The organism is Bifidobacterium sp. WCA-178-WT-4B, from assembly GCF_009696495.1.
In the GTDB taxonomy this organism is placed as follows: domain Bacteria; phylum Actinomycetota; class Actinomycetes; order Actinomycetales; family Bifidobacteriaceae; genus Bifidobacterium; species Bifidobacterium infantis.
Window position 1 is genome coordinate 1 of sequence record NZ_VULV01000009.1, and the last position, 115,045, is coordinate 115,045.

General features: G+C 58.2%; 105 protein-coding genes, 3 tRNA genes and 8 pseudogenes (1 of these 116 cut by a window edge). 60 read left to right on the top strand and 56 right to left on the bottom strand.

Going from position 1 to position 115,045, the window contains the following annotated elements; translation table 11 throughout:
- Nucleotides 1-119 (top strand): annotated as a pseudogene (locus FYJ31_RS07265) (IS30 family transposase); the annotation flags it as partial.
- Nucleotides 120-127: 8 nt separating this feature from the next.
- Here the strand turns inward: FYJ31_RS07265 and FYJ31_RS07270 are convergent.
- The 4 genes and pseudogenes from FYJ31_RS07270 to FYJ31_RS07285 all read right to left on the bottom strand — a co-directional run.
- Nucleotides 128-1,705: pseudogene (locus FYJ31_RS07270) on the bottom strand (ABC transporter permease); the annotation flags it as partial.
- Complete coding sequence (locus FYJ31_RS07275) at nt 1,702-2,622, bottom strand: ABC transporter ATP-binding protein (RefSeq protein ID WP_032682973.1); 921 nt, start codon at nt 2,620-2,622, stop codon at nt 1,702-1,704. The pseudogene FYJ31_RS07270 and the gene FYJ31_RS07275, both read right to left, overlap by 4 nt.
- Nucleotides 2,623-2,762: 140 nt before the next feature.
- Complete coding sequence (locus FYJ31_RS07280; protein WP_131203295.1) at nt 2,763-3,986, bottom strand: glycosyltransferase family 2 protein; 1,224 nt, start codon at nt 3,984-3,986, stop codon at nt 2,763-2,765.
- A complete protein-coding gene (locus tag FYJ31_RS07285; RefSeq protein WP_154536386.1) occupies nt 3,986-5,638 on the bottom strand; it encodes an AI-2E family transporter in 1,653 nt (550 codons plus the stop codon). The genes FYJ31_RS07280 and FYJ31_RS07285 overlap by 1 nt, the downstream gene beginning before the upstream one ends.
- 75 nt (nt 5,639-5,713) lie before the next feature.
- Between FYJ31_RS07285 and FYJ31_RS07290 the strand changes: the two genes are divergently transcribed.
- Nucleotides 5,714-6,640, top strand: a complete 927-nt coding sequence (locus FYJ31_RS07290) for a glycosyltransferase (protein ID WP_077424716.1) — start codon at nt 5,714-5,716, stop codon at nt 6,638-6,640.
- 59 nt (nt 6,641-6,699) lie between these two features.
- On the opposite strand, the gene fucO is transcribed toward FYJ31_RS07290, so the two are convergent.
- Complete coding sequence (fucO, locus tag FYJ31_RS07295; RefSeq protein ID WP_065472168.1) at nt 6,700-7,851, bottom strand: lactaldehyde reductase; 1,152 nt, start codon at nt 7,849-7,851, stop codon at nt 6,700-6,702.
- A gap of 438 nt (nt 7,852-8,289) precedes the next feature.
- On the opposite strand from fucO, the gene FYJ31_RS07300 reads away from it, so the two are divergent.
- Entirely contained in the window at nt 8,290-9,594 is a 1,305-nt protein-coding gene (locus tag FYJ31_RS07300) for a class I SAM-dependent methyltransferase (RefSeq protein ID WP_154536387.1), read from the top strand.
- Between the two features lie 520 nt (nt 9,595-10,114).
- Here the strand turns inward: FYJ31_RS07300 and FYJ31_RS07305 are convergent.
- The 3 genes from FYJ31_RS07305 to galE form a co-directional block, all read right to left on the bottom strand.
- Nucleotides 10,115-10,190, bottom strand: a tRNA-Phe gene (locus FYJ31_RS07305).
- A gap of 47 nt (nt 10,191-10,237) precedes the next feature.
- Nucleotides 10,238-10,311, bottom strand: a tRNA-Asp gene (locus tag FYJ31_RS07310).
- A gap of 224 nt (nt 10,312-10,535) precedes the next feature.
- Nucleotides 10,536-11,549: a UDP-glucose 4-epimerase GalE gene (gene galE, locus FYJ31_RS07315; protein ID WP_007052365.1), complete on the bottom strand. Its 1,014-nt coding sequence runs from the start codon at nt 11,547-11,549 to the stop codon at nt 10,536-10,538.
- Nucleotides 11,550-11,831: 282 nt separating this feature from the next.
- On the opposite strand from galE, the gene trmB reads away from it, so the two are divergent.
- Together trmB and FYJ31_RS07325 are read left to right on the top strand one after the other, a co-directional pair.
- The gene (gene trmB / locus FYJ31_RS07320) at nt 11,832-12,737 is read left to right on the top strand and encodes a tRNA (guanosine(46)-N7)-methyltransferase TrmB (protein WP_195839474.1); all 906 of its coding nucleotides are present in this window, start codon (nt 11,832-11,834) and stop codon (nt 12,735-12,737) included.
- Nucleotides 12,738-12,806: 69 nt separating this feature from the next.
- A tRNA-Glu gene (locus FYJ31_RS07325) sits at nt 12,807-12,878 on the top strand.
- A gap of 177 nt (nt 12,879-13,055) precedes the next feature.
- On the opposite strand, the pseudogene FYJ31_RS13305 reads toward FYJ31_RS07325, so the two are convergent.
- A pseudogene (locus FYJ31_RS13305) lies at nt 13,056-13,322 on the bottom strand (helix-turn-helix domain-containing protein); the annotation flags it as partial.
- Between the two features lie 128 nt (nt 13,323-13,450).
- Between FYJ31_RS13305 and FYJ31_RS07335 the strand changes: the two are divergent.
- The 10 genes from FYJ31_RS07335 to FYJ31_RS07360 all read left to right on the top strand — a co-directional run bounded on the left by FYJ31_RS07335 (nt 13,451) and on the right by FYJ31_RS07360 (nt 17,708).
- Entirely contained in the window at nt 13,451-13,672 is a 222-nt protein-coding gene (locus FYJ31_RS07335; RefSeq protein ID WP_154536389.1) for a hypothetical protein, read from the top strand.
- A gap of 101 nt (nt 13,673-13,773) precedes the next feature.
- Nucleotides 13,774-13,947, top strand: coding sequence for a hypothetical protein (locus tag FYJ31_RS12460; RefSeq protein WP_012576942.1), 174 nt, complete (start codon nt 13,774-13,776; stop codon nt 13,945-13,947).
- Nucleotides 13,948-13,988: 41 nt separating this feature from the next.
- Nucleotides 13,989-14,144 (top strand): hypothetical protein, encoded by a 156-nt coding sequence (locus FYJ31_RS12465; RefSeq protein ID WP_012576941.1) that lies wholly within the window; start codon nt 13,989-13,991, stop codon nt 14,142-14,144.
- Complete coding sequence (locus FYJ31_RS07340; protein WP_229773912.1) at nt 14,141-14,983, top strand: helix-turn-helix domain-containing protein; 843 nt, start codon at nt 14,141-14,143, stop codon at nt 14,981-14,983. Before FYJ31_RS12465 ends, FYJ31_RS07340 begins: the two co-directional genes overlap by 4 nt.
- Before the next feature lie 63 nt (nt 14,984-15,046).
- Nucleotides 15,047-15,355: a hypothetical protein gene (locus FYJ31_RS12785; protein WP_229773914.1), complete on the top strand. Its 309-nt coding sequence runs from the start codon at nt 15,047-15,049 to the stop codon at nt 15,353-15,355.
- Nucleotides 15,352-15,879 carry a WhiB family transcriptional regulator gene (locus tag FYJ31_RS07345; protein WP_012576939.1) on the top strand — a complete coding sequence of 176 codons (528 nt, stop codon included), beginning with the start codon at nt 15,352-15,354 and terminating at the stop codon, nt 15,877-15,879. The genes FYJ31_RS12785 and FYJ31_RS07345 overlap by 4 nt, the downstream gene beginning before the upstream one ends.
- A 10-nt stretch (nt 15,880-15,889) precedes the next feature.
- A complete protein-coding gene (locus FYJ31_RS07350; RefSeq protein ID WP_229773915.1) occupies nt 15,890-16,519 on the top strand; it encodes a ParA family protein in 630 nt (209 codons plus the stop codon).
- A gap of 4 nt (nt 16,520-16,523) precedes the next feature.
- Complete coding sequence (locus FYJ31_RS12790) at nt 16,524-16,763, top strand: BrnA antitoxin family protein (RefSeq protein ID WP_229773917.1); 240 nt, start codon at nt 16,524-16,526, stop codon at nt 16,761-16,763.
- A gap of 130 nt (nt 16,764-16,893) precedes the next feature.
- Nucleotides 16,894-17,301, top strand: coding sequence for a transcriptional regulator (locus FYJ31_RS07355; RefSeq protein ID WP_154536390.1), 408 nt, complete (start codon nt 16,894-16,896; stop codon nt 17,299-17,301).
- Between the two features lie 65 nt (nt 17,302-17,366).
- A complete protein-coding gene (locus FYJ31_RS07360; RefSeq protein WP_154536419.1) occupies nt 17,367-17,708 on the top strand; it encodes a hypothetical protein in 342 nt (113 codons plus the stop codon).
- A gap of 43 nt (nt 17,709-17,751) precedes the next feature.
- Here FYJ31_RS07360 and FYJ31_RS07365 read toward each other — a convergent pair whose 3' ends face one another.
- The 3 genes from FYJ31_RS07365 to FYJ31_RS07375 form a co-directional block, all read right to left on the bottom strand.
- Nucleotides 17,752-18,951, bottom strand: a complete 1,200-nt coding sequence (locus tag FYJ31_RS07365; protein WP_229773920.1) for a hypothetical protein — start codon at nt 18,949-18,951, stop codon at nt 17,752-17,754.
- A gap of 236 nt (nt 18,952-19,187) precedes the next feature.
- Nucleotides 19,188-19,952 (bottom strand): hypothetical protein, encoded by a 765-nt coding sequence (locus FYJ31_RS07370; protein WP_010081576.1) that lies wholly within the window; start codon nt 19,950-19,952, stop codon nt 19,188-19,190.
- Nucleotides 19,945-21,432, bottom strand: coding sequence for an AAA family ATPase (locus FYJ31_RS07375; protein WP_012472183.1), 1,488 nt, complete (start codon nt 21,430-21,432; stop codon nt 19,945-19,947). Before FYJ31_RS07375 ends, FYJ31_RS07370 begins: the two co-directional genes overlap by 8 nt.
- Before the next feature lie 349 nt (nt 21,433-21,781).
- Here FYJ31_RS07375 and FYJ31_RS07380 point away from each other — a divergent pair.
- A pseudogene (locus FYJ31_RS07380) lies at nt 21,782-25,919 on the top strand (LPXTG cell wall anchor domain-containing protein).
- Between the two features lie 266 nt (nt 25,920-26,185).
- On the opposite strand, the gene FYJ31_RS07385 reads toward FYJ31_RS07380, so the two are convergent.
- From FYJ31_RS07385 to FYJ31_RS07410, 6 genes are all read right to left on the bottom strand, one after another.
- A complete protein-coding gene (locus tag FYJ31_RS07385; protein WP_143882498.1) occupies nt 26,186-26,911 on the bottom strand; it encodes a LacI family DNA-binding transcriptional regulator in 726 nt (241 codons plus the stop codon).
- A gap of 213 nt (nt 26,912-27,124) precedes the next feature.
- Entirely contained in the window at nt 27,125-28,237 is a 1,113-nt protein-coding gene (locus FYJ31_RS07390) for a hypothetical protein (RefSeq protein ID WP_154536392.1), read from the bottom strand.
- Complete coding sequence (locus FYJ31_RS07395; protein ID WP_012576922.1) at nt 28,234-28,962, bottom strand: ATP-binding cassette domain-containing protein; 729 nt, start codon at nt 28,960-28,962, stop codon at nt 28,234-28,236. The genes FYJ31_RS07390 and FYJ31_RS07395 overlap by 4 nt, the downstream gene beginning before the upstream one ends.
- 16 nt (nt 28,963-28,978) lie before the next feature.
- Entirely contained in the window at nt 28,979-30,031 is a 1,053-nt protein-coding gene (locus FYJ31_RS07400) for a peptidoglycan-binding domain-containing protein (RefSeq protein WP_012576921.1), read from the bottom strand.
- A 32-nt stretch (nt 30,032-30,063) separates the two neighbouring features.
- Nucleotides 30,064-30,750, bottom strand: a complete 687-nt coding sequence (locus FYJ31_RS07405; protein ID WP_012576920.1) for a hypothetical protein — start codon at nt 30,748-30,750, stop codon at nt 30,064-30,066.
- A 35-nt stretch (nt 30,751-30,785) separates the two neighbouring features.
- Nucleotides 30,786-31,190: a hypothetical protein gene (locus tag FYJ31_RS07410; protein WP_012576919.1), complete on the bottom strand. Its 405-nt coding sequence runs from the start codon at nt 31,188-31,190 to the stop codon at nt 30,786-30,788.
- A gap of 200 nt (nt 31,191-31,390) precedes the next feature.
- On the opposite strand from FYJ31_RS07410, the gene FYJ31_RS07415 reads away from it, so the two are divergent.
- The 12 genes from FYJ31_RS07415 to FYJ31_RS07470 all read left to right on the top strand — a co-directional run bounded on the left by FYJ31_RS07415 (nt 31,391) and on the right by FYJ31_RS07470 (nt 43,038).
- A complete protein-coding gene (locus FYJ31_RS07415; protein WP_012576918.1) occupies nt 31,391-32,053 on the top strand; it encodes a response regulator transcription factor in 663 nt (220 codons plus the stop codon).
- The gene (locus tag FYJ31_RS07420; RefSeq protein ID WP_154536393.1) at nt 32,050-33,351 is read left to right on the top strand and encodes a sensor histidine kinase; all 1,302 of its coding nucleotides are present in this window, start codon (nt 32,050-32,052) and stop codon (nt 33,349-33,351) included. Before FYJ31_RS07415 ends, FYJ31_RS07420 begins: the two co-directional genes overlap by 4 nt.
- Before the next feature lie 63 nt (nt 33,352-33,414).
- Nucleotides 33,415-33,975 carry a TetR/AcrR family transcriptional regulator gene (locus FYJ31_RS07425; protein ID WP_025263184.1) on the top strand — a complete coding sequence of 187 codons (561 nt, stop codon included), beginning with the start codon at nt 33,415-33,417 and terminating at the stop codon, nt 33,973-33,975.
- A gap of 111 nt (nt 33,976-34,086) precedes the next feature.
- Complete coding sequence (locus tag FYJ31_RS07430) at nt 34,087-34,386, top strand: hypothetical protein (protein WP_014484614.1); 300 nt, start codon at nt 34,087-34,089, stop codon at nt 34,384-34,386.
- A gap of 196 nt (nt 34,387-34,582) precedes the next feature.
- Nucleotides 34,583-34,789 (top strand): hypothetical protein, encoded by a 207-nt coding sequence (locus FYJ31_RS07435; protein ID WP_025263185.1) that lies wholly within the window; start codon nt 34,583-34,585, stop codon nt 34,787-34,789.
- Nucleotides 34,790-34,807: 18 nt separating this feature from the next.
- The gene (locus tag FYJ31_RS07440) at nt 34,808-35,653 is read left to right on the top strand and encodes a hypothetical protein (protein ID WP_025263186.1); all 846 of its coding nucleotides are present in this window, start codon (nt 34,808-34,810) and stop codon (nt 35,651-35,653) included.
- Between the two features lie 38 nt (nt 35,654-35,691).
- Nucleotides 35,692-36,072 carry a PrgI family protein gene (locus FYJ31_RS07445; protein WP_010081570.1) on the top strand — a complete coding sequence of 127 codons (381 nt, stop codon included), beginning with the start codon at nt 35,692-35,694 and terminating at the stop codon, nt 36,070-36,072.
- A complete protein-coding gene (locus FYJ31_RS07450; protein ID WP_143882497.1) occupies nt 36,065-38,461 on the top strand; it encodes a VirB4-like conjugal transfer ATPase, CD1110 family in 2,397 nt (798 codons plus the stop codon). Before FYJ31_RS07445 ends, FYJ31_RS07450 begins: the two co-directional genes overlap by 8 nt.
- 137 nt (nt 38,462-38,598) lie before the next feature.
- On the top strand, nt 38,599-40,047 hold the full coding sequence (locus FYJ31_RS07455) for a CHAP domain-containing protein (RefSeq protein WP_010081567.1): 1,449 nt from the start codon (nt 38,599-38,601) through the stop codon (nt 40,045-40,047).
- 22 nt (nt 40,048-40,069) lie between these two features.
- Nucleotides 40,070-41,338, top strand: a complete 1,269-nt coding sequence (locus tag FYJ31_RS07460) for a molecular chaperone (RefSeq protein ID WP_143882496.1) — start codon at nt 40,070-40,072, stop codon at nt 41,336-41,338.
- 340 nt (nt 41,339-41,678) lie between these two features.
- The gene (locus FYJ31_RS07465) at nt 41,679-42,467 is read left to right on the top strand and encodes a hypothetical protein (RefSeq protein WP_012472177.1); all 789 of its coding nucleotides are present in this window, start codon (nt 41,679-41,681) and stop codon (nt 42,465-42,467) included.
- Complete coding sequence (locus FYJ31_RS07470) at nt 42,460-43,038, top strand: hypothetical protein (protein ID WP_012472176.1); 579 nt, start codon at nt 42,460-42,462, stop codon at nt 43,036-43,038. Before FYJ31_RS07465 ends, FYJ31_RS07470 begins: the two co-directional genes overlap by 8 nt.
- Nucleotides 43,039-43,376: 338 nt before the next feature.
- Here the strand turns inward: FYJ31_RS07470 and FYJ31_RS07475 are convergent, their stop codons facing one another.
- The 14 genes from FYJ31_RS07475 to FYJ31_RS07540 all read right to left on the bottom strand — a co-directional run bounded on the left by FYJ31_RS07475 (nt 43,377) and on the right by FYJ31_RS07540 (nt 55,264).
- Nucleotides 43,377-44,165 (bottom strand): hypothetical protein, encoded by a 789-nt coding sequence (locus FYJ31_RS07475; RefSeq protein WP_154536394.1) that lies wholly within the window; start codon nt 44,163-44,165, stop codon nt 43,377-43,379.
- The gene (locus FYJ31_RS07480; protein WP_154536395.1) at nt 44,162-45,103 is read right to left on the bottom strand and encodes an ABC transporter ATP-binding protein; all 942 of its coding nucleotides are present in this window, start codon (nt 45,101-45,103) and stop codon (nt 44,162-44,164) included. The genes FYJ31_RS07475 and FYJ31_RS07480 overlap by 4 nt, the downstream gene beginning before the upstream one ends.
- Entirely contained in the window at nt 45,087-45,632 is a 546-nt protein-coding gene (locus tag FYJ31_RS07485; protein WP_012576897.1) for a hypothetical protein, read from the bottom strand. Before FYJ31_RS07485 ends, FYJ31_RS07480 begins: the two co-directional genes overlap by 17 nt.
- Before the next feature lie 8 nt (nt 45,633-45,640).
- Nucleotides 45,641-46,159, bottom strand: a complete 519-nt coding sequence (locus FYJ31_RS07490; RefSeq protein WP_162859280.1) for a stage II sporulation protein M — start codon at nt 46,157-46,159, stop codon at nt 45,641-45,643.
- A gap of 41 nt (nt 46,160-46,200) precedes the next feature.
- Complete coding sequence (locus FYJ31_RS07495; protein ID WP_041982380.1) at nt 46,201-46,497, bottom strand: hypothetical protein; 297 nt, start codon at nt 46,495-46,497, stop codon at nt 46,201-46,203.
- Nucleotides 46,498-46,849: 352 nt separating this feature from the next.
- Nucleotides 46,850-48,508, bottom strand: a complete 1,659-nt coding sequence (locus tag FYJ31_RS07500; RefSeq protein WP_154536396.1) for a VirD4-like conjugal transfer protein, CD1115 family — start codon at nt 48,506-48,508, stop codon at nt 46,850-46,852.
- Nucleotides 48,505-48,939 (bottom strand): hypothetical protein, encoded by a 435-nt coding sequence (locus tag FYJ31_RS07505; protein WP_025263195.1) that lies wholly within the window; start codon nt 48,937-48,939, stop codon nt 48,505-48,507. Before FYJ31_RS07505 ends, FYJ31_RS07500 begins: the two co-directional genes overlap by 4 nt.
- The gene (locus tag FYJ31_RS07510; protein WP_061870999.1) at nt 48,936-49,244 is read right to left on the bottom strand and encodes a hypothetical protein; all 309 of its coding nucleotides are present in this window, start codon (nt 49,242-49,244) and stop codon (nt 48,936-48,938) included. The genes FYJ31_RS07505 and FYJ31_RS07510 overlap by 4 nt, the downstream gene beginning before the upstream one ends.
- Complete coding sequence (locus FYJ31_RS07515) at nt 49,241-49,954, bottom strand: hypothetical protein (protein ID WP_025263197.1); 714 nt, start codon at nt 49,952-49,954, stop codon at nt 49,241-49,243. Before FYJ31_RS07515 ends, FYJ31_RS07510 begins: the two co-directional genes overlap by 4 nt.
- Before the next feature lie 19 nt (nt 49,955-49,973).
- The gene (locus tag FYJ31_RS07520; protein WP_025263198.1) at nt 49,974-51,434 is read right to left on the bottom strand and encodes an antirestriction protein ArdA; all 1,461 of its coding nucleotides are present in this window, start codon (nt 51,432-51,434) and stop codon (nt 49,974-49,976) included.
- On the bottom strand, nt 51,431-52,423 hold the full coding sequence (locus tag FYJ31_RS12795) for a hypothetical protein (RefSeq protein ID WP_025263199.1): 993 nt from the start codon (nt 52,421-52,423) through the stop codon (nt 51,431-51,433). The genes FYJ31_RS07520 and FYJ31_RS12795 overlap by 4 nt, the downstream gene beginning before the upstream one ends.
- 39 nt (nt 52,424-52,462) lie before the next feature.
- The gene (locus FYJ31_RS07530; protein WP_025263200.1) at nt 52,463-53,365 is read right to left on the bottom strand and encodes a DUF3801 domain-containing protein; all 903 of its coding nucleotides are present in this window, start codon (nt 53,363-53,365) and stop codon (nt 52,463-52,465) included.
- Nucleotides 53,366-53,417: 52 nt separating this feature from the next.
- The gene (locus FYJ31_RS07535; protein ID WP_154536397.1) at nt 53,418-54,869 is read right to left on the bottom strand and encodes a relaxase/mobilization nuclease domain-containing protein; all 1,452 of its coding nucleotides are present in this window, start codon (nt 54,867-54,869) and stop codon (nt 53,418-53,420) included.
- Nucleotides 54,860-55,264: a MobC family plasmid mobilization relaxosome protein gene (locus tag FYJ31_RS07540; protein WP_025263202.1), complete on the bottom strand. Its 405-nt coding sequence runs from the start codon at nt 55,262-55,264 to the stop codon at nt 54,860-54,862. Before FYJ31_RS07540 ends, FYJ31_RS07535 begins: the two co-directional genes overlap by 10 nt.
- 290 nt (nt 55,265-55,554) lie before the next feature.
- Between FYJ31_RS07540 and FYJ31_RS07545 the strand changes: the two genes are divergently transcribed.
- Both FYJ31_RS07545 and FYJ31_RS07550 read left to right on the top strand, forming a co-directional pair.
- Nucleotides 55,555-56,061: a hypothetical protein gene (locus FYJ31_RS07545; RefSeq protein WP_025263203.1), complete on the top strand. Its 507-nt coding sequence runs from the start codon at nt 55,555-55,557 to the stop codon at nt 56,059-56,061.
- A 28-nt stretch (nt 56,062-56,089) separates the two neighbouring features.
- Nucleotides 56,090-56,422, top strand: a complete 333-nt coding sequence (locus tag FYJ31_RS07550) for a hypothetical protein (protein ID WP_025263204.1) — start codon at nt 56,090-56,092, stop codon at nt 56,420-56,422.
- Between the two features lie 117 nt (nt 56,423-56,539).
- On the opposite strand, the gene FYJ31_RS07555 is transcribed toward FYJ31_RS07550, so the two are convergent.
- Both FYJ31_RS07555 and FYJ31_RS07560 read right to left on the bottom strand, forming a co-directional pair.
- Nucleotides 56,540-58,099 carry a ParB/RepB/Spo0J family partition protein gene (locus tag FYJ31_RS07555; RefSeq protein ID WP_154536398.1) on the bottom strand — a complete coding sequence of 520 codons (1,560 nt, stop codon included), beginning with the start codon at nt 58,097-58,099 and terminating at the stop codon, nt 56,540-56,542.
- 95 nt (nt 58,100-58,194) lie between these two features.
- Nucleotides 58,195-58,839 (bottom strand): hypothetical protein, encoded by a 645-nt coding sequence (locus tag FYJ31_RS07560; protein WP_154536399.1) that lies wholly within the window; start codon nt 58,837-58,839, stop codon nt 58,195-58,197.
- A gap of 471 nt (nt 58,840-59,310) precedes the next feature.
- On the opposite strand from FYJ31_RS07560, the gene FYJ31_RS07565 reads away from it, so the two are divergent.
- From FYJ31_RS07565 to FYJ31_RS12815, 17 genes are all read left to right on the top strand, one after another.
- A complete protein-coding gene (locus FYJ31_RS07565) occupies nt 59,311-60,657 on the top strand; it encodes a sensor histidine kinase (RefSeq protein ID WP_038426924.1) in 1,347 nt (448 codons plus the stop codon).
- Between the two features lie 13 nt (nt 60,658-60,670).
- Nucleotides 60,671-61,399 (top strand): response regulator transcription factor, encoded by a 729-nt coding sequence (locus FYJ31_RS07570; RefSeq protein ID WP_025263208.1) that lies wholly within the window; start codon nt 60,671-60,673, stop codon nt 61,397-61,399.
- 237 nt (nt 61,400-61,636) lie between these two features.
- The gene (locus tag FYJ31_RS07575; protein WP_025263209.1) at nt 61,637-62,356 is read left to right on the top strand and encodes an ATP-binding cassette domain-containing protein; all 720 of its coding nucleotides are present in this window, start codon (nt 61,637-61,639) and stop codon (nt 62,354-62,356) included.
- A 141-nt stretch (nt 62,357-62,497) separates the two neighbouring features.
- The gene (locus tag FYJ31_RS07580; RefSeq protein ID WP_123772240.1) at nt 62,498-62,626 is read left to right on the top strand and encodes a putative RiPP precursor; all 129 of its coding nucleotides are present in this window, start codon (nt 62,498-62,500) and stop codon (nt 62,624-62,626) included.
- A gap of 327 nt (nt 62,627-62,953) precedes the next feature.
- A complete protein-coding gene (locus FYJ31_RS07585) occupies nt 62,954-64,303 on the top strand; it encodes an asparagine synthase-related protein (protein WP_442778612.1) in 1,350 nt (449 codons plus the stop codon).
- Nucleotides 64,290-64,562, top strand: a complete 273-nt coding sequence (locus FYJ31_RS07590; protein WP_012576889.1) for a PqqD family protein — start codon at nt 64,290-64,292, stop codon at nt 64,560-64,562. Before FYJ31_RS07585 ends, FYJ31_RS07590 begins: the two co-directional genes overlap by 14 nt.
- A gap of 86 nt (nt 64,563-64,648) precedes the next feature.
- On the top strand, nt 64,649-64,987 hold the full coding sequence (locus tag FYJ31_RS13310) for a lasso peptide biosynthesis B2 protein (protein WP_368664759.1): 339 nt from the start codon (nt 64,649-64,651) through the stop codon (nt 64,985-64,987).
- Nucleotides 64,984-66,762 carry an ABC transporter ATP-binding protein gene (locus FYJ31_RS07600; RefSeq protein WP_154536400.1) on the top strand — a complete coding sequence of 593 codons (1,779 nt, stop codon included), beginning with the start codon at nt 64,984-64,986 and terminating at the stop codon, nt 66,760-66,762. The genes FYJ31_RS13310 and FYJ31_RS07600 overlap by 4 nt, the downstream gene beginning before the upstream one ends.
- Before the next feature lie 206 nt (nt 66,763-66,968).
- Complete coding sequence (locus tag FYJ31_RS07605) at nt 66,969-67,685, top strand: ABC transporter ATP-binding protein (protein WP_229773925.1); 717 nt, start codon at nt 66,969-66,971, stop codon at nt 67,683-67,685.
- Nucleotides 67,685-69,121, top strand: a complete 1,437-nt coding sequence (locus tag FYJ31_RS07610) for an FtsX-like permease family protein (RefSeq protein ID WP_012576885.1) — start codon at nt 67,685-67,687, stop codon at nt 69,119-69,121. Before FYJ31_RS07605 ends, FYJ31_RS07610 begins: the two co-directional genes overlap by 1 nt.
- A 25-nt stretch (nt 69,122-69,146) precedes the next feature.
- Nucleotides 69,147-70,508, top strand: coding sequence for a sensor histidine kinase (locus FYJ31_RS07615; RefSeq protein ID WP_014484603.1), 1,362 nt, complete (start codon nt 69,147-69,149; stop codon nt 70,506-70,508).
- A complete protein-coding gene (locus FYJ31_RS07620; protein ID WP_012576883.1) occupies nt 70,483-71,226 on the top strand; it encodes a response regulator transcription factor in 744 nt (247 codons plus the stop codon). Before FYJ31_RS07615 ends, FYJ31_RS07620 begins: the two co-directional genes overlap by 26 nt.
- Nucleotides 71,227-71,288: 62 nt before the next feature.
- Nucleotides 71,289-72,611, top strand: coding sequence for a class III lanthionine synthetase LanKC N-terminal domain-containing protein (locus FYJ31_RS12805; RefSeq protein ID WP_229773926.1), 1,323 nt, complete (start codon nt 71,289-71,291; stop codon nt 72,609-72,611).
- 49 nt (nt 72,612-72,660) lie between these two features.
- A complete protein-coding gene (locus FYJ31_RS12810) occupies nt 72,661-73,947 on the top strand; it encodes a lanthionine synthetase C family protein (RefSeq protein ID WP_229773927.1) in 1,287 nt (428 codons plus the stop codon).
- The gene (locus tag FYJ31_RS13050) at nt 73,944-74,066 is read left to right on the top strand and encodes a hypothetical protein (RefSeq protein WP_256756184.1); all 123 of its coding nucleotides are present in this window, start codon (nt 73,944-73,946) and stop codon (nt 74,064-74,066) included. Before FYJ31_RS12810 ends, FYJ31_RS13050 begins: the two co-directional genes overlap by 4 nt.
- Before the next feature lie 73 nt (nt 74,067-74,139).
- The gene (locus FYJ31_RS07630; protein ID WP_154536402.1) at nt 74,140-75,951 is read left to right on the top strand and encodes a prolyl oligopeptidase family serine peptidase; all 1,812 of its coding nucleotides are present in this window, start codon (nt 74,140-74,142) and stop codon (nt 75,949-75,951) included.
- A 378-nt stretch (nt 75,952-76,329) separates the two neighbouring features.
- Complete coding sequence (locus FYJ31_RS12815) at nt 76,330-76,932, top strand: hypothetical protein (RefSeq protein ID WP_229773935.1); 603 nt, start codon at nt 76,330-76,332, stop codon at nt 76,930-76,932.
- A gap of 261 nt (nt 76,933-77,193) precedes the next feature.
- Here FYJ31_RS12815 and FYJ31_RS12820 read toward each other — a convergent pair whose 3' ends face one another.
- Together FYJ31_RS12820 and FYJ31_RS12825 are read right to left on the bottom strand one after the other, a co-directional pair.
- Nucleotides 77,194-77,937 carry a tyrosine-type recombinase/integrase gene (locus tag FYJ31_RS12820; RefSeq protein ID WP_229773938.1) on the bottom strand — a complete coding sequence of 248 codons (744 nt, stop codon included), beginning with the start codon at nt 77,935-77,937 and terminating at the stop codon, nt 77,194-77,196.
- Between the two features lie 32 nt (nt 77,938-77,969).
- Nucleotides 77,970-78,509, bottom strand: a complete 540-nt coding sequence (locus tag FYJ31_RS12825; RefSeq protein ID WP_229773940.1) for a hypothetical protein — start codon at nt 78,507-78,509, stop codon at nt 77,970-77,972.
- Between the two features lie 652 nt (nt 78,510-79,161).
- Between FYJ31_RS12825 and FYJ31_RS07645 the strand changes: the two genes are divergently transcribed.
- Nucleotides 79,162-79,734 (top strand): DUF2599 domain-containing protein, encoded by a 573-nt coding sequence (locus tag FYJ31_RS07645; RefSeq protein WP_025263218.1) that lies wholly within the window; start codon nt 79,162-79,164, stop codon nt 79,732-79,734.
- 304 nt (nt 79,735-80,038) lie between these two features.
- Here the strand turns inward: FYJ31_RS07645 and FYJ31_RS07650 are convergent, their stop codons facing one another.
- The 3 genes from FYJ31_RS07650 to FYJ31_RS12830 are packed head-to-tail and all read right to left on the bottom strand — an operon-like array spanning nt 80,039 to nt 81,477.
- Nucleotides 80,039-80,500 (bottom strand): hypothetical protein, encoded by a 462-nt coding sequence (locus FYJ31_RS07650; RefSeq protein ID WP_229773942.1) that lies wholly within the window; start codon nt 80,498-80,500, stop codon nt 80,039-80,041.
- Nucleotides 80,501-80,530: 30 nt separating this feature from the next.
- Entirely contained in the window at nt 80,531-80,776 is a 246-nt protein-coding gene (locus tag FYJ31_RS07655; protein ID WP_154536403.1) for a hypothetical protein, read from the bottom strand.
- Complete coding sequence (locus tag FYJ31_RS12830) at nt 80,773-81,477, bottom strand: helix-turn-helix domain-containing protein (RefSeq protein WP_229773944.1); 705 nt, start codon at nt 81,475-81,477, stop codon at nt 80,773-80,775. Before FYJ31_RS12830 ends, FYJ31_RS07655 begins: the two co-directional genes overlap by 4 nt.
- Nucleotides 81,478-81,674: 197 nt before the next feature.
- On the opposite strand from FYJ31_RS12830, the gene FYJ31_RS07665 reads away from it, so the two are divergent.
- A complete protein-coding gene (locus FYJ31_RS07665; protein ID WP_229773945.1) occupies nt 81,675-82,409 on the top strand; it encodes a hypothetical protein in 735 nt (244 codons plus the stop codon).
- Between the two features lie 789 nt (nt 82,410-83,198).
- Nucleotides 83,199-83,843, top strand: a complete 645-nt coding sequence (locus tag FYJ31_RS07670) for a hypothetical protein (RefSeq protein WP_065435668.1) — start codon at nt 83,199-83,201, stop codon at nt 83,841-83,843.
- Nucleotides 83,844-84,464: 621 nt separating this feature from the next.
- Here the strand turns inward: FYJ31_RS07670 and FYJ31_RS07675 are convergent.
- Together FYJ31_RS07675 and FYJ31_RS07680 are read right to left on the bottom strand one after the other, a co-directional pair.
- Nucleotides 84,465-84,959, bottom strand: a complete 495-nt coding sequence (locus tag FYJ31_RS07675; protein WP_229773946.1) for a hypothetical protein — start codon at nt 84,957-84,959, stop codon at nt 84,465-84,467.
- Nucleotides 84,960-85,231: 272 nt separating this feature from the next.
- Nucleotides 85,232-86,308: an IS30 family transposase gene (locus tag FYJ31_RS07680; protein ID WP_154536404.1), complete on the bottom strand. Its 1,077-nt coding sequence runs from the start codon at nt 86,306-86,308 to the stop codon at nt 85,232-85,234.
- A 144-nt stretch (nt 86,309-86,452) separates the two neighbouring features.
- Here FYJ31_RS07680 and FYJ31_RS07685 point away from each other — a divergent pair, with 144 nt between their 5' ends.
- Nucleotides 86,453-86,902 carry a hypothetical protein gene (locus FYJ31_RS07685; RefSeq protein ID WP_154536405.1) on the top strand — a complete coding sequence of 150 codons (450 nt, stop codon included), beginning with the start codon at nt 86,453-86,455 and terminating at the stop codon, nt 86,900-86,902.
- Nucleotides 86,903-86,976: 74 nt separating this feature from the next.
- Nucleotides 86,977-88,185, top strand: coding sequence for a hypothetical protein (locus FYJ31_RS07690; RefSeq protein WP_154536406.1), 1,209 nt, complete (start codon nt 86,977-86,979; stop codon nt 88,183-88,185).
- A gap of 40 nt (nt 88,186-88,225) precedes the next feature.
- Here the strand turns inward: FYJ31_RS07690 and FYJ31_RS07695 are convergent, their stop codons facing one another.
- Entirely contained in the window at nt 88,226-89,305 is a 1,080-nt protein-coding gene (locus FYJ31_RS07695; RefSeq protein WP_326831196.1) for a replication protein, read from the bottom strand.
- A gap of 83 nt (nt 89,306-89,388) precedes the next feature.
- Here FYJ31_RS07695 and FYJ31_RS07700 point away from each other — a divergent pair, with 83 nt between their 5' ends.
- Together FYJ31_RS07700 and FYJ31_RS07705 are read left to right on the top strand one after the other, a co-directional pair.
- Nucleotides 89,389-90,540: an ATP-binding protein gene (locus tag FYJ31_RS07700; RefSeq protein WP_154536408.1), complete on the top strand. Its 1,152-nt coding sequence runs from the start codon at nt 89,389-89,391 to the stop codon at nt 90,538-90,540.
- A 324-nt stretch (nt 90,541-90,864) separates the two neighbouring features.
- Nucleotides 90,865-92,454, top strand: coding sequence for an MDR family MFS transporter (locus tag FYJ31_RS07705; protein ID WP_186278011.1), 1,590 nt, complete (start codon nt 90,865-90,867; stop codon nt 92,452-92,454).
- 99 nt (nt 92,455-92,553) lie between these two features.
- On the opposite strand, the gene FYJ31_RS07710 is transcribed toward FYJ31_RS07705, so the two are convergent.
- The 5 genes from FYJ31_RS07710 to FYJ31_RS07735 form a co-directional block, all read right to left on the bottom strand.
- Nucleotides 92,554-93,921 (bottom strand): Nramp family divalent metal transporter, encoded by a 1,368-nt coding sequence (locus tag FYJ31_RS07710; RefSeq protein ID WP_154536409.1) that lies wholly within the window; start codon nt 93,919-93,921, stop codon nt 92,554-92,556.
- A gap of 227 nt (nt 93,922-94,148) precedes the next feature.
- Nucleotides 94,149-94,892, bottom strand: a complete 744-nt coding sequence (locus FYJ31_RS07715) for an HNH endonuclease family protein (RefSeq protein ID WP_154536410.1) — start codon at nt 94,890-94,892, stop codon at nt 94,149-94,151.
- A 3-nt stretch (nt 94,893-94,895) separates the two neighbouring features.
- Nucleotides 94,896-95,597, bottom strand: coding sequence for an aldo/keto reductase (locus FYJ31_RS07720; protein ID WP_136500415.1), 702 nt, complete (start codon nt 95,595-95,597; stop codon nt 94,896-94,898).
- A gap of 675 nt (nt 95,598-96,272) precedes the next feature.
- Nucleotides 96,273-98,801 carry an FtsX-like permease family protein gene (locus tag FYJ31_RS07730; protein ID WP_154536412.1) on the bottom strand — a complete coding sequence of 843 codons (2,529 nt, stop codon included), beginning with the start codon at nt 98,799-98,801 and terminating at the stop codon, nt 96,273-96,275.
- The gene (locus tag FYJ31_RS07735; RefSeq protein ID WP_060620596.1) at nt 98,798-99,589 is read right to left on the bottom strand and encodes an ABC transporter ATP-binding protein; all 792 of its coding nucleotides are present in this window, start codon (nt 99,587-99,589) and stop codon (nt 98,798-98,800) included. Before FYJ31_RS07735 ends, FYJ31_RS07730 begins: the two co-directional genes overlap by 4 nt.
- Nucleotides 99,590-99,830: 241 nt before the next feature.
- Between FYJ31_RS07735 and FYJ31_RS07740 the strand changes: the two genes are divergently transcribed.
- Nucleotides 99,831-101,009 (top strand): sensor histidine kinase, encoded by a 1,179-nt coding sequence (locus tag FYJ31_RS07740; protein ID WP_154536413.1) that lies wholly within the window; start codon nt 99,831-99,833, stop codon nt 101,007-101,009.
- On the top strand, nt 101,003-101,698 hold the full coding sequence (locus FYJ31_RS07745) for a response regulator (RefSeq protein ID WP_154536414.1): 696 nt from the start codon (nt 101,003-101,005) through the stop codon (nt 101,696-101,698). Before FYJ31_RS07740 ends, FYJ31_RS07745 begins: the two co-directional genes overlap by 7 nt.
- Nucleotides 101,699-102,438: 740 nt before the next feature.
- Here FYJ31_RS07745 and FYJ31_RS07750 read toward each other — a convergent pair.
- The 5 genes and pseudogenes from FYJ31_RS07750 to FYJ31_RS12840 form a co-directional block, all read right to left on the bottom strand.
- Nucleotides 102,439-103,813 (bottom strand): annotated as a pseudogene (locus FYJ31_RS07750) (IS256 family transposase); the annotation flags it as partial.
- A gap of 52 nt (nt 103,814-103,865) precedes the next feature.
- Nucleotides 103,866-103,997, bottom strand: a pseudogene (locus tag FYJ31_RS07755) (IS110 family transposase); the annotation flags it as partial.
- A 495-nt stretch (nt 103,998-104,492) separates the two neighbouring features.
- The gene (locus FYJ31_RS07765) at nt 104,493-105,512 is read right to left on the bottom strand and encodes a LacI family DNA-binding transcriptional regulator (protein WP_154536426.1); all 1,020 of its coding nucleotides are present in this window, start codon (nt 105,510-105,512) and stop codon (nt 104,493-104,495) included.
- 393 nt (nt 105,513-105,905) lie between these two features.
- Nucleotides 105,906-106,280 carry a Beta-galactosidase C-terminal domain gene (locus tag FYJ31_RS12835; RefSeq protein ID WP_250231655.1) on the bottom strand — a complete coding sequence of 125 codons (375 nt, stop codon included), beginning with the start codon at nt 106,278-106,280 and terminating at the stop codon, nt 105,906-105,908.
- A gap of 65 nt (nt 106,281-106,345) precedes the next feature.
- Nucleotides 106,346-106,600 (bottom strand): annotated as a pseudogene (locus tag FYJ31_RS12840) (beta-galactosidase); the annotation flags it as partial.
- 21 nt (nt 106,601-106,621) lie between these two features.
- On the opposite strand from FYJ31_RS12840, the pseudogene FYJ31_RS07775 reads away from it, so the two are divergent.
- Nucleotides 106,622-106,822 (top strand): annotated as a pseudogene (locus FYJ31_RS07775) (transposase); the annotation flags it as partial.
- 117 nt (nt 106,823-106,939) lie between these two features.
- Here FYJ31_RS07775 and FYJ31_RS07780 read toward each other — a convergent pair.
- From FYJ31_RS07780 to FYJ31_RS07795, 4 genes are all read right to left on the bottom strand, one after another.
- Entirely contained in the window at nt 106,940-107,347 is a 408-nt protein-coding gene (locus FYJ31_RS07780; RefSeq protein ID WP_143081275.1) for a hypothetical protein, read from the bottom strand.
- Between the two features lie 50 nt (nt 107,348-107,397).
- Entirely contained in the window at nt 107,398-108,045 is a 648-nt protein-coding gene (locus FYJ31_RS07785; RefSeq protein ID WP_012576851.1) for an ABC transporter ATP-binding protein, read from the bottom strand.
- Nucleotides 108,046-108,075: 30 nt separating this feature from the next.
- A complete protein-coding gene (locus FYJ31_RS07790; protein ID WP_060620592.1) occupies nt 108,076-110,028 on the bottom strand; it encodes a hypothetical protein in 1,953 nt (650 codons plus the stop codon).
- Nucleotides 110,029-110,103: 75 nt separating this feature from the next.
- Nucleotides 110,104-110,511: a lactococcin 972 family bacteriocin gene (locus FYJ31_RS07795; RefSeq protein ID WP_065436480.1), complete on the bottom strand. Its 408-nt coding sequence runs from the start codon at nt 110,509-110,511 to the stop codon at nt 110,104-110,106.
- A 218-nt stretch (nt 110,512-110,729) separates the two neighbouring features.
- On the opposite strand from FYJ31_RS07795, the gene FYJ31_RS07800 reads away from it, so the two are divergent.
- The 3 genes from FYJ31_RS07800 to FYJ31_RS07810 form a co-directional block, all read left to right on the top strand.
- Nucleotides 110,730-111,398: a response regulator transcription factor gene (locus tag FYJ31_RS07800; protein WP_326831194.1), complete on the top strand. Its 669-nt coding sequence runs from the start codon at nt 110,730-110,732 to the stop codon at nt 111,396-111,398.
- On the top strand, nt 111,395-112,657 hold the full coding sequence (locus FYJ31_RS07805; protein WP_154536416.1) for a histidine kinase: 1,263 nt from the start codon (nt 111,395-111,397) through the stop codon (nt 112,655-112,657). Before FYJ31_RS07800 ends, FYJ31_RS07805 begins: the two co-directional genes overlap by 4 nt.
- 181 nt (nt 112,658-112,838) lie before the next feature.
- Nucleotides 112,839-115,045 carry the 5' portion of a sugar porter family MFS transporter gene (locus FYJ31_RS07810; RefSeq protein WP_154536417.1) on the top strand. It continues 37 nt past the right edge of the window, so only the first 2,207 of its 2,244 coding nucleotides appear in the window; its start codon is at nt 112,839-112,841; the stop codon falls past the right edge of the window.

The window sequence follows — 115,045 nt, forward strand, 5'->3', positions numbered from 1 at the left end:
ACGACACCCCCATGAAGCTCCTCGGCTACAAAACGCCCAACGAGGTATGGGACGAGGAGATGGCCAAGCTACAATCAAAACAAACCGACCCGAAACCAGCCGTTGCACTTACAAGTTGAATCCGGGGAATGCCGATGCCATTGGCCAGCGCGACCGGAATAATCGCCAGCCACATGCCGCCTTCGGCTCCTGTCAGCAGCATGACCAGCGCCACGATGCCAGTGGGCAGCATGAGCAGCAGGCTGCCAAGCATGTAGACGAACGGGAAGAAGCCTTGGGCCATGGCGCGGCCTTGAGGCGCGGAGAACGGCTTGTCCATTGAGGCGACCGGGTACATCAGTACACAGGAGGTGACTTCGGCCACGCCCAGTCCGCTCAAGGCGATGCCCATGCCCGTGGCGAGGAAGATCAGGCCGGCAGCGAGGTCATCGGGCTGCGCCCAGCGTCCGGTCAGTGCGCCGACCAGCACGATGCCGGCGAGATAGAGCAGCACCATGTAGACGACCATGATGCCGACGTAGACGCGTACGCGGCCGATTCTGTCGGTCCGGCCACGCACACCGGCGATGACTTCCATGGTGAAGCCGCGGCCGTCATATGCGAGCCCGTTGCTTTCCACGACGGACATGAACCAGCCGCACCAGATCAGCGACTGCCAGACGACCGCGCTGATGCCGTGTGCCTGAAAGGCGAAGATGATCAGGAACAGGACCGGCATGGCGAAGGTCATGGCTTGACGGGGGTCTCGTTTGAGATAGGTGATCAGGCGTGCGGAAACCGCGCCGGATGCCGAATCGGGCATCCATGCGAATGCGCCGATGCCTTTGGCGGTCTCGGACGGACTGTTTGCGCCGATGGTGAGCCGTTCATGTCTCAGACACCAGGTGCAGACGGCGAAGCAGACAATCCATGTGACGGCAAGGATGGCGATGCGGGCGAGCAGCACCGCCCAGGCTCCGGTAAGCGCGTCGAACGGTAGTTGGAAGGCCGCGCCGAACGGCGTCCATGCGACGATGGTGGTCGCCGCGCCCCAGGTTTCGGTGTTGAGGCTGAAGGCCACGCCGGAGTTGACCAGAATGTTCGGCAACTGACAGATGATAACGAACGTCAGCACGATGAAGATATAGAACGCGCCTTTGCCGCGTTTGCTGGTCACCAGCGTGGTGAATAGGGCGATGAGCAGTTTGGAGATGCTCATCATGGTGATGACGGCCAGCACTGCGGCGAGGAGGGAACTGATGATTACGGCTGGTCCCATATGCCGATAGGCCAGTGTCCAGAGCATCAGTGAGGCCACGCCGGTAAGGGCGGGGATGCCGGACAGGCCGGAAAGCAGCAAGCCGAATTGCAGGTTGCGGTCGGCGATGCCGTAGAGCGCGAATTTGCGTGGGTTCATGGTGGAGCCTTCGCCAAGCATCATGAGCTGGATGAAGCCGATGAAGATGGTCATGGTCGCGCCGACCAGCACGACGACTATGTTGACGATGCCTCCGGAACCAAGGATGTTCAGCGGAAAGCCATCCGCGTTCACGGTGAAGGGCGGCAGTATGCCGATGAACCACGCGAGCACGCCGGTGCCGATGATGGTGCCGGCCGCGAGTACGGCGGAAAAGACATAGGCGACGGTCTGCCACGCCGATTTTCGCAGGGTGGCGAGCGTGAGCGTCCAGCGCAGGCGGACCAGGGTGATGGCGCTGCTGATCATCGGCGGGCCTCATCGGTGGGTGTGGCGGGCGTGGCGGTTGTAAGCGGAATGGGCTGGACCGGCTGGACCGAAGTTGGTGCTTGGGCTTGGGCTTGCCCGCCGTCGAGCCATGCGAGATGGGCGGCTTCGTGGCGGCCGCCGACCAGTTGCAGGAAGCGGTCTTCGAGTTCTTCGCCGGCGGCGACCTCGTCCACCGTGCCGGCCGCGCACACCAGACCGTTGTTGATTACGGCCACATGCGTGCACATCTTTTCGACCAATGCCATCACGTGCGAAGAGATAATCACCGTGCCGCCGGTCTTCGCGTATTCGATGAGGATGTCTTTGAGGTTGGCGCTGGACACCGGGTCCACGGATTCAAACGGCTCGTCCAGGACCAGAATGCGAGGGCTATGAATCATCGCGGAGGCCAGGCAGATCTTCTTGGTCATGCCGGCCGAATAATCGGTGACCATCGTGTTGGCGGCCCCGGCCAAGTCGAAAGCATTGAGCAGGTCCTGGGCGCGACGCGTGGTCTCATCGCGGCTCATGCCGCGCAGCATGCCGGAGTAGACGAGCAATTGCAAACCGGTCAGTCGGTCGAAGATCTGGTCGGGCTGGGGCATGACGCCGATCATGCGCTTGGCCGTGTTCACGTCGCTCCACACGTCATGGCCCAAAATCATGGCGGTGCCGGCGTCCGGTACCAATAGACCGGTCACCATATTGAGCGTGGTGGTTTTGCCGGCGCCGTTGGGGCCTACAAGTCCATAGAACGAGCCGACCGGAATATCGAGCGCGAGTCCGTTGACGGCGATCTTCCGGTCGAAGTGCTTGAACAGGCCACGAATGGACACCGCCGCATTCGGATTCGGCGGCCATGCTTGTGGCTGCGGTTGCGACGGCTGTGCAGGCGCGGGGGCGGCGGCTGGCATCATCGGCGGCTGAAATCCGACATTCCTTTGAGTATTGTCTAAGCTCATACATCCACTCTAGCCCACCAGCCAACCCTCAGCGAAGCAAACCCCCGGGTTGCTGTTGTAGTGCCCCGCTGAGCAGCTCCAACTAGCGGACTCGGTCAACCCTTATGCGCGATGGGCTTCCACTGGGCTTTGGAGAAGAGGGCCTGGAAGGAGATCGGCACGTAGCTGAGCATGTAAATCGGGAAGCTGAGCACATAGGCGAGCAGCTCCTTGTTCGTGGCACCGATCTGGTCGCGCTCGACAATGATGGTCAATGCAGCCAATGCCATCAGGCCCAACACCGATATGATGATGCCGCTGGACCAACTGGCCAGCGATTGCAGCTGGCTCGGCCAACTCACGAAGCCACACGCGGCGAACAGCAAGCCCATTACCGCGCGAATCACGCCCAACACGGTAAACGGACACAGCATCAAGGTGAAGTCGATGCAGGAGAAATCACGTTCGCGAACCGCGCGTTTCAGCAATGCCGAGCCATAATAACGGAATACCTGCAGGAATCCCTTGCTCCAACGTAAACGCTGACGCCAACTTTGCGAGAAGGTAACCGGCTGCTCGTCGTAGAGAATCGCAGTACCGCAATAGCCGATGCGGTCGCCATGCAGAATCGAATCCATAGTGAATTCAAGATCTTCAGTGAGCAGATGGAACTTCCATCCCTTGTTCCGCTTCATCACCTCGCGGGAGAACATAAATCCCGTACCGCCCACGTGGCAAGAGGAGCCGAGAATCATACGCGAGTTAGACAGGAATCGCGATTCACGGATGAACCACAGCGCAGAACCAGAAGACACCCAGTTATCCGCCAGATTCACCGAATTACGGTAGCTGGTCAGAATCTTGAATCCGGAGCAGAACGCCTTGTTCATTTCCTCGAAGTAGTGCTTGTCCAGCTTGTTATCGGCATCGAACACGAAGTAGGCCTCATAGTCGTCGGCCACACCGATGTCGAGCATATGCCCCAACAGATACGTCAGCGCATATCCCTTGCCAACCAGCTCAAGATTGTGGCGTTCCACCACATGGCAGCCCAAAGACCGCACCACGTCGGCGGTGTTGTCGGTGCAGTTGTCGGCCACCAGCCAGATGTCGATGAGGTCGGACGGGTAGGTCTGATCGCGAATCGACCCAATAAGGTTGCCGATCACTTTTTCTTCGTTGCGCGCGGAGATCAGCACGGCATACCGGTTGGTCATCGGGGCGTCGGGGAAGCGCACGGGCTTGGCGAACAGGGACATCACGATACACAGTCCCTGATATATCATGCCGGCACCACCGACGATTACCAGAAGAATATCGAGTACTGAAAGCAGGGTCATCAGCGCCACCCCGCCCTAGGATTGCTGGAGGCAGATTGATCAGACTGCTTGGTTTGCTTGCGTTGCTCGGGCCGCTCAGGCTGCTGCGTATCCGCGGCACCACGCTGCGGAATCGCCGCCGTGTCCGGCTCATCAGAGCTTGCATCCGCACCGACTGTATTATCGGCATTATCGGTATCATCGGCATCCGACTCCGGCTCGGCGCCGCGCAATCCCTTGCGAGCGCTGGAGGATAGCACGTTCTTCGGAATCGCCACGGTGGCGGAATCGTCCAAAGCGGATTCTTTCGTCTCGTGTGGCGGAATCGCATAGATCTGTTCCTGCAGCAAACGCAGTTCCTCGTTCATCGGCACACGGCTGGTGGACCCCTTGGCCGCACGCGGCATGTGCTCGCCGATTGGCTGCAATACGTGCTCGCCGAACGCCTCGGACGCCTCGACGATCTTGGACTTCTTCTCCGGAGTCGGATCGTTCATCAGCGGTGAGTCAATCAGCTCATAGCGCTTGGTGTACGCACGGAAGATGGCCTGCAGCGATGCGGTGACCGGCAGCGCCAGGAACGCGCCGAACGCGCCGAACAGCGAGCCGAACGCCAGCACCGAGAGGAAGGCGACGGCCGCGTTGATATCCATCGTGCGCTGCGAAATCCTCGGCGAGAGAATCAGGTTCTCAATCTGCTGGTAGACGATGATGAACACCAGCACCGCCACGGCGTACGTCCACCCGCGGTTGCCCCAAGCGAACAGCACCGGCAGCGCACCGCCGATATAGGTACCGACCGTGGGGATGAACTGGGATACCACGCCGCAGAACAGGGCCAACGGCAGCCAGTAGGGCACATGCAGGATCTCCAAGAAGATGGCAGTGCAAATGGCGTTGATCAACGCCAGAATCGAACGGGAGAACAGGAAGGACGAAATCTGGCCTTGGGCCACGGTCCACACCAGCAGGAATCGGCGCTGCGTGTTGGGGGCCAGCCACTGGCAGAAGGAGCGGCGCAGCTTTGGGCCGGCGGCGGAGATGTAATACGTGGTCATTACCACGGTCATGAGGTTCAGCAGGAAGGAGAACAGGCCACCCACCGTACTCATGGCGGTGCCGGCGAAATCGGTGACCCACGAGGTCTGGATATTGTTGAAGATTTCCATGCCAAGATTGCTGATTTCCGGCATCTTGAACGTGGTGTACTGGTCCGCGAACTCACGAATCTGCTCATACATTGCCGGCAAACCGCGGACCATGGCAATCATCTGCTGTACGAACATATTGCCGAACAGCGTGAGCAGCACACCCACGACCACGGCCACGCCCACCAGACTGACGGCGGAAGCCACGCCACGCTTCCAGCCATGAGCCACCAGCGCCACCACCAGCGGTTCGACGGCCAGCGCCAGGAACAGCGAGATGATGATGTCGAACACCAGATAGGAGATGTCGCCCCACGAGCGCCAGCAGAACATGAACACGATGACGGCGAGGGCCACATACAGCAGCGCGCGGCCGAACCATTCCGGTGGCCTGCGGGAATCTCCCTTGGCGGGGAACAAAGTACCAAAGTCGATACGATTCTCGTCGCCCGGGTCTGTCCCGGCTTCTGCGGCACCGGTTCTCGACGTGTCGGTGCTGTTTACGTTTCGCGCGCGTTCACTCATGGCTCCCCATTGTAGCGAGGGGTTTGAAGCTCGGATACGCCGGCGGCGTACACCCGCTTTTCTATTGTTGATGTCATGCTCAACGTTTCGATCATCATCCCAGCGTGGAACGAAGCCGAACGCATCCGCGACTGCCTGCTGAACGCCACCCGTCAGACCATCATGCCGCATGAGGTGCTGGTGGTGGACAACCGTTCTACGGACAACACCTGCGCGATTGTCGAACAGTTCATCGCCGAACATCCCGAGGCCCCGGTCAAACTATTGCATCAGAACGATGAACAGGGACTGATTCCCACCCGCAACTTTGGCCTGGACGCCGCGACCGGCGATGTGCTGGGCCGTTTTGATGCCGACTGCATGATTCGGCCCGACTGGGTGGAGGTGGTCTCCGGCATCTTCACCGAAGACCCGGCCGCGATGGGTGCCACTGGTCCGGTGATGTATTACGACATGCCCTCACGCCATTTCGGGTTGAAGGGCGACAATTCCTTGCGCAAGCGAATCTACCGCGCCGATGGCGGACAGCCGCTGCTGTTCGGTTCCAATATGGCCTTGCGCGCTTCGGCTTGGCATCAGATCGCGAATGAGGTCTGCCGAGATAAGGCCGATGTGATGCATGAGGATATCGATATTTCCCTGCATCTGATGGGCAAGAATCTGAAAACCGTGTACTCGCCGCGCATGATCGCCGCGATGAGCGCGCGACGGATGGACACGTCGCTGGGTTCATTCCTGAACTACATGCGACGTTTTAAGAATACGTTTGATGCACATCCGCAACATACACGCACGCATAAGCCAGAGGTGTTGTTCACCGCCATGTATCCGGCGATGCACATGTTCTACCCGGTGTGGCAGAAAGTGCTGAATTCCGCGGATATCAATCCTGCTGAAGCCGCGTGGATCAACGAGCAGATGGAACTGGCGGAGGCGCAAGGCAAGCAGCTGTACGACGAGACCACCACCGACGAAGTCTACGACGAAAGGCACGAGAGATAGCGATGCCGGTGGGTTCCCCTCGTCGGGAACCCACCGGCATCGTCGGCGTCATCGACGAATCACATCAGCGACTTGTAAATCGCGAGAATGTCCTCTTCGGTGGCCTGACGCGGGTTGCCGGGGGTGCACACGTCGTTGAAGGCGTCGTGAGCCAGCGGCTCAAGGTCGCCCTCGGTGGCGCCCACTTCGGAAATCGTGGTCGGGTTCTTCAAATCCACGGTCAGCTTGTGGACGGCCTGCACGGCCTCTTCGCGCACGGTCTCCAGGTCGCCGGTGTAGGCGTCCTCGACGCCGAACGCATCGGCGATGTCGCGGTACTTCTCGCCGGTGAAGTCTTTGTTGTATTCCATGACCGGGGCCAGCAGAATACCGTTGGCCACACCGTGGGCCACGCCCAGACGGCCGCCCAGCGGGTGAGCCATGCCGTGCACCAGGCCGAGGCCCACGTTCGAGTAGGCCATGCCGGTGATGTAGGACGCGTAGGCCATCTGCTCACCAGCCGGAATGTCGCCATCGGCGGACTTGGCCAGGTTCTGGGCAATCATGCGAATGGTCTGCATGGACAGGCAGTCGGACAGGCTCCAGGCACCCGGGGTAATGTAACCCTCGATGGCGTGTGTCAGGGCGTCAAGTCCGGTGGCGACCTTCAGGCCGCGCGGCATCGAGTCGGTCAGGTCCGGATCCACGAAAGCGACGATCGGGATGTCGTGCGGGTCGACGGCCACGAACTTACGCTTGTTGGCGGTATCGGTGACCACGTAGTTGATGGTCGTCTCGGAAGCGGTACCGGCGGTGGTCGGCACGCCGAAGATCGGGACGGACGGGTTCTTGGTATCCGCGACGCCTTCCAGGGACAGCACGTCGGCGAACTCCGGGTTGGCGGTGATGATACCGATGCCCTTGCAGGTGTCTTGCGGGGAGCCGCCGCCCAGGCCAATCAGGAAGTCCGCACCGGACTCGGCGAACTTGGCGACGCCGTCCTTAATGCACTCTACCGGCGGGTTCGGCTTGACGTTGGAGAACACCTCATACGCCAGACCGGCCTCATCCAGAACCTTGGTGACCTTCTCGGCGGTGCCGGTCTCCAGCAGTACCGGATCAGTGACGATAAATGCCTTGGTGAAGCCGTGCTGCTTGGCGACGGCCGGAATTTCCTTGATCGCGCCACGTCCGAAGTATGCAGTCTGGTTGAAAATCATGCGGTATACCATAGGGACTCTCCTTTTGAGCTAGTGTCTTAACTGGTGGTCCGCTCACTCTTTGAGTGGTCCAACGGTTCCCCAGTCTACTCCGCGCATGAGCATTCACCTGAAAACACGCTGAAAGAACAACACTGAAAATAATGGCACGAAATGGCGGAATTCTGCACTTGTCAAATTATTGTCCATTGACCAAACCAGTTCAATCGCCCGAGATCTCAACGATAAGACCATTTTCCGGAGTCGCTTGGTGCTCTCCGAGAAACTCGTCTCTTATCCGCTTACTTCGCGCGTACGCAATCAATATGCGAGATGCCTAATTCCATTCGTGTTTCATCAGCCGAACGCGAACTGGTTCACCAGATGGTGTATTCAACGGTTTCAGTCTCTTGAAGAGGACTAAGATACCTCGACAATTGGGGTGATCATCATAAGAGAATGAGGCAGATAATGGCAAATGGCAGGGCTATGACGGTCGGCGAGATGGCATCCCTGTTTCTCGACCCCGACACTCCCGTTCGTATCGACGCTTTTGACGGCTCGCATTTTGGCCCGGCAGACGCGGATTTGAAGGTCAAAATCGCCGCGCCGAACTGCATGTACCAGCTGCTCGCGCACCCGAATGAAATCGGCATCGTGCGCGCATACATTCTGGGCGATTTCGACGTGGACGACATTGACTACGCCGACCCGTATCCGGCGATGCGCAAGCTGGTGTCGCTGGCCAAATACGTTCGCCCACTCACTCCCGCATCCATTGCCCGCGTATCCGCCGGCATTCTGAGTCACGGCTTCAAGAAGCCGCCGGTGCCCGCCACCGAGGGCCCAAGCAAGTTCGCCCGCATCAAGCGTGGCCTGATGCCGCACACCGAAAAGGCCGATTCGGAAACCGTCAGCTTTCACTACGACATGTCCAACGAGTTCTACGCCGACTTCCTCGGCCCCTCCATGACGTACACCTGCGCGGTATTCGACAACGAGCACATGAGCCTTGAAGACGCACAGGCCAACAAACTGCGCCTGATTCTCGACAAACTGGACTTGCAGCCCGGCCAGCACTTACTGGACATCGGCTGCGGCTGGGGTTCGATGGTCATCACCGCCGCCCGTCGCGGCATCAAGGCGCTCGGCGTCACCCTCTCCAAGGAACAGGCCGCGTACGCCAACGAATGGATCGCCCGTGAAGGGCTGCAGGATCTGGCCGAAGTGCGCGTACAGGACTACCGCGAGGTGCCCGAGCATGACTTCGACGGTATCTGCTCGATCGGCATGATGGAGCACGTAGGCGTCAAGAACTACCAGAGCTACTTCGAAGAGATGTTCCGCCTCCTGAAGCCGATGGGCCGGCTGCTGAACCACCAGATCACCATCAGCCACGACAAACCCCACGGCAAGCCCGGTACCGACGAGTTCCTCGACCGTTACATCTTCCCGGACGGCGACCTCGGCGCGCCCGGCTTCATCGAATCGTGCATCCATGACGCCGGCTTCAACGTGGTGCATCAGGAGAACCTGCGCCAGCACTATGCGCTCACCCTGCATCACTGGAACCAGAACCTCTCCGAGCATTGGGACGACGCGGTCAAGCAGGTCGGCTTTGAACGCGCCAAGGTATGGGGTATGTACATGGCCGCCTGCGCTCTGAACTTCGAGCTCGATGGCATCCAGATTCACCAGTTCCTGGCTGTCAAGCCGGATCGCGTGGGCCACCCGGACGGCAAGTGGTACCCTCTGCGCCAATGGTGGCAGGCCTGACTCCGTTTCCGTGGGACGGCACGCGGTTTTTACCATTGTTCATCTGCCGTCCCACAAAAGTGTGGGATAGCAGATACGTCAATCGGTTGACGCATCTGCTATCCCGCATGACATAAGCCGAGAACCGCAGAATAGAGCCGTTCTTTGCCCTCAGCCCTGAGGGCGTTCTTCGAACGCTGTGGGACGGCACGTCAAAAATCGGCAAAATCACGTGCCGTCCCACACGATTCTCTTTGCGCGCGCATCTCGCGGGTGCTTTTTCTGCAATACTGACTCTATGAGCGCCACAGCCCCAGAAACGGCTGAGGCGGACGATCGCACCGACCATGACACGCGCGGATAAGGCCCACGTTTCTTTACTTAACCCTAACCCGATGTTCGCATTGGTGCTGTTGGCGTGCGTAGTTGCGGTGAGGAAGACAGTTGTTGGCGAACGCGAGCCTTCGCATTGACCGGCCAGCCCGCCGGAGTAGGTACGTGACGGATATGCAAAAGCCCCGCACAAGGCGGGGCTTCATTGTGGTGGCTCCGAACGGCGTCGATCCGTTGACCTAGCGATTTTCAGTCGCTCGCTCTACCAACTGAGCTACAGAGCCATGAACAGTCAAAAACCCGGACAACCCGGGCTCCATAACCATTCCAGCGACCCCGGCCGGACTTGAACCGGTGACCTCCGCCGTGACAGGGCGGCGCTCTAACCAACTGAGCTACGGGGCCATTGTTCTCACTTGCGTGAGGCAACAGATGTATATATTACTGAAATTCGCCGGTCGCGCAAACTTCGGCGTGTTCCGCATAATTTCAAGGTTTTTGCTATCACCAGCACACGAACACGTCTGTCACAAACATCCACAAAACGACGAAGGGCGCGACCGGAACCCCGGCCACGCCCTTATGGACGGAAACGCTTCACGGCATCCACCGCAAAGCAATCGTCAATCTCAGTCAGCCTGCTTCCAGGTGTCGACGTCGATGTGGTGTTCGGGGTTGGCCTGCCAGGCATCCCACGCGGACTTGACGATGTCTTCCACGTCGTACTTGGCGTGCCAGCCCATCTCCTCGTTGATGCGCTTCGGGGAGCCGATCAGGTGCGGCGGGTCGCCGGCGCGGCGGGCCATGACGGCCTCGGTGAACGGCAGACCGGTGACCTTCTTGACTTCGTCGACGATCTGACGCACGGAGGTGCCTTCACCGGTGCCGACATTGAAGGCGTCGTACTTGCGCTCGTCACGATCGAGGTACTTGAGGGCGGCGATGTGGGCATCGGCCAGATCGGAAACGTGGATGTAGTCGCGCACGCAGGTGCCGTCCGGGGTCGGATAGTCGTCACCGAAGATGGCGGGGGCCTTGCCCTGCTTGAGGCGGTTGAACAGCATCGGGATGAGGTTCAGAATAGCCGGGTCTTCGAGTTCGACCGGGCCGCAGCCGGCCACGTTGAAGTAGCGCAACGCGCAGAAGCGGATGCCGAACGGCTGCTCGCAGGCGCGGGCCATCCATTCGCCGAACAGCTTGGTCTGGCCGTAGGGGTTGATCGGCAGCATCGGAACGACGTCCTCGGGCACCACGTCGACCGGCGGCACACCGTAGGTGGCGGCGGAGGAGGAGAAGACGAGCTTCTTGGCGTTCTTGGACTGGGTCATGCCGGTGAGCACGTTGAGCATGCCGTTGATGTTCTGCTGGTAGTACCACAGCGGCTTCTCCACGGATTCGCCGACCTGCTTGCGAGCGGCGAAGTGGATCACGGAGTCGACGCCTTCGGCATCGAGGATTTCGGCCAGACGCTCGCCGGCACCCGGGGCGGCAATATCCATGCCGTACAGGCGGGAGCCTTCGATGCGAGTGGGCTTGCCATAGCTCAGATCGTCGACGACGACGACCTTTTCGCCGGCCTGATGGAGTGCGTGAACGACATGCGCGCCGATGTAGCCGCAGCCGCCGGTGACGAGAACTGTCATAGTTGACCTTTCCTTGTGCGGGTTGCAAGTGTCGGCCGTCGGGAGTTCAGCGGCTGTTCACTTTTGGTCCGCTTTGTTACCTTTTGAAACAATTTTAGTATATCACACGAACATAATCGCACAAAACGGTGGTGTCGTCCGGCAATATCTGCATTCATTAGGTCGATTTGGCGTTCATTAGGTAGGTCGGCCCGGAGCCGGCCCGCACGGACACCGGGCAAATGGCTTGATATGGTGGTTGGTATCGCATACCACCTACCTAATGAACGCCAAATCGACCTAATGAATGAACAGCGGTGCGGCGCACAAGGAAAATCCGAGGAATATATGACCGATCCCGAATCCACAGCAATCGATTCCGTCGCCGCGATGGCCACAGACCACACCGAGGCACCGGCGCACCCCTTGCACAAGGTGCTCTCCTTCGTACGCCGCTCCGGACGTTTGGACGATCGCCTGCAGCGCGCATGGGACAACTATGCCGGCACATATCTGTTGGACATTGCGGCCGGCAATCTGCTGGACGTGCGCGAAGGCGTCACACTCGACCGCACGCTCGTGGAGTCCGCATGGGGCAACGACAATCCACTCATTGTGGAAATCGGCACTGGACAGGGTGAGAACGTGGTGGCCGCAGCCGCGGCCCATCCGGAGACGAACTTCCTAGCCTTGGAGGTCTATGACCCCGGTGTGGCCCACACGCTGCTGCTCGCCGGCAAGCAGGGGCTGACCAACATTCGCGTGGCCCAGGTCAATGCGCCCGAGCTGTTCAAGGTCACCGCGCCCGACACCGCAGCCGAAGTATGGACCTTCTTCCCCGACCCCTGGCCCAAGAAGAAGCACCACAAGCGCCGCATCGTGCAGGAGGCCATGGCCGGCGACATCCATCGCGCACTGGCCGCAGACGGCGTCTGGCGCATCGCCACCGACATCGAGGACTATGCCCTGCACGTGCACGAGGTGATGGACGGACTCGACGGGTGGAAGAACCTGGGCAGCGTAACCGTCAGCCTCCCGCTGGAGCACGTGGGCAAGGGCAACGCCGATCTGGCCGCCGACATGCCGCACGCCGACTTCACCGAATCCGAGCGGTTCGAGGGCCGCGTGCTCACCAACTTCGAGAAGAAGGGCCTGGCCGCCGGCCGCGTGATTCACGACTTCACCTACCAGGCCGTCGCCCTGCACTGATTGCGACACGCCGAAATGCCGTCGATTTGCATAACCGAACAACCTCCAGTAAAGTAACTCGAGTTGTTCGCCCCCATCGTCTAACGGTTAGGACACCAGACTTTCAATCTGACAACGAGAGTTCGACTCTCTCTGGGGGTACCCACCGGCTCCGGTTTCCACGAGGTATCGTGGCCCGGAGCCTTTTGTTTCCAACGGTTTCAGGCCGTCAGCTTGGCCTTCAGCTGCTCGAACAGGAAATCGTGCGGTGGTCGCTGCCACCAAAGATGCACCTAAGTTCCCCTCTCCCAGCATCTGACGCATGAGCGTGTCGTCCAGCAGGGACGTCACGGGCACGCCGAAGTAGTCGGCCAGCGCCGCGATGTCGGGGATGCTCCACGTGTTCTTGTTCTTCATCTTCGCGCTGACGCCGCCCCTGGTCATCTTCAGGGGTTCCGTGAGCGCCGTCTGGGACAGGCCGTGCGCGGTGAGCAGCATGCTGATGTTCCATACGATCACCTTCTGCAGGTATTCGCCCGAGTTCGTCATCCGCTTCTTTATCGTCGTGGTCATGGCAATCGCCCTTTCACTGCTTCGCAAACACATGTTGATATATCCAACATCTCTGGACACGATATTAGCACTCCGACTTGCGAAAGGCAAAATACTTAATTACTATGTCAACTGTGAGTAGACAAAAGCATCTTTCCGTACTGTCTCCGGTGGCTCGTTGGATGGCGCAGCAGGGTCTGTCCTGCCGCGGTCTGGCCGCGGAGATGGGGCAATCGAAGTCATCGGTTGCGGGAAAGGTGAACGGCTCCCTCCATTGGCAGCAGGCCGATCTCGTCTGGCTGTATCGGATGAAGGGACTGCCGTCGGATTTCGTGCTGGACAACGATGCCGCCCTCGTGAACAGGCTGCTGTCTCCTCCGGCAAAAGAAGGTTCCGCGCACTAGGCGCGGAACCGAACGACAACCGAAGGCGTCTCCGACCCGTACATCCGCCAAGATTCCCGGCCGCCGACGTCTTGTATCCCAAGTGAAGGAGGGTCATCGCCATGACCGATTCTACCAATACCGCCGGCATTCGCCCGGCATCTGTCTTCGAGCCTAATCGCCGGCGCGACGCCGCGCGGCGGACGACGCGGGCCGGCGGCAACGTCGATCTGCGCATCGCGAAGGCTCATGTGCTGTCCATGCTCGCCCACCCGTCCCGGGGCTCGCGCCGCTGAGGCGCGCGTCCGCGGACCGTTTCCCCGATACCGGCCGAACCATGTGGTGGTTGGTCGTTGCCGCCGTGTGCGTGTCCGGCGGCGTTCTCTCGTATGCGTTGTGCCGCGCCGCCCGTCTGGGCGACGACATCGGCGCGAGGCTGCGCGAACGCCGCGAAGCGGACCCGGCGCATGACGGCGGGAAGGTCGAGCGATGAGCAGCAGAGCCGAGAACTGGGCATGGGAGCGCGACGACGTCAAGGGCATCACCAAGTTCGTGCTGGTGTATCTGGCCCGCCGCGCCTATTACGACGATGGCGCAGCCGCGTGGCCGAGCGTGGAGACCATCGCGTTCAACTGCGGGTGCTGTGAGCGCACCGTGATCCGTTCGTTGCAGGAGCTGGAGCGCAAGGGCTACATCAGGCCCGGCGACCAGGAGATGTCGGCGCGCAACCCGCGCACCCGCAAGCCGATCGCCAAGGGACACCGCTCGCGCGTGTGGGACGTCGTCATGGACGGCGACCATCCCGCCGAGAACATCGAGGAGAAGCCCCGGAACCTGGACGCGCTGGCGGAAGGCGACGGCAAGCCGGATCCGATGAAGGACAATTTGTCACCCGACGGATTGTCACCCGAGCCGAAGGACGTGGAGACGAGGACAAATTGTCCCGGAATCTTGGACAGAAAGTCACCCAATAGACAAGTGATAAACAATTCTCCCCTCATCCCCTTCGGGGATGCTCCCCTCAACGCCGAACAAGCCAGCGCACAGCCGGCTGCCGGCCCGAATCCCGAAACCGCTCCGACGACCGATTGGGGCAAGGCATTGCCTCCAAGGGGTTGCAGGAACCCGCTGTGGGTGCCCGACCCGGGCAAGCTGCCCGAACCGGTCACGGAACGCGCCGGCCAGGAGGTGCGCGTGCTCGACGGCATCCGCCGACGTATGCTCGCCGTGGACCAGAGGTTCGACGTGCCGGCGACCATGGCCGACCGCAAGGCCGTTCACTCGCTGCTGATCGACCGACCGTACGGCGAGGTCGTCGCGACGATGGACTGAGCGTACCGCAACCGCTACTGGCTGCCCCGGCTCGCCAGCGGTGCCAGGTTCGCCGCGAACTACGTGCAGCTGCGGCTGGAGATGCTCACCCATCCCGACCCGACGGGCAAACGGGCACCCGACACTCCGCTGCCGGTCGTCAAGGATCCCAACCGGGCGATACCGGTCAGCTCATCGTCCGCAAGCCGCGTGCCGATCTACGGGGCGGCGCTGCTGCGCACCTCGCTATGCCAGGAGCACATCGAGGGCGCCGTTCCGCAGGAGGCGTGCCCGGTATGCGCGTACGACAAACGCAACCACGCCACCCACGACGTCGCCGGACGGCGCAAGGCGAAGACCGGCGCGTCGGCGGAGGCGGTGGTGCGGCCATGAGCGGGGACGGGCAGCGTCTTGAGGCGTGGAAGAAGGCCGGCGAATGCCGCGACTTCCCGCAACCATGGTCCGACTACCTGTGGTCGCTGGAGTTCGAGCACCGTCCCGGCGACGCGAAGGCGTTCCACTCGGTCGCCAAGGCCGTGTGCGAACGATGCCCGGTACGCGCCGAATGCCTGGCCTACGCGGCCAGCGGCGGACTCGAATGGGGCGTGTACGGCGGCAAGGTGTGCACCGACCGGCGCAGGATCGCGCGCATGGCCGAAGCCGACGGCGTCCCCTGCCGGGACCGCGGCCTGCCGTGGCCGCAACGCTGGCGGCTGCTCACGGACTGGATACGCGCCCACCGGAACGTGTTCGACGAAGCCACCGGCGAGGCCAGCGCCGAACGCCAGCAACGACGCCTGCGCGCACGGGGCAGGACGGCCGATCGCCCCGCCCCGCATGAGCCGTCAGACAATCAAACATTCAAACAAGCAGGAATCCAAGCAATCAGACAAGCGGACAATCAAGCGACCGACTGACCGGGTTCGCATGATATCCGGCAGTCGCAAAGGAGAAGAACGAATGCGCATCGCCATAGCCAACGCCAAGGGCGGGGTCGCGAAGACCACGTCCAGCATCTACATCGCCTCGGTCATCGTTTCCAGGGGCGGCAGGGCCGTCGTGTACGACGCGGACCCGCAGTCCAGCGCGAGCCTGTGGGCCGCAGCCGCGGAACAGACCGCGGACCCCCTGACGTTCGACGTGCTGCCCGCCAACCAGGCCACGCTCCGCCAGCTCGCCGCGGGAGCCGACCCGGACGAATGGGCGATCATTGACGCGCCGCCGCAGGGACCGACCCTGGACATGGCCATCAAGGCGGCCGACTTCGTGATCGTGCCGGCGTCGGACTCGCCCATGGACCTCCAGCAGGCATGGAGCACCCTCGACATGGCCAGGATGAGCACGCCCGCCGCGCTGCTGCTGGTCAAGGCCGAACGCAACACGAAGGCGTTCCGCGACACCATGGACGCCCTCAACGCCATGGACACTCCCCGGTTCGACACGATCGTGCCGAAGGCCCAGTCCTACAAGCGTTCGCTCGGCACCAACCCGCACCAGCAGGGCGAATACCGCGACCTCGTCACAGAACTCCAGCAGATCGCCGGAAAGCAGGAGTGAGACCATGCAGGGCAACTACCAGCCACTGGCACGACCGGTACCGTTCGACGACGTGCTGCGCCAACAGAACAAGACCTCCAAGGCCACGGGCGAACCGTTGGTCATGCTCTCACTGCGCATACCCGTGTCGCTCAAGACCCGGCTCAAGACCACGGCCGCCGCGCACGACCTGCCCATGCAGCAGCTCCTGCGCGACGCCATCGAACGCGAGCTCGACCGATTCGACAGCGACGACGAGCCGTAACCCGTCAGACAATCAAACAATCAGGCAATCCGACAATCCAGCAGGCAAACAAGCCAACAACCAAACATTCAGGCAGTCAAACATGCAGACGCGATCCCGAAAGCCGATGCGTCTGCGGAAAGGAGACACTATGGACTATTCGATGGAGGTCTCCGTGCTCGGCGACCGGATCAGCATCGGCGAGGAGGCGCACGTCATCACCCTCGGCGTGAACACGGGATTCCCCGCGGGCTCCACGGCGGGACTGGCGTACACGCTCTCGCCATTGCAGGCCCGCGTGCTCGGCGCGCAGATGCGCGCGGCCGCGGACGCCGCGGAGGGGCATCCGGGCATGCCGTCCGACGAGGAGGTGAACGCGGCGGCGAAGGTGTTCTGCGGCGGCGTGTGGAACGGGTTCGATCCCGCCACCATGATGCCGACCGAACGGTTCGACCGGTTCTGGGGCGACGGCGAGGGCCACCAGCTCTATCTGGCGATCGCACGTCACGCGCTCATCGCCGCCCGCATGTCCATCCTCGCCGGACAAGCCGAAAGCTGACAAGCAGACAAGCCCGCATGCAGACAATCAAACAATCAAACTTGATTGCATGCAGGCAATCGGACATGCAAGCAATCAAGCAAGCAATCAAGCAAGCCAACAATCAGGAAAGCAAACAATCCAACAATCAGGAACGGAGCAGAACCATGAACGACAACCACAACGAAAACGAGGAGCCCTTCGATGGCACGAGCGAGGATTCCACGCTCGAAGACCAGATGAGCGCGCACATCGCGGCCATCGCCGCCAGCGGCGTCGCCGCCGAAGCCGAGGCCCTGGCCAACCGGCAGGCCGACATGGCGGCCAGGGAACGCCGTGAAACGCGACTGGCAATCCTCGCCGCCATCGCTATCATTGGCGCTTTCGCTATCTGCGTCATTAAAACATTAAAAAAAAAATATACATGACCCGGACGATAATCACTTTGATAAATATAGAAAATTAACCCAATTAAACCAATTGTTCCTCAGATTGCATTAGGCCAATAAGTCGCCGAGTTAAACTGACGTTTTTCTTTAGTTTTGCGGTTCTTGTTTCAATAAACAGGAACCGCCTATTTTTTGACGATAAAGAAAAGTAGCAGATATAAAGCAATAGGATAAACAATAAAACACAGCTTACATAAAACAGGCATTGATGAGACGTAAGAATAAAAATCATACTCAAATACATTGATGCGGTAAATGAGAAAACTGACAATGCAATACGATAAAGTATTTTTAGTGGACGAATTTCTTTCGTCAATCCTTCAAACACCTTTATTGAATCATAAAGGATGCTTCCTAGAACGTAAACTGACAACCAGTAAAAAACAACCAATGTAAAAGAAATCACCAAATTGGCCAACAATAACTTATGCTGATGCACGGATGAGCAAACATAGACCAGAATCACAAACGACAATCCGATACTATTAAGAGTCCTATTCCATCTTCCCACACTGCGAAACACATAGCGCTTTCTTTTCCTATTGGCGACATTGCATAGCTCTTTTTCCGCTTCGTGCAATCTATTGGATAATTCCTTCAATCGAGTACGATAATTCACAGATATATCGCCTATGCCGTAAAGCATAGTGAAACAAAACAATAAACCAAAAATAAGAAGAACACCAAGTCCTTTCCCATACCGGAGAATCAGACTAGCGGATGACAGGCCGAGAAAGCAGACGGAAAGATTACTGAATCGTATGAGCGTTCTACCCATAGATCTGAATCTAAACATATGATTTTTTGAAAGATCCTCAACTGCGATACCCACGGAAAGACCCGCAACTATCGCCAATAAAGCGAGGATAATAGACAGGCCTGCATCTTCTGCAAAACAGGGGAAAGCTTTTAGTATAGATTCCGTCTTATCCCAAGAAGATTTTTCTGCCAACTCATTTAAAGATAATTCCTTATAATGACGAGCTATGGCCGAAATAGAGGATAATATTATTCCAATAATAAGCCAGAAAGACTCATATCCAAGCCATCGTAAAAATTCAGCGTTTTCAACCTTGTTGTCATTATATATACTATCTAGGTCGATTCCCTGATTACCAACCGAAATATGATATTCATTATTGCGATATAGCGGACTTTTATAAGGTGCGGAGATATGTTTTCCATGTATTATCATATTGTATACTTCCTTGTACGCAATCATCTGCAATTCATCGACAATGTCTTATCGACTGCGAATCCGCGTTCCATATAGTCCTCATTATCTACATCATGCCCGCATTTGTCGAAACTGAAATAGATGCGAAATACAATGTTATAGACGACCTCTGCGTTATGTTACAAATACTCTAAGTCCATATTCTTAACCATAATTCGTGTCCGCAGCCGGATGGTCCTAGGATTGCTAATGCGACTCCAGGCTATCCAGCTACGGATGACCTATTGCAGTTCGCCTGCCAGGTATGGTTCCACGAAGGCGAGGTTGCTGCCGCGTTCGAGTGAGTGGAAGTCCTGCATGGCGTATCGCCAGGATTCCTCCCAAGTGGCCGGGTTGCCGTGTATGCGTCGCAGGGATTGGAGAGTCGTCGAGAACAGGTTCGGGTCCCGTGTGAAGCGGTCGGCCAGTTTGATGGCGCCGCTCTGCTTGTGCTGCGCGTCCAGGTTGTCGGTCCTGCCGCGGAACGCGTGTTCGAGGTTGCGGCTGACATAGAACAGACGGTATGGAATCAAGACGGTGCGACCGCCCTGCTTCTTCCTGAATCCGTCGAGTTTGAGCAGGGAGCCCACGCCGTTTCGCTTGGTCGTCCGGTCCGCGATCAGAGCGTCGCGGTTCGTGGTGACGATGTCGGTCGTCGAATACAGGGTTTCTTCCGCTGACGGGTTCTCCCGCACGCTGTCGTCAGGCGCGAACGCACCGTCCAGATCGCAGATCTGGATGACATGGCCGAGCTGGCCCCATGTGCGATCATGGTCCTTGAGATAATACTCAACGAGTTCGCGCACCGTTTGCGAGGGTTTGTCCGCGGGGTAGAACCCGTTGCGCCGATGGAATTCCTCGCGGTGGTTCGGCGCGGTCAGCACGTCGCAATGGAATTCCTGACCTTGGAACAGGCGGTTCTCGATCAACGCCGAGAACGCCGGCACGAGCAGGCTGGCGTCGCTCGTGCCCTCCACGACCAGCAGGACGATCTTGCGTTTAGCCACGGTCCGCCTCCGTCCCGGCGGCATTGAGTGCTGCCAGATCGTCGTCGATGTCGTCGTCCTCGTCGGGGTGGCCGGCGGCGTAGAGGCTGTTGCCGAACATGCGCGGTATGGGCGAATCATAGATGTCGGGGCCGTTCCATCCGAGCTCGCTGGCTGTCAGGTACCGTTTGCGCTGGTTGTTCGTGGAGGACTTACGGGGGATGGTCGCGAACCGGTTGTCGGGATCGGTCACCGTCGTGCGAATGCAGCTGTTCGGCAACACCTCCAACGCACGCAGGTTGTGGGCGGTGAACACCAATTGCCCCGCGCACCCGTCCGCCAACTGGTCCAGCATGTCGCCGAGCAGTAGTTCGAACACGCCGGAGTCGAACTCGTCCACGGCGACCAGCGCGTTCTCGTCGTTGTACGCGTGCTTGAGGTAGCCGAGCAGCGCGGTGATGCGTATGATGCCCTCGCTCTCGCAGCGGAAGGGCACCATGACGTCGCCGCGGCGCGAGAACAGTTCCGCGGTGACCCGGTCCTCGCCGTCCTTGCCGGAAGGCGCGGTGCCGGTCTTCAGCAGGACGTGCAGGCCGGGCACGATGGTGGGCAGGATGCGGTCGAAGGACTCCACGGTCTGTCCGAGCCGCTTCGCCTGGCCGGGGGTCAGTGGATTGGGCTGCAGCAGGTCGAACGGGAATTCCGTGTTGCGGCCTTCCGGGTTCTCCTCCATGATCGGGATGATCGCGAACGCGGCGTAGGAGCCACGACGGGTGGTGGACACGAAGATGTCGTTGGTCGCGTAACCGCACAGCGTCTCGCGCAGGCGGACGAACTCGCCGAAACGCTCGTTGATATACGTCAACGACCTGGAGGACACGCCATTCGTCTCCCGCACACGGGCCACCGCCCAGTCGATCAGGAACTCGGCGTCCGGCCGGTCGTCGAGCGTGGCGCACCGGGAGAACAGGAACGAACGCCCTTCCATGTACGCGCGGTCCGCGGTGCGCGAGACCACGGTCTTCACCGAACTGACCGCCTCGATGGAACGCCACACGTAGACCGGGGTCGACACGAACCCGTCCGCCTCGGAATCCTCCATACGATGCCCCAGCACCTCACGGCCCAAACGCGAGGGATCGTCGCCGATACGCACCGATTCGGCGACGACGCGCGCCCGCGTCGAATCCGGATTCGCCTTGCGCATGGACACCCTGTACTCAAGATAGCTCGGCTTCTGCTTATCTCCAATGAGGAACGTCGCCGTCACGGTCGCCGAACCGGCGCTGGCGCTGACGACATCACCGGCGGTATCCGGCAGCATATTCCCGGACAACAGCGCGCGCAGTATCCCGATGGCGTCGATGACGGTGGTCTTGCCCGACCCGTTCTGCCCGTAAATACCCGTGACGCTGCCGCCGGTGGGCAGATCATCGAAATCCAAGACGCCATGCGATATGTTCCTCATGTCATCCAGAACAAGTCTTTTCAAACGAATCATCACATTGCCATTCTCTAAAACTCACAATAATCAATTTTTAATTGAAATACATGACTATTATACAGCGTAACCTGTGTGCATACCACCGCGTTTCGTAATCAGATCATAACCGGAGCGACACAACAGCCCCGATCCACGATGAGGTGGTTCGACCGAGGCAACGTTTGTCCGCCGCAGAACCACCTGGCGCGGGGTGATGCTGATGGTGCTTTCGGGGTCCGGCGGCCGGCCGTCGGGCTTGCGGGCGTGCTTTTCTTCCAGGGACCCGGGAGGAGGCGGGTTCTGGAGTCCCCGTCTCCTCCCTTTCCCGGAGAGGGGCGCTTCTGTCGTATGTGGGAAAGGATTTCGTATGAGGTTCGGGAAGAAGGGCGCCGGTGCGGTGGCGTCGATCACCGCCGCCGCGGCGTTGCTGGCCTGTCTGGTTCCGGTAGCGTTGGCCGATAACGGTGGCGGTGGTTCCGGTGAGGACGGTGGCGGTTCGGGCGGTGGTCCGACGCAGACGGCCGATGTGCATTGGATCTACAAGGATTCGTGGCCGGCCACGCTGGATGGCATGAAGACGGCGTTGAGTGACGCGAAGGTGCGTCTGTCGTCCGATCTGGCGAACGGGCAGAACCAGTTCGTGAACATGAACAAGACTTTGAGCGACGCGATCGATGAGTGCCAACGCTCCTATACGGGTGAGGGGAACGCGGACTGCCGTCTGGTGGCGGTGGGCTACGTGCGCTTGGCGGATGGTTCGTTCAACGGCAGCTATGTGAGTTCGAACGCGAAGAACCGTTGGGAGGCGCAGTGGAAGGCCGAGGCGAAGGGCGACTACACGTATCAGGGCCAGAAGTACTCGACCTCGACCACGTGGAAGGACAAGCTCGGCACGCGCAGCGTTGACTCGCTGGCACAGGAGTCGATCGACTCCAACCCGAACGCCTCGTTCCGCGTGATCGTGCTGGCGCAGAACCAGCCGCCGGTCGATTACAAGCTGAACGTGACCACCAGCCACAAGCAGAAGACCGACATGCAGGTCGGCTCCACCGACCCGATCGGCGACGTCATCCACGCCGACAACGGCGGTTCCGCGATCAGGGAGACGTTGAACGGCACCGCGATCATCCATTACGAGAACGGCCCCTACCTGCCCGCGAAGAGCGTGAGCAAGCCGATCAGCTTCCCGAGCAATGGGGATACCCAGCTCGACGATCTCGCCTCGCCGAAGGATTTCGGCATGGAACACTGGGCCGAGGGCACGTACTGGATCGACATCCAGGTACCCAAGCAGGGCCGCATGCAGGCGGCCGTGGACACCGCGGACCGCGATCCGGCCGAATCCTGGAAGGTGAGCTCGGTGCCGCCCGAACCCCCGGTCAAGAAGATCGAGGACGGCGTGAGCGCCGACCGGATGACGAACCGCACCACCATCACGTACGGCACCGGCCGCGCGTTCGGCGGACAAGGGCGAGATGCCCATGGACCATGTCTACGAGTTCAGCTTCGACGTGACCGTGTCGAAGCCCTCCGACTTCCAGCAGGTCAAGGACCATGCGTGGGGCAAGTGGAACCACGAGCCCGAGGCCGACGCCGGAAAGAAACAGTTCGATACGTGGCGGCCGAATCCCGACAAGAGCTGGATCCGCCTGAACGCGAAGGGCCAGTGGGAGGCGGTCATCGACCCGAAGGAGACCAACCGGACCGGCGCCGACGATATGACGCTTCTGGACGGGGACCGGGTCGCCTCGGTGGTCAACGGCACCATCGCCAAGAACCTCATCCAGGCCCCGGAAACCCTGACGCTCACGGACGACTGGTCGGCCGCCGACTACCTGTTCGACGCCGACGACAAGTCGAAGATCAAGGTGTACGAGGCCGATGCCGGCACCGATCGCGAGTCCAGCGTCACCGACATCGCCAACCACGGCAGGGACGTCACCGACCAGTGGACGATCACGATGGAAGGCACCACGGTGACCGCCACCGCAGGCCGGGCCTATCGCGAGGGATTGAAGGGATTGAAGACCGCGAAGCAGGTCACGCTGCTCATTCCCGGCAAGGCGGCCTACGCCAACGGCAAGGGCGCGGGCCAGGTGCGCGACGACTTCGGCAAGCAGGCGAGCGACGAACTGTCGTTCTGCACCGCGCCGGACGGCAAGGCGCTGACGAACAAGGGCTCCCAGACCGTCAACACGCACACCATCCCCACGAACGAGCCGAAGATCTGCGGCTACATACCGCCCGTCGTCAAGGACGTGGTCGGCGAATCCTCGCAGGGAGGCGACCAGGCGTCCGTGGACGGCAGGGTCGTCTACCCGGGCCAACGCTTGGAATACCGTCTGGAGACCCAGCCCCACCTGCCCGGCAATCTCGCGTACTCGGTCAGCGAGGTGGCGGTCACCGACACCTATGACGAGCATCTTGAAGTGGACAAGCAGACCCTGGAGGTCACCGACCTGTCCACCGGCAGGTTCATCCCGAAGACCGAGTACGAGACCCAGTGGAACGACGCGCAGCACGCGGTGCGCCTCGTGTTCTCCGACGGGTACGTGAAGACCAACTGGCGCAACGGGGCGAACCCGCGCATCATCGTCCGCTTCGAGGGCACGGTCGCCAAGGACGCGCCCACGGACACCAAAATCGGCAACCAGTGGGCCCTGACCCTGAACAACATGATCACCCCGAGCAACAAGGTATGGAACGAGCCGCCCGACTTCACTCCCGTGAAGAAGGACACCCAGGCCGACCCGTCCATCAGCATCGACGGCAAGACCGCGCTGCTGGGCGACCGAATCTACTACCGCGTGACCATCGACGCCAAGCAGACCAACCAGGCCTACAAGGTCTGGAGACTCGGCATGACCGACGACTGGGACGACGAATACCTCTCCCTCGACGCCAAGCACATCGAGGTCACCGACACCGCTACCGGCAAGGACGTGACCGCGAAGTTCAACATCGCGGCGATCGACGGCGTCGCCTACGTGTACGCCAGGACCGCGGACACGAAAGTGCCGGCCACCGGCGAGACCATCAAGGGCGACCCCCAGCCCAGGAACCTCAAGGAATACGCCGAAAAGAAAACCCACGACCCGTTGAAGGAGCCGGCCATCGACCAGTCGATGCTGGGTACGAGCTACGAGGTGAGCCTGCCGATGACCGTCATCAAGGTCACCGACGGACATATCGTGAAGAACAAAGCCACGCAGGTCGTCAACGACACCCGCAAGGACACCAACGAAGTCGCCAACCCCCTCAAACCCGTCAACCCCTCCAAGGACGTGGTCGTGAAGGTGGACGGCGAATCCATCGACAAGCACAGCGTGTACCTCAACAGCCTGTTCCTCTACCGTCTCGACAGCTCCGTGCTGCCCGCGCACCGCGCCTACCAGAAGGTCACCGACTGGAGCATCACCGACCCGCTCGACACCGAACATGATCAGTACACCGGCCAATGGGCCGTGTACGCCATGCGCGACCTGACCGAACAGGGCAAGGTGATCGCCCGCAGGGGCGTGAAGATCGCCGGCAGCGGCTTCGACGCCGGTATGTACGGCGGCGAACTGTTCACCCTCGCCCAGGATGACAAGGGCGTGGTCACCGTCACGGCGACCCAACGCATGCTCGACCTCGTCAGCGGCAACGACGAAAACGAGCAGGCATGGACCGCGTTCATCCAGTGCAAGCGCGTCAAGACCGGCGAACACATCGCCAACCGGTTCGACGAAACACTCAACGGCACCAGCCGCCCGTCCAACCAGGTCGAGACGCACACGCCCGACATGACCCCGAGCCTGAAGATCGAGAAATGGGACGAGGCCTCCGGCTGGCCGACCGGCGACCGCGACCAGGTCAAGGACGCATTGGCCATGCAGGGCGACACGCGCATCGTGTTCACCATCACCAACACCAGCACCACCGACCCCGACACCAAGCAGGGCGCATGGTACCGAACCAAGGACCTGAACCTCAAGGACCAACTGGTCGCCGGCGACGGCCGGGTGACCGATCTCGAATATCCCGCCGATTGGGACAGCCGTGTCCTCAAGCCCGGCGAGAGCGTCGAGGTCAAGGGCATCCTCAAGGGCGTGACCGATCATCACACCGACCGCGCCACGGTCACCGGCACGCCGCTGGTCGAATGCGTCGTCTCCGACCCGGATCCGTTCGACGGCAAGGACGAGACGTCCGCACCCGATGACGCGGTCACGATCGACGGCAGGCTCGTCTGCCCCGACACCGAAGTGGTCAGCAACACCGACGACTGGAACGGCTACCGGACCGGGCTCGCCCATACCGGCGCCGCCATCCAGGGCGTGATCGCAGCGGCAATCACCCTGCTCGCCGTCGGCGTGGGACTGGTCGCCGCCCGCCGGTTCAGACACGGGAACAGTGCTGGCGGCCGTCACTCAGAATCGGCGCAGTCCAGCGATATCGCGGATACCGATGAGGATGTCGCCGAGACTACGGATGAGATTCCTTACGAATCGTCCGTGATCTGACCCGGACGTCGGACCTGCTTCCCGTCATGATAGTTCTTCCAGTCGGAGTATCTTACGATTGGAAGAACTATCATGTATTCATCAAATTATTACGGATTACAATTGATGTTTCTTTTGGCGCGACGAAAGAAGGAAACATTCTATTAGAATAGAGTCATTTACATTAAATAATTGCGCAGTTACGATTCGAACGACTTGAGTGGTGGGTGGGTTGTCATCTATAGATGACAACCCACCCAAGGTCTTTTTGTTTGTAGTTGGATTTCTTACTGCTTGTCGGTTTCCTCGGAGGCGAGGCGCGCTTCGAGCTGTTCGACGATGTGGTCGTGCATGTTCTCGTCGATCTTGACGGTCAGGAGGAAGACGACGAGGCTGGCGACGATGCCGGCGAGCGGCAGGTAGTAGGCGCAGGTCTTGAACGTGCGGATGTCCTCGGGATAGTCATGTGTGCCCATGATGCTGCCCACGCCGCCGAGAAACGCGATGCGTCTACGGCCCGCCGCAATCATCGCGTCCAGGGCGTCCAACATCGTCTGCGACAGATCGGGCCGTACGGAGTCGAACAGGTGCGGTGCCGGATTCGTGTCGATGCACACGCCATGCGGGAGTGCCGCATGCAGGGCGCGCAGGTCCGCTTCAGGAAACACCGTGGCATCCACGGTGATGAACCCATCGAACTCCGCCGCGCGTTCCGTCAGCTCGCGTATGGACCGGATGAACGTGGGCTGGTCCAATTCCATCGACTCCGCACACTCCGCAAGAACCTTCCGCAGATCGGAGAAGTATGCGTCCTGCAGCTTCTCCCCGGATGGAGGAGCGTCCAGCACAGCAATCGCGGGACGGAACACGTTGCGGTATCCCAGCTCCTCGCATACGCGCAGCACGCGCCGTCGCGTCTCCTCCTTGATGGAGAACGATGGGTCGTTCAGCAAGCGCGACACCGTGCTCTGTGACACCCCGGCCCGTTCCGCGACCTCCTTGAGCGTGGCCATGACATCCTCCCCGCAAACTTTAGTAAAGGTTTTACTACAGCATAACCCGGGATTTGCAAGATGACGGATTCTCCTACTCAGGAAATGACCTACAACTGATAAACTTCAAGCGTCCCGACAAAGGGGCAATGCATAGAGGGCGGGCGTGTCATTGAAAAACATGCTCGCCCTTTAATCAAGGCTTATGGCAGTCTGAACTGGCACCCCTCATGCTCATTGTCTGTTTTTGAAGAAGACGAAGAGTTGGTTGTCGTGTATGGCGGTGATGGCGATGGCAGCTCCGATTTGCGCGGCGATGAGGGCTGCGGTGAGTGCGGGAAGCTGGATGGTGGTCAGGGTGAGTGCGTTGGCGTGTCCGCTGGTCCAGCGTGCCGTGGTGTAGGTGATGGCGGTGGCGGTGAGGATGGCGGGCAGGGTCCATGCGAGGGTTTCGAGCGCGTTGGTGGCGAGGATGCCTTGGCGGGGCATGCCCATGTGCAGGTCGTCGGCTATTTCGATGCGTCGCGCGCGCGTGGCCATGATGGCGATGGCGAACGCGGCGATGGGGGTGATGGCGAGCATGCTGCGGGTGGTTCGCTGCCGGTAGCGGGTGTCGAGGTCGGGGTTGGTGCCGAGCATGGTGTTGGCTTGTTTGGTTTGGGTGGCGGGCGCGGCTCCGGGTATGGCGGTCGCGGTGGTGTTGAGCAGGTCTTCGGCGTCGGGGTTTGCGGGGTTGATGGTGGCCCAGCATTCGTCCCATTGCTGGCCGGCGTTGATGGGTGTGGGGGTGATGATCGCGTAGGCGAGTCGTTGGTCGCGGCTGTCGTCGGCCCAGGGGAAGACCGCGCTGATGTGCATGGTGCCCTGGGTTGTGGGCAGGTCGTCTCCTTCGCGCGCGTGGAGGGTGGCGGCGAGTTGGCTGGAGATCCATACGCCGGGTTGGGTTTGCTCTCTTGCTCCAACGCCGAGCACGTTAGCGAGTCCCGGTGTCGCCTGCCAGGCGTCCAGTGGGGCCGCGGGCATGGCGGTCAGGGTGATTTCCCCGTTGCTTTTGAGCGCACCGGCCGCTTGGATGGGATTCGTGGTGGGGCCGCCTGTGGTGCCGGTGGTTTGGGTGAGGTTTGCGCAGGTGGTCGGGTCGATCTGCTTGCTGCCGGAGATGATGTGGATGGCGGCGGCGCTGGTGGCCCATTGCCGTGATTCGTGTTGGAGGGAAGTAATGGCGGTCAGGTCGAATACGGCGGTTCCTGCTGCGATGAGGGTGAGGATGCCGGCGCAGGCGAGGGCACGTGTAGTGCCGGTGGCGACGTTGCGCCATACTTCGGACAGGATGGCGGTCGGTTTCATCGTGTGTCGTCCTTGGTGTCGATGTTGGGGTTCGGATTGTGCCACGCGAGGTCGATGACGCGGGTGCACGCGGCCCGGGTGTTGGGGTCGTGGGTGGCTATGACGACGATCGCGTCGCCTTGCGCGAGTCCGGTGAGGGTGGAATCGATGTCGTTGGCGGTGCGCTGGTCGAGTTGGGCGGTGGGTTCGTCCACGAGGAGGAGGTCGGGTTTGCTGGCGATGGCACGGGCGAGCATGAGACGCTGTGCTTCGCCTCCGGATAGTTCCCGGAACTCGCGTGCGGCGACTTTGGTCAGGTGGAACGTGCTCATGATGGCGATGGCTTCGTCTTCGGCCTGCGTGCGGTCGATGCCCTGGCCGAGGAGTGGTTGGACGACGTGGTCGATGGCGGTGCGCCGTGGCATGCCGTGGGGGTTCTGGAACACCCAGCGCACGCGGTTGACCCGGCTGCGTCGGATGGTTCCTTCGGCGGGCGGCTCGAAGCCGGCGATGATGGACAGGAGGGTGGATTTGCCAGAGCCGGACGGCCCGCACAGGCCGACGGCCTCGCCGGTCGTGAGGGTGAAGTCAAGGTCGCGGAACAGCCAGGGGCCGTCCGCGAACCGGTGGCCCACGTGCTCGCCCGTGACCGACGGTATTCCGCCGGCCGCGGGCCGCGCGGAGTCGATTGGCCGTGTCGGCACGGGGTCCGCGACCGTTTCGAGGGGCAGGATGCTGGTGCTCATGCGCGTCCTCCTTGTGTCAGTGCTGCATTGCGGCGGGGCATTGGATGTCGTCGAGTTTGTGGCCGAGGGCGACTTTGCCGATTGTCGCGTCGGCTTGTTCGGGTTGGATGAGCGTGGCGCCGAGGGCGGAGCCGATGACGGTGACGGGGATAGCCTGTTTGCCGTCGGGCGAGACACAGGCGCGGGTGCCGTTCTGGCCGGTGATGGCGGAGGGCGGGACCTTGATCGCGTCGATGGGTTGTTCGAGCGCGAGGGTGGCGGTTGGTTTCTTGCCGCCTTGGTCGGCGAGGGTGGTCTTGTAGCCGTCGCTGGCCTGGATCTGGTCGAGGAATTTCTGGTCGCTGATCCTGCCGTCGGTCTTGTCGAGGCTGGTCTTGACGCCGAAGAGCGTGAACGTGCGTTTGCCTTCTCTCAGGTTCGCCGGCGTGGGGAAGGTGATGGCCGTCAGTTGGCCGCCGGTCTTCATGATTTCGGCACCGTCCGTCAGGTTGGTGTTCAGTCCGGCCGTGCATTGGGTTGGTGTGGCGGTGGTCTGGGGCAGCCATGCCACGTCGGTCGGTCCGATCCTGCCGTCGGGGTTGCGATCGCCGGCCTGCGAGAGCAGCTGGTTGACGCCGTCCTTGGTGCGCCACCCGTAGGTGCCGTTGCCTTCGGCGTTGTAGCCGAGGCGGGCGAGTTCCTGTTGCAGGGCGAGCACGTCGGGCCCGGTGTCGCCGGTGCCGATCTCGCGGTAGAGGGGCGTGTCGGTGTGCAGGGCGATGACGGGTTTGCCGTCCACGGACAGCAGTCGTTTGCCGGATTCGACCGCTTGGCCGGGCATGCACAGGGTTTCGCTGACGGTGCCGGCGGCGCGCGAGGTGAGCGATTGTTCCGCGCTGGTCTCGAACGAGGCCTCGACGGTCCGTTCGTCGTCGAACTGCTGGCGGCTGGCCGTGACGGTGTCGGGGCTCGTGGCCGCGGACAGTCCGTCGGGTGTGGGCGTGGGGATGACGAGCGCGGTGACGAGCACGCCCGCGGACAGCATCCCCAGGCCGGTCAGGATCAGCGGGGTCAGGATTCGTGTTTTCATGTGGTCGTTTCCTTTCGTCGGATGCTTGTTCGTCAGCCGATGTTGACGGCAAGGCCGGCTCCGGTGAAGCATGACTGGGCGGCGTCCGACGAGGCGTCGAACGGCAGTCCTTTGGACGCTCCGTCCCCGTTCAACGCGTTTTCGAGTTTGCGTCCGGTGTAGGCGTCATCGACGAGGCTGCTTTTCTTCAGGCATTCCACGGCGGTCTCGTACGGGTCGGCCAGGAGGCCCGGGTTGCCCTGCTGGAGCTGGTAGAGGGATTCGATGATCTTGCTGGTACCCTCGGAGCAGGTGTTGGATGCCTCCATGTACTTGTTCACTTCGGCGTCGGTCGATGGCACCGGCGTCACACCGGTGGTCTGGTAGAGTCCGTTGGACAGTTTGCGGGTCTGTTCCTGCCACCCGTTCTCGGCCATGCACGCGGTCTGTTTGTCGTGCGCGGTCTCGTAGTCCTCGGCGCTGATCTTGCCGGTCTTCTTGGCCCGTTGGAGCACGTCGCGCTCGAACTGGCTGAGTGTGTCCTTGGCGAGGTACTGGTCGAACAGGGCGCTCATGCTCGGCGCGATTCTGGTGCCGGATGTCTGCGCGTCGTCGGCCGTGTTCTGGTTCCAGGGCGTTGAGCATGCCGTCAGCGAGACGAGCAGTCCCATGCAGGACAGCAGCGCGGCGGCCCTGCGCAGCGTTTCTTGGCGGAGGATGGATGATGTGCTGGTGGTCATGGTGGTTTCCCCTTCCATCGGCTGGTGCGGTCTGTTTACTTGGTGTTGAAGTCGGGATCGTGGTAGTCGGGCACCTTGGCTTGGCATTCCTTGATGGCCTTGTCCCGGTCACCGTCCGTGGACCCCGAGGACACCGAGCCGGAGCCGTCGCCGGTCCATTGGAGCACGACCCAGTTGCCGTCCATGATCTGCGCGGGCACTCCCGCCGCCGTGAGACAGTCGCGGTATCGTTCGGCGGCCTGTTTCGAGGCCGGGTTCGATCCCTGCGGCGCGTCGCCGCCCTGGCTGTCGGTCTTCGGTGCCGCGTCCTGCGACGTCGTCGCGGAGGGCGCGCCGGATGACTGCGACGACTGCTGTTGGCCGCATGCCGACAATGGCGCGGCCAGCGCGGCGGCCAGCGCCGCGGCCGCCGACAGTCTGAATACGGATGTGGTTCGCATGTGTTCCTCCCTTGCATGGGTTCGCCGCTGCCGGGGCGATGCTTTGGCCCGGCGGTTGCCGGACGATGCCCATTACAGCCGGCTCTCCGTGAGCGATGGGTGCGTGTCGCGCTCACCTAACGCACACCCACGCCGAGCACAATGGAGAACGCGAAGGCAATCGCATGAAGGCCATGAATCGGAATCGGAGGCAACGAAATATGGCGAGGATCCTGATCGTCGAGGACGACGCCGACTTGTCGGCCGTGCTGGACGACTGTCTCAGGCACGAGGGGTACGCGACCGGACTGGCAGGCACCGGCGTCGAGGCGCTGGACCTGCTCTCACGGGGGGAATACGACGTGATGCTCCTCGACCGTGATCTGCCCGTGCTCTCCGGAGACGAGGTCATGCGCACCGCGGACAGGCTGCGCATCCCCGTACGCACGCTCATGCTCACCGCGGCCGGCAGCATCGAGGACCGCGTGCACGGCCTTGACCTCGGAGCCGACGACTACCTGCCCAAACCGTTCGCCTACCCCGAACTCCTCGCCCGCATCCGCGCGCTCCTGCGCCGAGGCGACGCCGACGACGCGCCCACCGTGATCTCACGGGGACGGCTGTCCGTCGATACCGTGAGACGGCTCGCCTACGCGGACGGCCGGCCTCTCGACCTCGCACCCCGCGAATACTCGCTCCTGGAGGAACTGCTGCGCGCCGACGGCGGGTGGATCAACACCCGCGCCCTTCTCGAATCCCTGTGGCCGTCCGAGGCGCACGACCAGCCCGACCTCGTCAAGACCGCCGTCTACTCGCTACGACGCAAACTGCCCGACCCCTCGCTCATCGCCTCGTCGCGCGGAGAGGGATACCGCATACCATGACCGACACCGACACGACCAACCGGCCGGCCGGGCACGCCGCGCGCCCGCGCAAACCCGCCAGCTTCCGCATCCGCCTCGCCGTCACCGTCGGACTGCTCCTGCTCGGCATGCTCCTCGCCGTGATCCTCGTACAGAACATCTCGCTCGACTGGGCGTTCCAGCATCAGGTGGACACCATCTCCACAGGCAGCAACCAGAACACCATCACGACGGAACCTGCCACGCCCCAGGACGGGGTTCCCGGCACGGCCGACTCATGTAACGCGGATCCCTGCGACGTGACCGGTGCCATTCTCTCTCCGACCGCCGGGCAGACCGGCACGGAGGGCGTGGTGCTCACCGTCAGGGACGGCGTCGTGCAATGGATGCGCTACGGATCGCTCGCCGTGTTCGCCGTATCCGCGCTCCTGGCCGTGCTCCTCGTCTGGAACCTGTCGGGCAAACTCACCGCACACCTCGACTCCATCAGCCGCCAGACCGGCCAACTCGACCCCGACCATCCCGCCGGGCGCATCAGCCTCGATCATCCCGACGCCGAGACCGCCGGCCTAGCCGACACGCTCAACACGATGCTCGACCGCATCGAGCAATCCAACGAACTGCAACGATCGTTCATCCGCAACGCCAGCCACGAACTGAAAACACCGATCACGACCATCGGCACCAGCCTCGAAGCGCTCATGGCCCAGGACCGGTTCCCCGAGGACGTCAAACCAGCCATCAGCCACGCCATCGAAGCGAACCGCAAAAGCAGTGAACTCATCAACAGTCTGCTCGAACTCTCCCGCATCCAGACCGTGCCCGACACCAGCACGGAAACCGTGGACCCCGCCCGCATCGTACGCGACACGCTCGAAACCCACCGCGAACAGGCACAGGCACGTCACCTGCGCATCGACGCCGACGGACTCGCCGCATACCACGGCCCCTTCATCGAGACGAACCCGCGCTACCTCTCGCTCGCTGTGGACAACCTGATACGCAACGCCATCATCCACAACACCGACCACGGCGCCATCACCTGCACCATCCACGACGACAAGCAGCACGTCACCATCAGCATCACCAACACCACAAAACAGCCGGACCACCCCGAAGCCACGGCCGACCTCATCCAACCATTCCACCGAGGAGACGCAACCCGCATGGCCAACCAACCTGGCCACGGCCTCGGACTATCCATCACCAAAGCCTGCACAGACGCCATCGGCGCCAGCCTCAACATCAGCCGTCCCACAGCCGATGTATTCCGCGCCGGAATCATGCTAAATCGACATATCGGCATGCCCATTAGATGATTTATTCACGATAAGATATCCTTACTCATACTGACTGATTAGTCAATGAATGCGAGGATATCGATGAATAGTGCGGAACGGAGACGTAGAACGCGCGAAGCCCTGCTCGAAGCCGCGGCTCTCGAATTTGAAACACAGGGATATGCGAAGACCACATTGCAGGGCGTCGCTGACCGACTTGGTTTGACGCGTGGCACAGTGCTGTTCCATTTTCACACGAAGGAAGCATTACGGGATACGCTTATCCAATGGTGCGATGAGCGCCTGTGCGCAAAAGTGTCCCAATGTAGCGGCAGAAGCGATTTCGCTCGGATTCTCGCCGCGATTGCTGACATGCACTATGAAGATGCGCGAATACGTTCCGGATTGCTGCTGCATGAAGAAAAAGCCCGAGCGGAGAACGCGGGGCACATGAAGTGGGAGGAAGCACTTGAACTAGTCTTGTTTGGGCAGCTCAACGACGCCCATGACAGCATTAAGGCAGGAGCCCTAATCGATATGTACATCGCCGTCATAAGGTCCGATCGATGGAAGAATAAGCAGCAGCTCCGTCAGGCTCTTGATTTCTATCTGTCCCTAACCGGTCTGAGCAAAGCGGCTGAACTCTCTGATAACAGGCTATAAGGGAATCGTATGGCAAGAATCAACGATTCTTGTTGACTGACTAGTCAGTCAATGCATATTATGGGAGCACCAACCGGAAAGGTTGGACAACCCAAGGAGGAAGGAACTCCCATGAACACCACCGCCAAAAGCAAAATCGGTCTGCTGGGCAAAGTCGGAGCCGTCGCCGCAGCTGCGGCAGCCGTGATGGCTTTCACCGTTCCTGCCGCTAACGCGGCCGGAACCTACGCTCTCCATGCCGGCACGGACTATGCCTTGGCCCAGACTTGGACCAACGGAGGAACCCAAGGTCGCTCCTATGCGCAGCATGGTAGGCGCGTAGCAAGCACCGTGTGGACTCTGCAGTCCAGCCGCGCATACGCCGATGACGGGTACTCGACCAGCTATCACGCTCAGGTCTGGTTCCGCTGAATTTGACTCTATGAATCGAGGAGGCGAGCTTTGCTCGCCTCCTTCTTTATTCGTCCTGATCAAAACGGTCTCACCGCACATAAAGGACAACGAGACCATTCTTGTCCGCCGCTATTCCGCCGGCTTTCCCTGACGATGGGTGTCAACGGAGACCGTTGCCTGTCGGGCTCCTTGATCGTCATCAGAGGAGGCCGTCGTGGATTTGTTGAATCAGGTGCTTCAGTTGTTCGTCAGGTTCGCCACCATCGGCGGTGGGCTGTGGCTGGTGTGGGGCGCCGTCACATTCGGCGGCGGCCTGAAGGATCATAATGGGCCGCAGACGCAGTCTGGACTGTGGCAGATCGTGGGTGGAGGCATGATCATCGCGGCCGCGCAGATTTTCAACGCGGTGGCTCTGGGCTGAGCTGATTCGGGGCCTGCCATGGAGGACTTCATCGTAGCCATGCTCAACATGATCGGCGGCGGAGGTGCCGGTTCGATCACGGCCGGGCTGTTGTCCCAGGCGCCGGAGACATGGAATCCCGCTCTTTACCAGTTGGCGGTGAACGTGCATGGAGTCGCCGTCAAGCCTCTGACATCGGTGGTGCTCGCGGTCATGTTCACGTTGGAGCTGGCGCGCAACTCGACGCGCATTGAAGCGGATCGCGATCTGGGTGCGAAGATCGTGGCCGGCACCATGTTCAAGATCGCGTTGGTGTTCATCGCCGTGCAGAACGCCGGTCTGTTCATCGGCATGTTCAACCGGGTCACGCAGTTCCTTATGCAGGGCGTGTCCTCGCAGATGTCCTTTGAGGTGGCGGGCGAGGGTGGCCAGTTGGGCGATCTGATGCGCGACCAGATCCGTGATGCAGGTGTGATGGGGCAGGCGGCGTTGTTCTTTCTGCTGGTGATCCCGTGGTTGTTGTCCCAGTTGGCGTCGGTGGTGTTCACGGTGGTGCTGTATGTGCGGTTCATCGAGTTGTATGCGTTGACGGCGTTTCAGTCGTTGCCGTTCGCGTTTCTGGTGCATGAGGATACCAAGCCGATCGGCGTGGGTTTCTTCAAGTCGTATGCGCGTACGTCGGTGAATGCGGTGTGCGTGTTCGTCTGTCTGGTGTTCTATCAGCGGATCGTGGTCGATGCCGTGAGGATCCCGGATTCCGCGGACAAGGGCATGGTGTCGTGGGTGACGGGCAATTTCGGCAATCTCATGATGGCGGGCATCCTGCTGTTCTTCGTGATCGCGGTGAGCCAGCGTGTCAGCCGCGCCATAGCAGGCGGCGAATAGCCGCATCGGAACCGGGGCCAATCGGAAAGGATTCTTTCATGTTGCAGATGCGCGTGTATAAGGAGATCGCCAATGTCGAGGCGAAGGTGATGTGGGGGCTGGGCTGGCGTCAACTGGCGGCCGCCGCGTGCATGCTCGTCCTGGGCGGCGGGGAGGCGGCGTTGTTCTGGTCGTTGGGGCTGACGGACCTAGGCTCGTATCTGCTGTTCGTGGTGTGTCTGCCGTTCGCGCTGTGGGGCTGGTGGCGTCCGAAGGGACTGAAGCCGGAACGGTATCTGGGATACATGCTGCGCCAACGTTTCGGCCCGAAGGTGTATCCGCTCGAACCCCATGTTCCCGCGAGATTCCCCGGCAAACCGTCGTTGAAGGAGAAGACCCGTAGACGAATCGGAGGAAGGAAGGCACGTCGTCATGTCTGACATCAACGGCAGCAAAGCGGTCAAAGGCAACGACAAGCGACATGGAAAGGCCGGAAACCGGCGCTCCGGGAATCGTCGCATACCTCGTTCGTCGAAGGAGCTGCTTGGCTATGATTCGATGCTGTCCAACGGGATCGCGTATCTGGGCGGCGACCGGTGGAGCGTGTCGCTGCGGATCAGCGACATCAACTATCAGGTCGCGACCCAGGACCAGCAGCTGGACGTCGTGGACCGGTGGGGACGTTTCCTGAACTCGGTCGGCGAGAACATGGGTGTCCAGATCACGGTCGCCACACGCATGCTGGATCCCGAGGAGGTGACGCGCAGCATCGCCATGCCCCTACGGGGCGACATGCTGGATGGGTTGCGCGGGGACTTCAACCGCAATGTGCGCCGGCGTCTCGCCGGCCGTTCGCAGGGCGCGGTGACGGACAAGTATCTGACGCTGACGCTGCGCGAGCGGGACGGGGAACGTGCGGTCACGCTGCTGAACCGCGCCGTGCTGCGTGCCACGGCGCAACTGCGGTCGGTGGGCGGCTGCGTCGGCGTGCGCCTGGACCGCCGGTCCCGGCTGGAGGTGCTGCACGGGATGCTGCGTCGCGGCACGCGGTTCATGTTCGACGAGGACGGCTTCCTGAAATCGCATGGCATGTCCACGAAGGATTACGTGGCCCCGTTCGCCGTGGACGTGTCGGACCGCCGGCGGCTCCGGTTGAGCTCGGGCACCACGGAAGTATGGCACCAGTGTCTTCTGGTGCGGGATTTCCCGGATTACCTGAGCGACCAGCTGGTGTCGTCCATCACGGACATCAAGGCGGATATCACGGTCGGCATCCATCTGTCCCCGCGGGGCAAGGCCGAGGGGCTGAAGCTCGTGAACCGGACGATCGCCGAGATGGACATGCAGGCCATCGACGAGCGGCGCAAGAACCGCAAACAGCATCTGCCCGAAGACATGCTGCCTCATGATCTTCAGGAATCCATGAGCCAGGCGGGCGAGCTGCGCGATGATCTGGAGCATAACGGCGACCGTCTGGTGGATTCCCTCATGATCGTGGACGTGTCGGCGGACAGTCGTGAGCAACTGGACCAGACGGTCCGTGACGTGACGGCCGCGATCGATGGGCAGTCGTGCGTGGCCGAGACCTTGGCCTACATGCAGGTGGAGGGGTTGAACGCCGTGCTGCCATTGGGCAATCCCCTGCCGCCGATGCGCCGCACGCTGACCACGTCGAGCGCGGCGATTCTGGTGCCGTTCACGTCGCAGGAGCTGTTCGAGCCGGGAGGCGTGTTCCATGGAGCGAACGCGCGCACCGGCAATCCCGTGGTCATCGACCGCACGAAAGGCATGAACGGCAACGGGTTCATCCTGGGCACGACCGGGTCGGGCAAGAGCCAGGCGGCGAAGAACGAGATCACCCAGATCTATCTGACCCGGCCGGACGACGATCTGATCGTCATCGACCCGGAGCATGAGTTCACGCCGTTGTGCGACGGTCTCGGCGGCGAACGAGTCGAGATTGGGGAATCGTCGCGCGCGCACATCAACGCGCTGGACATCGAATATGAAGACGATTCCGAAGGCGACCCGATACGGTCGAAATGCGCGAGCGTGCTGAACATGCTCGGCGTGCTGATCGGCGGACAGGACGGCATCGACCGCATGCAGCGCAGCCTGATCGACCGCACGGTCATCGGCATGTACCGCGAGGTGAGGGAGCATCCCGAACTGGGCATGCCCACGCTCGCCACCCTGCACGACCGCCTCGCCGCTCTGGGCGAGCCGGGGGGCCGTGACGCGGCGCGCGCGTTGGAGATCTACGCGACCGGCAGCCTGAACGCCTTCTCCCATGCCACCGACGTGGACACGTCCAGCCGGTTCCTCGTCTATGACGTCTCCGGACTGGGGGCGGAGCTGCGCACGTTCGGCATGCTCGTCGTCTTGGACCAGATATGGAACCGGGTCGTCAGGAACCGACGTCTCGGCCGGCGCACCTGGCTGTGGGTGGACGAGTTCCACCTGCTGTTCTCGAACCGGTACGCGGCCGAATACTTCCTGCGCCTGTACAAGCGCGCCCGCAAATGGGGCTTGACCCCCACCGGCATCACGCAGAACATCGAGGAGCTGCTGGCCAACCAGGACGCGAGGCTGATGCTCGCGAACAGCGACTTCCTCCTGCTGCTGAACCAGACCGCCACGGATGCTGACGCCCTGTGCGAACTGCTGAAGCTGTCCGACGAGCAGCGGGCGTTCTTCACCGGCGTGCAGCCCGGCCAGGGCATGGCCAAAAGCGGCACCGCGTTCATACCATTCGACGGGCGCATCGACACCGACAGCCTGCTCTACCGGCTGTACACCACGAAATTCGAGGATCGGAAACCCGCATGAGACCCCTCGCCCCCAGCTCATTCCGGGCCACGCGCAATCTCATACGGCCGAACGGAAGGATTCCCGGACTGCGGGTTCGGCACATCAACGGGATCTCCTCTGCCCACGGGCCGGCCGGACCGAAACGCCCACGGGCCATGAACCGCAACGGTGGCCCCGAAGCCCCGCATCCGAACGGCACGACGCCCATCGATGCTGCGGAACGCGGCATCGATATGGCATGGTCCGTGCTCGAATCGCAACCGGCACAGGAGGAGGACAGCGAAGAAAACAATCCGCAGCCGACGGCAGTCGCCGGCCGGATCGGCGAAGGCCTGAACGGCGTCCCGCGCAGGAAGAGCGCGACGGGCGGCACCATGGCGCGCGTCGCGGCGGGGAGGAGGGTCTCGGCCCATGCCAGGCGCGCGCGTCGTTCCGGCAAGGCCGCGCGATCGGGCGGCCGGAGGGCCAGATCCGCCGCCAAGGCCTCGACCCAGGCCGCACGGCAGGCCATACGGATGGTCGCACGGACGGCGATGGCGGTGAAGGCCGGCATCACCGCAGCGGCGTCGGCCACGGTCGGCGTCCCGATCCTGCTGGGCGCGGTGGCCGTGCTGATGATCGTCAGCCTGTTGCTGTGGTTCATCCCCACCGTCGCCGCCGGAGACGGCGGAGGCTGCGAGGCCGGCGTGATCGAGGTCCCTGACGAGGCGAAGCCCTGGGTAAGCGAGGCGGCCCGGTCGAGCGGGTTGGGCGCGGATTTCATCGCGGCGCTCATGGAACAGGAATCGGGTTTCCGGCCGGATGCGTACGCCGACGACAGCAACGGCGGCACATGGGGCCTGCTGCAGATGAACAGGAGCGTATGGCGCGGCGTACATCCCGACGGCGCCGACCAGACACCACCCGAAGGCATCACCGACCCCATGGTCCACGCCCATTACGGCGGCATGTACCTGAAAAACCGTCTGGAAGGCGTCAAACAGCTCAAGGCCGCGCACCCGGACATGCCATTCGCCAAGCTCGACGATCTGACGGCACTGGTCATCGCCCACAACGCCGGCGAAGGCAACCTCATGAAATACCCGGATATCCCAAGCATCACCAAACGGTACCTCGACAACGTCAGACCGGCGATCGACATGGGAGGCGGCTGTTCGGCCACGGCAGGACGAACCATCGGCAAGCTCGCGCCGCCGTTGGCCATGCAGCCCGGCACGTTGAATGTGGACGTGGCGGCGACCGGCACGCCCGTGGGCAGGATCACCACCTATGCGACCGGCCAATGCACATGGTGGGCGGCCGCCCGCCGACTGCAGATCGGCAAACCAGTGGACGGCTACATGGGTGACGGCTGGATGTGGGCGTCAAGCGCCCGGAAACTCGGATACCCGACCGGCGGCGACATACAGCTCGGCGACGTGGCCAGCTTCACCAAAGGCTATCTCGGCGCAAGCACCGACTACGGGCACGTCGCCATCGTCGAGGAAATCAAAGACAACGGCAGCATCGTCATCAGCGAATCCGGCGGAGGCATCCCGTACGCATGGCTCAGGACCCTCACCAAGGAACAGGCCAACAATCCCAACATCACCTACATACACTGACCCCGACGGAAAAGAAGGAAACATGCGCCGCATCAATCCCAGGCTCGATCCTTACGAACTTTCCGACCTCATGAGCGACCCCGGCAACTGGGACCTTCTTACCCAGATCCACGACCATCCCGGCACATGGCCGGAACTCGACCAATGGGCCGCGCACGCCATCGAGGACCCGGGAACGGCCGGAGCGCCGCCGGAACCACCAGCCGGAACGAGACCCGGACGCCGGTTCCGGCCCATCGCACCCGTTCTCGACGACAGGCCGGCACGAGCCACGCGAAACGAGAAGACCAAGACACACACGCCCGTCACGCATAGGCGGGAGGAACCGACAACAGCCCCGAAACCCAGGGAAACCGGTGGCCAGACAGCCGACGACGCCATCACACCGGAGGAAATGGCGCCCGGGGAATCGGACGAGGTCCCCGTACGCCGACGCATCCCCCTTGTCCGCATCATCGGCATCACGCTTACATTGGCCGTCATCATCGGGTCGGCCGCGGGTCTGGCTGCGATGATGAGCATCCGGGACCATCAGGCGGCGCTCACGTCATGCAATCAAGCAATCAAGCAGTCGGACACGATACGAACGGACTGGGGCAAGGTATTGGAACAGGCCGAACCATACCTGAGACTCGGCGACGGGGATGTGCAGGATCCCAAGACCCTGGAACTGGTCGCCGCGATCACGCGATACCGGCTCCCGGAACCGCCGGCCGCCTGCGATCCGGACATGACGACGAACCAGCTCGACCACCGGCGGACGTCCATGGAAAAAACGAACGGCCAAATCCAGGCCCGCACCAAGGACCTGCGCGACGCCGTCGGCAAGGCCAAAGCCTCACGCGAACGCAAGCAGCTCGCCGACGCGCGGGAGAAACTGAACCAGGTCATCGAACAGGCCGACACGCTCTACAAGGATTCCGCGGACAGGACCGACGACGCCCGGCCACGCATCGATCTCGGAGCCGAACTCGACCACGCCCGACACACGGCGCACGAGAACAATAACCCCTCCACACTGGAACAGGCCGCCGAAAGGCTCACCGACGCCATGCGACGGGTCAACGAGTCGATGCAAAGGAAAACGGAGGCGGACGCCGCCGGACAACGCCCCTCACCAAGTACGGGTGCCCCGGACCATGGGGGCGCGCAACCGCATGCGGGCGATGCGGATGCCGGCGAACCCGGCCAATCCGGGAACGGATTCCCGCCACAGCACAAGCCGTCGTGGGATACGAATCAGGGGGATTCCCCGATCTTCCCGGACGAATTACGTTTTGAGCAGAGATGAGGAGCGGATATGTTCGCTGTAGGGGGCTGGTTCGTCTTGTTCGTAGGTGAGGAATGGGATAGCGTCGCAAATCCTGATGTGCAGACCGGTGAAAATGTCGGATATTTCTGCTGTAGTACATCGCTCGACGCGACAGCACGGGGTGTCGGATGCGTTTTCCATGGAAGCTGGCATAGGACATGTCAGGCAATGGCATAGATATGACAAAATAGATATTAGAGAGATATATACATATACCCGCTGTAGTGTACGTCATCTGCAATGATGAAACATTCGCTCTCTTCGGCTTGCATGGTAGCATTGCGGGCAATGGTGATGATGTTCATGCGAAAGGTAGCATATGAATGATAATCAGATTGACTGGCGTGAGACCGTAGAGACACTCCTTGCCCGCTCGAAACGGTCATTCGTGCCGATTGACAAATCCTTCGTGCAGCTTCCACGTGGCAACGAAGAGCGCAACAGCGTGCTTGCCCGGTTCATCAGGAACGGAGATTTGCGCGGTCTCAAGGCGTATCTGCTGATAGCGGCATCGACCAGCAGCAGCGATGAGAACGGGGAATGGTACACCACACTGCCATTGCAGACCTGGGCAAGGGCGTTCGGATGCTTTCAGCATGCCGGAATCGATTCAGGAAAAGCTGCAGCCACGAAGATACTCTCCCGCCTGCAGCAACGGAAACTAATCAAGCGGGAACGATCAGGCTCCGGCCGCGAGGTCAAGGTGCGTCTTCTGTCCCAGGATGGGTCTGGCGGACCCTATCAGAGGCCTCGGCAACGGTTTCTGCGCCTGTCATATGAGTTCTGGCGCACCGGTCTCGACGAGGAAATCAGTCTTCCCGCATTGGCCATGCTACTGGTTGTACTGGGAGAGAAATCCTACTGCCGGCTACCTTCTGAGCGCATGCCCGAATGGTACGGGTGGTCGGCTGACACAGCCGAAAGAGGGCTGCATGAGTTGGTCGAACGCGGGTTGGTCAGCAGAATATCAGAAAGTATTTCCACGCCATTGAGCCCCACAGGGTTCTCCAAGGTGAACACCTACACGGTGCTACCGCCGTTCGATCGGGAATCGCTGAACTCGTCCCGCAGAAGAAGAGACATGACGGAGGTGAAAGCCAATGAGTAATCTAGTCGCTTGGGGCGATGAAAGCGTCAGAACGCAGGGACAAGACGTTCCCGCATACTACATGGGTGTCTGCATCTGCAATCTGGAGGAAGTTGATGTACATCGGATGCTGACCACGGTCACCAAAAGACACGTGCCCAAACTTCACTGGCGCGACATGACACCTTCGGAGAAACGCAAATCCATACCGATTATCGAACGACTCGCATTGTCGCACATCGTGGTGGCGGCCATACCACTCGACGGGTCGGTGAGTTCGGAGCGGGCCAGGAGAAAATGTCTGGAACTGCTGCTGCCCGTCTTGGAATACGAGTATGGGGTGAACCGTCTTGTCTTGGAGGCGCGCGAATCCCATCAGGACGACAGGGATCTCGACTTTGCCAGGGGGATTCGCAGCCGACACATCATCGAGACGTTGCGTGTAGATTTCAAGCCCGGCAATGAGGACGCTCGTCTATGGATCCCGGATCAGGTCCTTGGCGCACTCGGGGATACACGCAACGGTACGATGGATTTCAGCCCGATGGTCGCATCCTTGGATTTTCGGACCGTGGATCTTCGCACAAGCTGACTCTTCCCGAAACGAATCAGATATCACTGGTCGTTGGTGAACGATATAGTATGAGATAAGCCAGCCTCTGAGGAGGAAATGGAAGTAGGAGCCGGATTCCCTGTGCATCATGGGGGCCGGCTCCTGCGCTATCGATTGCGAGCCACAGGAAGCTCTGGATGGCCAGAGATTTCACTAATGATTCCAATCATGACATTATTGAAGTTCCTGTATCAATGACATCAATATGTTTACCGAGCACGTCACTGTGCATCGACGATGCTACGTTATTCCCACTGACGGGAAGCAGCCACCGCGGCTGCTTACAATAGCTTCTCGACAAATTCCACAAAGATTGATCATCTGATATCTCTCTGCTTTTGGGCGATGCAGGCGATGCCGATTGCGGTCATGGCATACGCGAGGGCAATCGCGCCGCTGAGCATCGGGCTGATGCCTGGTTTGGGTTCCAGTATGGCGGTGCCGGCTATGGAGGGCAGCCATTCGTGCAACGTTTGGGGTGCCTGCAGATTGGTCACGACGATGGGCAGGAGATAATACAGGGCTATGTAGGCGGCCGCGCCTTTGCCCGCCGAGTCGAGGGTCACGCATAACGCGGCGGCGACCAACATTCGTCCGGCGAGTATCAATGCCACGGGCAGGCACAGCAGCAATGCCGTGGACAGCGGCGCGGGCCATGCCTGTTCGGGCACGACGGGATTGAGGATGAGTCGAGAGACCTCGGTCGCAGCAAGCGCGCCGAGCGTCGCCGCGATAATGCCGATTAGGGCGATGTCGGTGCACAGGGCCAGGAACAGTCGCGTCCGTTTCGGCTCGATCAGGAACAACGGCACGGCGGTGGCCGTGTTGGTCAGGATGCGGATGGCGAGCAGCGCGGCGATGATCGCCACGGGCTCGGTCATGGGCATGACGGCGCCGGCGATGCTCGGCCCCATGCCCGCCAGCGTGGCCAGGCCGTCGAGTTTGGAATCAGTGGAGAGCATGAGCCGCACGGAGACGCTGGTCAGTGCGGTGAACAAGATGAACGCCACCGGCAGTCCGAACCATGCCGTCAGCGGTGCCGGCCGACAGACCGCATAGCGCATGAGCAGCGTCAAACGGCGTATGCATCGTCCCGTCCTGTTCATGATGCGTGTTCCTTTTCCGGGGTTTGCCGGATCATGCCGGTCATCACGTCACGTAATGTCGGCTCGGCATGGTCCAGACGGACCAGTGTGGCGTCATGCCTCGCCGCAATGGCGAACACGGCGGCCTCGTCCGTCTGTCGTGCCAGATAGGAGCCGTCATCCGAGAGGTGAATGTCGGCACCAAGCCGGGCCAGATCGCCGATGACCATGGCCTTTCGAGTCTCATCCACATCGGGCGCGAACCGGAACACGGTCCCGGACTTGCCGCCGTTGCCGGCGATGACCTGTTCGAGCGGCCCACAGGCCATCTGCCTGCCGTGCATGATGATCAGCACGTGGGTGGCGATGCGCTGCAGTTCGTCGATCTCATGGGCCGCGAGAATGACGGTCTTGCCGGCGGCGGACCATTGGCGCATCGAGTCGTGCAGCCAGAGTCTGCCGGCGATGTCCAATCCGTTGAACGGCTCGTCCAACACGAGAACCGGCGCGTCGGCGATGATCGCGCCGGCCACGCCCAGCCGTTGCCGCATACCCGTGGAATACCCCTTGATCCGTGTCTTCGGCCAACGCTCCAAACCGCAGTCGCGCAGCACGCGGCGCACGCGGCGGCGCACGTTGGGCAATTCCATCATGCCGGCCATGAACGTCAGATACTCACGGCCCGTCATCGACTCATCGCCCAACCGGCCGCCCAGAAACACGCCCACCTGCAGACCCGGTCGCTCCAACTGCCCGTACGGGCGGCCCATGACCAGCGCATGTCCCCGGCTGGGAGCGGACAGGCCAAGCGTCATGCGCAGCGTGGTGGACTTTCCCGCACCATTCGACCCGGCCACCGCCACCACCTGACCCGGCTGCGCCTCGAAATCGATCGGGCCTATCGTCGGCCCGGACGCATACCGCTTGACCAGGCCGCGAACCTCAACAGTGGCGTCCATGGCGAGTCTTGCCGCGATGAGATACCGGATCGCCGGCGTTTACTGATGCCGCGATACTGGAATCTATCTGCCCTAGCTCATCTCCGATCATTTCATCGTCAGCGACAATACTCGGTTCCGGAGGCTTTTCCTCCAACCGAACGACTCCTCTGCGCTGATCCACCACCTCATGCATCAGATAAACCACAAATGGCATATACAGCAGGCTGCACACCATCAACACAATCATCCATTTGAACTGGCGGCGAGCCCACTGCCGATACGCCAACACCAGCCAGACCGCCGAACACGACCATTGGAACACCGTCACCTGCACGACCGCGGGCGGCGTGGACGGCACCCCTGCCAGCAAATTCGAGAACACCTCATGCGCGTACCTGCCATACGCAGGCAACGCCACGGCCTCTGCCACACCAAGCCACACGATCAGCACGCCGGCCAATACCAGATACCACCAGTTCAAAGTATGGCGACGCCCGTTGGAAATACGCCACTTCAAGGACTCAAACCAGACCGAAAGGCGAATCATGATGCTCCTTAAATATGAGATACGTATGTTTCTATAATTGCAGCAAGGACAAGCGAAATCCATGAAATAAAAGCCATTGACAGGGTCAATAAAACGACATTACCTGTATCAACATTTCGTTTCTGACTGTTTTGTAAGAAACATAATTCATAATGTGTAATAGTTAGTGCAATGCCTGCAGCAGTAATCAAGGAAAAACATTCAAAGAAAAGATGCGGAATAACCGCTGTTAATAATTTATTACCAAAGCCTTGGAACAAATACTGAGCCGCACTCCAACCAAAGATGCCATAGTTAATAACCAATACGATAGTTGTAGGAATAGAAAAAAGAAATCCCCCTAATAATAGTGTTAGCCATACTTTAGTATTATTCCACAGCAGTTCATTAAGATACACGTTTGGAATTATGGCCTTGCTCAAAGGGTACGGACGTAGTCTGGCCAAAAGTCCACCACCCAGAAACGCCATTAAGGAAATCATTAGGATACAACACGTCTTAATAAAGAGCAACTTCAGGAATCCCACATTATTCCTTTCCTGAAAGGCCATAATATCTAATTAATAAATCACCATGCTGCGGCACCTGATGTTCCCAAGATGCCAATCATGGATTGAATGGCAGAAGTGAGTGGCGCCGCCGCGGGGAAGATCATTCCCACCGCAGCAGATCCAAGCCAAGCTACAGCGACAATTGCGGTGGCTGCTGCGCTTCCAATTCCTAGCACTACCATTAGAGAAGCGACAAGTGGAACAACAAAAGGAGTGACGAACACTGCCGCAAGAGCAACTGCCGCACTTGCCATTTGACGCTTTCCCTTATCGCAAGACGTGAGGCGGATATCATTTTCATGCTTAGACATCATTGTCTCCTTTGAATAATGTTAACAAACACTATGTAACTTCATTAGTTAATTGCATTAGTTTCCTTGAGTAATACATCAGCATTATTTTGTAGCCTGCTATTGGTCGCACTTAATGGAGGTGATCGTGCTGCATTCGTAAACTCTTTTATCATAGGGCTCCTTATAAAATCTCAGTATTATAATGTTGCCATTTTATTGCTATAAGACATCGACAAGAGTCTCATTCGCAATTCTCTCGTTCCATTTGCATTGTCAGCTTCTCAAATTGAAGGTGGACTTACAAGCTCCAAATTGTCAACTGTCATTCCGGGATGACAATACCTCAGGATTTTTTGGAACTATGTATCACCAATCACCGCCTCTGGCTGAAAAATGGCGGTATGCCTCTGAGTAGGTAGATGCATCGGTCGGAGGGGATGCGTCCGAGTTCGTCCGGGGTGAGGAGTTTTCTGGCGTTTTTTCGGGTGCTGCGCGTCCAGCTGCCGTTGAGTCCTTTGGTTTCGCTGGTTTCAATGACATCAATCGTCTGGTCGCCGAGCCGGTCGCTGATGTATTTGGTGGTGCTTGGTTCGTTGCCGCCGAGGAAGAGCTGGCTGTCGCAGTTACCGGCGATGGTCTCCCAATCGTCCTTGTAGAGGCTTTTGCCTTGGCTGACGGTCTGGAGGATGATGCTGCAGCTGATGCGGCGGCTTCGTATGGTGGCGATGAGTCGTACGAAGTTGGGGATCTTGCCGATGTTGGCGAATTCGTCGAGCATGCAGTGCACGTCGCGGTCGAGTATGCCGTCGGGGTTGGCGTCGGCTTTCCTCACGAGGGTTTCGAAGAGGCATTGGTAGAAGACGCTGGCGATGAAGGAGAACGTGGCGTTGGTGTCGGGCAGTTCGAGGTATACGACGCGTTTGCCTTGGTCGAGGGTTTCGAGCCGGATGTCGTCGCCGTCGAGGATGCGGCGCACCTCGCGCACTTGGAGGGGTGCGAGGTGGACGCCGGTGGTGATGATGATGCTTTTCTTGGTCTCGCCCGCGCCTTTGAGGAACGTGTTGTACTGGGCGCAGGCGAACGCGAGCCCGTCGAGCATGGCTTGGGTTTCCTTGTCGTAGTCGTCGGGGTGTTCGCGCATACGGTGGATTTCGGTTTGGGTTTCGGCGAAGAGCGCATCGATGATGTATTCCCGGTCTTCGTCCTGTTCGTTGGCTCCCATCCGGTCGAGGGCGTCGGTGACCTGGTTGAGGGTGGGGTTGTTTTCGGTGTAGTAGGTCCATGCGATGAGGGCGCATAGGAGGGCTTTTTCGGCGTCCTGCCAGAAGCTGTCGCCGGTTTTCCGGTCGCCGGTGGCGTTGGTGACGAGGTTGTCGGTCAAACGCAGGATCGCGGATTGGGGTTCCTCGGGGTCGATGTAGCGCATGGGGTTGAACCGGTCGGACCGGTCGAGGTGGATGAGGTCGAGCGTGTTGACCTGGTAGCCGTGGTTGCGCATGGCGTGTTCGGTGTCGCGTTTGAGTTCGCCTTTGGGGTCGGTGACGGCCCAGTTCATGTCCACAGACAATAGGTTGGGTTTGACGTAGTAGCGGGTCTTGCCCGAACCGGATGACCCGAGCAGGAGCGTGTTGAGGTTGCGTAGGGTGAGTCGCGTGTCTATGGAGAGCCGTTCGGTCGCGGTGAATCGGATGTTGTGGGATTCCACGGGATCGATGAACGGTCTGATGTCCTTCGGGGTGCCCCAGTGGGCGGAGCCGTGTTCCTCGCCGCTGCGCAGGTTCAGGCGTGCCGTGTACTTGTATGCCCAGATTAGCAGGCCGATGCCCATTGCGGTGAGTCCGCACAGCAGGTCGATATGGTTCGTGGACAGGTGGAATGGGTGGTACAGGTCGAGCCAGAACCTGTTCATCAGGTCGATCACGCTCATGCCTTTATCCAGGTCGGTGCGTATCTGGTAGCCGATCTTGTCGCCCAGCCAGAACAGCGTGAACAGTCCCGTGGCCGCGGGCAGTATGGCTTGCAGACGTTTCATTGGTTTCCCCTGTCTCTTTCCAAGCCGCCGCGGTGCTGCGTCATGGTTCTTCGCATGTCATCGCCTGCGGGGACATCGTCCGGCTGCGGAATCCGGCTGTTGATGCGGTGTTCGGCGCGGACGCGGATGTTCGTCAGCGTCTGTTCCCTGGTCCATGGCGGATCGTCGACCGTCGGATGCATGACGGCGGTGTCCACCGGCAAATGTTCATCATGCCCGGGTGCCGTCTGTCTGTTTCCCTCGTCGGCGGCGATGGTGATGCGCGTGAGGCCTTGGCGGTTCTCGATGATGTCGCCTCCGTCGCACATCGCGGCAAGGATGCGTCCCACGGGCGTTCCCGCATCATAGATGGCCGGGCTTTCATGTGTGATTGGACCGCCGACGGTTTCCTCGCCTGTGTCGATGATGGTAATCGTTCGCGCCGTGTTCACGGGAGCGCGTCCTTGACGCTGGTGTGCAGGGCCATCTCGTCGGCCATGATGTACGCCTCGTCGGCGTTCTCCTCTTCGTGGATGATGCCGTGGATGATGATCCGTCGTCCCTGCAGCGCGCCCTGTTCGCGCAGGTACGCCGCATGTGCTCCGGCCGCGTGCACACGGATGATGAGCGGCGAGTCCATGGTGCCGGCGTTCACGGTCAGGGCTGCCGTCGTCCCGTCGTCGCCGTCGGTGTGGAATCTGGCGTCGTCGGTGAGGATGCCGCGCACGTAGGCCTGCGGGTACCGGGCGTCGCTCATCGGCTTGGCCTGCGTTTTCTGATGGGTTTGTCGGTGTTCGGGGCTTTGCCTTGGACGGCGTTGATGGCGTCGCGCCCGATGGCGCGGGCATGGCGGCCGCCTCCGGTGAGCGCGTCGGATTCGGCGCGGGCCTTGGCCACCCGGACGTGTTTGGAGGCGAGCGTGTCGAGGGCCTGTTCCCGTGCGGCCATGACCCGGATGCTCCACGGGTCCCGGTAGTCGTAGATTGGTTGGCTGATGCGGGTGCGGTCGGGCAGTTCGTTGCGTCGGGTCTTGCGGTCCACCGGGTAGGAGCGGCATGCGGGGTTCGCGGATTGGATGTAGTGGATTGCGGTGGCGAGGTCGGCGATGCGTTCCTCCGCTGTTTTGTCCATGTCGATGAGCACGCGGCCCTGCACGTGTTGTTCGTCGCATACGGTGCGCGTCCACGTTTCGTAGTCGCGCACGTCAACGGTGTCCCGTTGTTCACGGTCGTGCTGGTATCGCGTGGCGTCGAACCGGTAGGTGATGTCGTGCGGGTGCACGTCGGCCGACCATTCGGGCAACGGTTCGATGGGGATCTCGCGCAGGGTGACGAGCCGGTACGGCGGTTCGATGTCCCCGTAGGAGCCCTGGGGCTGGAGGATGCCGAAGCCCTCCGCGCGCAGCTCGTAGCCGAGGCGTCCGAGCTCGTCCCGCAATTGCCGGTAGGCGGTGTCCATGTTGGTCATGCCGGTCTCCTTCAAGGGCTTATCGGTTGCGTGTCTTCGCCCGCTCCTGTGCGGGCGGATGGGCCGTGGGGTCGTCGGCGCGTCGGCCGGCCCGTTGGCGTATGCCGTCGAGCACCGTGTCCCTGCCCTTCGACGTGTCTGGTTTCTCCTCTTTCACCGGTTTGGGGTTGAAGGAGGTGATGGGTGCGGGCAATGCGTATCCCTGGTCGATCGGGGTGATGCCGTCGGCCGGGTCGAGTTCGCCGATGGGTCTGGCGCCCATGGTTTCGGCGAGTATCGTATCGGCGTCGCCGTGCCCTGCCCGGTCGGCGATGATGCGTTGGAGGGTGTCCTCCAATCCGGCGCCGATGTCGGTGGAATCGATGGGCATGATGCACTGGTAGACGGGCGCGCCCCAGTTCGTCGCCGTGCCGGCGAGCGTGTATTCCATGACGTGTTCGCCGGGTTCGAGCAATGATTCGAGCCGGAACGGTTCCTGTGCCGGCATCTGGTCGGAATTGGCGTGCATGGCCTCGTGTTCGGCGACGAGCCGGGCGAACGTGGCCGAGCCCGAGGGCATGTCGCCGTCCAGCTGGTCGGCCACCGGTCTGATAAGGTCCCTGACCTGCTGGCGCAGGTGGTTGTCGTCGCTGTCGTTGGCCCGCATGATGCGTTCGGCGATGCGTTCCGCACCGTCCGATCGCATCACGTTGTCGTGCGTGTCTCCCCAGCGTCCGACCATCCGCAACGCATCGGACTCCGGCGGCGGCGTGGCGCTGAGGCCGGGCTCGTCGTCGCCGTGGGCGTCGACGATCCGTGTGAGTTCCGTGCCGGAATACCGTTTGGTGTCGGGGATGGCCTCGTCGATCAGGAACCCGTGGTCGGCGAGGGTGACGTTGTCGTTGATCGAGGCGTCGCGCCCGTATTTCGCCACGTCGAAGTACATGCCGTACGGGCCGTCCAGGAGGCTCGCGAGTTCGCTGTTCCGGTTGGCGCAATGCCAGCCGTACATCTCGTCCAGGTCGGGCGTGTTCTCCCGCGTGATGCCTTGCGGCGGGTCGTAGGCCATGTATTCGATGTCCTCGGCCTGGACGAGCAGGTTCGCCAGCCCGACCGGGTCGTGCACGTTGTTCATGTCGGCCGCCAAGCGCACCGCCTCCAATGCCTCGGGCCGGTCCTGCGTGAAGATCCGGGCGGCTTGAGCGAGCGTGTTCAGGGCGTGGAGGTCCTCGTATTCGCCAGGCCGGTAGTCGAGCGCGGCGAGCAGGCCATCGTACTCGTAATCGAGGATGCCGTACTCCTCGTAGACAACGCCTCCTTGGCGTCCGATCTCATAGGCCTGCTGCGCGTCGAGCGTCAGTCCTACCTGTTCGGTGAGGAACCGGTCGATCCGCTGCTCGTCCACGGGCAGGCGCAGCCATCCGCCGATGAGCGTGCCCTCGTTGTATCGGCCGAGGTTGCCCACCCATACGTTGATCGTCAGATCGTCTTCCGCCATCATCGGCTCCTTGCCTGCGCCTGTGATTGTGTTCTCGCCGGCATGGCGGACGGGGTCTGCGTGCGTCGTTCGGCCCTGTCCTTGATGGCGTCGAGCGTCCCGCTCTTGCCGGCCGCCCGGGATTGCGCCGGCGGTTCGCCGGTTTCCGGGCCGGGGGTTGCTGCTGGTGTGTCCTCGACGGATCGGGTGCCGGTGGTGGCGGTGACCGGTTTGTTTTCGGCGCGTTGCCTCGCGTAGGCCATGCGTTGCGCCTTGACCGCCCGGCATAGCTGCCAGGCGTCGTCGATGCGCATGGTCTCGCGTTGCTCGCCCTTGCCACGCCACAGTTCCACGGGCTCTCCGGGTTTGAAGCTGACGGTCACGTCGCGCCCGTTGAGTTTGGCGTCCCGTGCATGGTCGGTCAGGAAGCGGTCGAGCTGCCATCCGGTCAGGTCCACGCCGCGGATGCTGGTACCCTGCGGTATCGCCACGCGCATCTTGTCGAACGCGCGCCCGTCCTTGGAGGTCATCCGGTACAGGTGCACGTAGCTGTTGGGGAAGTTCACGCGCGGCCAGATCTCCCGTCTGCCGTCGGCCGCTACCGGTATCGGGGTGCCCGTGGCGTCGTCCCGGTCGGCGGGCGTCGGTTCCCGCCGCCGCGCCGTTGCCGGCGATGCGTCGGACGGTGCGGCCTGCCGTTGCGCCGGCGTCTGCATGGTGTCGGGCGTGTCCCATGATCGTGCGGCCTGCGTGCGGATGCGTTGGGCGATCTCGTCGGCCGCCTGGGCGAGGTCCGGCGCGGGAAAGCCGATCGCGGCGTCGGGCCATGCCTGGTTGTGGCGTCGGATCGCGTCGTCGACGACCATGCGGGCCACCTGGCCCAGCCGATTGTCCTGCGGCATGCCGGCGGCCACGTATTGCTCGCCGCGGCGCGTGATGTCCGCCAGGGCCTGCCGGTCATTGTCGATGAGGTTATCCATGAGCCAACGCGCGTTGGCTGAAAGCTCGGGCATGATGATGCTCCTTTCCGGTCATGATCGTCGCGCATCCGCTCACCGGGTGCGCGTGCGCCGCTTCGAGGGCGTGGCGCGGCGTTGGCCTTCGATGCGTCTGCCGGCACGCGTGTGGATGTCGTTCAGGGTCTGCTGTTTGGTTTTGGGACGGCGCACGCCGCCGTCCGGGGCGGGGATGTCCATGCGGCTCCAGTCCAGGCCCCGCGAGCGTCTGGCCAGGGATTCGATCACGTCGGCGATGCGTCTGGCCTGGCCGGCCGGGTAGGTGAAACGCACCGTGTCATCGGCGACCCGCTGCGTGTGGTGGGGTATGTGGAGCCGGTCGAGCCGGTCGGTGATGATCGCGGCGTCACGGTCCCAGGGCACCGTGCGGAAGTCGAAGCAACCGTTCGACGGCGATTCGGCGTCGAACGCGAGGCGCGGCGCGTCGTCGGACGGTTCGAGGAACGGGTTCCCCTCCTCCCGCTCCGACGTCGGCGTCGTCCGTGTGTCCGGCCGTGCGGGGGCGGCGGCATCGGGCTCGGGGATCGTGGCGGTCTCCTGCCGGGCGAGTTCCCGGTTGAGGCGTTCGACGATGCGCGAGACGACGTGGTTGACCTCGTCGGCGTCCCGGCCCTGGAAGTGGAGGAAGGTGCGGCCGGTGCCGCGCTCGTGCTCGATATGGAAGGTGATGCCGGCCTTCTTCAGGTCGCGTTCCAGCTGTCGGGCGTATCTGCCGGCGACTTCCTGCACGCCGATCGGCTCGCCGGCGCGATGCAGGGTCCTGTTGGTCACCTTGCCGGTGGTCCTGATGCGCCGCAATGTCTCGCCGGTGGCGTGCACGCCGATGCCGAGCAAATGCAGCGCCTTGTCGAGCCCGTATTTGGTCACGTCGATGATGACACGCGTGCCCTGTTCGCCGAACCGCATCATGAGTTCCTGTGCCTGGTCCTCGGCCGCCATGGGATTCTCCCGTCATCCGTCGTGGTCCGTTTGCGTTCCAGCATCCGCCGGTTCACCGGCTCCTGCGGCGGACACGACGCCCGCCATCGCGGCCCGGCGTGCGCCGTATGCCGTCGAGGCGTTCGGCGGCTGGCGCGATGCGAGCGATGAGCCGGCGCAGGGCGAGGGCGTCGGAGGCCAGGTCGCGGGTCTCCCGTTCCTCGATGGCAAGCTGCGCCTCCAACCCCGTGGCGTCGGCTCCCCGGTCGTGGCTGTCGGCGATGAGCGCGATCAGGGCGCGCATGTGCCTCGCGTTGCGTTCGACGGAGTCGGCGAGCCGGCCGAGCGTCGCCAGCCGGCCGTCGCCCTCGTCGACGGCCCGGGCGAGGACCTTGAGCTCGCGCAGGCTGTCGGCGAGCCGGTCGCAGGAGATCGCCTGACGCAATGCGCGCCCGCCGACGCCGGTCAGGTCCCGTCCGCCGAACCGTTGCCGGCAGTAGTCCTCAAGTCGCAGCGCGGGCCGCGCGAACCATGCGTACAGGCCCTCGCAGTCCGTCGACCGCGCATAGCCGCCGTCTTGGTCGGTGAGCACCTGCCTGACGTCGTCGGACAGGTAGGCGTGCCAGATCCTCCCGTCGCGCACGAGCCGGTCGCACGGTATGGCCAGATGCAGGCGGCCATGCGTCCCGGGCACGCGCACCGTCACCGCCGTATCCGTTCGACGGGTGACCATGTTGTCGTGGAAGGTGATCTCGCTGAGCGTGCGCCGGTGGATCTTGCCCATGACGGCGAGCATGTTGTACGCCACGCCCAGCCGCCGGTCCCGGATCCCACGGGCCTGCCCATGGGGAGTGTAGGTGATGCGCCCTCCGCGCACGGTCGCGTCGACGCCGAGTGCCATGAGTTCGCGGCGGAATCCCGCGAAGTCATGCGCGTTCATACAGGCCGTGTCGATGCTGGTGCGCAGCCGGTCCTTGAGGCTGCCGCCTCTGGCGCTCAGATGGAGTTCCCCGATCGACGGGGCCACGCGCCCGGACTGTTCCGGCATGAGGGTGTGCAGCCCGTGTTCATGGCACAGCCGGTCGCTGATCTTCCGCCATTCGACCAGGGTTCCCTTCCTCAGGCGCATGACCTTGCCGGTGATCCGGTCGGCCGGGCAGATGAGGATGTGGTTGTGCACATGCGCCCGGTCGGTGTGGGTGGCGATCACGTAGTCGTGCGTGCCTCCGGTGATCTCCCGGACGAACCGTTCCCCTATCAGATGCGCCAATCGGGGCGTGACCGGGTCGGCGGGATCGAACGATTGGATCACATGCAGCGCCAGCACGGCTCCCCGCCGGCGCGAGCCGCCTTTCGTGGCGTCCAACGCACGTTCGAAGCCCCGGGCGATGGACTCGGCGTCCGCGATGTCGTCGCCGACGGTGGTCGACGCCCACCGGTAGCCGTCGGTCTTCCCGGGGTTCGTCACGTACGTGATGCTGCGGGCGAGCGTGCCTTTGATCTTGCCGATCTTGACTACAGCCATTCGGGAACCCCTTTGGGGTCAACGTCGGTCTCCACCCGGACGCTCAGGCCCGCGACCAGCCGTTCCGCCTGGCGCAGCTCGTCGAACACGCGCGAGAGCATGGCCAGGTCCGTCTCCCTCACGGTGTTCGCGTAATGGGCGATCTGGTTGACGTTGTTGCCGATCCTCGCCAGCTGCACGCTCACCTCATGCAGGTTCGCGGGCACGGTGATGTTGACGCGGTGGGCGCATCTGATCCGGTTGCGGGCGAACGCCATCCAGCCCACGGGCCTGAGCCCGGCCCGGATGCGCTGACGGTTCTCCACTTTGAGCGAGTCCGCCACCCACCGCCATTCCTCCTCGCTGAACGTGACCGTCTTGCGGACCGTCCTGGAACGGTTGCCCTTCCAGCCCATCGACGCCTCCTCATATCGGGTTCCACGGGTGTCCCGTAACCGGCCCCGAGCCTGGCGGGGCCGCGCCGGTGTACGTACACCGGCGATGCTTGCTACACACCAACCGCCCCTTCCGGGGAGGGGATGGTCGTATACCGGTCAGTTTCACCGGCACGCCACGCCATGCGCGGCGGACACGGGGTCACGTTTCGCATGCCGCCGCATGGTTCCGTTTCGTGTCCGCCGGCATCACGGCCGGCGTCGTTCTACGATGCGGGGCAACGAAGAACACTCACCGTGAGGAGCCTGTCATGGCGAAGCCGAGGGAACGCAACCGGGCGATGCGCGCCATCGCCGACGACGCATTGGACGCCGAACTGGAGGCGTTGAAGCGCAAACGCGGCGAGCTGTCGCGTTTGGGCATCCTATTGGATGACATGCGTTGGGCCGCGGAACGATTCCGCGACGCCGCCCAATCGTTCTGCGACGACCATCACATGCCGCGCGCCCAGCTCGTGCGCACGCTCAAAATGGAGCCAAGAGAGACCGGCATGGCGTTCCATGCCGTCACCCCCGACTACGGACAGACCAACCCCGCCGATAGTCACGGCGAAATCCATGATGGCGAGGATTCGTCCCTCGAATCCGACGACCGACCGGCATCCACCGCCGATGCGCCGGAGATTGCCACGACGGAAGACAACGCCGCAACGGGGAATGCGGCTGATGCCGGTGACGCCGGAGAATCCGGTTCGATTGGATTGGACCCGGAGGGGTTGCGATTCGGTTTCCCGCGTCTTGGCGGCTACGTTGGATGATATTGGCGGGATACGGGAGGTGACGGCGATGCCGATGCTGCTGGTGGTGCTTGGCCTGTCGCTGGCCGTGGGCGTGATACGTGTGATGATGCGGGGCGTGGCCTCGTGCCTTGCTCTGCTCGCGCACCCGTTGCGGCTCGTGGTGTTCCTTTCGAACGCCGTGTTCACGTCGTTCGCCATGCTGTCGGGACTGCTCATGCTGGCGTTCCTGCTCATGCATTTCCTCGCCGGTACGGACGCCCCGGCATTGGACGGCTCGTTCGCGCTGGTCGTCGCCACGTTCCTTTTGACCGTGCTTGCGAGCATGCTCATGGATCGGTGCGACGCATGGCTCCGCCGACGCTCCGCCAGCCACGGCTGAACACCATCCGTCGCCACTTGGCTCCGGCAGGCGCGGGCGCGCATGCGCGCCGTTACGTTTCGCCATCCGCGCCCGGGTGGGGCGGAACCCGCATTCCGGTTCCGCCCCACCCGTCGCCTATTCGGCGACTTCCGACATGCTGGATGCGTCGTCGGTTTGCGGCACCTCATCGTCGTCCGGTTCGCCGTCCTGCCCCATGCCGGCATCCTCGCCATCGTCGTCGTCATCGATTGGCATGAGGGAACCGTTGAGGGCTTCGCCCTCCGTGTCCGACGTGCGGTAGCCGAGCGTTTCCAACACCTCGTACAACGGCGCGGCATGTTCCGCGATGGTCGCCGCGTCACGCCATGTCGTCCAGCTGACGCGCTCCTCGGCCAAGGCGTAGAGCAGTCCGAACGCGGCCCGGTGCGGGTCGCCGGAAATCATCGCGGTGACGGACTCGCGCAACGGGTCTTCGACCTCGTCCTCCGACTCCCCGTCGCCGGTGTCGTCGCCCGCCGCGCCGGTGCCGGTGATGCGCTCCCACACGTCCTCGGCATGGCTGTCCCATTGGTCGAATCCCTCGGTGAGCGCGTCGAGCGCGAACCATGCGGACAGCAGGGCGACGGCCTTGCCGATGCCCTTCGGCTGGGATTTCAGTTCCATGAGATGCGTCACGAACGCGACGCGCAAATCACGGCTTGCCCGCGCGAACTCCTTGGCCGGTGCCGTCTCGCGTTCCTCGCGTTCCCGCTCCTCGCGCCAACGCGCCTCCCTCGCCTCGCGGGCCGCGGTCTCGGCCTCCTCGTCCACGGTCTCGTACAGGGCTATGCCGCGCGCCCATGACGCGCCCTCGGCCCGCACCCCCACGACCGGCGTGGCACCGTCATGGCAGTCGCGCCACGCGTCAATGGCCTTGGCGATGTCGCCAGTGGTCAGCATCGTGGTGCGCCGCAATCCCTTCGGCGAGTCATACCAGTTGTCCGCGTTCGGCTGTTCGTCCGAGGCGTCGATGCCCATGCGTTTCAGCTCGGCGCGCGCCGTGTCGAGCCATTCGCACCATGTCTGCTCCTGACGGGCGTGTTTGACGGCCATGTCCCAGTTCCTGCCGCCCGCCGCCTCGGCGAGTTGTTCCTGAAGGTCGGGATGTCCGTCGAAGTCGGCGATGGTCTCCCAGTCGTCGATGCTCAGCTGGGCGGTTCCCGTCTTGCCTCGTACGTTCTCGCCGATGGCGGCTATCTTCAGGCGTCGGCGCACCAATGACGCGGAACGGCCGGTGCGTTGCGCCGCCTCGTCCACGCCCACGCCCAAATCGAGAAGTCCCTGATAGCCGTCGGCCTCCTCGATGACGGTCAGGTCGGTGCGTTGGCCGTTCTCCACGAGCATGAGTTCGCGTTGCTCCCGTTCCGACAAATCGGCCACCACGGCGGGCACCCGGCCCAGTCCGGCGAGCTTGGCGGCGGCGAGGCGGCGATGACCGATGACGAGCAGGTAGCGTCCCTGCGGGGCGGGCGTGACGAGCAGGTTCTGCCGGATACCCTGCACGCGTATCGAATCCGCGAGTTCCGACACATCGCCCACGTCGCGGCGCGGGTTCGCCGGGTTCGGGTCGATGAGTCCCACGTCCAGCATGACGATGCTCGATTCGTTCGCGCCCTCGCCGGTCGCGGCGGGTCGTTCGATAATTGCGGTTTCCATGATTGTCTCCTTGAAAAAATCAGATGATTGGGATTGGCCGGGGCTCCCGACGTGGGAGGCCCCGGTCGGATTGAATCCGCGGGGACGCCCGACGTTCAGCGTCGGCGTCCCGTCCATGCGGGGCGGATGCCGTGCTCGCCGGCCGCGAGCACGAGGGTCGCCAGCGAACAGTCCTCGTCCAAGGCCAAGGCCTTGAGCGCGCGCACCGCGGCCACGGTCGAACGGTCGGCCATCCACATCAGGTACGCGCACGCCGCCATCGGCTGTGCCTCGTACCCGTCCGGCGCGTCGGCCGTCACCGATTCCAGCAACGCCGTCGCCCGCTCCCAGCGCCGCATGTCCGGCCGGTATTCCGCGTCCTCGAACGCCCGTGACAGTTCGCGCGTGACCACGGCCGCCGACTCCATCGAATGCGGCCGGGCGTACAGCATGTGCAGTTCGCCGCCGTCCATCTCGCGCAACGCGGCGAGTATCAGCGCGTCCCGCATGCTCAGGCACTCGGTCGCCAGCACCGCCAGCGTGACGCGCTCCTCATGGGAGAAGCCGCCACCGTCGCGCGACAGCAGGCCGTTCCACCTGTCCATCAGGGGCGCGAACCACTTGTCGGCCGCCTTCTCGGGGCCAAGCTCCCGCCGGTCCTTACGGAACCCGCCGCATACGCGCTCCGCCAATCCTGTTCCCGTAGTGCGGGTGTCCACCATGTCGTTCATGTCCATCGGTCCTTTCCGTGTGGTTTCCATTTCGGACACCACCCGCCTGCCATGCGCGCAGGCGAAGCGACCGGAGGCGTGGACCGCGACGATCCGGGCCATAGCGAAGACGGCATGCTGGTCCGCCGTCGCAGCGCAGGCCCGGGAGCGGCACGGGACACGGCGCAGGAAGCGAAGACGGAGCGCATGGCATGCTGGTGGTGGCCGCAAACCCCTCGTCAGATTCCACGCGGCCCACCCGCCGCGAGCATGCGAGCGGCCAGACAACACCGTCATGCGCGCAGCGCATGGCCCGGGGCCGCGTTCCCACGCCGATTGCGGAGAGTATGTCGAACAGCCCCGCCTGGAGCATTCTCTCCGCAATCGGCGCTGGCGCACAAATCAAAATTGATGGATCTGTCATCTGGAGATGCCAAATATGAGTTCTCTGGTAGACATGGAAAGCCTGAATCCGCGATAATGAAGAGTTGTATTATCGGGGAAGCGGCGAAGAAGGCAAATGTGCAGGACACCGAAGATCATTTCACCGCTCAAGCTGGTTTGGAGCAGTCGCCGGACAGCTCTCGTGCGTTGTCCATCACGTTCGGGGATCGGCTATCGGCATGGGCTCATCAGCTGAGAGGGGAAAAACTGCTTCGTTTTATCGCGACGACGTTATGTATCCTGGGAACGCTGGGAATACTATTTCGTGATTATGCGCAATCCCGAGCGACTGTCGGCACGGACTATTCCCTCATCCGATTTCTGGACGAAGGATCCGGCATTTGGTATTTTCTTCTGTTGTTCTTGTTGGGTGCCGTCAGCGTGATGGTTCGGGCAAAAAGCCCTTTGATGCTGCTGACGTTGGAGCTCGTCGAGTTATTTTTGGGGGTGTCATTCGGAATTGGACTGCATTCCTACACGCAGGTTGCGTTTCTCGTTGTCATTTACCTATGCATCCGACTGCCCTTGTATGGTCAGGCCATGTGTGATTTGGGCATGATCATCATCATCATGTCCCAATATTCTTATCCATCTTATCTGCAGCCGCACTACTTGTTGCTCCTGTACGCTATCGCGGCTGTCGGAATCATATCCTCGTTGCTGTCCATAGCACGTGATCGTCATGCGGCAAACCGGCGACTGTCTGAGGCGCAATGGCGTGCCGCGGTGTTGGCGGAGGAAAAGAACAAAACTGAGCGGCGACTTCGTATGGCCAATGAATTGCATGACAGTGTCGGCCATGGACTCACCTCGATCATTGCGCTGTCCCAAGGAGGAGAGGACTGCGCAAGAACCGGCAACGACGCCAATCCGCAGCTGGCTGGCGCTTTCGCCGAAATCTCATCGATAGCGAAAGAAAGCCTGGGGAACACGCGACGTATTCTGAAGGTCTTCAACGAGGAAGAAGCAAACACACCTATCAATCGTGTGGGGCCCGAGCCCGTGAATCAGGATGACGTACTACGTCTACGGGATTGGGATGATATCAGACCGGTACTTGAGCATATTCGTTCGACCGGCATCATTGTCATATTCACCGAAACAGGAAGTCGAGTTGACGATCCACGCCGTTCCGACCTGTGCTTCGCCATCACCCGTGAGGCTCTGACCAATGCTCTCAGGCATGGCAGCGGACTTACTCGTGTTGCTGTAGCTTGGGATCATCTCGAAAATGGCGGCACATCGATCTCGATTCGGAATAATGGCCACACGTATGGACGACAAAGGAACGAGGTCGCTAGGAAAAACAATGCGAGGGGCGGGACGGGGCTGAGCCGGTTGGCGCAAAGGATCGCGAAAGTAGGAGGCACGCTCTCATATGGCCCATCCGAAAGCGGCTGGACGGTCAAAGCACTGATTCCATAAGACGGAGGTAAGGATGAAGGATCCAAGAAGCGACGTCATTCGGGTCATGCTGGTCGATGACATGCGTGGAGCCAGAACGGGATTCATGATGATGCTGAACAACGCTCCAGACATCATCGTCAGCTGTCAGGCTGCGGATGGGGCCCAGGCAATCGGGTATCTGCGAGAGTCGCCTCATCAATTGCCCGATGTAATTCTCATGGACGTGCGCATGCCGGTCATGGACGGCATCGAGGCGACAGGCATCATCAAAGAGGAATTCCCCCAAATCAGAATACTGATTCTGACCACTTACGATGAAGACGACTACGCTTTCGACGGTCTGGCGCGAGGAGCTTCGGGTTTCCTGCTTAAGGATGCCACGCCGAGGCAATTACGTGATGCTGTTCATGCCGTATATAACGGCGATGCCATTCTGACCCCGCGTATCACAGGCGAAGTGATTAACCGTGGTGTCAGGACCATATCGGATAACGCCCGTATCAAATTACTTCGGGGGCTGTTCAACAGCCTTTCCAAACGGGAGCATGAGGTAGCGGAGCTCGTCGCGACAGGACTGTCCAATCAGGAAATATCCGAGCGCATGTTCATCGAGACGGCATCGGTACGAAGAACAGTGAGTCGGGTACTGGCCAAAATGCACATGCGAGACCGAGTTCAAATCGTCATAGCTTGGTATCAAGCAGGCCTGGATCAGATGACAAACGAAAGCGCCACTAGGTTTTCCACTGGCAATGAATGAAACGTTTCGCTCACTTCTATCGTGGTGTTTGTCATCTTCAGATGACAAACACCACGATTCTGTTCTTGGGAAAACAATTAATCCTGCTTAACTGAATATATATGTCACTCAGGCATGTGAGGCACAACCTATCATGTCACTTCTACCATCCCCTATTCGAGATTGCACTTCATAAATGCACTTAGGGGGGGGGGACTTCGATTTTTGCGGCTTGGGTGAGGCAAGGAAAGGAAATCAATGTACAAGCTGCCGAATCCCGCTGCCCCTATTCTCGCTTTGGAGAACGTTTCCCTTAGCCATGCTGGCCGCGAACTACGAGGCGTCTCTTTTGCCGCTTATGCCGGTCGCGTCACAGCTCTGATAGGCCCCATAAACGCCGGGAAAACAAGCATCCTGCGTATACTGCTCAATCTTGAAACGCCAAGTTCAGGGCAGATCCTCATCTGTGGAAAGCCCTATATCCGGCTTGACGATCCAAAGACTGCAGTGGCTGCTGTGCCCACCACGATTCCTCATTCCTCTTACTGTTCGGCAGGAACCTATCTACGATGGAAAGCCCTCTGGTCCGGTGCGCCGGATACTCATTTGAACCATGTCGTTCAGATGACCGGATTACAAAGCGTTCTTTCATGCAAGCTCAAAGCTCTCACAGTGATCGATACTGTAAAAATCAGGTTCGCAGTAGCACTACTGAGTAACCCGAAGGCCCTGATAATGGACGAGCCATTCCAAGGCCTTGACCAGCGCAGCACGGCATGGGTGCAAGAGCAGATACGGAAACAGGCAAACCGTGGCGTAGCGATGCTGATTTCATCCGAGCCGGACGAGCGAGTGGAATCAATCGCCGATGATGTAGTGATTCTAAATAGGGGCATGGTGACGCGAGAAGGTTCTCTCGGTCAACTTCGAAATAACCACGATACGTTGAGACAGTTTTTTCCGTCTCTACACGACTAACTCACTTTTGAGAGCTGGGTGTTTGTCATCTGACGATGACAAACACCCAGCTCTTCCTTGGATATGCACTCTATGACGGATTAACTGGAATTGCATGTGCCCACATGCAGTCCAACCTATCAATGAACTAGGGAGTTGATCATGAAGCAGTATATAGCCCCTACGGTGGAGACCATCGCTTCGTTCCGCGAAGCCACCAATGGCTTATGGTTCGGTAAGTATGTCGATATCGGCGGAGCCAAGGCACCGTTCCCTTGGGGATCGAACTAATCGGACTGGACATCAATTTCACGCCACGTATAAGGAGCGCTCGATATGCAGGCGCGGCTCCAATCAAATGGCATGATGAGCCGTCAGGAAAGAGCATTGCCGCTTATGCATGAGCATTCGGAACAGATCGCAGCCAACCGTCATAGGAAGTCCCAAAATGAATGGTGCGACAATGGCGCGACTACCGCGAAGACAATTGTCAATATACCTATGCTGAGCGGCAATCGTCTGTTTTGGACTGATGACGGAAACAAACCTGTCATATCGGATAGCGCGCTCCGGCTCGTTCAATCGAAAAAACGATCCTTGAACTGGGAACGCATAGCAATGGAGCTGGTACCCTCCCTCCCCAACAGCCTTCAAGGAGATGCTTCCTTCTGGAAGGGGATACATTCCGTGCCGGTGTCAACGACACTGCACATCGATGGGTGTCAACAACCTCGATACACATCATCAAATCCGCTGCAGAACATTCATAATTCGGAACAAGAGCTCGTGTCAGCACTAAAAGCACGATTTACGGTGCTGGCGAATCACTGGTCGCGCGAGGCGCCGATATCAGTCGATGTGTCGGGCGGAACGGATTCTGCCGCCACCGCATACGTGTTCAGTCGCACCGAAGCACACATGGCTCTATACCATGAGATGCCTGATGACCCGGACAATCACGATGCCGAATGGGCAGTCGGGATCGCCACAGACATTCGACTATCACTTACCAATCTCGGCATGGTCGCCGACGGCAATAAATCATTCACGGTCTGTGATGAATACCCCAATGGCATGAAGCCTGAAGAACCAATCTATTGGAGTGACATCGAGGGTTATTTCAGCCGTATAGCCGAACTGGGCGACGGTACTCCCCATATTCATGTCACAGGTTTCGGAGGAGATGAATTATTCGCGTCGCTGCCGGCCTCCGCATGGAGCTGTCTGCGTGAGCATCCCACTCGCATATGGGACACAGCGAAACGATATAGTGCGGATTACCGCATGTCGATGTGTCAAGCAATACATGACTTAATTGATGATACTAGTCTCGGCGATGAGCTGAGTTCATCGTTCCGAATCGCCGAATGTAGATCGACACGTCGCATCATGCCCTGTGGATGGCACGATGCCATCCACATTCCCGATTTCTTGACCAGCAAGGCGCGAGAACTCCTACACAGCACGGTCATATATCAATTGGAACATGAGGACATCCAGCCATTGAATCCCGACCGAAGCCGTCATCAGGCCCTTTACTCTCTCGCGATACAAGCACGGATGCTCAATGAGGCCAGCCGGATGTTTGCGCCAGAAATCATAACGTTCCGTTCTCCTTNCCTCGATCAAGTAATGGTGGACTGTGCTCTCAATACCCCGATTAGTGCGCGCAATCAGAAAGGACTGCATAAGGCGGTACTCTACCAAGCACTGAAGGGTATTGCACCCGAAGCAATATTCCGCCGATCCACCAAAGGCGATCATTCATATTCGCTGTATTTGGCGTGGCATCGTTCGAAGGATAAGCTTCTCACCTCACCCATCGGAGGAATACTGGATGAGGAAGGACTTATCGATGTACCTGCGATAAGACGCTCCGCCTCGATGCCAATGCCCGACATCACATTCCTGTTTGAAATGCAACGAGTAGCAGCAGTGGAAAGGTGGCTGAGACATGCAAGCCGATGACACACAGACAAGCATCAGTCTGAGGAATCAGATATCCCTGTATCCCAAGGAGGGCGGGGCAATCGTCTTCGTCAACGACACCGGCGAATACCTGCAGGTCAACGAAATAGGCCGGATTATCCTTGACGGTCTGATGTGCGGCAAAACCATCGAGGATTGCACGAATAAAATCGCCGAAGAATATCAGGCCGACGGACAAATCATCGCCCGGGACGCGGATCGTTTCCTCGCCGATATGGGGAAGCACGTGCGTCTATGAGCATCCCTTTACAGCCGGAAGCGGTCACACACGTCAACTTTCATGACCGCCTGATAGCACTGATTGCCATCATCATCGGAAGACGGATGGAACGACAACAAATCGGAGAGTTCTGCCGCCGGCTTGAAACGTGGTCCGAACGATATCCGCCGGCCGACACCAGCACGGCGGAGCGTTACCGCAATGCCGTATGCGTGGTAAGCCGCAAATGCCGCAGTCAGCAAGGTTGTCTGCTTCGGTCGCTCTCCACAGCGGCGGCATGCCGCATCTCTCACCGATCCGTCACATGGTGCACCGGATTCACCGATCGTCCCTTCCGCGCACACGCTTGGGTAGAAGCCAACGGTATACCCATCGGCGAACCTGATGCCGTCAAACAATACACCATTACTAGAGCCAGTTCCGAACGGAAAGATACGCAATGACCGTCAACGACCAGGACGACACCATGCACATGAAACATGTCTCCATGTACAATCTGATTTCTCCCCTCCGAAAATACCGAGGACGGCTGGCACTCATCCTATGCCTTGGAGCCATAGGAGCCTCTATGACGCTGCTCCTGCCTAAGTACATGACCAACTTCTTCCAGAACGGTGTATTCCAGGTTCCCCAGTGGCCCGTCATTGCCGGAATGCTGTTACTCGTCATCGCCTCAGGAGCTATATCAGCCCTACAGAACTACCAACTGCAGAGTACAGGAGAGGATATCGTAAGGGATGCTCGTCTCGCACTAAGCAAACACCTGCTACGTCTGCCCATACGCGAATACGATCAACGTGACTCCGGCGACCTGCTCAGCCGTGTCAGCAACGACACCTCACAACTGCGTAATGCATTCATGCAGTGCACATCAGCCCTTGCATCAGGCTTCATCACCGTCATCGGTTCCGCTGTGTTTATGGCAATGCTTGACCCAATCCTATTCGGCACAGCGATCACCCTGCTTCTCACCGTATTCACGCTCATGCTGCTGTCCGCTAAATTCATTGAACGAGCAAGCTATGACAGCCAATACACGCTCGGCGACCTTACTTCCATACTCAATCGTGATCTCGCCGGTATCCGCACCATACGCGCTTCAAACGGCTTCGAGAACGAGAATAAGGTCATTGCCGCCTTGATCAACCGTGTCCGCCTGTCCGGACTCAAGATCGCCAGAATCCAGTCGGTCATCAATCCACTGGCCACGATAGCCCTGCAGCTCGCGGCTATCATCGTGTTCGGTCTGGGATTATGGCGCGTAACCACAGGGCTGCTATCCGTCGAAAAACTTACCCAGTTCATCATGTTGCTGTTCATCAGCATCTCACCGCTCAGCCAGATTATTTACGCAGGCTCACAAATCGGCAATTCAATGGCCGCGATGAACCGTATACGGGAAATATTGGATATTCCCGAAGAAAAGGACCATGACACCGTCGTCACAACAATCAATGAACATATGCCGCTGGTACACAGCAGCCCATGTCCTCCGGCAGTGGAATTCCAACACGTCTACTTCTCATATGGCTCCAAACCAATTTTGCGCGACCTGAACCTCTCCATATCCCAGGGAAGCGTTACAGCACTCGTCGGGCCCTCAGGCGCAGGGAAAAGCACGATCCTGCAACTTATCGAACGTTTCTATGATCCCTCCAGCGGAAACATCAATGTACTCGGTAACGACATAACAACTTGTGATCGAGACGATTTACGCAGCCATATTGCATACGTAGAACAGGATTCACCAGCACTGTCCGGTAGCCTACGCGAGAATCTACTTCTCGGATCAACCTATCGCAGCGACGATGAATGCCGACAAGTACTAGAGTCCGTGAACCTCTCCCATCTACTAGACCGATCCGACAAAGGTCTCGATATGCAGGTAGGAGAAAACGGAATCATGCTATCAGGCGGAGAACGCCAAAGACTCGCCATAGCCCGCGCCCTTCTTTCCACGGCAAAAATCATCCTGCTCGACGAAGCCACCGCAAACCTGGACGCTGATAACGAACAGCTTGTTACCCAACTACTGGAACAAGCCGAAGACCGCACTTTCATTATCGTCACCCACCAACTCACTACCGTGCGCAATGCCGAAATGATATATGTCCTGAGTAATGGCCATGTCATTGGAGAAGGGAAACACGACCACCTTCTCAAAACCGTTCCCTTGTACTACATGCTTGCCAAAAACAGCAGCTTGCGCCGTCCTTAAAAACAATAAAAAGAGACATTCTCTATAGGTGCCATCATCTTTGGCATTATTTTCCCCTATTGAGGGTGTCATCTCTAGATGACATTTTCGCACGTCTTCTTGCTGCTCATTGTCTCTTCGATGGATAGTGGGGGTATCGAAGTCCAATACGCAGGTGAGGAAGGTGGATAATGGTTCGACATTTGAGGGGAACGGGGAGCGATGCAATGGCGTCGGCTCCGGTCGCGGCCGCGGGGCTGTCGAAGAGTTTCGAGCTGCGTAGGGGTGAGACGGTGCCGGTGCTGAGGCATGTGGATTTCACAGCCGGTTGGGGTCAGATGACGGGGATCGTGGGACCGTCTGGTTCAGGCAAGTCCACGCTCATGTATTGTCTGGCGGGGTTGGAGTCCGTCTCCAATGGCTCTGTACGGGTGCTGGGACAGGAGGTGACCCGTATGAGCCGTGCCCAGTCGGCGCGGTTCCGGCGTGATCATCTGGGGTTTGTGTTCCAGTCGTATAATCTGGTGCCTTCGATGAGCGTGGAGGACAACCTCAGGCTTCCGTTCACGCTGCGCGGTGCGAAATATCCGTGGGATCGCGCGGCCGGGCTGCTTGACCGTCTGGGGATTCTCGGGTTGCGCAGGCAAAACGTGACGTTGCTGTCGGGCGGGGAGCAGCAGCGTGTGGCGTTGGCCCGTGTGCTCGTCGCCGATCCCGAGATCGTGTTCGCCGACGAGCCGACCGGCGCGTTGGACACCGAGTCCGGCGGGCGTGTGGTCGATGAGCTGCGCGCGTTCGCGGATCGTCCTGGTCATGCGGTGGTCATGGTCACGCACAGTCCCGAGGTCGCGGTCCGCTGCGATCGCGTCGCGCGGATGCGTGACGGTGTGTTGGCCGAGGTCGGTTCCGATTCGTCCGGTCTTGATAGGCGGGAGGCGATTTGATGCGTGGCCTGTTGCGTGATTTCAGGGATGCGCCTGTCGTGTGGGGCGCGGTATTGCTGCTGCTGGCAGTGGTGCAGTGCGTGTCGGGCATGGTGATGGTCATGTTGTCGAACGCGAGGATGGCCATGGCGGTTCCGGGGTTGCATGGCAGGGCGGTGATGTTCTCGATGGAGCTGAGCGGCCCTCCTCTGGTGCCGATGATCGTCGTGGGCATGCTCATGGTGCTTTTGGTGGTCTCCTCGGCCATCCGTCAGCGCCGCCGCGCCCTCGCCTTGATCGCATTGCAGGGTGCCACGCCCGGACAGTTGACGTCGCGCGTCTGCGCGCAGGTGCTGCTGTTGGATGTCGCCGCCACGCTCGTCTCGCTTATCGTCTCGCCGGCGCTGGCACGGGGGCTCTATCCGTTCGCGACCCGGCAGTTGGAGGCGAACGGGTTGCCGTTTCTGCCGCAGGATGTGACGGGCATGCTGCGGGCGTGGAGTTGCGGTATCGTCTTCGGATTCGCGATGGCCTTGGTCGGCTCGCTGTTGACGGTGCGCGTGGTCGGCGGCATATCGCCGGTCGAGGCGTTGCGCGAGGCGGCGAACCCTCCGAAAACGGTCGGTGTTCCCCGTCTTGTTCTTGCCTGGATCATGTTCGCCGGGGCGTTGGTCTCGCTGGCGGTCGGTCTGCTGAACGTGCGGAAGACATCGATGGCGCGGATGTCGGTGCAGGTCACGTTTTCGTCCATGTCGCCGCTGGCGTACGGCAACATGATCGCGATGCTGCTGTTCACCGTGTCCGTCTGCCTTGCCGGTCCGGCCGTGCTGTCGGCGACGGTGCGCATGTGGACGGCGGTGGTGCGTCTTCCCTGGCCGGCGTGGCGCATCGCATGCCAGCAGGCTCGGGCCAGGGTGTGCGCGTCCTCGTCCACCATCATTCCCTTGGCCGCCGGATTGACGCTGCTCATGTCATATGAGTCGCTCACCTCGACCATCACCGCGTGGACGCGGCTGCTTCCCGCGGGGACGCCGACGGTGGAGGTGCCCGGTTTCGCCCGTATCCTGGCATTGATCGGCACATCGCTGGTCCTGGTGCTGGCGGCGGTGTGCTCGGGCTATCTGATCGCCCAGCGTGGACGGGAGCTTGACCTCGCGCTAGTAGCCGTCAGCGGTGGAACCCAAGGCCAGCTCAACGCCATCGCCGCCTTGGATGGGCTTATGATTGTCGTCACCTCGTCCCTGATCGCGTTCGTTCCCAGTCTGCTCGTATCCGTCTCGTTCTCCATCGGCATCTGGTTGTCGTTTGACGTGCTGGTATTCGGCATGCCGTGGCTCCTGTGGCTCGTGGTCGTGCTCTTGCTTGCCGCCATGGCGATGCTTGGTTCGTGGCTCACCGCGCAACGTGGCATTCGCACATCGCCGACGGTCGTCATCGCTCGTGCGGCAGGAGAATAAGCACCAAGCGGATATGCATGCGAGTATGTCTGATTGTGAGTCGAGGATATGGGATACGGGCGATGCTCCGCTGGGATTGAGGAAACCGGGCGGCCTGCCGGTCTATGGATTGCCGGTCGTGGCCACGCTGTTCATGCTGCGCATGCTATGGGTCACCAGGCGTGATGCCGTCCCGTCGTATCACTCGTATTGGGCCACGCACACGCCAAGCGTGTTTATGCTGATGCTGGCCGCCGTTTTTGCCGGCGGCGTCGCGCTGGCATGGCGGTACGTGAGACCCGAATGGGTGATGGGCGGAGAGCTTGCTCTGGCGTTGCTGCTGGATCTCGCCGGCGTGGGTGAATGGGCTCCGATCATGCCGATGATTGCCTATTGGGCGTTGATCATGACCGTCTCCAGTGATTTGCGGATCCTGTGCTTCGGACTTGCCTCCTGCATGGTGCTGGGCAGTCAGGCGTTCGCCGGAGACGGCTGGCGGCAGGCCGGATGGTCGATCTGGCTTGACATACTGCCCGCCATGCTTCCGATAGTGGTCATCGGCGTGCTGGGTTATGCGGTCCGCAACCGGCGCCTATCCTCCCTGGCGCTCCAACGCGAACGCGACGAGCGTCTGCGCGCGGACTTGCTCGCCCAACAGCGGGATGCGGCCGTTCGGCGCGGCAGCATCGTCGGCGAGATGCACGACAGCGTCGGCCACGATCTGACCAGCATCATCGCATTGGCCCAAGGACTGGCCGAACAGGTGGAAGGACAAGATGTGGATCCAGAGGTCGCACAGGCCATCGACGCGATCCGCGACATCGCCAAAAGCGGCCTGCAGGACACCCGGCACGCCCTGCGGGCCTTGACCGCCACCGATGCGAACCTGCCCGGTATTCCGCCGACCACAGGCGGTACGCAGTCGCACGAGATGAATGACACCGCGATCGAAGAGTCGGCGCAGCGATACATGTGGGATGACATCCGACCGGTGCTCGCACACGTACGGGCTTCCGGCGTGATCGCCACATTCACCGAGACCGGCCGACGCAGCGAGGACCCCGACCAGGCGGATCTGTGCTTCCGGGTGACCCGTGAGGCCGTCACCAACGCGGTGCGCCATGCGCCCGGCCTCGCGCATCTGAACGTCACATGGGATCACGCGGCGGATGGGAGCCTGATCGCGACCATCACCAACGACGGATCAACGAACCTCCCCAAGCCTTCCGATGGTGCCATCGGCACCGGTCTGGCGCGAATCGCGGACGCCATCGCCCGAACCGAAGGGTTCCTCTGCTACGGGCCGGACAGGGCGGAAACCGGTGTCTGGCGGGTGACCGCGATGCTGACGTCCGTCCGACAAGAGAAAGGCGTGACGTGGGATGACGAACATCATGCTGGTCGATGACCTGCAATACGCGAGGCTCGGCTACAAACTCATGCTTGGCAAGGCGAGTGACATCGCGATCGTCGCTCAGGCGGGCGATGGCCGACAGGCTATCGCTGAAATCGAGCGACTGGAATCGGCAGGAGGCCCGCTGCCGGACGTGGTGCTCATGGACGTGCGCATGCCCGTGATGGACGGCATCACCGCCACCCGTGAAATCACCCGCCGATGGCCCGCCATTCACGTGCTGATCCTCACCACGTACGACGAGGACGACTACGCATACGGTGGACTGGATGCGGGAGCCAGCGGATTCCTGCTCAAAGACGCCAGTGCTGCAGCCGTCAAGGATGCGATTCATGCGGTGGCGAACGGAGACGCCGTGGTCACGCCACGCATCACCCGGCAGATTCTCGAACACGGCATGCCCAGACCCACAGCAGGCCGCGAACAACAGAAGCTGCGGGATTCGTTCGCAGCCCTGCCGCCGCGCCAACGCGAGATATGCACACTGATCGCGGAAGGCATGACCAACGAGGAAATCGCCCGCAAACTGGTACTGGAGCCCGCGACGATACGACGAACCATCAGTCGAATCCTCTTCACCTTGCAACTGCATGACCGCACGCAAATCGCCGTCAGCTGGCTCAAGTCCCACGCATCACAGCAAGCAATGTCAATGGTAAGAACACGAAGATATGTGTCATCTTCAGCTGACAATCCGCTCCAAACACATTGAAATCAATAAGTAAGGATACAACAATGAAAAATTATTAAAGCATACAAGAAAAAAGGAAAAATATGATTGGTGAAGAAGATTACCTCGAATCAATTACGAAACAATCTCCATTTTTTGTAGATCACGCTTCTATGCTTCCATCCATGAAGCGTGACCATTGGATTGCGGAATCTCTTATTCCCGATACTTGGTATGTAACAAGAAGAGAACCGTGGACGTATGTAAGCTCTCCGAATGGAAAAATGCGAGTCAACGGATGGAAGATTCATTTAAGCGCAACAAAAGAGAACGCAGAAAAGATTCTTGCAGAAGTAATACAAATTTGCTGTAAATATAATACAACATTCAAATTTCAAAGTTCACATAGAGATTTTCTCAACTGCAACGGGAAGGCAGCAAATCGTTCAGGTAGTGGGAAATTCATCACCATATATCCATCAACAAATGATGAACTTGAAAAAATAGTCGGTGATTTATATCCCCTCATCAAAGATGAAAAAGGCCCTTATATTCTTAGTGACATTAGATACAAGCAAAGTCCAATCTTCTTTCGATACGGAGGATTCATTGACCTGCGTCGCGAGGATGAAAATAACGATTATATTTCTATGATCCCAGACCAATCTGGAATACTGGTCGCCGATAAGAGGCTTCCACATTTTATACATCCAGCAGAGGGAATCGACAAGCCAAAGTGTGTAGAAATATCTCTGAATGAATATATGAAAAATATTCCCACCGATTTAGATAACTATGAGATTAAAGCTGTACATTTCTCGAATTCCGGTGGGGTATATCGTGCAACCAATAAAAAGAATGAGATTGCCCTTTTAAAGGAAGCGAGACCATATGCCGGTCTAGACGCACGCCAACGCGATGCCATTGAGAGACTATCCATAGAATGGAAGATGCTCAATCTTCTTAAAAATACCGGCATTGCACCAAAACCATATCGAAGGTTTAACGCTTGGGAACATGGCTACATTGAAATGGAATGGCTTAATGAAATCACACTGAACCATTGGTTGTCGGAAAACTATCCCTATCAATGTGAGAATGATCATACTAATCAGTTGATGCAATATAGAAGTGATATCAATACAATCGCAACATCGATTATCAATGCTGTAAAAATTATTCATCGCACAGGCTATGTTCACGGGGATATTCATTTAGGAAACATAATGATTAATCCTAAAACAATGTCTATACACTTTATAGATTTTGAGGATGGACGCACCTTGGACTCCAAGGAAATATCAGCACATAATGCTATGGGATTCCATCCCCCCATTGGGTTGCTCCGCTCAAGAAGCAGATTGGTTTGCTGTTTCAAGGGTACTCGCATGTCTATGCTATGCAAATACCTCGATTTGCATGCTTAGCCCAGATCATTGGATCAGAGTTAAGAATAATATTTCGAAAAAATTTGGCATGGAATATATAAATCTGTTAAAGGATGTTGAATCACGTTGCCCATGTGCATCTGGAGTTTCAGATGTTCCATTAACTCCAGATGCACATCTTACACAGTTTACACCACGTTTTTCCTTTAATCTGTTATCACACCCTGATTCCTTGTCATTAGTTAAAACTGAAATTATTAATGGCATTTTTCATACCCGTCATAAATTGCCAGGAAAACTATATCCTGGTGATGTAACACGGGGCTCCATTTGGGGTGCAAGTAACGTAAGCTCCGGCGCGGCGGGAATCCTAATGAGCCTGCATAGGGCCAACTCAATTATCAATTCGGATGACGTCCAATGGATGAAAGACATGATCCACGGTTTCGCGCAAAGCAATCAATCGGACTTTGGATTATATACAGGGCTATCCGGCATAGGATTAGTCGCTTTTGAGTTGGGAGAATTAGAAACTGCTCACGAACTATTATTTAGCACATATGAACATTGGAAAGAGACACGAAATCTTGACCTTAATGGCGGACTAGCCGGTCAAGGATTAGCCCTGATATCATACGGAATGGCTACAGACGATAAGAGGTATTTCCATGAGGCTATTGCACTTGGACATCGTATAGCGCAATGGATGGAATCCAATCAAATCGCAAGCATAAAACAAGGTGGCCTCCTGCATGGATGGAGTGGTATCGCACTGTTTTGGTTAGCTCTAAGTCGTATTGACATCGAACATAACCCAGCTTATATTCGGCGTGCGCTTAATTGCATATGCAGAGATTTAGACAATACCGTTATTGAGCCAAATGGAATGCGAGGAATTAAGGATAAGCACAATAGGTCTCTTCCTTACCTTGCAGATGGTTCTGCCGGCCTAATAGTGGCAATTTCCATTGCACGAATTGCACTACATGATGATTCTCTTTTCCATAAAGAATGGGACTCACTCATTGCGGCATGTTCATCATCTCAATATGCTTTTTCCGGACTAAACAATGGGATTGCTGGGATATTAGTTGCAAACCATTTTGCCTCAACATGGTCACCGCAAACAACACAAACAAATAATAGACTTTTAGATGAATTAAACGACTATAGTTTGTCTTGGGAAAATACGCTACAATTCCCGGGAGATTCATACTTGCGCCTCTCAAGCGATTATTCAACCGGATCAGCAGGGATACTAACAGCATTAAATGTCCTTACCCATAATCTTTGGGATTTATTCCCGCTCCCAAATGCAAAAGATTTGTTCTGCGGAAGGTCCGCGGAACAAAATAGTAGAAAGGAACAACAATGAATAAAATCATCGACATGCAGTCGATCGAGGAAGTGAATGACGACGCGGTGCATGACAGTGGCTACAGCTACTCGTTCTGCTTCGGTCGCCCGAGCAGCACCAGCGGTTTCTTCTGCTGATTCATAAAGGTTAAAAATGAGGGGGTGACTCGTTAGGGTCACCCCCTCATTTACACCAATAGGAGCGCTTGAAATGTTTAAAGCAATAGGACGAATCAAGGGATATTTATACTTTTGGTTAAATGACGGAAATGATGTCTGGTGTTGTCGTTCAGGAAAGAAAGCGTCCGAAAGCGATATTTTTCCTTCCCGTGATTCCAACATAGCGTTTAAATGGACTAAATGCTTTAAAATCAATAAGAATGATTATAAGTCTCTTCAGTCAATTGAAATAGATAACAAATCAAAATATGCGGCAATAATAGTGCAAGATCGAAAATATCCCTACTCAAATCTGAGGATCATAAATATGCGGACAGGTATTGATTTCATTAAACTCAATTACATAGGAAAGGGAAGTATAATTTCATCTGATAATTCATGCATATACTATGCAAAAACAGATGAATCATCTGGGGCGATTTCGGAAATACGCAAACAGTCACTTACTTCGATTAAAGAAAACCGTTGTGTTGCCTCATTTGACAGCACGGCTTGGCCTACTGTTCACGCGACGGACGACAGAAAATATTTACTTGTATATCATGGTTCTCAGGTTACAATCATAAGACTCGCATCAAACAACGCAGCTGAAAAAGTTATTGATGCATGCAATGGAATAGGATCAGTCCATAAAATCATGCATAAAACAATTGAATCTCGCGAGTTTTTCTTTGGATACTTTGTTGACAAATTCAATAATTGGTTTTTGATAATTATAAACGGGGAAGATAATATTAAAAAGACTGATACTTGGCTACGAAAGCAAATTAAGGTCGATGAAATCGAGGATCTTTTTTTGCTTGAAAACAAAATTGTACTTCAGGTTAAATTTGATCAAAAAATACAAATACGATTTCTGGATATTAAAGCATTAGTTTTTAACCATAATCAGGAATGGAAAAATATCACCATACAAATGAAAAAGCATATGAGTTTATTAAAGTTTGTCCGACCGATTGAAGTCAACAAACAATCCGTTCCTTACAGCATAGAATGTCCGGCTTGCAGACCCTCAATACATTATCTCAATTTCTCAAAAGAAGAATCATCTATAGACTACTCATCATCAGGCAACTTAAATCATGTAACTCAACAATATAACATCCTAAGTAGAGATGGAGAGACAGAGATACCTGTAACAATCATTTCACCAATTAGAAATCCACAAAACAAGATAGTTCTAGCTGTTTATGGATCATATGGAATCAAGTTTAATTACAACTATAGCCCTCTGATTCAATCCTTAATTGATAATGGAATATATTTTGCTTATGCTCATGTCAGAGGCGGAGGGGAGAAGGGAGAGAAATGGCATCAAGCTGGTATGGGAATCAATAAAATTAATTCGATTCATGATTATTTAGACGTTGCAAATGGAATTAACCGATTAGTACATAGAACAAAATGCAAAGTTATTGGGATGGGAGCAAGCGCGGGCGGATTTGTTGTCGCCTCCGCTCTAAATGAGAATCCATTGAGCTTTGCTGGTATTTATATATCTGCTCCGTTCATCTCGCCACTGACGGCTATCAAAGATGTAAAAAACCCACGTTGGAGAATGGATATGTTGGAATTTGGGAATCCGGATAACAAACGTGATGTGCAGATTTTACGACATTTATCTCCCTTAGAAAATATTAAGGGTAAACATTATCCCCCCGCCCTTGTTGCCTTAAATGAGTTTGATGTTAATGTTAACAACTATCAAATTCGAGAATATATTGACAAATTGAGGAAAACTGGAGCAAGCGTCGATTTATTGCTAAGAATAGGGGCATCCCATTCCGTTTTCAAGGCTTCAAATCACGAAAACGATGAAATTAGGTGGATTAAACGTATTTAGTATATATATCATATACCTGTAATAAATAACCGCCAACGAGCCGTTCGGATTCATCGACCGCATCGGCGTCACCATGTACGCCGGCTACGTCACCTGCCTGTGCCGCCACCTCGAAAGCTCGGGTAAACAGCCGATGATGCGGGACGCCCCCCCCCAAAAAAAAACCGGATATTCTCGACAGGCTTCCCGAAACCGTTACTCTGCTCGACTGGCATTTCGGCCCGCGGGTTGACGACGGGAAAATCTGCCCGTTGCCGGGCCAAGCAGATCATCTATCCGACCGTATGATGCTGGAAACGCACTCCTGCCGCGCATCGATGACGTCAGGAACAACATCACCCACATGGCCCGCTACGGCGCGCATACCATGCGCAAGGCATGCTGGTCACCGACTGGGGCGACCTTGACCACGTCAACGACCTGCACATGGCCATTCCCGGCATAATCATCGGCACGCAGGAGACATGGAACCCCGAACACATCCCGGATGAAACCGAGATGCTCCACCGCATCTCCCGACTCGAATACCACGACGCCAGCGGAGAGCTGCTTGATATCCCCACTCACGCAAGTCATTCGGCCTGCTTCCAATGGAACCAGCTGATCACCTGGTTGGAGCTCGATGACGGACAAGGCGGAGTCAGCACCGAGATCCTGCAAACCATTCCGGGACTGCTACCAGAAAACGAACGGCCGGACGATGCGATCCGCACCCTCCAGAACGAAAGCCAGATACCGTCACTTGCAGAATCCCGACTGATGCTGCTCCGCTATCTAAAGCACCACATCACGCTCGACGAGACCTCGGGCCATCTTCTTCGGGTCTGCGCCCGACAAATCGCCACGATCGTCGCCGCCACAGGACTACAGGCCACAGCGAACGCCGCGGCACTCCGCATAGCCATCGAGGGACAGCGACTTCTGAATCAGGTCGGTCTCCGACTTGCTCCGATGCCGGAGTCGTCGACTCCTTGCAGTTGAGTGCCGCATCTCAGCATGACGATACGGCGCGTCTTGCCGAAGCGCTGGAAATCTGGATGGAGGCGTATGCGGCGCAATGGAGTACGGTCAGCCAAGGCTCCGGACTCCGTCGGCTGCAAGATACGGTGCGGGAGTTAACGGACTATCTGCGCTTCCAATCCGTCTGATGCTGCGATTGTGAGACTTCGATCTGTCAGATACCGATATGCCGTGAAGGACCAGAATTCAGATCCCTCACGGCATTTCCTATACGAAGATGTATCACGCATCGCGACAGTGCATCAATGCGGTCTGGGATTCACGACTTCGAGTACTAGCCATATCGCTTATAAATGATTCAGCGAGCTTGTCAACCACTTGGCTCTGATGCGAGGCGACGGTGAGCTGGTAGTACCGGATAGCCACCTTCTCGCTGACGTGTCCCAATTGATTCATGACTTCCCGTAATGTCCCACCCTGAATCATGAGTAATGTTGCATGACTGGCTCGTAATGCTTGGAACGTCAGATCAGGGCGTCCTGCTTTCAATCGGGCTTTGGCGAACTGGCCGTCCAGCGTTGTCTGGGACATGATTTTTGCACGCTTGGGCACGAACACCGGCGAATCCGGTCGGGTCAGATCGCAGTAATCAGAAAGGTGCTGTCGAATAAGAGGAATCAGCGTATCCGGGATGTGTACGTTCCTGATGCTGGATTCCGTTTTTGTCTTGCCGAAGTGGAGTTCCCCTCTATCAGTGTCACCGCGATTCACGGAGCGTCGGACGTGAAGTATCTGCCTGTTCAGATCGATGTCTTGCACCTGAAGACCGCATAGTTCACCGCATCGCAGACCACCCACTAAAGTCGAGAGGAATACGGACAGTCTGGTGTAATCGGGCATGGCATCCGCCAGCAGGATCAATTCATGGGGAGTCACCGGCGGCACGTTGATGCGGGCGGGCTGTGGCGCTGGCGGAATATGGAATATGAAGGGATTGAAGGACAGCAATGGCTCCGAACCGTCCAATCCGCCTCGGGTGGCTGATTCCAGTACCGCCTTCAGCCGCATGCATGAGCGTCGGAACGCCCACCGTCCTTCCGGGTGAGGCGCATCATACCAAGCCTTGATAATGGACGGAGTGATCTCGTTAAGCGGCAGGTCCCCAAGACTTGGCAAAAATGGCCAATGTCCAGGTAAAGATTGCGACGCGTGCCACCGGCGATACCATTGCCGTCGGGCAGCCGGTATTCCTCGGCCCATCGCATCACATAGTCACGGAACAACATATTGCGTTGTGTCCGGCTCTTTTCCTCGACGGCTTTTCGTCGGCTTCGTTCCGTTGGATGAACCCATTCGGCGATGCCGTTACGATGGAGGCTGACAAGATACTTTTCGGCTTCCAGCCATCTACGGGCTTCGAGCTCCTGATCCGGCTTGAACTGGCGTTGGACGCGTTTGCCGGGTTCTAATGGATTCGGATATCGAACCTGCCATGCGATTAGCATGCCGGTTCTGTCATAACGGGCCAGCACGGTTCCCCACTTGCTTCGCGGAGGCTTCTGCGGATGGTTTCCATGGGAATGCCTGATTTTCGGCATATTGATCTCCCTCGATCGCGAAAAGGCGCACCCCGCGTGCGCCTTGTGGGGAGATTGAAACCAAGGAACAGTGTAAGTGAATATGCTGAAAGAGCCGTTGCTTGTTTTTGTCATCTTGAGATGACAAACCGTCCAGGGTATCTTGAGTTCGACTGCATAGGATTCGATACTTTATATCGTGGCCTTAAGTCTGAGAATCATCTTCTGGGGCTGACCCTGAAGCTATTCACAGACTGACTGCATATTGAGAAAATTATTTGCCTGACCCCGATATGCCTTAATCGTGTAGGAAGACGGACTCAAAGGAGAGAAATGGCTATATCAAACACCATTGAGTTGGCTCCGATGTGGACGCTTCTTCTTTATTGTTCGATGATTGGATGCAATATCTATTATCTGCATTATCTTGATCGGCACCGATTTCAGTGGATTCCTGCACGCTTCTTCGTCCTGCCGATACTTATCTCGATCGTCTCTGCCGTTTTTGTAATGCTGACATATTGCGATGTCGCTTATTCAGCAAAAGCAGATATGGATATGAGAGATTTCTATATCTCATATATCCCTTTGGTTTCCATCCTGTTGGGAATTCTCATACTCATGGAAATCATATATTCCATAAAAATTTCCCTATCCAAGAAGAAGAATCGCAATGCGTAATAATCGACTGGTCAAATCGACGGCCTCCCTCTTGCTCGCCGTCACGGTCTCCTTCTCCTCGGTAATGGTGGCCTCCGCGACGGAGACGACCTCCACCAATGCGGCTAAGACGCCGCAATATGCGCAGTCACATTATCCTTCCGAAGCGGAGATTGAAGCATATCTCAATGATCCGCAATACAAGAAATATGGTCGCACCAGAGAAGACGTGGAAGCCTACCTCAAGGCTAACGCTGAAGAAGATGCCGCTACCACTACCACCATGGAAGCGGGTTTGTATAGCTCCTGGAGCACGGACCTGTTTTCCGATGGATATTGGATGAATCGCAGCGGCGTATGGTCCTTGTCCATTATGCCTAGAAGAGCGCTTCTATGGGATACCGACCGCGGATGGGGACAGGTTTACGATCGTTTCCATACAAGTAGACATTGGACTTACTATTCGGCATGGGCTGACGCATCCATGAGAAAACAGTTCAATTGTCATGCTCAGTATGGAATGCTAAAGACCCCTTATAACCTGGAGCCATCAAGGTCAGACGTAAGTCCCATCACTTGCAATTAGGATTTGTGTGGGCGGAACATAAGTCCACCCACACAAATCCCATAGAAAATCATTGCCATCCTGCACTTGCTGTCGCCGGAACACCAGCGGAAAAACGCCGCGTCCACCGACTGCCGGATACTCTGGCTCTGCTAAATCAAAATTGACATCAAAAAGAGAAGCCACCCTGTCAAAGCTGGTTTAACAAAGCATCGAATATCAAGTATTCGGCTGCATTCCGACGTAAGTAAGAGGATATGACATTTTGAGCTACATAATTCAGAATTTCATGTCCTCATATATATACAACTTGTCTACAGGCCCGTCACCATGTGGCGAGTGTTTCGATGGCGTCCAATCCGTCCTGACGGTGTGGTTCGTCGAGGTTGTCCCAGTAAGGTGAATCCTCGGTGAGTAGCTCGTGCAGGAGTTTGATGTGTTTGCGGTCGGTACCGCTGTGCAGGCGTGCGAGCTCCGCATCGGGATCTGGGATGAGGGATGCGAGCATGGCTGCATCATAGAGGTGACGGTCGCTGTAGCCGGCGTGATCGGCGCTGTATGCCGCGCTTTTGAGTATCAGTGCGCCGAGCAGGTCCGGGATGCGAATCACGGCATCGGCATTGCTCTGGTCGTCGATGAGCCGGACCTGCATGCTGCGTTCCACGGCCTGAGTGCCGCCCGGCATGGACAGCACCGGCGCGCCGGCGATGGTCGCATCAGTCCCGAGGAACTTGGGCAGGTGGTCAGCGACCAGCAGGTCCACAATGTCACCGTTTGGTGCGCTCATACGGGTCGTGTATCCGGTCAGCATGCCCGGCTACGTCTCGAACCCGCAGGCGGTAAGGACACCGCGCAGTCTGGCGATGCCGCGTCGATCTGCCATGAGGTCGGCAAGTAGATCGGCGTCGGTGGTGGGGCGCGCGGTCAATCCGCCCATGATGGCGTGCAGTTGGACCATAAGCCCGCCCGTGAGCAGCCATGACTCTGAGATGTTCGCTGCGGCGACCGCGTATACGGTGCTCCATGGATGACCCGTGTTGGGGATGTGGATTGTGGGAATCATTCCTGATGCTCCTTGCGGTGGTGGTCGTCGATCAGCTGTTGGAGGGTTTCCAGGCCGGCGCGTCGTTCCCTCGGGTCGTTGGATTCGGCCAGGTCGGCCGCGCATACGCCGAGAGGCATAGTCCTCTCACCGGCGGGAAGACTATCGGCGACGTGGAGTCGCACCCGAACTGGCGTCGTGCCTTGCTGCAGCCGGCATTGTCGGACGGCATCATCCAGAGCGTCGGCAGCGATGTAGCCTTCCACCACATCCGTGACAGTCAGCTGGAACATGCCCGCCAGTATGCCGGTGGCGGCGGAAGGACGAATGAGAGCTTTGACCTTGGCGAGGTTGGAGTCCCTACACCAGTATTCGACCATCGTCGCGCGCCGTCGGGTAAGACGAGTCAGATTCTCCGCATCTACCCGTCTTAGGTAACCCCTGAGTCGGTACCGCTGCTGCCGACCCAGCCACGGTACGTCGAGTCCGCTAAGCATGTACAACGCGGCAAACGCCATGCCCGGCGAATACGGGCGTCCGCCCGCACCCTGCCGCCGTGCCTGGTGGTGCACGGAATCCTCCGTAATCAGAATGCTATTCCCCGCGGAGAATGATTCGAGCTGGCCGGCAGCGCAGAGCGCACTGACTCGCCGTTCGCTCACTCCGAGCCGGAGAGCGGCTTCCCGCCGTGTGAGCAGCGTTCGATTCGTTCTAATGGTCACGGACTCATTATATACAGAACTATTCCCAAAATGGAATAGTTCTGTATACAATATACGGAAAGAACCTAGATTCACGGGGAAGCTTCTGCATTAAAGGCATCCACCCATCATCATAAAATAAAAGAGACATTTTTATAATGTCTCTTTTGTCAACAAAGGTGTTAACGGAGGAAAAATGAAAACTATAGCTAAACGAGTTGCTGCATTACTTTGCACCATTATTATGTCATTTAATTTTGCTTCTTTTGCCTACGCTTCCAGCAACGGAAGCGAGAACACAGTGCAATGTTGAATGCGAATTAGCGAAAACTACAATAAGTCAAGCAAAAAATATTCATGATGTCGAGGTAAGGTCAAAATTAGTCACAAACACGAAAGCCCTATTGAAATCAGCGCATATAAAGACACATTATCAAGATGCCAAACTCAACTGGAGCGAACCTTCATTGCTAGAGTTCGACACCGATAACGGAACTTTTCGTTCAATAACTCTTCAAATCCAGGATTCTCGTTACTCTATATTGAGTAATATTACCGCCGTCTTTGACTCTAGCTGGAACATCAGCAACTACGCAGAGCAGTTGCTTTCAAAAACCGATAATAATAAGTTTTTAATGCAGGTTTACATGAACGGCGATTTGGTTAATCAGCAAGTCAGCGACTTCGATTTCATCTCCAATGAAGACATTCAAAAAAAGTTAGATGAGTACGCCAGTCTTCCGCAAACTCAGGGATGGGGAGAGGCAGCCACTTGTCTGACTGCTGTTTTAGGGGTCGATGTGGCTGTTGCCTGGATTATTCTTGGTACCTGCACGACTGCATGTGCTGCACAACCTATTGCCGCACCTGTTTGTGCTGCCTGCATTGGAGCAGTTGCTACGATGGGAGCCGCCAACGTCGGTGGTGTTATAGCCTGTTTCGGTCTTCTCTGAGGAGTCACCATGGATACGCAGAATTTCAAAATATAATGAAGATTGTTATTGTTTCCGTTATAGGATGTTTCTTCGTTCTCTTCATACCGTGGCTAATGAATACACTAGTGAATTTGTATTAAGTATCTGTCTTTTATTCAATCCAACACTTTTGGGAGGCAATGGTCGAAAAGGATATATCATTCGTATATATGCGAACTGTTAATTCGACACAATTGGCATTGTGTGATATTTATTAAACAGTTTAAATATACTCTAATATGGATAATTGAAGCTTTTATGTACTTAACTTTAGATTCTGAGTACAGCGGCTTGCGGTAAACTTGAGACAAGCTTACCGCAAGCCGCTGTCACAAAACGAAATCTATAATCTATACACGATACCCTAAAAAGAGCACACTAGTTCGCTGCTTTGATGAAGTCTTCGGCGAGTTAGTTGACGATCTGGTTGCGGTGTTGGGCGACGATGCGCTGGTAGTGCTTGATGGCGACCTTCTCGCTGACGTGGCCGAGCTTGTCCATGAGATCTCCTTAGGGCGCCGTCTTTGAGCACGAGCAGGGTCGTTTCACGCTTTTCCTCTGATATATCAGACATCGGGTATGTAGCACTGTTCGCATTCCGAGAGAACATACGATTGAAGATTGGCAATACCAGAAATGACGGAAGCTGTGGTGGTTTTGTCATCTTCAGATGACAAAACCACCAATGATAGAGCCCTGGAATGTGCACTATATGCTTTAATTAAATTGGGACAAGGTTCCCTAAAACAATAATCAAAGGAGATTATCATGAAATACTTTAGGCGCATACTAAGCAGTATTATTGCAATCTTTTTGTGCATGTCAGCCTTCACGGGCACCGCAACGGCCGCCGAGGATAATTCACCTCCTATCGATGTAACGACATGTCAAACCAATCCTATTGAATTGACCAACGAACAACAAGATACTTTGAATAAAATTGTATCTGTTGGCCCGTATTTTAAATATGTAAACAATCAGTTAACCATTACCTTGAATGAGAGCGAACTTAAGAATGCATACGGTTTTTCGGAATCTCAATATACATTCTTGCAAGATGCCGTTCTAGGAGTCACTCATGCCGATAACACTTCACCTGCGAGAGTCCCCGCTTCTCCATCCGGAGCAATGGCGAAATGCGATGGATGGTATATTTCCTACTCGGATCTCACTATAGGCATTGCTACCGCAGTAACTGTCGCGGCCGGCATAGGACCCGAGGCGCTGGCAGCGGCCTTGACTGCGTTGGGCACCATGGTCGGAGGACCCGCTGGAACAATTGCCGGCATACTTGTTTCCGCTGTAGGAGCCGCATATCTTGCGAATCTCGCTCTGCAAATCACCCGTGCCGTAGCCACCGGAAAGGGAATCTGCCTAACGATAGCCATTCCGCCCGGAGTCAGTGTCCAGTAGAAAGGACATCGTGAGATGTTTTCGCAGAAAATGCTGATGGCACCCGAAGCACTGTTTACAGGTGCATGTATATGCTGGTTCGGCAATTTTGCAGTCTCAGACACCCCCGACCCTACAGGAAGATCACTCCTCCTATGGTTGAATGGTGCAATTATAGTCGGTGCGTTTATTTGGGTGGTAATACAGTCTCTTAAAATCAACGACAAGCATCACTATCGTTGGATTAGATCCACAATATATTGTGCTCTTATCCTTCTCGCGCTGATCATCTGCAATACCAACTGGACTCGATTTATGGCACTAGTTGCACTTGTTTTATATAGTATTGCAAGCGTGTATAAATTACAAGATAAGGAGATAATACAGGGAGATAAATAAGAGAATCTTATAAAAAGACCAGCAATAGATACTGTTATCGAATTGAATTGAATATGATTAGAATTTGCGGTTGACCTTCCAAAAGAAGACCAACCGCAAATTCAAAACAAAAGTAGTTATGAAGACTTCGAATTTAGTGAGGTAATTTTAATATTCGCGAAATGCCCATCACATCGTCGGCATCCATATATTTGTTAATGAATTTCGATTATTAATAGTATTTTAAACAGTATCACTGTTGTCTTATTTATGCTCTTCATATACGACAGCCGCTTTGATGAAGTCTTCGGCGAGTTGGTTGACGATCTGGTTGCGATGCTGGGCAACGATGCGCTGGTAGTGCTTGATGGCGACCTTCTCGCCGACGCGGCCGAGCTCGTCGGGGATAGGCACGGTGCGCCGGCTGGAGTCGGTCTTGGTCCTGGCGATGCGCGTCGAGCCGCGATCCGAATATCCTCTGTTGACGGAGTGGCGCACGGTCAGGAGCTTGCCTTTGAAGCCCGGCATGAAGTGCGCGATGTCGAGATACAGGTTCCGGCGCGTGCCGCCGGCTATCCTCTCGCCGTTCGGCAGCCGGTATTCCTCCGCCCACCGGGTCACGTAATCCTCGAACGAGATAAGGCTCGCGCGCTTCCTGCGACGGCGTTCGGACGGGTGAACCCATTCCTGGATGTTCTTGCGGTCCAGTTCCACCAGATGCCGTTCCCCTTCGAGCCACTGGTGCGCCTCGTGCTCCATATCCGGCTTGAACTGACGCTGGACCTTCTTGCCGGACGCTTCGGGTCCGGGTACCGCACCTGCCAGGCGATGAGATTGCCTGCAGCGTCATAACGCGGCGTCACGGTGCCGAACAGGCCCCGACGCCCCGACGACGGTCCCGTACTGTCCTTCTTCGTCCTTGCGGATACGATGATGCTCCTTACTGAATCCATAATCGACGACATGCATGGGCGCTTCGGAAATGCGAGGTTTGTCCCGAAGCCTTTTAGAACCTTTTAGATTCCCGATGTCTATTTAGAAGTGCAACACCCTTGTTGGTCCTGTAATTCTAACAGTTCGTCGGCGAATGCCTCGGAGGGCGTCCGGTAGCCGAGCACGCGCATGGGACGGTTGTCGGCCTCGTCGACAATCTCCCGCAGTTCCCTGGCCATGTCCATCCGTATCTCGCAGCGTTTGGGCAGATACCGGCGGATCATGCCGTTCCTGTTCTCGTTGCTTCCCCGCCGCCGGCTGGAGTACGGGTCGGCGAAGTACGTGGCCATGCCCAGCCCGTCGCGCAGCCTTTCGTGGTGGGCGAACTCGGTGCCGTTGTCGTGCGTGACGCTGACGCGCGCGCCGGCCGGCAGCGGCGAGAACATGTCCAGCTGCGCCCCGACGCTCTCGCCGGCGGTCTTGTCCGGAACGACGCGGGCCATGAGGAACCTGGTCCTCCTCTCCACCTCGGTGTGCAGGTTGCATCCCACTCCGATGACGCTGTCGGCCTCCCAATGGCCGAACGCGCTCCTGCCGTCGGCCTCCGGCGGGCGTTCGGAGATGGGCGCTCGGCCGGGGATCGGGAAGCGCGACGTCCTCCTGCCGCCGTGCCTGCGGCGCCGCCTGTGCCCTCGCGGCAGGCACCGCGCCCAGCGTTCCCGAAGCGGTCTGCTGGAGTAGACCCATCGGTAGATGGTCTCCGGGCACACGCGCATGAGCGCATCGTCCGGCCACAGGACGCGCAGCCTGCCGCTGACGGGCAGCGGCGACCAGCCGCAACTCAGCCATTCGGCCACCTGCGCCCACAGGCGGTCGTGCGACAGCCGGTAGGGCTTTCGTGGCTTGGATCTCCTGCGGTCGGCCTTGCGCTGCGCGGGCCCGGCCATGTAGTAGCGGCCGGTCCATGGCCCCGCCTTCAGTCTTTTCGGCCGGTACGGGCGGTACGACTCGTTCTCGTTGGACGGGAACCATGTGTTGCGCTTGATCTCCCGGCTGATGCTGGACAGGCTGCGGCCCGGCATCGCGCCGATCCCGCGTATGCTGGCGCCGTTGCCTACCTCGATCTGGATGACCTGGCGTTCCTCTTCCGACAGGTGCGAATATACTTCTCCCATAGGTGCGACATCCCTTCGGACTGGTTTTCTAGGCAATTTCCAATCTAACGGGTGTTGCACTTTCATTTAGACAACGGGTATTGACTTTTATATGTTTCCTATGATAAGCTTTAAAGAACTTACAAAGAAAGTGAGGATTTTTTTATGAACAAATTCAAGCGTTTCGGTGTTTCTATTTTAAGTTTAGGTCTTGTACTAGCACTTAATCCAGTAACCACTTTTGCTGCTGAACCGGAAACTTCAGTTGTAACTTCTGAATCTAACGCAGTAGGTGGATGGAGTGAAGAAGATGGTTATTTTGTTAATCCTCAAGCATATTCAAAAGCAATGGAGGATGGCACTACATACGCTTCTCCAAAACATACAGGTAAAGCAGAAGAACGTACACACAATGGTACATCTCAAAAAAGAGCACATGGTTGGACTACTTGGGTTGGAAAATATCACTACACAAGAGCAAGAATGGAAGATTGGGGTACAATTCTTACCGATTCCGGACGTCAATGGGGAACTGACGGAACAGAAGCAATATCTCCTTGGTGGAGTTTTAACGGTGATACTTTAGGATCTGCTAGAACCTATTACGGAAGTTGATTCTTCACAAACAAAAAAGCAAAGGATTGTAAAATCCTTTGCTTTTTTACTATATTCTTTTTAAGGATTCTTCTATGAACACTAAAAAATATTTTATAACATTATTTTCTTTTATTATTTCCTCTATATATTTTACTTTGTCAGGTATATTTGTTCCTTTCATTGCTTCTATTCCGCAAAGCAATGGTGGATTTAAAACACTTTCATCACAAAATGATTTTTACAAAATGGTTGACAATTTTTATGATCCAGATGAATTTTATAATTTTAGAACAGACAATCAAAACATAAATATATTAGCAAACTTCTATAACACATTAAATGCATCAAGTAACTTCGATGTTTTAACCTCATTCAATCAGGCTATCGCTGTAGATATAGATGACTTTAATGGAGACCAACGCTTTTATTATAATTCTGATGAATTTATTGATAATAGTCAGTCTCCTACAATAAATATAAAAGCGTTACAACTTAATCAAAAAGCCTATGAGTTTTATAATATAAAAGTTGAGGGAAATTCCGGAATTGCATGGAATAGTATTTCATATAAAGATGACTCGATTCCTGTTCTATTGGGTTCTGAATATACATCTTTTTATAAAATCGGAGACATAATTACTGGAAATTATTATAGTAAAAATACTAATTTTGAAGTTATCGGATTTATAGAAACAGATTGTTCTATAAATTATAAAAATACCTCTAATATCACTTTGAATACTTATATGCTTATTCCTTACCCTTCCACTCTTTGGGAAGTGGACAAAACTAATTTTCAATTTGAATCATTATTATACTTTGCTATGATAAATTGTGATTTACTACCATTTGTTGAGGAATCACAAATTTTAAAAGATATAAAGTCTATATCTGACGAAACTGGATTTTCAGACTTTTCTTTAGTTGGTATTGATAACTTTCAAATACAACATATAGAATTACTTTTATTTATACAAAAGCATCATATACTTTTCATCATTGGTTTTTTGATTATTTTTGTTTTACTAAATATACTATGTTTGTATTTATTTAGCCACATTCTAAAATCAATTTATAATCAATCAACCTTACGAAAAAAACATAATAAAATTTTTATGTTGAATATTGTTATTCCATATGGATCTGCGTTTCTTTTAGGAACGTCTCTTGCAACACTATATATAAAAAAAATATTGCCTATTAGCATCATTATTGGAATAATAACCTTGGCTTTAATATATTTGATAAATTATCTTTTTTTATCAAAATTCCTTCATTTTTCCTCAAATCTTCAGCAATAGACAATAGGGAAAGAAGAGTTATTTAATAACTCCTTTTTCCCTATATATTTTCATTGTTTATATCTTTCCACCACTTATAAACAGTATGCTTTGCAAGTCCTGTCTCTCGGATGCAGTCCGCTTTCTTTCCTGCCGGGTGGCTCTCCTGCCATTCTCTGACTGTCCGCTCTGCTGTTGGTCTGCCCTCTTTTACTACTTCACCTATAACTTTCATATCCTCTTTTTTTCGCCTTGCAAGATATAAATGAGCCTCTTGTTTTCTGTAATTTCGCTTATTTGCTGGTATCGTAACCTTTGTGTTATCCTCTATCCATTCCCGGCTTGCTATCGTTGACAGCCTTTTTCTGTCCCCTTTCAATGCCCGGAGAGCGTCTTTCACATCTGCCCGGCTGAAATGGTTGTCCTCGTCCTCAGTAAGGCTCTCTAAATGATCCAGGAACGCATAGGCGTCTCTCCGTATCTTCTGCTCGGATATGCCGCACTTTAAGCCATAAGAGTACAACGCCATAATAGAAAAATAACGCCCTCCGGCTTTCACTTCTTCGGTTTTTTTCCGTTTCCACCACTCATATAAAGCTTCGTTACATACCCACGTACCACCCTGCTTCTTACTTTTCTGCTTTGGCTCTCCTTGCACGATCCGCTTCTCATACCATTCCGGGTACAGCTCCTTTGCTTCTTCCAGCGTAACGGTACTTTTTCTTCTCGGCTTCTCGTACAACGGAGCAAGGTCTACCTTACAGCTCGGTATGCTGGCTTTTATATCCTCCAGCGTGTAACGGTTCTCTGACAGCTTATAGGCTTTTACTGGGAAATCTACACCCAGCTTCGACTGACTCCCCACACACCGGAAACCTTGATAAATTCCAATTATATCCGGGCTGTCCGGACGGATAGAGCTGGTATCATTCCATAGCCGCCGGATAAGAGCTTCTTTCAGCTCCGCAAGCACTTCTTCCCGGTTTCGATACAACTGAACCGGCTCCTGCAAGAAATAATAAAGATGTACCCCCTTGCCGGAGCTGACAAGATAAGTCGGACGAAGCTGCACACCATTCCCAAACTGCTTCAACAGGTTCTTTAACTGCTGTTTGCCTACATAGTCCACGTCCACCACCACCGCAAACAATTCATGAGCGTTCTCTTTCGTATGTGACTTTGCTATAATTCATGAACCCTGAGATTCTTGAGAATTGAGGATACATGCTCAGCACCAGAATCAATCCGTTTAAGCCCAGCGCCGGGCATCTTCCACCCGTTCTCATTGGAAGAGATATGGTGCTCGCCGACTTCGAAGAAGGTCTAGACAACGGATCAGGCGCACCTGGACGTTTGATGAGGATCACCGGGGCCAGGGGCGTAGGCAAAACCGTAATGCTCGCTGAATTTCGGAGAATCGCAGAAAAACGAGGATGGCAAACCATCAGCGAAACCGCATCAGACGGTATGGCGCAACGGTTAGTGGACAAGCTGCAGCCGCGAAAGGGGAATTTCAGTTTCTCGTTCAAACCATCTATCAGTGTCATGAACGTGGGAGGCAGTCTTGGCGGAGCCCATTATGAAAAGTACCGAATGCCATTGACACTCCGCGAAACCATGAGTCTGCGGCTCGACGAGCTGGAAAAGCATGGCAACGGTCTTCTGGTGACCATGGACGAGGCCCAAGCCGCCACTCGGGCAGACATGGTCGCCATCGCCACCGCAGTACAACATCTGACCAGTGAAGACAGAAATCTGGCTTTTGTGTTTGCCGGGTTGCCTTCCATGTCCTCAAAATGGCTTAATGATAGCGTAATGACCTTCCTACGACGTGCGCAACCGGAGCGGTTGAGCGACGTCGATCTGGCCGAAGTCTCTCATGCGTTGGCGGACACATTCCAGGAAACCGGAATGATTCTAGAAGGGGAACCCTTGCGGATCGCTACACAAGCAACTGCAGGCTATCCTTTCATGATTCAGCTTGTCGGCTATCATATTTGGCGAATCTCCGCTCGGAATCACAAGCACGACACAGCCATTACCGTCTCAGTGGAAGATGCTGAAGCCGGGGTCCAAGATGCGCTCAGTCGTCTGGGAGACACAGTCCACGGACCGGAACTGGATGGGCTTTCGCCCATCGATAAAACCTATCTTCTGGCAATGGCGCAAGATGACGGACCTTCTTCCACCTCCACCGTTGCCGAACGCATGGGCAAGGACGTGAAATACGCCAGCATCTACCGCACGCGCCTCATTGAGGCGCAGGTAATCGAGGATCGTGGATACGGGAAAGTCGATTTCGCCATCCCGTACCTTCGTGAATACCTCAGAAAACATGCGGCATATATTCGTATGACATTGGATATCTCGGAATGATGAAGCTCTTTTAGAACTTTTTAGATTGTTTTAGATTGTTTTAGAATTCGGCTGGCAACAGTCCTTACTGAGCCACCCAGCCACCTGGACCACCCCTAGGTATAGCGTATTGGGGTGCTTTTGTCAGGCTGCCCGGCCAAGCACAAGAAAATAACGACGGTCGCCGAATACATTTGCCTCACGTCGGCACGTAAGTCGGTATGCGAAAAAGAAGAAAAGACGAAACCAGCATACCGGCATGCGCCGCAGGCACAACCAGTGCCGAACATGCCAACCGACACCGCCCAAAGCCATCAGGCCGAGCAACGGAAGTGGAGTGTGTGCGTGGCTGGAGAGAACGGAATCAAGAACCGTCGTGGCGAACTGCAACGAGTGCTGAGCCAAGAGGAATCATACGCTGACGGCAAGCTGAGTCATACCGCGTTTATTTCCATCGCAATCCTGACCTTTATTACCTTCGTCGGCAACTTTACGCAGCTGCAGCTGAGCTCGGCGCTGCCGATCATCGTTTCGGAATTCCATATTTCCGTAACCACGGGCCAGTGGCTGACCTCCGTGTTCCAGCTGGTCATGGGCGTTATGGTACCGCTGACCGCGTTCCTGACCCGTCGTTTCTCCACCCGACAGATCGTGATCTGCTCGATGGCGGTGTTCACACTCGGCTCCCTGCTGGCATGGTTGGGGCCAAACTTCGTATGGGTGCTGGTCGGCCGCGTGCTGGAGGCGGCCGGCACGGGCGTGATGTGGCCGGTGCTGCAGATCACGGTGTTCTCGATCTACCCGCTGTCCCGACGCGGCTTTGCTATGGGCACCGTGGGCATGGCCATGAGCGTGGCTCCGGCAATCGGCCCCACTTTGGGCGGCTGGCAGACCGACGCCAATGGCTGGCGTTCCATCTTCCTGACCATGACCGTGATTGGCGTGGTCTCGCTGGTGGCGGCCATGTTCGGACTACATAATTTCGGCTCGCATGACCCGTCTGCCCGCGCGGACTTTTTCTCGGTGAGCCTGTCGGTGATTGGCTTTGGCGGGCTGATGTTCGGCTTCACCAATTCGGAGGCCTACGGGTTCGCCGCACCGGTAACGTGGGGGCCCATGGCAGTGGGCCTGATTGGCATTGTCTGGTTCGTGCTGCGTAACCTGCGCGCTGGCAAGCGGTATCGCGAGGCCGTAGCCGAGGACAAGTCGGCGCTCCCCCAGCCGCCGCTGCTGGACTTGGAAGTGCTGAAGAACCGTTCGTTCACCATCGGCACCATTACCGCGTCGCTGGCATTTTTCGCGTTCAGTTCGATTCTGGTCATCATGCCGCTCTACATCCAGACCGACCGTGGGTATTCTGCCACGATGAGTGGTCTGATCATGTTGCCGGGCGCTATCGGTCAGTGCATCTCCCAGTTCTTCGGCGGCCGTGCGATGGATCGATTCGGCGCACGACCCGTGGCTTTGTTCGGTTCGATTGTGTTGACCCTTGGCACCTTGGGCATGTCGCTGGTGGCGATGGATACGTGGATCTGGTGGGTATCGATCTGCCAGTTCATCCGTCAGATCGGCATGGGTTTCCTGCTGATGCCGATTACCACGTGGTCCCTGAATTGCCTGAACGGGCCGAGCGAAGTGTCCGCCGGATCATCGGTGACGAATACCGCGCGTCAGATTGCGGGCGCTGTGGGCGCACCCGTGTTGGTGATTCTGATGGAAACGTTTGCCGCTTTGCATAAGCAGGGCGGCGCCTCCGCCGTCGCCGCTTCGATTTTTGGCATTCAATGGGCGCTGCGCATCTCCGCAATGATCTGTCTGGTAATGGTGTTGATGGTGTTCTTCGGCGTCAAGGGCGACGGTGCCGGTCGTACGCGAGACATTATTTCCTTGCGCGCGCTGCGCGAACGGCGTGCGCGGCGTATGGCTGCGAACTGACGGCAGATTCAACCATTCTTAACATAATAAGAAGCCCCGGTTTCCAACACCGGGGCTTCTTATTATGTTGTGCTATCGCAGGATTTCAGCTGGAGTCTATTACGCCCTGCCCATTAGCGTCAGGACAATCAGCAGCACGTTCAACGCCACAATCAGCGCCACGACGATCATAAAGATCACGTGCTTGACGGTTCCATCAGCCCACTTGCCCATGAGTTCCTTGTTATGCGTGTATCGCATCAGCGGAATCACGGCGAACGGGATGCCGATGGAAAGCACCACCTGGCCGATGACCAGCGCCTGAGTCGGGTCCTTGGCGAACCACAGCACAATCAGTGCCGGCACCAGCGTGACCACGCGGCAGGCCCACATCGGGGCGTTAACGTGCAGCAGACCGTGCATGATTTCCGAGCCGGCGTACGTGCCGACCGATGTGGAGCTCAGCGACGAAGCCAGCAGGCCGATGGAAAAGATCGTGCCGATCACCGGGCCGAGCACCTGCGTGATCGCCCGCTGTGCGCCGTCGATGGAGTCCGTGCCAGACATGCCATGCAGCGAGTTGGCGGCGAGCACCAGCATCGCCAGATTCACTGTGCCGGCCAGCAACAGCGCCCAGGCCACATCGATTTTCGAGCCTCTCAGCTGCGTTTTGATCGACGGCTTTTCGCCGCCTGCGTAATGGTCGTTCACCAGCGTGGAGTGCAGGTAGATGGCGTGCGGCATCACGGTGGCGCCCAGAATCGAGGCGGCCATCAACACCGAGTCGGCGCCTTGGAAGCGTGGAATCATGCCTTTGACCACTTCGCCGGGGTTCGGCGGGGCTACGAACAGGCCTGCGATGAAGCCGAATGTGATAATCAGCAGCAGCACGATGATGATGCGCTCGAATGTGGTCTGTGTCTTGCCGCCTTGGAACCACAGCATCACCGTGGAGATTACGCCAATCGCCAAACCGCCGATGAACAGTGGAAATCCGAACAGCAGGTGCAGGGCAATGGCGCCGCCGATCACCTCGGCCAGATCGGTGGCGATGGCGATGACCTCGGCCTGCATGAAGAACATGAAGCGGCCGGCATCGCTCATACGCTCGCCCAGCAGTTCCGGCAGGGATTTGTTGGTCACGATGCCGAGTTTGGCGGACTGATACTGGATGAGCACGCTCATGGCGTTGGCGAGCACCAGCACCCACACCAACAGGTAGCCGTATCGTGCGCCGGAGGTGATGTTGGCCGCCACATTACCAGGATCGACGTAGGCCACGGCCGCCACGAACGCGGGGCCAAGGATGCTGGCCAGCGCATGGTCATGCGGCTTTTTCTTGTTGTTCGTCCCTGCTCCGGCCCCGGTTCCGACTCCGGCAAGCTGGCGTTCCTTCTTGATTTCCGGTGTTTCCTGTTCGATGTCTGCCACAGCGTTCGTCATAGTGGTTGCCGCAGTGGCATCTGCTTCGGTGTGTGTTACTGCCATATTGTTTGTACCTGTTCCCTTCATACCGCGCGCAGTTATAGCACAGGCATGTTTCCCGAGTCAACAGACGGACAATCTGCGGACGATTGATGGATGACTGGCGGACTGGCAGCTGGCATTTCCCGCCATCTCGCTCATGAAATGTGCAGCTGACAGTGCTATCTGCTTTGAAAGCAGATAGCATTCTGCGAATGGCCTAATGTACCTCTCTCAAGCGAGATACCCTTTTATTCGTCTGCGGGCACGGCCTGGCCCGGGCAGGTGTGGAGGACGGCGAGCATGGCGTTCTTTTCTTGGGAGGTGACGGTGAGCTGGTACTTGTCTTTGACACCAATCTGGCGGGCCACATAGTCGCAACGGTAGTCGGCGTTGGTGGGTAGCCAGTAGGCGGCGGAAGCCGAACCCTTCTCCTGATTGGCCGGGCCGTCGACGGCCAGCAGGTTGTAGGGGTCATTGCCGAATTCATGGCGTTTGGCAGTGGACCAGTCGTGCGCACCGGATTGCCAAGCGTTTTCAAGGGCCACCACATGGTCGATCTGCACTTGGGCGCTGGTGGCGCGGCCACGTACAAAATGGATGGTCTGAGCGGTGTACGGATCGGCCAGTGTGCCGGACTCGACCACACAGGAACCGGCGTATTTGTAGGTGATGTCCGTGAGATCGCGGGCGAGCACATCGTCGCGTACGTCGCAGCCATTGCCGTCGGCGTCGGTGGTGCGGAAACCGAAGGAATCGCGGTCGTAGCCGGAGGAGCTTTGGTTGTCGTCTACGGCGAGCGCGTTCAAAGTGTCGGCGGCTGAACCGGTGGCAGTGTAGCCACCAGTGATTTTGGCAGCGTCGGAGCTGACCTGCGGCAGTAACAGGCCGATGGTCACGCCGATTGCTGCGGCGAGAACGATGAGAATCAGCACGCGCTCCAGCGGCCCGGAGGCGTTGAAACGACGGCGAAAGTGGGCGTTACGGCGTGCCATCAATCACGCATAGGTGTGGCCGGCGCGGGTGGGGCCGTCAAGGGCGTCGATGGCGGCATGTTCGTCGGCGGTCAGGGCGAAGCCGAACAGGTTGAGATTCTCCTTCTGGCGGTCGGCATGCACGGACTTGGGGATGATGATCGTGCCGTTTTCGATGTGCCAACGCAGAATCACCTGGGCCGGGCTGACCTCATGGGCGGCGGCGATCTTCTCGATGGTGCCGTCGCCGGCGTTGAGGTCGGCGCCACGCGCCATCGGCGAGTAGGCCTCCACGGCGATGCCGTGCTCCTTGCAGAACGCCACCACTTCGCGCTGCTGCCACGTGGGATGCAGCTCAATCTGATTGACGGCCGGCCATGCACCGGTCTCCTCGTGCAGACGCTTCAGATCGGCGGGCATGAAGTTGCATACGCCGAGCGTACGTGCCATGCCTTCGTCGCGCAGCTTGGCGGTGACCCACAGGGTCTCGCGCTTGGCACCGGTGTTGTATCCGGAAGCGGCGAGCGCACGACCCACGCCGGCCTCGTTGTTGTAGCCGGCCGCACCGTCGATGTGGCGGTAGCCGGCTTCCAGCGCGGATTCGATGACGGGGACCACACCCTCGTCGTCGATGCGTAGGACACCAAGGCCGACCTGCGGAATGGAATGGCCGTCTTTCAAGGCGATGTCCGGCACGTTGGCGGGGTTGATGTGCCCGTTGGTCATGATGTGCGATGCTCCTTCATGTACTGCAACTACACGCCACTGTACACGGTTATGCAGGCGATGTGCGGGTGCTGCAACCAAACGGCATGATTGTGCCCGGCCTTCCGTGTGGGAGAGCCGGGCGCAATCATGACAACATCACGCTCTACTCCTGCGACCGGCCCTCGCCCTATTGTTCCCGGGCGCGAATTTGCCCCGGTACAGGCGTCAATCGATTGACGTTTACACCGGGGCAGAAATCGTTGTCCCGGTACGCAATTTCGGGCCATTTTCGAGAACCAGGACAAGCCAATCCCCAAAGTCCACATACCCCGACAAACAGAATCGGCAGAATACAGCCAATCCCGAAATCAACATACTGTCCCGGTTCTCACGTAGAACGATTGACGCGCAAACCGGGGCAACGGGAATTGTCCCGGTACGCGAAAAACACCCGTTTTCGCAAACCAGGACAGTGATTTCTGTCCTGGCACCCACATCAAACGATTGATGCACGAACCGGGACAGAATCGCATCGCTGCGCCGAGACAGACGCATCCGACAGCCGACAACCGATAAACGACAGCCGACAGATGGCATCTGGCAGCCGGCTGCCGGCAACCGCATCATTCCTTTCTATTGTGGTTATTATTAACCTTCCTCGGATTATTACCCGGGGAAATTTTGATAGCCGACTCAGCTGGTGAGGCCTTGTGCGGCTTGTATTCGGGTGGCGTTGCGTGCGGGGATGATCGAGGCGAGCAGTCCCGCGATGAGGATGACGGGGATGAGCACACTGATCTGGTCCCACGGCAGTCGGGTGGTGAATTGGCCGGTCATGCCGCCGATCTGGGCCTTGACGCCGGCTAGCCCAAGCGGCAGTCCGACGAGCAGGCCGATTACAGTGCCGATGACGGTCAGGGCCAGTGCCTCGATGGCGATGCTCATACGGATCGCGCCGCGTCTGGTGCCGAGGGCGCGCAGCATGCTGATCTCGTTGGTTCGTTCGATGACGGACAATGCGAGCTGGTTGGCGAGCCCGGTCAGGCTGATGGTGACGGTGATGGCGAGCATCGCGTAGGAGAGCATGAGCAGCATGTTGAGCACGTTGAGGATGTCGTTGCTTTCTGCGATGCCGCCGCCGACGGTGGCGTTCGGGTCGGCCGCGGCCAGATGGTTGACCTGGCCGGCGAGCTTGGCCCGGTCGATGCCGGGTCTGGTCTTGAACCAGACCATGCTGGTCTTCAATTTCGGCTGGATTGCGGCCGCGTTCGGCAGAGAGCCGAGTTGGCTGTCGGTGATGATGACCGCAAGCTCCGGTGATTCGGTGAGCTGCGAGGCATGCGCCCTGACAGTGAGCGGCGTACCGGCGATCGTGATGGTGAGTTGGTCGCCTTCCTTGATGCCGATGGTGCTCATGTAGCGCGGGTGAACGAGCGCGACGGGCGTGCCGCCGCTTATCCCGGCATGCCAGCCGTCGTCGGCGGTGAAGGTTCCGGCGGCCTTGTCGGGGATCACGTCGAGCACTTTGGGTGTGGTCTTCGCCCCTTCTGGCGCATGGTCGATAGCGATGGTGCGGACCGGGTAGGAGGCCCGCGCGTCGGTAATCTCACTGGCGCGTTGCAATACCTTGTCGGAGAGCGGGCTGTTGTCCGGCGTGTAGAGGGCGGCGCTGACCGGATAACGGTAGTCAAGGTCGGCATCGATGGTGGCGGTGCCGGTGGCCGCGGCCGAGGAGAGCGCGGCGATCAGGCTGATGCCGAACGCGACCGCGGTGATGGTGCCGCCCGCGCGACGCGCGTTCGCCGTCAGACTAGATGCCGCCAGTTTGCCCGGCAAGCCACACGCGGACAGGATCATGCCGATGGCGGGCATGAGCATCGCGACGAACACGGGCAGTGCGAGCACGAGTCCGAGCGCCAGGGCGAGGCCGCCGACCAGTGCGATGGGCATATGGAAGCCGGTGGAGCCGGCCCACAGCAACGCGATGCCTGCAATCATGCACGGCGCGCCGAATCCCATGCGCAGGATACGACCATGATGCGCCCTGCCGCCGGTGTCCGTATCGTCACCACTGGTCTGCGCGGCCCCGTCCAATGCCTGGATCGGAGGGATGCGCGTGGCATGGCGCACGGTCGTCCACGCGGTCAGCACCGTCGCCGCAACGGACAGGAGCAGCGCTCCCGCCAGCAGGAACGGGTTGGCGGCGAATCCGCCGAACGCCTGACCCATCGCCACCATGGCCGCGTAGCCGCCGCCCGCGCCGACCAGTGCGCCGATGATCGTGCCGGCCAATGCGGTGATCAACGCTTCGGACAGCACCAGCGAACGGATGTTCGCACGTTTGGCCCCGATCAGGCGCAGCATGGCGATATCCCTCGTACGCTGTGCGATCAGCGTCCTGTACGTGCTGGAGATCACCATCATCGCGCACAACAGGGCGATGACGGCGAACACCGCCATGATCACGGTCAGCTGCGTGGAGCCGCCGGCCATCATCGCCGACGCCTGCCGGATCATCTCACTGCCCTCGACGGCCGTGACGCCATCCGCCCGGGCCGTCGCGGCGAGCCGCTCCGTGACTGCATCGATATCGGAGGGATCATCGAGTTTGACGAACAGTTCGCCCGGCGTCGCTTCACCGAAGTACGACGGATCGGCGTAGATCGCGTAGTCGGTGCCGGTCATCGGCTTGAACCGCACATCGTTGATGCCGCTGACCGTCACCACACGCTTCGTCCCGTCGGACGATTTCAACGTGACCGTGCCACCGACGTTCACGCCAAGGCCATCGGCCGTATCACGCGAGACGACGACCTGGTCGGCGGATGCCGGCCAGTCGCCGGACTCCAATCCGAACCATCGCAGGGACGGGTCGCGGGATACGGAATACACATTCGCCGTGCGGCGCGCGGCGGAACCGTATGCGGTGACCGTGGCCGCATAATACGGGGCCGTGGCCCTCACCTTGCCGCCGACGTTCGCCTTGGCGAGCACATCCTCGGCCCACGAGGGCTTCAACGATTTCACATCGGCGTCACCGGGATCGATGATGACATCCACAGGCCGCAGCGGCGCGGCCGTGACGGTGGCCATGCTCGCGGTCGACGTAGCCTGGAACACGACCGTTCCAGCCAGCATCATTGCCGACAGGACCACCGCCAACAGGACGGCGAGCAGTCGGGACGGGGAATGCCTGATCTGCGCCCACGCCACCCGGATCATCGCGCACCCGCTTCCGCATTCGCGGGTTCGGCGCCCTGTTCGAGCACGCGCACCACATCCGCGGCCGCCGGATGCGCGATATCGGCGGCGATCAGCCCGTCGCGCACCACGAGCGCCCGATCCGTGTAGGCGGCGGCGTTCGGGTCATGCGTGACCATCACGATCGTCTGCCCGTGACGCGTCGCCATATCCCGCAGGATTCCCAGCAACTGGCGCGACGACTTCACGTCCAGGGCTCCGGTCGGCTCGTCGGCGAACACCACCGCGGGGCTGCTGGCCAGCGCGCGGGCGACCGCCACGCGCTGGCGTTGCCCGCCGCTCATCTCCTGCGGCTTGTGATCAAGACGGTTCTCGATGCCCAGCTCGCGCGCGATCCCGCGTATGGCCTGCCGGTCGGGCTGCCTGCCGCGCAGCGTGAACGGCAGTTCGATGTTCTGCTCTGCCGTCAGATACGGCAGCAGATTGAAATCCTGGAAGATGAACCCGATACGGTCACGCCGCAGATCGGACAGCGCATCATCCGAAAGCGTCGAGATGTCCGTGCCATCGATAATCACCCGGCCGGAAGTCGGCGCATCCAACCCAGCCAGCAAGTGCAGCAACGTGGTCTTGCCCGACCCCGACGGGCCCACGATCGCCGTGAACCTGCCCTTCTCGAACCGGGCCGTGATACCCGCCACCGCAACCGTCTCGGCCACGCCGGAACCATACGTCTTGCGCACGTCAAGCGCCTCCACGGCAGCCGGATATGCGTCCAAGCCGCTGTTTGCCCCCCATGTGTCCGTCATGTCGGCACCTTCCTGTTGTGTTCCAATCGTTCCGGTGATCGATAGCCGAAACATCCTTTCAGGAGTCAGCCTACGGGGGCCGAATCGTACGGGATATCATCCGCATGAATCAATTCACGCTCGACCGGCACCGAGGTACGAACGACCTGGTACCTAGGTATGAACTCCCGTGGAATGAGGAATAGGAAACCATCATTGCGAATCATGGTATCGGCCAACCGGCACGGGTAACGTCGTTGGTATGAAGGTTCATACGGAGGATACGATCGCCCTGTTCGGCGTGCTGATGTGCTTACTGTTCGGCGCGGCGGGCATGGGAGATTGGGTATGGGCGAGCGTGGCCGTCGCCTCCATCGTGTTCATGAGACGGCGGTTCGCCGTGTTCGCCGTATTGACTGCCAATGCTCCCTTCGCCTACACGACGGTCTATGGTTCGTTCACGTTGATCGGCCAGCTCATGGCAGTAATATCCGCGTTCCTGTGCGGGGCCAGTCGGGTGAAGCATTGTCGACTGGCTGGCTTGGCATCGTGTCTGCTGCCCGTCGCCGCGTTCGGCTTGCATCTGGTGATCATCCGCTCGAGGGATTGGACGATGCCCGTGGCCGGGTTGTTCGCAGGCAGTCCGATGCTGGCAGCATGGCAGGCGGGCCGGCTCAACCGCGCCAAGGACATGAGGCTTAAGGCGGAGGAAGAACGCCGGATCATGGCCGAACATGACAGCGACATGCGTGCGCGACTGGCCGTCTTGGAGGAACACATGCGCATCAACCACGAGATGCACGACATCCTCGCCCACACGCTCACCGTCATCACCGTCCAAGCCGAAAGCGGCAGAACGACCACCGCTGACCCCACAGCGCGCACGGCGTTCGCGGACATCTCCCAAGCCTCGCGCGAGGCCGTCGCCGATCTGCGGGCCCTGCTATCCGACAACACGAAAGAAGACCATTCACCGGAGCCCACGCTCGACCAGTTCGACGAACTCATCGCCGGATACCGAAGGCACGGACTGGTCATCGACCTGCACCAGGAGTATACGCAATCGCCGTACCTGCCGACGGGACTGTCCCACGCCGTATACCGGGTGGCCGAGGAATGCCTGACCAACGCGCTGCGCTACGCGCAACCCCGCTGCGTCAACCTGTCCCTGACCATCACTGGCGACGATATCCGACTGCACTGCGAAAACCCGTATACGTCTCCCCCACGCACCGACGTCACCGAACGACAGCGGCATGGGCATGGTCTTGACGGCATTCGGTGGAGGTGCGAGCAGTACGATGGTCACGCCAGCGTCAGCATGACGAATGGGCTCTGTTCGGTCGATGCCGTCTGGCCACTGCCCCATCAACGGGAATCGTTGGCGACGGCATCGAACGAGACTGCTGACGGACACGGGCAAGGAGGACGGCAATGCTGACGATGACGAATGCGGACGGGACACGACTCATACGCGTGATGCTGGTCGACAACCAGACATTGATCCTCGACGGATTCGCGCGCATCGTCGACGCACAACCCGACATGAGCGTCATCGCCACGGCCACGGACGGCGAAACCGCGATACGCACGGCTCATCAGGCCAAACCGGACGTAATCCTCATGGACGTGCGCATGCCCGGACTCGAAGGCATCCAGACCACGCGCGTCATCATTCACGATATGCCGGAAACGCGCATCATCGGGCTGACTTCATACGACACTGATGCCTACGCGATTGCCATGCTCGATGCCGGAGCCAGCGGATTCCTCCTCAAAAACAGCAACGCCGAACGGTTCATCGACGCCATACGCGCCACCGTCTCGGGCAACACCGTCATGGACACCACCACCATGAACCGCCTCAACCAGCGCCTCGCCGCCGCTTCCGCCCGAACGTCAACGACGGCAGAGGCATTCGAGGACAACGATCTCCCCGATTTCACCAGCCGGGAACGTGACATCCTTGCCCGCGTCGTCCAAGGCGATTCCAACGAACGGATCGCCGCGAGCTTGGGCGTCAGCGTGTCCACCGTCAAAACCCACATCGGCAATATCCTCAGGAAAACCGGCCAAACCAACCGCGTACGGCTCATCGTCTGGGCCACACGTCACCTTCGCAGACTGTGAAAACCCTCTGCCGGAGAGAGTCCGCAGCGAAAAACCGTTTCATGCGTCATCTCCAGATGACATTTTCGGGCGTCTTCTTGCTGCTCATTGTCCGTTTGCTGGAGAGTGGGTATCGAAAGTCCGATACGCAGGTGAGGAAGGTGGATGATGGTTCGGCATTTGAGGGGAACGGGGAGGAGAATAAGCGTCAAACGGATACGCATGCAATATATGCCGATCTGAGCCGAGGATACGAGATATGGGCGATGCTCCGTTGGAATTGAGGAAACCGGGCGGCATGCTGGTCTACGGGCTTCCCGCCGCGTCCACGCTGTTCATGCTGCGCATGCTGTGGGCCACCAAGCGTGACGCCGTCCCGTCGGATCACTCGTATTGGGCCATGCACACACCAATCGTGCTCATGCCGCTGGCGGCGGCCGTCCTTGCCGGTGGCATCGCGCTGGCCTGGCGGTACGAGAGACCCGAATGGGTGATGGGCGGAGTGCTTGTCCCCGCGTTGCTGCTGGATCTTGCCGGCGTGGGTGAATGGGCTCCGATTATGCCGATGATCGCCTATTGGGCGTTGATCATGACCGTCGCCGGTGATTTGCGGGTCCTGTGCTTCGGGCTTGTCTCCTGCATGGTACTGGACAGTCAGGCGTTCGCCGGGAACGCCTGGCGGCAGGCCGGATGGTCAATCTGGCTTGACGTGTTACCCGGGAGCTTGTCAAATTGTTTGTGTATGGGACTTGTTTTTTGTTGTATGGTTCCATGCGTTCGGGGTATGCGGCGGCGAGTTGGGCGAGGGCCTGTTTCCAGTTGGTGGTGACCCTGCCCTCGATGAGCCGGCACTCGCCTTTGTGGCGCCTGCCCTTGTCCGCCTTCTCCCGTTGCCTTGCGCGTTTGTCCTCGATGTCGCAGATCGCGAGCCACAGGAGCTTGACGGCTGCCTGGTCGTTGGGGAACTGGCTGCGGTTGCGGCTGACCTTCCTGAGCTGGTAGTTCAACGATTCGATGCTGTTGGTCGTGTAGATCACGCGCCGCAGCATGGGCGGGAACCGCAGGAACGGCGTGAACCGGTCCCACGCCCGCTCCCACGTGGCCGCCACCGATGGGTACCGGCGGCCAAGCCCGCTTTGCCTGAACTCGTCGAGCGCCTTGCGCGCCTGCTCCTCGTTGACAGCGCCGTACACCTCCTTGAGCTTCCTGCACACGGCCTTGCGGTCGTGGTCGTTGACGAACCGGTTGGCGGCGCGGACCGGATGCACCACGCAGGTCTGCGCCATCGCCTGCGGCCATGTGGCCTCGACGGCCTCGGGCAGGCCCTTCAGCCCGTCGCGGCACACGACCGGCACGTTCGTAACGCCCCTGTTGGCCATTTGCGCGCACACGTTCGCCCAGAACGAGGATCCCTCCGAATCCCGGATCCAGATGCCCGGCACGTGCCTGAGCCCCTCCATGTCGACGCCGATCGCGCCGTGCACGGCCTTCACACGACCCTGCCGCCGTCCCCGACCTTCACTCGTATCGCGTCCAGGCACATGACCGGGTAGAACCCGTCCAGCGGACGCTCCCGCCATCCGGGCACCACGTCGGCCACGGTGTCGGTGATCGACGATATCGTCTCGTGAGACGGTTCCGTGCCGACCGTCTTGGCGAGGCGGTGCCCGATGTCGCGCACGGTCATGCCTGCCGCATACAGGCCTATGATCATGCCGTCCAGGCCGCCGAGCCTCCCGGAGCACTTCGGCACCAGCCCGGGCGTGAACGAGCCCTCCCGGTCGCGCGGCACCTGGATCGTGACCGGCCCGACCTCGGTGGCCAGGGCCTTCGGGTACGAGCCGTTCCTCGAATTCGCCGAACCGTTGGCCTCCTTGCCCGCCCAGTCTCCGGGACCGTAGCCCAGATGCGAGGTCATCCCCGCCTCCAGGCCGCGCTCCAACGCCGTGCGCACCAGTTCGGAAATCAGGCCGCCCTCGCCTGTCGATTCCATATCGCCCCCGTCTATCCGCTCGAACAGGGAATCCAACGCCCCGACGAGACCAACCCATCGACCAGTTCGCGCGCCGACCCGACGGCCGCCGCGGCACCATCGCCGCGATCGCCGACCACATTGTCGTTCTTCAAGGTCACCATGATTCAATCCTTCCAGAATGGCGGCCCATACACAAACAATTAGACACCCTCAGAGGACCTTCTCGTCCTGTTTGACCGGCTTGTCGTACAGGGTGTCGCCGTCCCGGTCGAGGGCGTGCGCGTGGTGCGCGCTCTTGCCCACGTCCAGGCCGGCCCACACGTCGATGTCGTCCGGGGTCATCATCGTTCCTCCCGTCATGAAGGTCTTTCCGGCCGCCGTGGACTCGGAGGAGTCCGGACGTCCGGCACCGCACCCACATTACGACGAGACCTGCGCCATGCGCCCCTGAAGCGTCCGTGTAGCCGGCCTGGTTCCTATCAGCGGTCATCGGGCGTCCCCGTTCCCGGCGACAACACCCCCGGATCATCAACGACAGGGCAGGAAAGTCATACCAGGACCGGCGACCCGGCCCCGACCATCGGAGCCTACCAAACATGGTAATGGGCGGCACGAGGCAATTCGGCCGCCTTGACCCGTACATCCATGGGGCGGTGAAAATCCCATGGGGCGGTAACTTGCCCATGGGGCGGTCGGTAAAATTTTATCTTCCGCAGAATAGAGCCATTCTCAGCTACCGCCCCATGAGGGATTCACCGCCCCATGAGGGATTCACCGCCCCATGGGACATTTATATAACAACGACTTCGTGCAACAGCACCAGCATTACGACAATGTTGTTTAGCGCGTGGAGGCGCGGGCGATTACTTGCGATTCGGCGGTGAGCAGTTCGGGCTTGGAAATGTCTCCAGCGATACGGCCGAGGATGCGGTCCACGGCGGTGGGCGCGGTCCAGTCGAGCCTGGAATCCATGGTGGTAAGCGGAATTTGCAGGTATGGGGCTTCCTCGTTGTTGTCGAAGCCGATGACCTGCACCTGCGCGGGAACCTCATAGCTGGCAGTGCGTAGTGCGGTCAATGCGCCAATGGCCAGCTGATCATTAAAGGCAACCACGCCGTCGAACGGCACGCCGGAATCAATCAGTCGCTGAGTCACACGAGCGCCAGCGCCGATGGACCAATCCTGAGCGGTATTACCAATCAGATGAGGATCCAGCTCAAGCCCACGGCGGCGCGTTTCTTCAATGACACCACGCAAACGCAGTTGTGCGCTGCCTTCCACAGCCTGCAACAAAGCGGCCGTATCATAATCGCCTCGTGCGCCCACTACGGCGAGACGAGAAGAACCTCGATCATATAGGTAGCCTGACGCTGTTGCTGCGGCGGCAACATCGTCCGGAGTCACGTGGTCGGCAACACCCCATGTGGTTCGGGCACCGACAATAACCAGCGGGAAATCAACCTTCAGGTCTTCGGGCGAAATATCCTCCACCTCGCTCATGGAGAGAATCATGCCGTCTGACACGGTGGAGTTGAAGTTCTTGAGCAGGTCACGCGCTCCTTTGGCCGAGCCCTCTGCATACGTGGTGACGTATACGGAGTAGTCGCGCTGACGGGCGGCGTCAATGGTGCGATTGGCCAGTTCAGCGAGATACGGCGGAGTGAGCGATGGCACCGCAAGAGTAATAAAACCGGTGTGGTCGCGATTCAGGTTGCGGGCGGCCACATTGACGCGGTAGCCGAGGTCCTTAATGACTGCTTCGACCTTTGCACGGGTTTCATCGGTCATGCGGCCGGAACCGTTAATGACGTTTGAAGCGGTTTTGAGAGACACTCCAGCGGTTTGAGCCACATCGCGCAGGGTGACTCGACGCTTGGCGGAGGCAGGGGATGCAGTGGAAGCAGCCTTGACCGCGCCGACCGTACGACTTGTGTTCGATTCGGCTTTCCCCACTGTGCATACCTCGTTTTCATCTCTGAAAGACCATCGACTCACCTATTTTAGGACCACATGGCACCATTTTCGAGCCATATCCGGCCTTCAAGGGGCTGATCTGAGGCTTTCCGGACATCTACCTCCGTTTCAAGGGGCTCTTCATCCGCGAAAGAGGAAGTATAAACGGCTTTGCTTCAACGCCATTAAGCCATTTTGGGGCCGCGTCTACTTTGGCAACAGCCCCTTGAAGCGGAGATAGACATTTGCCCAACCGGTGTATCAGCCCCTTGAAACGGAGATAGCCGGTTGGACACTCATCTAGAGCGTGGTTTTGGTGATGAGAATGGCGTTGCGGACCAGCCCGTAGCCGGTGGCGCCGGCGTTCCCGGCAGTGAAATCGTTTAGACCGGGTTCGCACCGGTAGGCGATGATTGGTTCTCCCTCAATGCCGTTGACGGCAACGGGCTGCTTCGAACGGTTCAGATAGAAGTCGAAGCGGATGGTGCCGTCTGAGGATTGGCGGATGGTGTGCAGGATGCGGGGGTCATGAGTCGCGGCTGCTGCGGTCGTGGTTGCGGCGTTGATCTCTCCCCCACCCGACCTTTGGTCGGGAGCCCTTTCGTCGGATGGGGCTGTTGTGTTGAGTTCTGTGAGCAAGTGGGTGATGTCGTGGCGGCCAAGGTCGCAGCCCACGTAGATGGCGGCGCCTTGGCCGTGGGGGGGTGACTGGTGATGGCGGGGACGCCGTCGAGCTCCCAAAGTTCACCGGCGCGCTTGCGCGTGTTCAACGGCTTCCATTGTACGGCGGAGGTGGAGTGCTCCATCATGTACCACGGCTTGCCGGGGCAGATTGCTTCGATGGCGTCGCGTTCGGCCTTGTAGAAGTCGAGCAGCATGTCGTTGCCGAACCGTTTGTAACCCAACCGCTGGGGCGGGTTGACCATGCTGTCGCCGCCCATGTGGCGTGGCAGCAGCACCTCGGCAAAGCTGTTGACGTGCTGGGACCAGAACGCCTGTGGCCCAAGAACGAGGCGGCCCGTCCGATCCGCCGCCACTTCGCCGAGATCGTCGCATACTTCGAGCACCCGTACACCAACGCCGTCCTCGAGGACGCCGACAGCGTCATCCGGAACGTGAAGAGACGGGCCCGCGGCTTCCGCAACACGGACTACTTCGCCACCATGATCTACCTGACCTGCGGCAAACTCGACCTCAAAGCCGTCACCACCGCCTGACCACCACTCACCACAAACAGCGAATAACCGAAAAAACACTACCAATCAAGGCAAAAGTCAATTGGCGCGCATAGTGACTGATTCTTCAGTATTCCTTTTTCATATCCTCACTAAAAATTACTGTCGAACAAGCACAGTATATATTCCCAAACCATCATCATTAAGAATCTTCATGATTTTGTCACGTTCGATATCGTTTCCATATGTAATTTCGACATATCCTTTGTCCTGCATCCGGGAGGGGCAATCGGCGTGTTTAATGTTCACTTTAACGCTTTTCCCTACTGATTTGAGTTTGTCAATGGCTGCGCTGCTCTCGACATATATCTGCTTCGTTGTTTGGTAGGATGCCAAATCGTTGCACGGCAAACTTGTGCCATTTCTTTTCAGCGGAATGAGACCAATCATGATCAAGACAGCCGCAATGAGCGCCGACGTTATAAATGCGATGATAGCGTATAACAGCACCCGCCTAGCCAGCGATTTGCGCTTCGTCATACCGTCAGCGTTTATCTGGACCATCATTCCTCCTTGCGTTTTCACTATTCCACTTCACGAGGTATAGCAATCAATGATTAGTTATGATTGCCTACTTGGTAGTTTTGGTCACATGCAGAGACTAAAATGGGATCATGCGTGGCAAGAACCACAATTGCCCCTTGATCAGCTCGGTGCCGCAACAAATCAATAACGATTTGCCTGTTATGCGCATCGAGAGAAGCGGTGGGTTCATCTGCGAAAATTACAGACGCGTTCTTGTATATAGCGCGCGCAATTCCAAGACGTTGTTTTTCTCCTCCACTGAGATGAGACGCGGGTTCCTGAGTTCTTTTTGCCAGTCCAGTAGCTCTGAGAGCCTCTCGTATCTGTTTGCGGTCCCCTCCCGCACGTTGTCCAAATGGTCCAAGCTGCATGGAGACATTGAAAGCCACGCTTTCCTCGTCCATAATGCCGTAGTCCTGAAGGATGAACGAGGCCGTGTCATGCCAGAATCGTCTACGTCTTCTGGCTGTCGCGTGCGTGACATTTTCGCGATCGATCATAAGTCGTCCACCATCCGCTTCCTGTAGAAGACCGAGTGTGTGCAACAGCGTGGTCTTTCCGCATCCGCTGGGGCCAGTGAGGGCGACCATACCACCTTCGGAGATATGTAGGTCGACGTGTTCGAAAATTGTTCGCCCGGCAATGCGTACCGTCAGGTTGTCGCATTCTATAGTGGTCATAAACATGTCCTTTCTGCTGGGCTCGGTTGATTAAAGAGTGCGATTATTGATGCCCACAAACATGCGCTGTACGGACAGAATGTGCGAAAGTGCGGAAATGAAGATTGCCAGCAAACCCAGCGCTCCGGTCATTACTGCAGCTGAGATGCCTGTAGAGCGAAGTGCTATTGCAGCGAAGATAATTCCTCCTACTAACGCCGTACTGCTCTCCACAAGTATCGTGGACTCCGCCAATCGTCTTGCGGGGCTACCGTTGAGCATGAGCGGATAGTCGTGTCTTGCGCGCAGCGCAGCGCGGACCATCGCATGCACCATAACGGTTAAGGCAAACGCAACAATAAGCATTACAAATGCAGCGGCTTGCAGCCCAGCGAAATATGCAGAGAACTGGGCCTGCAGAATCTGCTCTTCAGCGATGTATCGCACTTTGACCTGTCTTGACAACCCTGCTTGTCGCAATCTTGCTCGTACATCCTGAAGACCCGTCAACACGATGTTGCGTGTGGTGGCCGCCGGCACTAGAAATCCTGAGTCGGAGAATCCCGAGTAGTCAGGGAGAACTATGAGCGTGAGCCTTTTCGGGAAAAGCATAGTGTCAGAGCCGCCTTTGAGCACGGGTATTGCATCGCCGGAAACGCTATAATACAAGGCTCTTTCGAGCATATTCACACTGGTCTGGGAATCTGCACTCCATGCTGGTATCTGAGAAACTATGTCTTTCGCCTCCGCGGGTAGGTAATCGAACGTGACGCGGACTGAGTGCTCCATGTGAGCCGGGTCGACCTGTACCATATTGAGCCATTGCTGAGTGACTAACGCTACTGGTTCAGCACTTGGGGCTCCGGTCATTTCTGGCGTGAACGTGTAGGAGAGAGCTCCTCTCCCGTCATCTTCTATTTCACGCATCACGTTCGCGACCTTCGCATCCAGTTGGGGGTTATTTTCATACGACAGCGCTATTGAGACCTGATTAGACAAACGCTCCCATACACGTTGCTCGCGGGCCGATGAATCAGCCGATGCTATCGCCGACATTGCGGGCGCAGTCACCGCCAGCACCGCTACGAATACCATCGCTTTCATTGCCAAAGCAGATCGGCGTAGTCCGATATTGCCGGATGCGCGACGCATGATCATCGTTGCTGAAGGCCATGACAGCATGCCGACAATCAGCATCGCAACAAACAGTCCTGCCAACACGGTCCCTTCAAGTACCAGTAGTATGCGAGAGAAGTATGGTATGAACACCGCGCCTCTAACCGCACCAACCACCGTGACTGAGACGATGTCGATTAGGCATGCCGCACACAGCGATGGGGTCAGAATGCCCATCATGTCGTCTTTCTGTATGCGCCATACCGAGACGCCAGCTAATACCCGCAACGCCCTTGAACGAACTTTAGATGCCATCCAATACAGAACCATCGTCACCATCAGGGCAAGAGCCGCGGCCATCGACATCACGAAACTTGACTGTGAGGCTAGCAAGCGCACGTCATCACGCAACGAATCCGCACCCCACGCCACCATTACCCCATTGCGTACCGTCCAATCGCGCAGTGCTTTATCAGACTGGTTGCCTTGCAGTAGATAGTATTGACCGCTCGCAGAGGCCGCCGACAGACGCGACTGTCCTGCCACCTTAGAACTCGGCATGTTTCCAAATCGACGGACTGAAGTTCCCTCGGGCAGTCTTTCACTTGCAGTGGAATCTAGCGCGACAAATACTTGAGCGGATGCATCCCCGTCAAGGTCAGGCATAACCTTGACGATGCCGAGTTGTTGCTGTTCTCCGATATCAGCAAGCTCTCGCAGCATTTGAGCGTCATCCACGTTAGGTGATTGAAAATCCAGTGTCATCGAGATTGTAGGATGAATTCCTTGGGGTAAAGCTCTGTCATGTAGGTCGCTGGCCATGACTGACAATAACGTGGCGAGCAGAAATACCAACGTGGATACCATGAAGAACAGGCGACGATGCATGGTACACTCCAATCATCAGGAGAGGCCGATACCACACGGGAATGCCATATGCCATCGGCCGTTCATCATTACCTTTCAGGACACCCGATAGTAGTAGGCGTCGTTATTGCCCCAATAGTTCACAGCGTATTTCTCTGCAATGGACTGCTTCTTTGCGACTGTATCGATGCTGCGCACGGTATCCCCGTTCAACGAGACCGAAGAGCCATGCGTCCGTGTGTCATGCGTGTAATAGGAACGAATCTTGACGTTCCAGAAGCCCCATTCCCAGATACCGCCCTGAGCAGGGTACTGCGTATGCTTACCCTCCGGGTTGAGCCACATGGGCCGAATCCCATACTCTCCGCTTTCCGTGGTCGGCGCAATGACGTCGGCCTCAGCAGCAGAGGCGGATGCCACAGGGATGATTGTCATCGATGCGCAGGTCACCAATGCAACCGCCATCATCTTCAGCTTGGACTGTTTTCCTGTTTGAACGGACATGGTGTGCTCCATTCTCGTATCCGATCGTTCCGTTACCCATGAATTCCGTCAACACTGACCGGAACCCGCGTTCGCCGTTCCGGAATCTTTCCGGAACGTCTTCAAGGTATCGCCTTCTTCCGGGACAATCCACCGATGTCACTTCATAAGTGACATTGTGGGAAGCTGGCGACCATCCGCAATATCATCAAGACATGAACCAACAAGGCGAAGGAAAAGTGACATTGGGCATTGTGGACAACGACCAGCTGACGTTGGCGGCATTGTCGAGCATCCTGCGCAGTCTGCCTTGGCTGCACATCCTATGGACGACAATCTCAGGCGACGATGCGATTGACAACTGCTTGTCCACGAGAACGCGTCCGCAAGTGATATTGGTCGATATGTCCATGGAGAACACGAGCGGTGCCATGGTATGCAGGACCTTACGCCGTCATTCGCTACCCATCGGAGTAGTATGCATGACCTCATTTTCGCTGGGAAGCTATGCTCGCGCAGCCGCCGAAGCCGGAGCTCAGGCGTTGATCTCCAAAACGGACTTACGCATCTTGTCCAGCGCCGTACGACGCGCATCGATGGGCTCGGCGACGCAATGCGCTGCTGATGAATCAGCACGTTTCACTGATGTGCCAGACACTGCTTCCAACCTTATTCCAGACTTTACTAAGGCTTCAGATAAGCGTTGGTTGAACGGAGATCGACTGTCCGCACGGGAGGTTGAAATCCTGCGCATGTACTCCGAAGGACTGGAAACTGAGGAGATTGCGAGGTCTTTGTCCCTAAGCAAGTTCACCATCGGCACGTATGTCAAACGTGCGGTCGCCAAATTGCATGCACGGAACAGAATCCACGCCATCATCATGTGCGAGAAACGCGGACTGCTATGAACCATGAAAACACCAAACGGAATGGACTTGCACAGGATCAGAACGACGAAATAGGTACCAGCAGTTGGATGTACATGCGCGCAATCGCGGTCATGGCAGGATGCGGATACGGAAGTATACTGCTGGTCGCCAGTCTTGTCTCGGGTGTAATTGGATGGATTGCGTTCGCGATTGGCGTGGTAGCGATGGTTCTGTCCATCATCTCCATACGTTTTCCACTTGTGGCGGCGATAATGCAAACTCTGCTTTGGGCGTGCATTTGTATGGTTCCCGCATTATCTGAATTATCTTGGGCGTTGTTCCTCTCATTTGCCGCCACTCTAATGCTGGTCTCATTTCGATATACAGGACTAGGCATCGGCTTAGGCATAGTCCAATCATCCGTAACTGTCGTCTCCCACGCTATGCTGGGAATGTCCGGCGCGAGTCCATCGCCTATTTTTGACATGATTGCCGTAGTAGCGCTCCCCGCTGCTTCATGTATCGGCGTCGGCATGCAATGGCGCATTAGGCTCATGCGCATGCAGCAGATCCGCCATGAGCTGGATCGTCAGAGGGAGATTAACGAGGAACGTCGCCGCCGCGAGTTAATTGCTGCAACACTCCACGACCAAGTGACCAACCGACTCGCCTACCAGATACTTCGCATGCAGCACGACATACGGACTTGGTGTGAGCAACCACCGCAATCTGAACAGTACCAAGCCGAAATCTCTGAACTACTTGACATATCTCAAGATCTGCTCGAAAAAATACGGGCGACAATCGATGTACTCGGTTCCGAAACCATCGCAGACAATGAATCACACGATAGAGTCGAGCTTCCTAAGTCCAGAATGTCTCCCGCCCCTGAGACTGAGCAGGAAATGCTTGATGAACATCTTACACAGGCCAAGGAAGAGATGCGTGAACTTGGTTTTGCTGTGAACACACAACTTCTGGGCACTATGCCACTCAGCTACGATCCCAAAGTGCTGGATATAGTCCATACGGGCATAGATGAATTCACCAGCAATATGATCAAGTACGCTGATCCGATAAAAGAATGCAGTCTTATCGTCAATATCACAGCAGCAGATATAACAGTCATATCAAGCAATACGTGTAATACCAAGTCCTCATGTTATACCGCACGAGCTATGACAGGCGGTAGAGGACTATCTCAGCTTAGAATAAAAGCCAAGGACATAAATGGGACATTATCAAAGGATAATAGTGGCAAGGAGAGCATTTTCCGTCTTTCTATACGATGGCAATAACACCCTTGCTGACTGCAAACTGGCGAATTGCTTTAAAGTGCATTCGGAAAGACTGGCGAATTCCTCTGATTCACATCCCAGGATGGATTGTCTTGCGTGACGGGCCGGGACCAGCGCCAGACGGAGCCAGTTCGGCTAGTATGAATAGGCACCCCCATAGCTGTATTGAGAGGAAGAGCACATGGCGGGACTGTTTCGGACTGCTTCCAAGCAGCCCAACCCTTTAGGGACAGCCATACGCACCCGCGGATCAGGAAAATATACATTCGGACTGGCTTTGAGTGCGGGTCTTGCCGGATTACTGTACGGCTACGACACCGTCTCTATCTCCGGCGCCATCGAATTCCTGCGCGCCAGATACGGGCTCAGTACTCTCATGGAGGGCCTCGTCATCTCCTCCATCATGCTCGGTGCCGTCATCGGAGCGGCCACCGCCGGATTCCTTTCCGACCGATTCGGCAGAAAACGTATCCTTATTATCGGCGGCGCGTTCTTCCTCGTTGCGGCTGTATGGAGTGCGCTGACGATAGGTCCCATAGCGCTTATCTTGGCGCGCGTGGCCGGCGGCTACGGCATCGGCCTGACCGCCGCGCTGGCCGTCACATATATCACCGAATCGGCTCCGGCCAACATCCGTGGTCTGCTCGCCTTCTCTTATCAGTTGCTTGCGGTTTGCGGCCTCTTCCTGACTAACGTCATCAACTACATCATCGCCTCCTACGGATCAAACGACTGGGATATGGCCATTGGATGGCGCTGGATGCTGGGATTAGGCGCGATTCCGGCCGCCGCTTTCCTGCTGGCTATGCGGAGGGCACCGGAAAGCCCGCGATTCCTCATTCAGGTAGGCAGAACCGATGAAGGTTTCGCGGTGCTCGAGCACATCCTCGGCACCGAACGCGCACGCCTGCGCACCGATGACATCCAAGCCTCGGTCAAACTGGAAACCGAGATGTCGCACGAATTCCATGATTTGTTCCGTCCAGGCCTGCGACGGGCACTCGTCATCGGCATCTTTCTCGCCGTGTTCAACCAGTTCATCGGCATGAACGCCATCTCCTACTATGGGCCGGTGATGTTCTCGGATCTCGGGTTCGGCGGGGACACTCAGTTCCTCGCGGCCGCCAGCGTAGGCGGCGTGGAGCTGGTGGCCACCGTGGTAGGCATGTACCTGATCGACACGTTCGGCCGTAAGCGTCTTATGGAAATAGGCACCGGCATGATGTGCGCGTTCGCGCTATGCATTTCGGGCTCGTATTTCATGGGCAATTCGCTGCTGACGCTTATATTCGTCATGGCGTTCACCATATCGTTCGCCTTTTCGATGGGGCCGATTCCTTGGATTGTGATTCCCGAGCTCTTCCCCACGTATCTGCGCGGTCGCGCCACCGGATTGTGTGTGATGTGTCTGCTGTTCGCCAACTGGATCATCGCACAATTCACGCCGATGATGATCGATGGATTGGGCGGCGGCATATCGTTCGCGATTTTCGCGTTTCTGGATCTGATTTGCCTGTTCGGCATCGTGGCGTTGGTGCCGGAGACAATGGGACGCACGCTGGAGGAAATCGAGCATCTATGGCAGCCGAAAACCGATTTGGCCTCTGCAAAATACGCGCTGAGCACGGCTGATGCGAATATCCGCCACGCGGAAGCCACGCTGCGTCGTATTGAAAACGAACGTCAGCAGGCATTGGGCATTATGGATGCGGCTGAGCGGGCTCGTGCTGCGGCACAGCAGAAGATTTTCGCCATAGAGACCGCCAAAAGGGCCGAGGCAGAACGGCTGACGGCGCAGCGCGCTGCCGAGGAAGCCGCCAAGGCAGCGGCGAATATGGCTGCAGAAGAAGACACGGCAGCGACCGTCTCGGAAGTCGCGACGGATGAGAACGTGCCGTCGCTTGTGCGGCGTACGAGGGGCGCTGTTCTGGTCGGTAAGTCATCCAGTAGACGGCACGACGGCGAGTATACGGGCGGCTCTGTGGATGGCCCTGCGGATGGCCCTGTGGATGGCCCTGTGGATGGCTCTGCGGCCGGTGCGATGCTGGACGGCGCGGCGGCCGAGGCAGCGGCCAGCGCAGCAGTCGCGGCCTTGGCCGATTCGTTGCCCGACGACCCATGCACGCTGGCGAATCGGCCGACTACGCGCAGTGGTGCGGATGATACGGATAGCGTTGATGCCGCAGATGCCGTTGATTCCGCGAATGACGCGAATCGAAACCGCAAGCAGACAAATGCCGTGCAGCCGGCACATATGGCCTCTATTGAGCACGCGCACAGTGCCGATACGCCTCGCGGGGTATTACTGCCCAGTGCCGACGAGGATTCCTACAGCGAGCATTCCTTCGCCGAGACGGATGACGACCGCGAGGCTCAGGCCATCGACGC

What these genes read in the sequence shown, in the direction of transcription:
- FYJ31_RS07275 (WP_032682973.1), bottom strand. Translation starts at nt 2,622, where the DNA reads ATGATGCCAGCCGCCGCCCCCGCGCCTGCACAGCCGTCGCAACCGCAG.
- FYJ31_RS07280 (WP_131203295.1), bottom strand. Translation starts at nt 3,986, where the DNA reads ATGACCCTGCTTTCAGTACTCGATATTCTTCTGGTAATCGTCGGTGGT.
- FYJ31_RS07285 (WP_154536386.1), bottom strand. Translation starts at nt 5,638, where the DNA reads ATGAGTGAACGCGCGCGAAACGTAAACAGCACCGACACGTCGAGAACC.
- FYJ31_RS07290 (WP_077424716.1), top strand. Translation starts at nt 5,714, where the DNA reads ATGCTCAACGTTTCGATCATCATCCCAGCGTGGAACGAAGCCGAACGC.
- fucO (WP_065472168.1), bottom strand. Translation starts at nt 7,851, where the DNA reads ATGGTATACCGCATGATTTTCAACCAGACTGCATACTTCGGACGTGGC.
- FYJ31_RS07300 (WP_154536387.1), top strand. Translation starts at nt 8,290, where the DNA reads ATGGCAAATGGCAGGGCTATGACGGTCGGCGAGATGGCATCCCTGTTT.
- galE (WP_007052365.1), bottom strand. Translation starts at nt 11,549, where the DNA reads ATGACAGTTCTCGTCACCGGCGGCTGCGGCTACATCGGCGCGCATGTC.
- trmB (WP_195839474.1), top strand. Translation starts at nt 11,832, where the DNA reads ATGAATGAACAGCGGTGCGGCGCACAAGGAAAATCCGAGGAATATATG.
- FYJ31_RS07335 (WP_154536389.1), top strand. Translation starts at nt 13,451, where the DNA reads ATGGCGCAGCAGGGTCTGTCCTGCCGCGGTCTGGCCGCGGAGATGGGG.
- FYJ31_RS12460 (WP_012576942.1), top strand. Translation starts at nt 13,774, where the DNA reads ATGACCGATTCTACCAATACCGCCGGCATTCGCCCGGCATCTGTCTTC.
- FYJ31_RS12465 (WP_012576941.1), top strand. Translation starts at nt 13,989, where the DNA reads ATGTGGTGGTTGGTCGTTGCCGCCGTGTGCGTGTCCGGCGGCGTTCTC.
- FYJ31_RS07340 (WP_229773912.1), top strand. Translation starts at nt 14,141, where the DNA reads ATGAGCAGCAGAGCCGAGAACTGGGCATGGGAGCGCGACGACGTCAAG.
- FYJ31_RS07345 (WP_012576939.1), top strand. Translation starts at nt 15,352, where the DNA reads ATGAGCGGGGACGGGCAGCGTCTTGAGGCGTGGAAGAAGGCCGGCGAA.
- FYJ31_RS07350 (WP_229773915.1), top strand. Translation starts at nt 15,890, where the DNA reads ATGATATCCGGCAGTCGCAAAGGAGAAGAACGAATGCGCATCGCCATA.
- FYJ31_RS12790 (WP_229773917.1), top strand. Translation starts at nt 16,524, where the DNA reads ATGCAGGGCAACTACCAGCCACTGGCACGACCGGTACCGTTCGACGAC.
- FYJ31_RS07355 (WP_154536390.1), top strand. Translation starts at nt 16,894, where the DNA reads ATGGACTATTCGATGGAGGTCTCCGTGCTCGGCGACCGGATCAGCATC.
- FYJ31_RS07360 (WP_154536419.1), top strand. Translation starts at nt 17,367, where the DNA reads ATGCAAGCAATCAAGCAAGCAATCAAGCAAGCCAACAATCAGGAAAGC.
- FYJ31_RS07365 (WP_229773920.1), bottom strand. Translation starts at nt 18,951, where the DNA reads ATGATTGCGTACAAGGAAGTATACAATATGATAATACATGGAAAACAT.
- FYJ31_RS07375 (WP_012472183.1), bottom strand. Translation starts at nt 21,432, where the DNA reads ATGATTCGTTTGAAAAGACTTGTTCTGGATGACATGAGGAACATATCG.
- FYJ31_RS07385 (WP_143882498.1), bottom strand. Translation starts at nt 26,911, where the DNA reads ATGGCCACGCTCAAGGAGGTCGCGGAACGGGCCGGGGTGTCACAGAGC.
- FYJ31_RS07390 (WP_154536392.1), bottom strand. Translation starts at nt 28,237, where the DNA reads ATGAAACCGACCGCCATCCTGTCCGAAGTATGGCGCAACGTCGCCACC.
- FYJ31_RS07395 (WP_012576922.1), bottom strand. Translation starts at nt 28,962, where the DNA reads ATGAGCACCAGCATCCTGCCCCTCGAAACGGTCGCGGACCCCGTGCCG.
- FYJ31_RS07400 (WP_012576921.1), bottom strand. Translation starts at nt 30,031, where the DNA reads ATGAAAACACGAATCCTGACCCCGCTGATCCTGACCGGCCTGGGGATG.
- FYJ31_RS07405 (WP_012576920.1), bottom strand. Translation starts at nt 30,750, where the DNA reads ATGACCACCAGCACATCATCCATCCTCCGCCAAGAAACGCTGCGCAGG.
- FYJ31_RS07410 (WP_012576919.1), bottom strand. Translation starts at nt 31,190, where the DNA reads ATGCGAACCACATCCGTATTCAGACTGTCGGCGGCCGCGGCGCTGGCC.
- FYJ31_RS07415 (WP_012576918.1), top strand. Translation starts at nt 31,391, where the DNA reads ATGGCGAGGATCCTGATCGTCGAGGACGACGCCGACTTGTCGGCCGTG.
- FYJ31_RS07420 (WP_154536393.1), top strand. Translation starts at nt 32,050, where the DNA reads ATGACCGACACCGACACGACCAACCGGCCGGCCGGGCACGCCGCGCGC.
- FYJ31_RS07425 (WP_025263184.1), top strand. Translation starts at nt 33,415, where the DNA reads ATGAATAGTGCGGAACGGAGACGTAGAACGCGCGAAGCCCTGCTCGAA.
- FYJ31_RS07430 (WP_014484614.1), top strand. Translation starts at nt 34,087, where the DNA reads ATGAACACCACCGCCAAAAGCAAAATCGGTCTGCTGGGCAAAGTCGGA.
- FYJ31_RS07440 (WP_025263186.1), top strand. Translation starts at nt 34,808, where the DNA reads ATGGAGGACTTCATCGTAGCCATGCTCAACATGATCGGCGGCGGAGGT.
- FYJ31_RS07445 (WP_010081570.1), top strand. Translation starts at nt 35,692, where the DNA reads ATGTTGCAGATGCGCGTGTATAAGGAGATCGCCAATGTCGAGGCGAAG.
- FYJ31_RS07450 (WP_143882497.1), top strand. Translation starts at nt 36,065, where the DNA reads ATGTCTGACATCAACGGCAGCAAAGCGGTCAAAGGCAACGACAAGCGA.
- FYJ31_RS07455 (WP_010081567.1), top strand. Translation starts at nt 38,599, where the DNA reads ATGAACCGCAACGGTGGCCCCGAAGCCCCGCATCCGAACGGCACGACG.
- FYJ31_RS07460 (WP_143882496.1), top strand. Translation starts at nt 40,070, where the DNA reads ATGCGCCGCATCAATCCCAGGCTCGATCCTTACGAACTTTCCGACCTC.
- FYJ31_RS07465 (WP_012472177.1), top strand. Translation starts at nt 41,679, where the DNA reads ATGAATGATAATCAGATTGACTGGCGTGAGACCGTAGAGACACTCCTT.
- FYJ31_RS07470 (WP_012472176.1), top strand. Translation starts at nt 42,460, where the DNA reads ATGAGTAATCTAGTCGCTTGGGGCGATGAAAGCGTCAGAACGCAGGGA.
- FYJ31_RS07475 (WP_154536394.1), bottom strand. Translation starts at nt 44,165, where the DNA reads ATGAACAGGACGGGACGATGCATACGCCGTTTGACGCTGCTCATGCGC.
- FYJ31_RS07480 (WP_154536395.1), bottom strand. Translation starts at nt 45,103, where the DNA reads ATGGACGCCACTGTTGAGGTTCGCGGCCTGGTCAAGCGGTATGCGTCC.
- FYJ31_RS07485 (WP_012576897.1), bottom strand. Translation starts at nt 45,632, where the DNA reads ATGATTCGCCTTTCGGTCTGGTTTGAGTCCTTGAAGTGGCGTATTTCC.
- FYJ31_RS07495 (WP_041982380.1), bottom strand. Translation starts at nt 46,497, where the DNA reads ATGATGTCTAAGCATGAAAATGATATCCGCCTCACGTCTTGCGATAAG.
- FYJ31_RS07500 (WP_154536396.1), bottom strand. Translation starts at nt 48,508, where the DNA reads ATGAAACGTCTGCAAGCCATACTGCCCGCGGCCACGGGACTGTTCACG.
- FYJ31_RS07510 (WP_061870999.1), bottom strand. Translation starts at nt 49,244, where the DNA reads ATGAGCGACGCCCGGTACCCGCAGGCCTACGTGCGCGGCATCCTCACC.
- FYJ31_RS07515 (WP_025263197.1), bottom strand. Translation starts at nt 49,954, where the DNA reads ATGACCAACATGGACACCGCCTACCGGCAATTGCGGGACGAGCTCGGA.
- FYJ31_RS07520 (WP_025263198.1), bottom strand. Translation starts at nt 51,434, where the DNA reads ATGATGGCGGAAGACGATCTGACGATCAACGTATGGGTGGGCAACCTC.
- FYJ31_RS12795 (WP_025263199.1), bottom strand. Translation starts at nt 52,423, where the DNA reads ATGCCCGAGCTTTCAGCCAACGCGCGTTGGCTCATGGATAACCTCATC.
- FYJ31_RS07530 (WP_025263200.1), bottom strand. Translation starts at nt 53,365, where the DNA reads ATGGCGGCCGAGGACCAGGCACAGGAACTCATGATGCGGTTCGGCGAA.
- FYJ31_RS07535 (WP_154536397.1), bottom strand. Translation starts at nt 54,869, where the DNA reads ATGGCTGTAGTCAAGATCGGCAAGATCAAAGGCACGCTCGCCCGCAGC.
- FYJ31_RS07540 (WP_025263202.1), bottom strand. Translation starts at nt 55,264, where the DNA reads ATGGGCTGGAAGGGCAACCGTTCCAGGACGGTCCGCAAGACGGTCACG.
- FYJ31_RS07545 (WP_025263203.1), top strand. Translation starts at nt 55,555, where the DNA reads ATGGCGAAGCCGAGGGAACGCAACCGGGCGATGCGCGCCATCGCCGAC.
- FYJ31_RS07550 (WP_025263204.1), top strand. Translation starts at nt 56,090, where the DNA reads ATGCCGATGCTGCTGGTGGTGCTTGGCCTGTCGCTGGCCGTGGGCGTG.
- FYJ31_RS07555 (WP_154536398.1), bottom strand. Translation starts at nt 58,099, where the DNA reads ATGGAAACCGCAATTATCGAACGACCCGCCGCGACCGGCGAGGGCGCG.
- FYJ31_RS07560 (WP_154536399.1), bottom strand. Translation starts at nt 58,839, where the DNA reads ATGGAAACCACACGGAAAGGACCGATGGACATGAACGACATGGTGGAC.
- FYJ31_RS07570 (WP_025263208.1), top strand. Translation starts at nt 60,671, where the DNA reads ATGAAGGATCCAAGAAGCGACGTCATTCGGGTCATGCTGGTCGATGAC.
- FYJ31_RS07575 (WP_025263209.1), top strand. Translation starts at nt 61,637, where the DNA reads ATGTACAAGCTGCCGAATCCCGCTGCCCCTATTCTCGCTTTGGAGAAC.
- FYJ31_RS07580 (WP_123772240.1), top strand. Translation starts at nt 62,498, where the DNA reads ATGAAGCAGTATATAGCCCCTACGGTGGAGACCATCGCTTCGTTCCGC.
- FYJ31_RS07590 (WP_012576889.1), top strand. Translation starts at nt 64,290, where the DNA reads ATGCAAGCCGATGACACACAGACAAGCATCAGTCTGAGGAATCAGATA.
- FYJ31_RS13310 (WP_368664759.1), top strand. Translation starts at nt 64,649, where the DNA reads ATGGAACGACAACAAATCGGAGAGTTCTGCCGCCGGCTTGAAACGTGG.
- FYJ31_RS07600 (WP_154536400.1), top strand. Translation starts at nt 64,984, where the DNA reads ATGACCGTCAACGACCAGGACGACACCATGCACATGAAACATGTCTCC.
- FYJ31_RS07605 (WP_229773925.1), top strand. Translation starts at nt 66,969, where the DNA reads ATGGCGTCGGCTCCGGTCGCGGCCGCGGGGCTGTCGAAGAGTTTCGAG.
- FYJ31_RS07610 (WP_012576885.1), top strand. Translation starts at nt 67,685, where the DNA reads ATGCGTGGCCTGTTGCGTGATTTCAGGGATGCGCCTGTCGTGTGGGGC.
- FYJ31_RS07615 (WP_014484603.1), top strand. Translation starts at nt 69,147, where the DNA reads ATGTCTGATTGTGAGTCGAGGATATGGGATACGGGCGATGCTCCGCTG.
- FYJ31_RS07620 (WP_012576883.1), top strand. Translation starts at nt 70,483, where the DNA reads ATGACGAACATCATGCTGGTCGATGACCTGCAATACGCGAGGCTCGGC.
- FYJ31_RS12805 (WP_229773926.1), top strand. Translation starts at nt 71,289, where the DNA reads ATGATTGGTGAAGAAGATTACCTCGAATCAATTACGAAACAATCTCCA.
- FYJ31_RS12810 (WP_229773927.1), top strand. Translation starts at nt 72,661, where the DNA reads ATGGAATATATAAATCTGTTAAAGGATGTTGAATCACGTTGCCCATGT.
- FYJ31_RS13050 (WP_256756184.1), top strand. Translation starts at nt 73,944, where the DNA reads ATGAATAAAATCATCGACATGCAGTCGATCGAGGAAGTGAATGACGAC.
- FYJ31_RS07630 (WP_154536402.1), top strand. Translation starts at nt 74,140, where the DNA reads ATGTTTAAAGCAATAGGACGAATCAAGGGATATTTATACTTTTGGTTA.
- FYJ31_RS12815 (WP_229773935.1), top strand. Translation starts at nt 76,330, where the DNA reads ATGCTGGTCACCGACTGGGGCGACCTTGACCACGTCAACGACCTGCAC.
- FYJ31_RS12825 (WP_229773940.1), bottom strand. Translation starts at nt 78,509, where the DNA reads ATGCCGAAAATCAGGCATTCCCATGGAAACCATCCGCAGAAGCCTCCG.
- FYJ31_RS07645 (WP_025263218.1), top strand. Translation starts at nt 79,162, where the DNA reads ATGCGTAATAATCGACTGGTCAAATCGACGGCCTCCCTCTTGCTCGCC.
- FYJ31_RS07650 (WP_229773942.1), bottom strand. Translation starts at nt 80,500, where the DNA reads ATGAGCGCACCAAACGGTGACATTGTGGACCTGCTGGTCGCTGACCAC.
- FYJ31_RS07655 (WP_154536403.1), bottom strand. Translation starts at nt 80,776, where the DNA reads ATGATTCCCACAATCCACATCCCCAACACGGGTCATCCATGGAGCACC.
- FYJ31_RS07670 (WP_065435668.1), top strand. Translation starts at nt 83,199, where the DNA reads ATGAAATACTTTAGGCGCATACTAAGCAGTATTATTGCAATCTTTTTG.
- FYJ31_RS07675 (WP_229773946.1), bottom strand. Translation starts at nt 84,959, where the DNA reads ATGGAGCACGAGGCGCACCAGTGGCTCGAAGGGGAACGGCATCTGGTG.
- FYJ31_RS07680 (WP_154536404.1), bottom strand. Translation starts at nt 86,308, where the DNA reads ATGGGAGAAGTATATTCGCACCTGTCGGAAGAGGAACGCCAGGTCATC.
- FYJ31_RS07685 (WP_154536405.1), top strand. Translation starts at nt 86,453, where the DNA reads ATGAACAAATTCAAGCGTTTCGGTGTTTCTATTTTAAGTTTAGGTCTT.
- FYJ31_RS07690 (WP_154536406.1), top strand. Translation starts at nt 86,977, where the DNA reads ATGAACACTAAAAAATATTTTATAACATTATTTTCTTTTATTATTTCC.
- FYJ31_RS07700 (WP_154536408.1), top strand. Translation starts at nt 89,389, where the DNA reads ATGCTCAGCACCAGAATCAATCCGTTTAAGCCCAGCGCCGGGCATCTT.
- FYJ31_RS07710 (WP_154536409.1), bottom strand. Translation starts at nt 93,921, where the DNA reads ATGGCAGTAACACACACCGAAGCAGATGCCACTGCGGCAACCACTATG.
- FYJ31_RS07715 (WP_154536410.1), bottom strand. Translation starts at nt 94,892, where the DNA reads ATGGCACGCCGTAACGCCCACTTTCGCCGTCGTTTCAACGCCTCCGGG.
- FYJ31_RS07720 (WP_136500415.1), bottom strand. Translation starts at nt 95,597, where the DNA reads ATGACCAACGGGCACATCAACCCCGCCAACGTGCCGGACATCGCCTTG.
- FYJ31_RS07730 (WP_154536412.1), bottom strand. Translation starts at nt 98,801, where the DNA reads ATGATCCGGGTGGCGTGGGCGCAGATCAGGCATTCCCCGTCCCGACTG.
- FYJ31_RS07735 (WP_060620596.1), bottom strand. Translation starts at nt 99,589, where the DNA reads ATGACGGACACATGGGGGGCAAACAGCGGCTTGGACGCATATCCGGCT.
- FYJ31_RS07740 (WP_154536413.1), top strand. Translation starts at nt 99,831, where the DNA reads ATGAAGGTTCATACGGAGGATACGATCGCCCTGTTCGGCGTGCTGATG.
- FYJ31_RS07745 (WP_154536414.1), top strand. Translation starts at nt 101,003, where the DNA reads ATGCTGACGATGACGAATGCGGACGGGACACGACTCATACGCGTGATG.
- FYJ31_RS07780 (WP_143081275.1), bottom strand. Translation starts at nt 107,347, where the DNA reads ATGATGGTCCAGATAAACGCTGACGGTATGACGAAGCGCAAATCGCTG.
- FYJ31_RS07785 (WP_012576851.1), bottom strand. Translation starts at nt 108,045, where the DNA reads ATGACCACTATAGAATGCGACAACCTGACGGTACGCATTGCCGGGCGA.
- FYJ31_RS07790 (WP_060620592.1), bottom strand. Translation starts at nt 110,028, where the DNA reads ATGCATCGTCGCCTGTTCTTCATGGTATCCACGTTGGTATTTCTGCTC.
- FYJ31_RS07795 (WP_065436480.1), bottom strand. Translation starts at nt 110,511, where the DNA reads ATGTCCGTTCAAACAGGAAAACAGTCCAAGCTGAAGATGATGGCGGTT.
- FYJ31_RS07805 (WP_154536416.1), top strand. Translation starts at nt 111,395, where the DNA reads ATGAACCATGAAAACACCAAACGGAATGGACTTGCACAGGATCAGAAC.